Genomic DNA, 115,343 nt, shown 5'->3' with positions numbered 1-115,343 from the left:
TCCTCCATTTCCAGTTGCAACAGCTGCTGTTCCTGCAACAGTTACATTAGAACCTGCATTTGCTACTATTCCTATTGCACTCTTAGTACTGCTTGAAGCTCCAACTGAGATAGTTCCATTTATTGTAGAAGTTGTTCCTGATGTTGCCAATACTCCTACACTTTCATTATTTAAATTAATAGTTCCTGCATTTATATTTGATGTTACTCCTTCAAGAACTACCCCTGTATTTCTTGAACCTGTTGAATTTATATTATTTGATACAAGTCCATTTGTTGCTCCTTTAATATATACTCCTATTCCATCTGTTCCTGTCATAGTCATATTATTATTTTGTACTGATGTCATAACTCCATTATGGTTAGAGTATATTCCAATTCCTTTGCTTCCCACATTAATATTTCCAGTATTTGCTATATCTGCTACATCTGTGTAAATTCCTATTGATGGTGTATTTGTAGTTGATACTCCAGATGCAGTGATTGTCCCTGTATTAGTTATTGTTACTGGGAATCCAGGATTAGTACTTCCTTTTATTGCTGCAAGGCCTATTCCTCCAGATGCAGCTGTTATTGTTCCACCTGTATTTGATATACTTTGAGGTCCTGTCATTGCTGAATCATATGTTCCAAGCATTCCAGTAGCACCTTCTCCTATGTTTAGGTTTCCAGTAGAATTAAGGCTTCCATTTGAAGTAGCTGCAAGTGATCCTGAACCAGTTACAGTTATGTTGTTTCCAAGATTAAGAGTTCCACCATTGTTGAATACTCCTATTCCTCCACCAGCTAGGAAATTAAATTTAAGATTTCCAGCTGTTCCAAGGTTGGCAGTTCCTCCATCTACATATACTCCAGTTCCACCATTAATATTCATAGTTGATGTACCAGTAGCTAAAGTAGTTCCTGTAGGAACATATATTCCAATTCCATTTTCAGTAGTTACATTTCCATTGTGATTAAGAGTCATTCCAGCTCCACCTAGATATATACCTACTCCATTTTTAGCATTTACACTTACATTATTCATAGTGTATGCACCAGTTATTCCTGCATCAAACAATATTCCTACTGATGTTCCTAAATTATTTGTTCCAGTTGTTATATTAGCACCATTAAATGCAACAGTATCATCAAGAAGGTATACTCCAACTGAATCCTGTCCAGTTGTTATATTTCCAGATATTACAGAGTTAGTTTTAGCTGCAACTCCTACTGCTCCTGTTCCTGTAACATTTACTGCAAAATCTATTTTTGCATTTTCTCCAAATACTCCAACTCCTCCTGAAGCTATATTTAAAGTTCCTGCTGTTATTTTATTAGTATCTGTATTTTTTAGATAGATTCCAACTGCATTTGATGTAATAGTTCCCCCAGTTCCATCAAAGCTGTTTCCTCCACCATCTACATATACTCCTGTTCCTGTTGTAGCAACTATACTTCCTGTATTTTTTCCTGAACTTATTCCAGCACCTGCTACATACATTCCCAGATTATTTCCTACAGTAATTGTATTTGTATTTTCTATAGAAGCTACTTTTCCTGTTTGAGCTTCTGATACCATTCCAACCATTGAACCTGCTGTTCCATTTAATGTTATAGTCCCAGAATTTACTCCTTTTCCTTCTTCTGTATATATTCCTATTCCACCAGCTGTATCATATAATTCGATAGTTCCATTTGAAGTTAATTGTGACCCTCCTCCTACATATGAAGCTATACTGTCACTTTGTCCAGCTGTTGATGTTATATTAGCGCTATTTACAAGTGTTATTCCATCAGCTGCATATATTCCTATACTGTCGCTTCCAACAAGAGAAACAGCAGAATTATTTGTTACAGTTCCAGATGTAGTTCCTTTACTGTAATATACCCCTATATTTTTAACACCTAATGTATTATTTACAGTTATTGTTCCACCAGCAGCAGAAGCTCCATCTGTAAGGTACATTCCTGTTCCTTTTCCAGAGTTTGTATTAAGAGTAAGTCCTCCTGCGCCTATAGTTACAACTCCACCACTGCCATATACTCCTACTGCTCCAACAGTTGGAGATCCTGTAGCAGTTACAGTTCCTGTTATTGTAGAAGCTCCATCTATGAATACTCCTGTAGTTTTTTCTCCAGCAGCAGTAACATTTACATTTAGAGTATTATTACCTTTAGAATAGATACCTACTGCTTCATTTGTGACAGCAAGCTGTCCTGCAGTTCCATTAAATGTACTTGCAGTACCAGCATTTTCAAGATATATTCCAACTGTTTTATTCCCTACTGTTGATGGAGTAGCTACACCATTTACAGTTATTGTTTTACCTGCATCAATTCCTACAGTAGCACCTTTACCATAAACATAGATATTTTTATTTTCATTATTATTAGCAAGAATCAAATTATCTTTGAAGTTTACTTGAGCACCTTCTGCAAAAACTCCTACACTTGATTTTCCAGCAAACACTATACCATTAGTATCAATATCTGTAATAGCCCCTGATTTTACATAAATACCTGTAGAACTGTCTACATTTAAATTTATTGTTCCTTTATTTGTTGCTTTGTTTCCTGTTCCTTCTGCATACATACCTATTTGAGAAGTGTCATTTACATTTATGATTCCACTTGTATTATTAAGGATATTGGCAGTTTTTGTGTACATACCTACTGCACCTGTTTTTCCAGATGTAAGATCAATAGTTCCTGTATTTGTACCTGTTTGAGTTGAATTTCCTTTCACAAAAATACCTACTCCTTCCTTACCTATATTTAAAGTTCCCGAAGAAGTGATATTCATATTTTCAACATATATAGCAGTCCCTTTATCAAAAGCTGAAGCATTTACTGCTACACCTATAGTTTTACTTTCTGTCCCTGAGTCCCCTTTATAGAAGATACCAGTTTTTCCAAGAGTTCCAGTATTATTTGATGTCAGAGTTACAGATGTTGCAGTTATATCAGAAGTCCCATCAGCCATAACCCCTACTCCATCAGCTCCAAGATCCAAAGTACCTAGATCTGTTACTTCAGTTCCATTTTTAGCATATATAGCTACTCCTCCATCCCCAACTGATACTTTTCCAAGGTTAGAAATTGTAGCTTTCTCTCCATAGATACCAATACTATCTGAGTTTCTTACAGTTATCACTCCAGAGGCTGTATTTGTCACAAGTACATCCCCTTTTACTCCTGTTGGTTTATTATTATCTGCATAGATACCTATACTTCCTATTCCATTAAGAGCTATATTTTTATTATTAATAATATTAACTTTACCTTGTCCCAGTGCTGATGGACCAAATTCGTCAATTATTGGCATACTAGAAGAATCTTCTCTATATGCCAGCCCTAGAATTCCTATAGATTGATTTCCACCTACTTCAATCTCTCCAGCATTATCAACTTTACTTCCATTTACTGCGTAAATACCAACTGCTTGAGCATTTGCTGCATTACTTTCTTTTTCAACCTTTATTGAGCTAGTTCCATCTACAGTTACAACTCCATAGTTTATGAAAGCTCCTATTGCACCTGATCCGCTGTCATCTCTATCAGCTATAATAGTTGAGTTAACTAAATTTATTCCTGCTTCTGCATTAGAAGTAGCCAATTTACTTGAGTTCATTTCCAATCCAACTACTTGGTTGTTAAATTTAGAAGCCTGAGTATTATTAAGAACGGCAGAAATAGTACTGTTTGTAGCTGTTGCTACAAGTCTTTGTCCTAAGAATCTGTTATAGTAGAAGTTTCCATCTTCTTGAGCCTGAGTTTCCCCTCCTGCACCTATTCCAGTTTTATCTAAATTTCCAATACTAATTGTTCCACCATCAACTGCAGCTATTTTGTATTTGTCAATACCTCCACCTGCAACTATAAGAGATGAAAGATTTGCTCCTCCAAGAGCTGATCCAAGAGCTGTAGTTATACTAGCTTCTAATCCACTTGTACTTAGTCCTGTTGCATTTTTTAGGTTAAAGACAACAACATCATTTGATTCTACATGAATTCTTGAATTTGCATCTAATGTTACAGGTGGTATTCCTGCCAGCATATCTACATCAAAAGCTGTTGCTTTTCCTTTAAGAATCATTTTAGAATTACTTAAATTTATTTTTCCTACTCCATCTGAATAAACAGCATATCCTGAACCATCAAATTCTACTGTTCCTCCTGATAAATCTATATTAGAGTTTGCCCCTATAGATGCTGCTGCTGTTGATCCATTAACTACCTTTATATAGTTGTTTTTAGCATTAACAACTCCACCATTTGTTGCCATAACTCCAAATCCAACATATCTGTCTGCATCATCTAATTTTGATCCTGTTATAGATATATTAGCACTTCCAGGAGTTGCTGCTCTATCAATTGTAATAACAGTATTAGCTCCTGAAGCAAAAGCAGCTCCTGTATCTTTTCCATTTCCAGTTGTTGGATTTGCCCCTACTTTTGAAACAACATTTAATTCCTTTGCTGTAATCTTTGCTCCACTTTCTCCATAAACAACTACTGAATCTTCTGTATTTGTAGCTGTTACTTTATTTACTGAAACTGTTTCTGCAGGACCAGAAGTCCCTCCTTTAACATAAACAGCCATATTTTTTACTCCACCTGTTACTGAAACATTACCTGTAGAAGTTACACTTCCCTTACCATTAATTAAAATACCAATATTTGTATTTCCACCATTTAAAGAAATTTCTCCTCCTCCAAGATTAAGTGCAACATCAGCATTAGGATATACTCCAACATTATTTTCAGTTTTATCATATATTCTTATCTGGTGGCTTGTAAGCTTCATAGGTGCATTGGCAATTATTCCAAAAGATCCTTCTATATTTTTATTTGTTCCACCACTTGGATTGATATTATAATCTGTTAAGTTTGTTCCATTAGTAGTTCCAGAAGCTGTAGAAGTTGTAAAATTCTGATTTCCTTTGCCAGTTTCTCCAATATCTACTGCAAAATTTCCAATTGTAGAACCATCTGTAGCAGCCCCATATAGACCTATACTTTTATCTCCAAATAACTTCAATGGCTTATAACTTCCAGCAGTTACAGTATTAGTTGAACTATTGAAAGCAAAGTTATCAGTAGTAAAATATAAATCATTATCAGAACCTGTTTTTAGGAAAATTCCAGCTGAATTTTCTCCATACATTTCTAACGTTCCTCTATTTACAATACTCAATGGTCTTCCTGCACCACTAGATCCAGATAGGAAAATAGAAGCTGTTTGAGTATATGTTTTTATGCTTCCTGTTGGTCCATTGTACATTATATGATGTACTCCAGTTCCATCAAGAGACATTACGAATACAGAAGTATATTTTTGAAAATAATTAGTTCCATTAAAATATGGTTGAAAGATTACCTCCCCTGTATTCATAGCTATAGCTTTTCTTCCTGCTGAACTATGGTCATAATGGTTAGTAAGAGAAGTGTTTCCTCCTTCAATAACTATTTTTCCACTATTTATCCATGTATATCTATCTGAAGCTGCTGTTGTATTTTTTGTTGTTCCATAAGTCCAGTTAATATTATTTCCAGCATCATCATAAGCCGCTAAAATGGCAGTTTTATTACTCAATCCATTAGTTCCAGTATCTAATCCTGTTCTTTGACCTGCTGGTGCAGCAGCTCCATGAATATCCATATGTACAAATTCTCCTAGGTTAGAAGTTGCATTTTCCATTCCTCTAGTATAAAGAAATGTTGCATTGCTTAACATTGTTGATTGAGCTCCTGACCCAACCAATTTTTGAAACCCTAGTTGAGATCCACCAGAAGCTGTAGAAGTTCTAGCTAAACCGCTCCATGTCAATCCTGATCCAACGTCTGCATGAAGATCACTTTTAGCATCTCCTATAGCCCAGACATTAGCTCCACTATATCCAGTATATTCATATGTCCATGTATTAGCAGTATTTCTGACTAAATTAAAATTTCCACCTTTAATTGCAACCATTTCTATAACACCATTACTTAAAGTTCTAGTATCAATATGATTAGCTGTTCCATTTCCATTTGAAACAACATTTGAAGCAAACGATGGAATAGTTGGTGGTACAATAACTGGGATACTTGGTGCTGTTGGTGCTGTTACAGTAGTTGGCTCAAATCCTGTTGGTGTTGCTGGTGCTGTAACATTTATATTTTTATCACTTGGTGTTGTTGGTGTTGTTATTGTTGGTGCTGTTACTGTTATTTTATCTACAGCTCCTGGTGTTGTAACTGATACATTTACTCCACTTGGTGCTGTTGGCACTGCAACCACTGGTGCTGTTACTGTTGGCATTGTTGGCATTGTTGGACTTACTGTTCCTGGCAATGCTCCAAGATTTACAGTTGGTGCTGATACACTTACTGATACACTTGGATTAATCATTGGAAGTTCAGGTTCAATTGGTTTTATATTAGCTCCAACTTCAATTGTTTCTCTGAATACTTCATTATCTACAGCTACTCCATTTCCAGACATTATTTTATCTTTTCCAACATTTCCAGTTGCTCTAAACAGACTTCTTCCACTCTTTGTTCCATAATGTTTATTTATTGCGTCTATTGTTTCTTTAAATTCTTTATCTGTTCTGTCTTTCACTTTTCCATTATCTAAATACTGATAAGTAAAAAAGACCTGTGTACTGTTGAATAAAGGTTTTGAATAAAAGTCTCCTTTTCTTACAAGTTCCACAAAATCTGAATTATATTCTTTTATTAATCTTTCATTTTCTGCTATTTTTCTTTTTATTTCTTCTCGTTCTGTTTGTATCCTAGTTAAAAGATCGCTTTTAGTTTCCTGTATTTCCTCTGCTGTTATTCCTGCACCTAAAGATATTCCTCCTGTTATCATGAAGGCTATCAAAAGCGAAAGAGAATAACTGACCTTTCTTTTCAAAAATCTCTTTAAAGATTTTTCAATGTCATTTTTTCTCATAAAATCTTCCCCCTATTTAATTTCCTGCTCTTACTTTCTGTTCCATTCTATCTAATCTACTCAAGTATTCATTAAGCTTCTCATTTTCAAGTAAAAGAAGTTCAATCTCATTATTGTTTGAATTAAACTCATCATATACCTCATCAAATTTCTGGCTCAAAAATACTCTGTTTTCATCAGGTTCCATCCCCAAAACCTCTTCTAGTTTTATAATTTCCTCTTCTTCCATTTTCAGAAAAGCCATTCTTTCCTTACCTATTTCAAAAGCTGCTCCAGCTGCTGCTATTCTGGCTTCAGGATTATTTTCACTTCTAAATACTTTTTCTTCCAGAGATTCATTCATATCTCTTCTGATATCTTCAAGTATTTTTTTCCCTTTTTTTTCTTCAGCTTTTTCTGCTGCTATTCTGGCTTTTTCCTCTTCAGCTTTTGCTTTTTCAGCATCTTCAATAGCTTTTTGTTTTGCCTTTTCCTCTGCCTGTATTTCTCTTCTTATCTGTTCAAGAACTTTTTTCCCCTCTTTTTCACTTACTTCTTGTGAATAAAGTGCAGTTGTTAAACAAGATAGAAAAAGAAATACTGTGAACATTTTTTTCATATCTCTTTCCTCCTTAAGAATAAATTACTTTTTAAGATGTTTTAGTTTTTTAAAAATAAAAGTCTATCCCTCCTTTTTTATAAAATGACAAACAAATATTCTAAAAATATGGTTTTTAGAATTGATTCATTCCAAAAATTGATAATTATTTTTGTTTACATTTTTCTTTAATTAAGTTAATTATAGCATGATATTTTTTTACATACAAATAAAAATATATTATTAATCAATTATTTTTTTAATATTCATATATATTTTAGATTTATAGATATTATTTGTTAAAAATATTTTTATACAAATATGTACTTATTTTTTGAATATATAATAAATAAAAGCGACTAAATTATATTGATTTATAAAAAATAGAGGTATTAGATATCAAATGTAAAAAAATGAAATTATTAAAATATTATAAGTGTTTTAAAAAAGCTATTAAAAAAAGTATTCCAGAATAGAATAAAGAGAGAGTTGAAAAAAATATATAAAGTATAGAATTTTAGACAAAAACAAGATATAAAGGATTAGTAAAATATTGGCTTACATTTAATGAAATTGATAGTGTATTCAGACATCCTTTTACAACATTAGGTACTTATCCACAGCATATAAAAAATGAGTGGGAGAGAAAGAATATTACAGTTCACTTTGAAAAAGAAGATGAGGAAGTCTTAAAGAAATATACTGTTGACTATGTGGCATTTAGTTATTACATGAGTAAAATTTCAAGTATAAATGAAGAGGGAAAAAAAAGAGTAAGTGGAAATATAAGCAGTAGATATTTATAGTAGAAAATGGATTGGGGTATAATGATACTATTGGAGCTGATGGAGCTATTCAAGATGATTATCGTATTCAATATTTTAAAGAACATATTTCAGCTGAATGGTATAAAAAGTAATAGCTACTAAGGGAAATAATCTTTTAGATTAAATAATATTATTTTAGGAAGTCTGATATATTAGACTTCCTTTTTATCATTTTAACTATACAATACATTAAAATTTTCACTCTAGTTTTATTTCAATTTTCTTATTTTTAAATAAAAAAGACAGAGATTTATATTATTATCTCCATCTTATCTCTAAGATTTTAAATACAATATATTTTCTCTGTCTTTTTATTGATTATTTCATTTTTTTAGACATTCTAAATCTTACTGTCTTCTTTGGATAGATTTTCATTAGTTCTCTTGTTACTGGATTTGATATTATTCTTGGTTTTCTTTCCTTTATTTCAAATATTCCTATATTTATAAATATTAATGAACGGCTTTTCTGCAAAGCCTCCTGTACTGTTTCAAGAAATATATCTATTTCTTTTAGTGCCTTTCTTTCTGATATTTCTCCATTACCCATCTCACTGTATACTTTTGCTAATTCTCTTTTATTCATCAGTACCAGCTCCATTTACTATATCCTGTAATCCTGCTCCTGCTTTAAATCTTATCTTTTTCTTAGCTTTTGTATAACCAACTTTATCCATTTTAGGTATCACTATTTTTCTTGACCTTACCTCTTTTTGCTCAAATATTCCCCAATTTTTAAAGGTTATTTTATTCTCTTCATCTAAAGCTTTCTGCAGTACTTTCCAAAATAAGTCTATTTTTTCTTTCACTTCTTTATGATTTTTACTTTTATTTCTCTTTTTATAAAATCTTATAAATTTTCCTTCTGTCATAACTTCCCCCTTGAAATATCATGATTACTTGTTGAGTTAAAAGGCTGGCTATTCATCAGCCAGCCTTTCACTTTATAATCTTTAGAACTTATACCCTAATCCTGCTCCTACTATCCATTCTCCTTTTGTCTTATTCTTTCCTGATTGATTATCTGAATCTCCTTCTACTGCATAAGTTCCTTTTACATCAAATAGTACTCCATTTTCAAGTTCAAGAGCATATTTTGCATTTAATCCTATGTTCTGTTCATTTTTGTGAGCAACCAGTATATCAAAGTCGCTTCCACCTTTAAATCTTCCTGTGATAAACTCCTCATCTGCTCCATCAAGTATTCTTGTGTAGCTTACTCCTGCTGAAAGTGTACTCTTTCCTTTTTCATGAGGTATAACTTTCTTCAAGTCTGCTCCTATTTTAGCTGATGTATAGTCAAATGATTTTGAATCAGTTTCTATTGCTAGAGTTTGATTTCCTTCATCTGCACCATCTTGATCTATGTATGTATATGATAAAGTCCCATATGGTTCTAAGAATAGGTTATCTCCAATATTATATGAATATCTTCCATTCAAATAGATATCATATGTCATATCATTGTAATTATCAGAATATTTTACTGCTGACATTTCTGTATCACTTGCTACTTTGTTTACTGCCAGTCTGTCTGCATCATAATCTCCATATTGGAATCCTGCTCCTGCTGTTACTTTTAGATTTCCTACATATTTCTTTGCATAAGCTCCCAGATACAGCGTGCTTCCATCAACTTTAGACCCATTAGACAAGTCAGATTTAAGTTTATTCCCTCCTATCACTACTCCAGAAGTAAGTGTATCAGATACTCCATATTCTCCTAACATATATGCTCCTGTAATTTTTGTATCTGCATCCATATCAGAACTTCCTATGTCATAAGTATAGTAACCTTTTCCATAGTAAGTATCTTTAGTTCCTCCATCTACATGAGTAAGTCCTCCATGTATCATCCATTTATTTGTTTCTGGTTTGAAAATATTTTCTGTTACTATATCTCTGAACATTCCTACAGATTTTCTTGAAAGTTCACTAGAATATGAGTAAGGATTTCCTGCATAAATATCATTTAAATATCCTAAGAATGTTGATAATTTTTCATCATCATCTACATTGAAATTTCCTAATTCATCTACTGAAAGAATACTATGATATACTTCATTCAATTTTTTATAACTTATATCTGTAGGAAGATCAACTTTAGATGTAATTATCACTTCATTATTGCTTCCTTCTACTCTTTTTACTGAATGGAGTAATGATGTAGTCCCAAAAGTTACATCTTCTTTTTGAAATAATCCTTCATAATCTGTAACTAAGCTGCTACCTAATTGAGTCCCCCCAAAACTTATTATACTGCTATTCCCTGCTCCATTTAGTGCCAGCAGCAGTTTTCCTCCTTTTGAAGATATAGTTCCATCATTTCCATACAATGCATGACCTACAATCTTACCTGCATCTCCTGAATCCCCTAACTTACTTGTATCTATTCTTAAAGTAAGTATTCCTCCTGCTCCTATTGCTATATTTTCTGCATCTGTTACTGTTAAATCTCCCACACTTCCATCATCTTTAACAGTTTTTTCAAATAGAGTTACATTTGTATTTATATTCATCTTTTCAAATCCTGATATGTTATGATGAATATTTATTCCACCATTAGCTGCATCTCTTGCTGCTGGTGAATTAAAACTAAGAGTGTCACTTCCCATTTCTCCATCAAGAGTTCCATTAATAATACTTCCTGCTTCTACTGTAAGGGTATCATTATCAGCTCCCATAGCTATATTTCCATTAATTATTGTCCCTTTAGTAAGAGTAAAAGTATCATATCCTGCTTTCATATCTATATTTCCATTTATTATAGTATTTTGAGTTCCTTCTCCTCCACCTACATACTCAACTTCTCCTGATTGAAGTATCAAGGTATCTCCATTGTCGCTTCCTGATACTGTTATATTATTTGTTTCATCTGTCCCGCCATTTACTGTTGTTCCTGATAATGTAAGCTGACCATTTGCTCCTTCAAAAGCAACTGCTGTTCCATAAGCATTTATTATTGAACCTTTTACCTCTCTGTCTGTTCCAATAACTTTTAATGTCTTATCTTTTCCATTTAGTATAGTGTTATCAAATTCAGTAGGATTAGATAAAAATACAAAACTATCTGTTGATGTTCCTGAACCTGATCCTCCTCCTTGGATATTAGCATTTTTTATTGTCATATTTCTTTTTATTGGGTCTCCATTTTCATCATAACCTACAATTATTTCTGTTGGTAAATCCATTAGACTAGCATAATCAGAACCATTACTTACTATTCCACTAGCTTCGTCAATCTCTAGTCCATAATATTTTTCACTTGATATTGTCCCACTATTAGTTACAACGGAACTTCCTTTTGTTGCTAATATTCCATAGTTATTAAAATTAGTTATTATTCCAACAGTATCATTCTGTACAGCATTAGTTTTTCCATAAATAACTCCTGTATTTGTTATTGCATCTATTGTTACATTAGGAGCATTATAAATTCCAATACCTTTAGATAATGCAGATGTTCCTATTATTAAACCACTATTTGCTATGCTTTCTATACTTCCCATTACACTACTATTAATTCCATAACCATTTCCACCATTTCCTGTAGCTGTTCCTGTTATTAAGCCATTATTTACTAGGCTTCCTATGGTACCTCCTGAATTATAAATTCCTATCCCATGCATCATATCTCCTGTACCACTTCCTGTTATTGAACTGTTGTTTATTAGACTTTCTATAGTACCAGCATTATAAATTCCATGCCCATGTCCCATATTTCCTATAACTGCTCCATTATTTACTAGGCTTCCTATGTTACTTTTTGAGGCACTATGAATTCCCCTACCATACCCTTCTCCTGTTCCTGCTATTGAACCGTTATTTACTAGGCTTTCTATACTTCCTGCATTATTATAAATTCCATAACCAGTTCCATCACTTCCTGCTGTTCCTGCTACTGAACCATTATTTATAAGTTTAAATGCTCCTAAATCTCCTTCTAATTTTAATCCATATCCAATTTGGATAAAACTTGACACATCATTATCTGTTCCTGATAATGTTATATTATTTACATAAGTTTTAGTATCTGCATTCCAAATATTTTCATCAGTATATGGATTATCTTCATTCCAACTCTCTCCACTTCCAGTGGAATTTCCATCTATACTAAATTTTATTCCCTCATCATTTTTTATCCATAAATATTCATCTGCTCCTATTGCTACAGTACATGAAAGTAAAAATCCTACTACTGCTCCTATTGTTATATTTCTTCCTCTTTTTTTGTTCCCACTTTTTACAGCCTTCATAATTTTTTCTATCATCTTTTCCCTCCATAAAATTTAATTCAATTCTAAAGTAAAAACTCATTATAATATTCTTAAATTGGTATAAAAAAATCCTAATTCTCTTCAATAAATGTTCGCATTTATACATAAACAAGCACTGATGAGTATTTTTCAATTTTAAAGAATATTATTTGCAGATTAACTATTGACTTTTAATCAAATTTAGAGTATTATCTATCATAGATGTTAAGTATCCAAAATATGGTTTAAAGGTTTTTTAGAAACAAGTAAGTAGTTAGTGTTCTCTTTTATGTATAAAAGAGAACTTTTTTTATTTCTTTTTCTTCTGCTGAAATCTCAAGATTTTCCACTTCAAAGGAGCTTTTTATATTTTTTCTTTTAGAAGCTATCTGAAAAAATTCTTTGTAACATAAAAAAATACAGAGATTTTACTCTCTGCATTTTATTTTTTCTTTCAGCTTCTATTCTTTTTTACCAGCTGTTCCTCTATCCTTTGTTTTAGTCCCCAGCCATTTGCAGATATTGTGAAGCTCTCAAAATTATTCCATCAAAAAAATCAAGCTCCTTGTATAAATTAAAATTTTATTTCCAATTCTTCTATTGAGAACTTCTCCCCCTTCCACTTTGTCATAAATAGTATTTTTATGTCTTTTAAAATACTTGGCTGCATCCTCTATTGTTGCCCATTCTCCAAGTTGTTCCACCATTTTCTCCACCAGCAGTTTATCAAAATTTGAAAGACTTCCTAATTTTTGACACATATAATCTTCTCTAGTCATTTTCACTTCTCCTTTTTTGTTTTTCTTTTGTATACTCTCTTCCCATTTTTCCTCTTAAATTTTTTAAGATATAAATTCTGCAAATCTCTTCTGCATCATTCCTCTAGATACTTTCTCATCTTATTTTGCTCCATTGAGCAAGTCTTTTATAAAGTCCCCTGTAGTATTCTCATATGCTGGTCTTTCAAACTCTTTCTTGTTCTCATAGGTATTCTTTGCTCTATTTGCTTTACCTTTAAAATTTCCATTTTCAAATTCTTCTTCCTGTTTCTTATCATGAACTTTTTTATCTTCCCCTGTGTGTGTATTATTTATATCTTCTATTCTTTTATTATCTTCTAAATAAAGACTATCTTCTGATGGCTCTAAAAATTCGGGAACGGTTTTATCAGTAATGGTATTCTCGTCACTGATTTTTTGTTCATTGGTAAATTTTTCCATTTCTTCTATATTTTCAGGAGTGAATATTAATCTTTTCCCTTTAAATTTCCCCTTGTTTCTCTCTTCCACAAGCTGTATCACTTTTAGGTTTTCAAATATTTTTAATCCTTTGGGGATCCAATCCTTGCTTAAACTGCTGTATTTAATTATTGTTTGAGTGTAGTATTTGATATCTTTCCCATTAAAATCACTGTAGATTTCTGTAAGAGTTAAATACAAATTTCTAAGTTTGTCATGTTCCTTTCCCTCATACTGACACCTTAGCAACCGCAGTATTTTTTTCTCCTGCCAGCAGAATGGCTGGTTCTTTGTGCTTCTTTTGTTATCCATCTTTCACTCCTTCAAGTTTATATTAATATCTACTAATTTTTTTATAACTAATACTTTTTTTATAATCTTTTTTTAATTTTTTTAAACTTTTTGCAAATGTTACGATTCATATATTAGCATAACATTCTATTCTTGTATATAGCAGAATCAAGTCTTGAAATAAAGAACAGAATAAAATATATTATAATTATTTATGATATCTCTCTTAATCAATTTTATCTTATTGATATTTTTTAAAGCATTTTTTTAATGATTTTTTTATTTTTCTATTTTAAAAAATTCATTATTTTTGTCACAACTCCTAAAAAAAGTCTGAAGCCTATTTTAATATTAAAACTATCTTTTTATGAAAAATTATCTACCAAAACAAAAAATCACCCACAAGGTGAATTTCCCTCATGGGTGACGATTTTTTTATTAAAATATTTTTTTATTTAATTTTTATAATTTCAACTAAATTTTTTATTATGCATTTACTTCAGCAATTTTTTCCTTTTTTAAACTTTTAAAAAATGCTAAAGTACATACTGCTGACAATACTAATCCACAAATCAATCCAATCATTTCTATAGTTGCTACTGGTGTTCCTTGGAAGAATCTTACAAATCCTTCTGGAGCTATAACTATATAGTCAGTAACAACTACAGTCATAAACATCGCTGGAATAAGAGCTATATAATAATTTTTTCCATGATTATTTAAATATTTAGCTGCTGCCCAAAGTGCTATTGTAGCAAGTGTTTGGTTAGACCAGCTGAAGTATCTCCATAAGATATTAAAATCTATAAAACATAGTGCAATACCAACTATAAATAAAGGAATAGCAACCATAAATCTATTCGCAATTGGACCTTGTTTATATCCAATTGCATCTGCTATTGTAAGTCTTGCACTTCTAAATGCTGTATCTCCTGATGTTATTGGACATGCAACAACTCCCAATAGAGCCAATGCTCCTCCAACTCTTCCTAATACTGTATTTGAAATTCTATTTACTACAACTGCTGCTCCACCATGTCCTAATGCTTCTCCAAGTCCTGGAGTTCCACCAAAGAAACTCATTGCTGCTGCTGCCCATACTAAAGCTACAACACCTTCTGAAATCATTGCACCATAGAATACTTTTCTTCCTTCTGATTCATTTTCAAGACATCTAGCCATCATAGGAGATTGAGTAGCATGGAATCCACTGATTGCTCCACAAGCTATTGTTATGAATAAATAAGGGAAAATTGATTGTTTTGCTGGATGGAAATTATGAAGAGAAATTTCTGGGATATGATATCCTTGAACTACTATTCCAATTCCAATTCCTACTGCCATTACTAATAATGCTATACCAAATATTGGATAAATTCTTCCTATTATTTTATCTATTGGCAATACAGTTGCTGCTAGATAGTATATTATTATAATACCAATAAGTACCATTTTATCAATTCCTGTAAGATCATTTAAGATAGCTGCTGGACTTGTTATAAATACAACTCCAACAAGTACTAGAAGAATAATTGAGAAAACTACCATAAGTTTTCTTGCTCCGCTACCAAGATTTTCTCCAACTAATTCTGCAACACTCGCTCCATCTTTTCTTAGAGACATCATCCCAATTAAGAAGTCATGTACAGCCCCTGCAAATATACATCCAAAAACGATCCATAAAAATGCTGCTGGTCCCCACATTGCTCCTGCTACAGCCCCAAATATAGGTCCTGTTCCAGCTATATTTAGAAACTGAATAAGAAACGCTTTCTTCCATCCCATTTCTACATAGTCCACACCATCACTTAATCTTTTTGCTGGCGTTCCTCTATTTGGCTCAATACCAAATATACCTTCAACTATTTTTCCATAAACTAAATATCCTACTATTAGAGCTATTATTGAAATAATAAAACTAAACATAAATCTGCCTCCCATTTTTATATTTTATACATGATACAAACATTATTCTATCATAGATAATACACTAAAAGCTTTTAAAAAGAATGGATTGTTCTTTAAAAGGCTAAAATCAATACTTAAAATGCAAAAATAAATGCTTTAATATTACTTTTTATATTCTATTCTTTGTGGTATAATTTTTATGTCTGTTAGGGAGGAGGATAAAATTGTTAAAATTAACCAGCCACTTATTAAATAATTTAGGGTATATTATTGCAATAGCTTTCTTTTTTACAAAATTTAAAAGTGCCAAGAATATATTCACAAGAAAAAAATACAGCCAAAAAGATATTCTTCTTCTTTCAATGTTCTTTTCAGGACTTGCTATAATTGGTACATACACAGGAGTAGATTATCGAGGTGCAATAGTAAATGTCAGAAATATTGGTGTAGTTGTTGGAGGTATTCTTGCTGGTCCTGAAGTAGGTATCATGGTTGGTCTTATTGCTGGTATTCACAGATTATTTGTAGATGCAAGCTCTATAACTACAATTCCATGTGCTATTGCTACAATGTCAGGTGGTTTCATCACTTCTCAACTTTACAAAAAAACTAATGAAAAAAACTGTTATCTTTATGGCTTTCTTGGTGGATTTATAGTAGAAAATCTCAGTATGATATTAATACTTGTACTTGGTTCAGATTTTGAACTGGCAAAAGATATAGTTTCTAAAATATATTTTCCAATGATACTTGCCAATGCTGTTGGAGTATCAATTGTAATTCTTATTATTCAGGACATAATTTCTGAAAAAGAAATTATAGCTGGTAAACAAGCAAAATTAGCTCTTGAAATAGCTAATAAAACTCTTCCTTATTTTAGAAAAGGGGAGTCGATGAATGAAATATGTAAAATAATTTTAAATTCTTTAGAGGCTAAAGCAGTTGTAATAACTAATGATAAATATATTATTGCCAGCTATGCTGAATCTGATGAATTTAAAATAGATCATACAGATATAAGAAGCGAAGCTACAAAGCTGGTATTAAAAACTGGAAAAGTTCTTGTTCTGGGAGAAGAAAATGGAATAAAAGATTTTCATTGTATTTCAGGAAAAATAAAATCTTGTATAATCTCTCCTCTTTTTCAAGGAGAAAAAATAGTATCTGGAACTCTTAAAATATATTTTGATAAAGCTGAAAATATCACTGCTAGGAATCAATATCTGGCTGAAGGACTTTCTCTGCTCATTTCTACACAGTTAGAAATCAGTACTGTTGAAAATTTTAAAGCTATGGCAAGAGATGCTGAACTGAAAGCTTTACAGACACAGATCAATCCACATTTTTTATTTAATGCACTTCATGCTACTGCTTTCTTTGTAAGAATGGATCCTGCAAAAGCAAAAGAGGTAATAATTGATTTGTCAACATATCTCCGTTATAATTTAGAAAATGCTTCAAAAGTGGTATCCCTTGATATGGAACTTACTCAAGTAAAAGCTTATGTTAATATAGAAAAAGCCCGTTTTGGAGAAAAAATTTCAGTAGAATATAATATAGAAGAAGGACTAGAAAACATAAAAATACCTAGCCTTACTATACAACCTCTTGTTGAAAACAGTATAAAACATGGTCTGTTAAAACAAAGAGAGGGAGGGCATGTATATATCACAGCAAAGAAAAAAGATAAAGGATGTATTGTCACTATTGAAGATGATGGTATTGGTATAGACCCTAAAATGATAGAAGAATTAGATGAAAGAATGGAAAAAAGTATTGGACTTAAAAATGTTCATAACAGAATTAAATTAATGTATGGAAAAGGATTAGTTATCGAGTGTCTGAAAAAAGGAACAAAAACATCCTTTTATATAGAATAGGAGGTAGTGATGCTAAAATGTATAATTGTAGAAGATGAATTTCCAGCTAGAGAAGAATTAAAATTTTTTATAGAAAAACATGAAGAAATAGAACTTGAAAAAGAATTTGACAGTCCTTTAGACGCTCTTAAATATCTTCAGGATAATAAAATTGATATAATTTTTCTAGATATAAATATGCCTGAATTAGATGGAATGAGTCTTGGAAAAATTCTTTCTAAACTTAATGAAAATTTAAAAATAGTATTTATTACAGCCTATAAAGAATATGCTGCAGAAGCATTTGAAATCAAAGCTTTTGATTATCTTTTAAAACCTTATTCAGAAAAGAGAATAAATGAGGTTTTAGAGAATCTTACCAAGGAAAGAAAGTCAGAGCACATAAAAGATATCAGTAAAATCAATAAAGTTACTGTTACATCTGGAGATAAAATGTATGTTATTTCCATTAATAATATTTACTATATTGAAGCTGGAGAAAAAGAAAGTATGGTTTATACTAAAGATAATTCATATTCTTCAAAAATAAAAATATCTAAATGGGAAGAAATGCTCCCTAAAAATAAATTCTATAGAACACATAGATCATACATGGTTAACCTTGATAAAATAACAGAGGTTGAACCTTGGTTTAATGGCACTTATGTATTAAAAATACAAGACTTAAAATTTAAAATACCTGTGAGCAGAAATAATATAAAAGAGTTTAAAGAAATATTGGTTATAAAATAAAGTTCTATAGAAATAGCAATACAAAAGAGGAGGATGAATCAACATCCTCCTTTTTATTATTTTTCTTTTTTTGAATTATCCCCAGTTATTGAGAGTTCTGGCATATTTATAGATTTTGCTATATCATTTGCCATCTTAAAAGCTGGAATAGCTCTTGTTATATCTGTTACTATTCCCGCTATTTGATTCCCAGCTCCATTACCTCCATCTGATATCCCTGTTCCTCCATCACCAGATATAATATTTAAGCTGTTGATATCTATATTTGCAACTGCATCTGCCTGAGCTTTAGCTAATTGAGGCAGTATCTCAATAAGTTTAAGTCCCATAATTCCTGATTGTCCATATACTTCTAAAAGTTTTTTCTCTGCTTCAGCTTTTTTCTCAATAGGTAATGCAACTTTGATTGCATCTGCTTCTGCCAAAGCTTTTAATTTATCTGCTTCTGCTCTTGCCTCTATTAATATTGCATCTGCCTTTATTTTAGCTATTTCTAATTGATTATCTGCTTCAAGTTTTTTAAGTTTAAGTTCTGTAATTTTTTCTATCTCAAGTTTTTCATTATATACTTTTGTTTCTACTATCTCTTTTGCTCTCTGAGTTTCCAGTGCAACTTCTGCCTGTTTCTTAACAGTCTCCTTAGACTTATCTGCTATCTCTTGCTTTAAACTTTCTTCTTGAAGTTTAATTTCTTTTTCTTTGTCCAGCTCTTTTAAATTAATAGATTTTTCAGTTTCTATTCTATAAAGATTTTGAGCTTTTTGAGATTCAGATTCCATTCTCTTTTCCTCAGCCATTTTATTCTGAGTAGCATTTGTTTGAATTAGTTCAGCTTTGATTGTTTCCTCTGTTATTACTGCTCTAGTTTTTGATACCTGTATCTGTCTTATTTTATCCTGTTCAGTAACAGCTATATCTCTTTGAGCATTGGCTTCTGCTACTCCTACATCAGATTTTCTCTGTTGTTCTGCCACAGCTATCTGTGCATCTGAAGTTGCAAGAGCTGATGCTTTTTTACCAAGCATTTCTGTAATTCCATCCATATCTTTTATCATCTTGATATTATAGTTAATTAAATCAAGTCCTAGTTTACTAAGTTCTTTTTCTGCATTTTCACTAACTTTTGTCATTAATAGAACTCTATCTTGTAATAAATCCTCAAATTCCATTTCTGATATGATAGTTCTTGTCTGACCTGTAAGTATTTCCTTAGCTAGTGTACATATTTCATTATCATTAAAACTTAGCAATCTGTGCGAAGCTATAACTCTTTCTTCTGGTGAACTAGATATAGCAAAAGTAGCATCTGCTTCCACTACTACTCTGATTTTATCATTAGATACTACATTTGAATCCTCCCTCAAATCTATATCTATATTCATAGGTTTCAAATTAAGCTTTTTACATCCTTGAACTATTGGCAGTATAAAAGTACCATTGGATGTTATTATCTTATTTCCACCAAGACCATACTTTACAAGAATAACATCATTGGGACATTTTCTATATATAAGAACTGCTCCCCCTATCAATATAATTCCTAAAAAAACAACTAAAGAAACTCCTAGACCTAAAAACATAATTTCCTCCCCATAGTTTATATTTCCATATTTTATTCAATCAAAAAATAAAATATATTCCTATTTTAATATACACTATTTATTTATTAAAGTCTATATTTTATATATTTTTAATATTTATATATAAAAATTTATATTTTAACATCTAAAAAATACTTTAAAATCTAATTTAAAAGATAATAAACAAAAATATAATTATAGATTATTTTATTCTTCACTATTCAGACACAAAAAAATCAAAATTTAAAATAATATTTTAAATATTTAATCAATATTTTATTTTATTTTTTTTTATCTAAATATTATATTTTTTAAAATTTATTAAATATTTATCTATGCCTTAATTTTATATTTTAATAAAAATTATTTCATCATACAAAATTATTTTGAAATAACTAAAAAAATAGTTGATATTTTTTATTTTATAGTGTATAATAATATTATAATCAATGGCATACAAAAATAATTTTACTACGATTATTTAGAGGAAGTATTTATACTTCCTCTTTTTATATTAAAAACTTAAAAATATAATTTCTAAACATATTAAAACTGGTAAATCTAAATAAAATTTTTGCATAAAAAAACACCCTCCATCTTAGTTATCTAAAATTTTAGGTGCAATATATTTTCTATTCTTTTTTATTATTATTCTTTTTTTTCTTCCTGTTTAACCATACGAGATTTCAAATCCTTCACTACTTTAAATGCTATTACAGTTCCTAATATAAAAGTGCATACATCAGCAAAAGGCTGACATAGTTGTAACCCTCTTATTCCTCCAACTCTTGGGAATATGAATAATACTGGAATAAGGAATATTCCTTGCCTTCCCATTGCTACAAGAGTTGCCATGAATCCATATCCAATAGATTGAGTTAGCATATTTGCCATTATTATGCATGCCTGTATTGGAAGAGTCATACATTGAAATCTCAACGCAAGAGCACCTATCTCTATAACTTCAAGATCTGTTTTTCTAAACAGAGCTAGAATATTTGGAGCAAATATAAAACACACAGTTCCTAGAACAGTTAAAAGAATCACTGCAACTTTTAAACAAAAATGATAAGCTTCCAATACTCTGTCATATCTTTTTGCTCCATAATTAAATCCACATACTGGTTGAAATCCTTGTCCAAATCCTATCAAGCTTGAATTAATAAACATCATTATCCTTGATACTATTGACATAGCTGCGATAGCTGCATCTCCAAAAGGGGAAGCACATACATTTAATGCAACAGCTGCCATACTTGCAAGTCCCTGCCTTGAAAGAGTTGGAAATCCTGCACGAAATATCTCTTTATACATAGTGAGTCTAAATTTAAAGCTACTTAATTTTATAGTTACATGTTCTTTGTTTTTATTACACATATACATCAATATTGAAAAACTTATAAATTGGCTTATTATGGTAGCCAAAGCAGCTCCAGATATTCCTAAATTCAATTCAAATATGAATATTGGATCAAGGACCATATTAAGTATTCCTCCAGTTCCTATTCCAATCATTGAATAAAAAGCATTTCCTTGAGAACGTATTATATTATTCAGCACAAAAGAACAGCACATATAAGGTGTAGCTATAAGAATATATTTAGCATAATCTTTTGCATAAGGAGCAATTGTTTCTGTAGCTCCGAGCATTCTTACAAATTTATCCAGAAATAATAATCCTAGAATAGCTAAAAAAGCCCCTAAGATTAGAGCTGTAAAAAAAGCTGTAGCTGCTGCTTCATGAGCTCCCTCTCTATCCTGCCTTCCCAAGCTTCTCGATATATAATTTCCGCTTCCCATTCCCAAAGTAAATCCAATAGCCTGTATCATTGCCATTACAGAAAAATTTATTCCTACAGCAGCTGAAGCTGAAGTTCCTATTTGACTTACAAAAAATGTATCTGCCATATTATAAATAGAAGTTACTAACATACTTATTATAGTAGGTATAGCCAGTCTTGGTATTAATTTTGATATTTTTGTTTCCGTCATCTTTATAAACAAATCATTTTGTGCCATATTCTCCCCCAATACTCCAAAATTTTGTTTTTATAATTTTATTACTATTCATATACATATAGTTTAATATATATTTTGACTTCTGTATTCCATTAAAACTGTATTCTGCCAAATATCATTTTTATCCTTTGCTATCTTTTCTCTATAACCTACTTCACGGAATCCACATTTTTTATGGAGTTTTAAGCTTGCTTTATTTGCTTGAAATATTGAAGATTGCAAAGTCCAGATTCCATTTTTTTCTGCTTCATCTTTTATCTTATTTAAAAGAAATTCACCAAGTTTTTTTCCTTGATGAGCTTTATCAATATATATACTTACTTCAGTTACTCCACAATAGTCTATTCTGCTGGATGTGGGACTGAGCGCTGCCCAACCTACTACACTGCCGCTATTATGACATAATATAAATCTGCATGCTTTCAAATGTGAACTTTCCCATGATTTCTTATCAGGTAAATCTTTTCTGAATGTAGATATTCCTGATTCTATTCCCTGTTTATATATTTTCAGTACATCTTCCCAATCTTTATCTTCCATTTCTCTGATAAAATATTCCATATAATCCCCCTTTGATCTTTATAATAGAATTTTATCATATAAAAACAAAAATTTCTAAACTATTATATCTCCAACTGTCATATTCAAATATTTTATTAAATCTTTTGGTGATATTATAATCTGAATTCCTCTCATTCCACCACTTACAAATATTGTATCCTTTGTTGCAGCTGACTGATGTATAAATGCTTTATGTTTTTTCTTTATCCCAACAGGTGAACATCCCCCTCTAATGTATCCAGTCATATTAAAAAGTTCTTTCATTTCTAACATTTCTACTTTTTTATCTCCAGATAGTTTTGCTAATTTTTTTAAATCAATATTATCACTTCCAGGAATACAGGCTACCAGCATTTCTCTTTTTTCATTTAAAAGTATTAAAGTCTTAAATATCTTTGTTATATCCTGCCCTGTTTTTATTGATACAGATATTGCACTTAGATCATTCTCATCTACTTCATATTCTACATATTCATATTTTATTTTATTTTTATCCAGTTCTCTCATTGCATTAGTTTTCTTCATAATGACCTCCAGAAAAAATTTTCCAAAAAATAAAAAAATGGCGCTTCCTAATGGACTTGAACCATTGACACTGCGGTTAACAGCCGCATGCTCTACCGACTGAGCTAAGGAAGCACTCATTTGAGCTTGGCAAGTTCCTATCCTCCCGGGAGGCTTCCCTCCAAGTACTTTCAGCGTTTACGGGCTTAACTTCTGGGTTCGGAATGGGACCAGGTGTACCCCCGCAGCTATTCTTACCAAGCTGTGTCTTTATTTTTTCTAATAGACACTTGAAACTATATAGTAGCATACGCTTTCGCGCTTTCAATCTTTAGGTTAAAACTTTGACTTATTAGTATTGGTCAGCTAAAAGCCTCGCAGCTCTTACACCCCCAACCTATCAACCTTCTAGTCTCGAAGGAGTCTTAAAGAATACTTATCTTGAAGCTGGTTTCCCGCTTAGATGCTTTCAGCGGTTATCCGTTCCAAACGTGACTACCCAGCTGTGCCACTGGCGTGACAACTGGTACATCAGAGGTTTGTCCATCCCGGTCCTCTCGTACTAAGGACAGATCTTCTCAATATTCTAACGCCTACAGTGGATAGGGACCGAACTGTCTCACGACGTTCTGAACCCAGCTCACGTACCGCTTTAATGGGCGAACAGCCCAACCCTTGGGACCTTCTCCAGCCCCAGGATGCGATGAGCCGACATCGAGGTGCCAAACTTTGCCGTCGATATGGACTCTCGGGCAAAATCAGCCTGTTATCCCCAGGGTAGCTTTTATCCGTTGAGCGACGACCCTTCCATTCGGAATCGCCGGATCACTATGTCCTGCTTTCGCACCTGCTCGACCCGTCAGTCTCGCAGTTAAGCTCTCTTATGCCATTGCACTCTGCGGTTGATTTCCATCCAACCTGAGAGAACCTTTGAACGCCTCCGTTACTCTTTCGGAGGCGACCGCCCCAGTCAAACTGCCCACCTAGCACTGTTTCCGTGGCTGCAAACCACAGATTAGAATTTCGACATTGAATGGTTGGTATTCCACCGACAACTCCAATACAGCTAGCGCCATATCTTCATAGTTTCCCAACTATCCTATACATGCAATGCCAAAACCCAATACCAAGCTACAGTAAAGCTCCATGGGGTCTTTCCGTCCTACTGTAGGTAACCGGTATCTTCACCGGTAGTACAATTTCACCAGGCCTCCCGTCAAGACAGCGCTCAAATCATTACACCATTCGTGCAGGTCGGAACTTACCCGACAAGGAATTTCGCTACCTTAGGACCGTTATAGTTACGGCCGCCGTTCACCGGGGCTTCAATTCGGAGCTCTCACTCCTCCTCTTAACCTTCCGGCACTGGGCAGGTGTCAGCCCATATACATCGCCTTACAGCTTAGCATAGACCTGTGTTTTTGTTAAACAGTTGCTTGAGCCTCTTCACTGCGACCCCCAAATGCTTCATAATGCGTAATTACTAACATCCAGGGGCACCCCTTCTCCCAAAGTTACGGGGCAATTTTGCAGAGTTCCTTAACGAGAGTTAGCCTGTCCGCCTTAGATTTCTCATCCTGACCACCTGTGTCGGTTTCGGGTACGGGCAGTTATACCTTAACGTTAGAAGCTTTTCTCGGCAGCGTGGGATTTGTGCATTCATCTTACGACTATATATCACACCTCAAGTCTAATCTAGCGGATTTTCCTACTAGACCACTCTACATGCTTTTACGGGAACTTCCGTTCTCCCGCGCACATACCCTTCTGCGTCCCTCCATCACAAAATATAACTGGCACAGAAATATTAATCTGTTTTCCATTCGCCTACGCATTTTAGCCTCGGCTTAGGTCCCGGCTTACTCAGGGAAGACAAGCTTTACCCTGAAAACCTTGGTCTTCCGGCGAGGGGGATTCTCGCCCCCTTTCTCGCTACTTATTCCTGCATTCTCACTTCTGATACCTCCAGAGTTGCTTACGCTTCTCCTTCAACGGCCTACAGAACGCTCTCCTACCAATTGCTTGCGCAATTCCACAGCTTCGGTTTATAACTTAGCCCCGTTACATTGTCGGCGCAGAGACTCTCGACCAGTGAGCTATTACGCACTCTTTAAAGGTATGGCTGCTTCTAAGCCAACCTCCTGGTTGTTTGTGAATCTCCACCTCCTTTCCCACTTAGTTATAATTAGGGACCTTAGCTGGTGGTCTGGGTTGTTTCCCTTTTGACAATGGAAGTTAATTCCCATAGTCTCACTCCTGAGCTTTGAATTATGGTATTCGGAGTTTGATTGAATTCAGTAAGCAATATGCCCCCTAGTTCATTCAGTGCTCTACCCCCATAATTAAACACTCAAGGCTGCACCTAAATGCATTTCGGAGAGAACGAGCTATCTCCTAGTTCGATTGGCTTTTCACCCCTAAACCTACCTCATCTCCCAACTTTTCAACGGCGGTGAGTTCGGGCCTCCACTGTGTCTTACCACAGCTTCACCCTGGACAGGCTTAGATCACCAGGTTTCGCGTCTACGCCCAGCGACTATGTCGCCCTATTCAGACTCGGTTTCCCTTCGGCTCCGTTATACTTAACCTCGCCACTGAACGTAACTCGCAGGATCATTCTCCAAAAGGCACGCCATCACTCCGAAGAGCTCTGACCGCTTGTAAGCACACAGTTTCAGGTTCTATTTCACTCCCCTCCCGGGGTTCTTTTCACCTTTCCCTCACGGTACTATACGCTATCGGTTAGTAAGAGTATTTAGCCTTACGAGATATGGTCCTCGCAGATTCACACAGAATTCCTCGTGTTCCATGTTACTTGGGAGAGAACATACATTCTAATGAGTTTACCTGTACAGGATTATCACCTTCTACGATCTAGCTTTCCAACTAGTTCCAGTTCGGTCATTAGATATGTTGAATATCTTACAGTTCTTCAAACGTTCTTCCCACAACCCCATATAAGCAACGGCTGTATCCTTGACACTTATATGGTTTAGGCTCATCCCCGTTCGCTCGCCGCTACTTGGGGAATCGTTTTTACTTTCTTTTCCTCGAGTTACTTAGATGTTTCAGTTCACTCGGTACCCTCTTTCGTGCTAAGACTCCATCTTAGCAGATTGCTCCATTCGGAAATCTTGGGGTTGGCGCTCGTTTGCAGCTAACCCAAGCTTATCGCAGCTTACCACGTCCTTCATCGGCTCTTACTACCTAGGCATTCCCTGTGTGCCCTTAATTATTTTAACCTATTTTGTTTTTGTTTAATTTGATTGACAGCTAACTCTGTTTATATAAACAAGAGTTAAAATTGTATTTTATCTACTATATAGTTTCCAATGTCCATAAAAAAATCGAAAAAAAATTTGGTGGAGATAAGCGGGATCGAACCGCTGACCTACGCAGTGCAAGTGCGTCGCTCTCCCAACTGAGCTATATCCCCATACCATATGGTGCGTTTGAGTGGACTCGAACCACCGACCTCACGCTTATCAGGCGTGTGCTCTAACCAGCTGAGCTACAAACGCATTCATAAAGATACTGTTCTATTTTTAGATGATAACTGCCGTTATCACAAGAACACCATCAATAGAATAGAGAAAGAGAAATGATCTCCTTAGAAAGGAGGTGATCCATCCGCACGTTCCCGTACGGATACCTTGTTACGACTTCACCCCAATCGCTAATCACACCCTCGGAACATCCCTCCTTACGGTTAGGCCTGTTACTTCAGGTGCAACCAACTCTCGTGGTGTGACGGGCGGTGTGTACAAGACCCGAGAACGTATTCACCGCAACATAGCTGATTTGCGATTACTAGCGATTCCAACTTCATGTACTCGAGTTGCAGAGTACAATCCGAACTAAGAATAGTTTTATGAGATTAGCTTACCCTCGCAGGTTTGCAGCTCTCTGTACTACCCATTGTAGCACGTGTGTAGCCCAGCGTATAAGGGGCATGATGACTTGACGTCATCCCCACCTTCCTCCTGCTCATCGCAGGCAGTCTCGCATGAGTCCCCAACTTAATGATGGTAACATACGAAAGGGGTTGCGCTCGTTGCGGGACTTAACCCAACATCTCACGACACGAGCTGACGACAGCCATGCACCACCTGTCACCAAGTTCCTCCGAAGAGGCACGAAAACATCTCTGTTAACTTCTTGGGATGTCAAACGCTGGTAAGGTTCCTCGCGTTGCGTCGAATTAAACCACATGCTCCACCGCTTGTGCGGGTCCCCGTCAATTCCTTTGAGTTTCATACTTGCGTACGTACTCCCCAGGCGGATTACTTATCGCGTTAGCTTGGGCGCTGAGGTTCGACCCCCAACACCTAGTAATCATCGTTTACGGCGTGGACTACCAGGGTATCTAATCCTGTTTGCTACCCACGCTTTCGCGCTTTAGCGTCAGTATCTGTCCAGTAGGCTGGCTTCCCCATCGGCATTCCTACAAATATCTACGAATTTCACCTCTACACTTGTAGTTCCGCCTACCTCTCCAGTACTCTAGTTTAGCAGTTTCCAACGCAATACGGGGTTGAGCCCCGCATTTTCACATCAGACTTACTAAGCCGCCTAGACGCGCTTTACGCCCAATAAATCCGGATAACGCTTGCGACATACGTATTACCGCGGCTGCTGGCACGTATTTAGCCGTCGCTTCTTCTGTTGGTACCGTCACTGACTTCTTCCCAACTGAAAGCACTTTACATTCCGAAAAACTTCTTCGTGCACACAGAATTGCTGGATCAGACTTTTGGTCCATTGTCCAATATTCCCCACTGCTGCCTCCCGTAGGAGTAAGGGCCGTGTCTCAGTCCCCTTGTGGCCGTTCACCCTCTCAGGCCGGCTACCCATCATCGTCTTGGTGAGCCGTTACCTCACCAACTAACTAATGGGACGCAAAGCTCTCTCACAGCGCATATAGCTTTCATAACCAGATCATGCGACCCAATCATAATATCCGGTATTAGCATTCGTTTCCAAATGTTGTCCCAGTCTGTAAGGCAAGTTCTTTACGCGTTACTCACCCGTCCGCCACCTTCACCCGAAGGATCAAGTAGACTTGCATGTGTTAAGCATTCTGTCAGCGTTCATCCTGAGCCAGGATCAAACTCTTCGTTCAATCTATTTACTCAGTTTTTTTAACTGATTGTTTACACCTATTTATTGTTTGTTGATTTTTTCTTCTCTCTCTATTCTGTTGTTAATGTCCTTTTTTATTGCTTTTTGCTTCCCGCTTTCCTGCGGTACATTGATTATAATATCATAGTTTTTAGGTTTCGTCAATATTTTTTTTACTTTTTTTCAAAAAAAATTATTTATTTATTAAAGTCTTTAATTTATCTTTTATATTACTAGCTTTTCTTAAATTTTAACATCAAATCTTTTCCCCAAGGTTTCTTTATATTTTTAAAATATATTTTTTAAAGATATACTTAATTTCACTTCTTCTTTTGTCACAAGATTTCCAGATTCAACAATGTTACCATCTACTACAACTTTATATTCTCCTAAAACCTTTCCTGCTTCTACTGGAGCAATTGCTCCTTTATTTCTCTTTATAGATATTTTTATATCACTGTCTTTATTTAAAATATCTGTAAAGTTTTTATCAGGATATAAATCAGCATATTCCTTTTCTCCACTAAATACAGGTACTTTAGCTATAGAAATGTTTTCATCAGTAAGTTTTCTGAACTGATAATGCTCATAAAATTCTTCCATTTGATTTAAAACACTCTCATCCCTCTTTTTATAAGTAGCCCCTCCCACAACAACTGTAAATATTTGCATACCTTCCTTATCACTTAATACAGAAATATTATATCCTACTTTAGAATGATGTCCTGTTTTTATTCCATATATCCCTTCTTCACCTAATAAAAGATTTCTATTTTTTATTTTCAGCTTCCCATCATGTATAGTAGTTTCTTTTATAGAAGCTATTTCCATATATTTACTATATTTAGCAGCTTCAAGAGATAATTTATATATTCCTCTTGTTGTTCCAGCATCCATTCCTTTTTTAGTCATATCACTTGGAAGACCTGCTGGTGTATAAAACTCCAGTTCCTTCTCTAATCCTAAGTCTGTTGATTTTTTATTCATCATTTTTACAAATTTATCTACATCCCCTTTTCCTATATATTCAGCTATTGCATAGGCTGCATTATTAGCTGAGTATATAGCCGTTGCTTTAATTAAATCTTCAAGTGTGAAAACATCTCCTTCTTTCATAGGGATTCTGCTCCCTCCGATTTGAGCTGATTTCTTACTGATTTTAATTTTATCTTTCATTCTTATGCTGCCTTTTTCCAGGTGGTCAAAAGTTACCATTAAAGTCATCATTTTTGTAAGAGAAGCCAAAGGGTATTTTTCATCTATGTTTTCTGAATAATATATTTTTCCTTTTTCATCTCCTAAAAGTATTGCTTTATATGAAGGTTTTTCCTCTTTCACTGTAACTTCATTTTCTGCTTCTTTAGCAAAAACTGTAGAACTAGCAAGTATAATAGTTAATAACAATACATTTATAATTTTCTTCATTACGCATCTCCTGTTGTATAAAAATAAGCTTCTGTAAAATTATATCACAAATTTACAGAAGCTTATATTAAAAATTAATTTTTCAATGAGCTATTTTTATTTTTCTTCTTTTTTATCTTTTTTAGAAAGGTAATCTTCAATAGCTAATTTAATAGCTTCCTCTGCAAGTACAGAACAATGCATTTTCACTGGTGGAAGTCCACCTAATGCCTCTACTACTTTTTTATTTGTAAGAGCTAAAGCTTCATCAACAGTTTTTCCCATAATAAGTTCTGTAGATACTGAAGAGCTAGCTATTGCTGAAGCACACCCAAAAGTTCTAAACTTAACATCAGTTATTATATTGTCTTCTACTTTAATAAATATTTCCATTATATCCCCACATGAAGGATTTCCTACTTTTCCATATCCAGATGGATTCTCTATAACTCCAACATTATGCGGATTCATAAAATGTTCCATTACTTTTTCTGTATATTGCATTTTCATACTCCTTATTTACATTATTTATTTTTAAATTCATTCCAAAGAGGAGAGATCGCTCTTAATTTTTCGATCACTTCTACCAGAACATCCAATGTATAATCTATTTCTTCCTTTGTATTATATTTTCCTAAACCAAATCTAATAGTCCCATGTGCAAACTCAGGTTCAATTCCCATTGCCAACAATACATGAGAAGCCTGTAAATCATCTGATGAACAAGCTGATCCTGAACTTACTGCTATCCCTTTATAACTTAAACTAAGAAGAATTGATTCTCCTTCAAGATATTTAAATGTTATACTTGAAGTTCCTGGAAGTCTTTTTGCTTCTTTAGCATTTATTACAACCTCAGGTATTCTCTTCAATACTTCACTTTCAAAATAATCTCTTAATTCTTCTTCTTTTTTGAATTCTTCTGCCATATCTCTGTAAGCTATTTCTAGTGCCTTAGCCATTCCAACCATTCCTGGAACATTTGAAGTTCCTGGTCTTCTTTTTCCTTCTTGACCTCCACCTGTAAGAACTTTACCAAATCTTACTCCATTTCTCCAATAAAGAGCTGCTACTCCTTTAGGTCCATAGAATTTATGTGCAGAAAAAGAAAGAAGATCTATTCCCATTTCTTTTGGTTTTATATCTACTTTTCCCATTGTCTGAACTGCATCCACATGGAATATAATTTTATTTTCTTTTGCTATTTTACCTATTTCTTCTATTGGTTGGAAAGTTCCAACTTCATTATTAGCATGCATTACAGTTATTAAGATAGTTTCATCTTTTATTGCATTTTTAAGTTCCTCTACATCCAACATTCCATTTTTATCAACATGAAGAATTGTTACTTCATACCCTTCATCTTCAAGATCTTTTAATGTATTTTTAATTGCTGGGTGCTCTATTGGACTTGCTATTATATGTTTTCCTCTATTTTTATATGCTCTGGCTATTCCTCTAATTGCAAGGTTGTCAGATTCACTTCCTGATGCTGTGAATATAATTTCACTAGGTTCTGCACCAAGATATTTTGCGATAGTTTCTCTTGATTCATTCATAGCTTTATTTGTTTCCTTACCAAAAAGATGCAAGCTTGAAGCGTTTCCATAGTACTCTGTTAAATAAGGTACCATTGCTTCAAATACTTCATTATCCATCTTTGTTGTTGCATTATTGTCTAGATAAACTCTCATATTTATCGTCTCCTTGAATTACATTTCTATTACTACTATGTTATACCATTCCTTATTTATTTTGTCAAGAATTAAAATGATTATTTATCTATATTTTTTCCATAATTACAAAACTCTTTTATTTCACATTCACTGCATTTTGGTCTTCTAGCTATACATTTATCTCTTCCTTGTAATATAAGGTAGTGTGAAAAATCAATCCAATCTTTTTTAGGAACTATTTTCATAAGCTCCTGCTCTATTTTTACAGGATCATCATTTTTTACCAATCCAATAAGATTTGTCAATCTTTTTACATGAGTATCTACAGTTATTCCATCTGCAAGTCCCCATACTTCACCTCTTACTACATTGGCTGTTTTTCTTCCTACTCCTGCCAGTCCTATTAATTCATCCATATCTTTTGGTATCTCTCCATTATATTTTGAAAGAAGCTGCTGGCTGCATAATTTTATATTTTTTGCTTTATTTCTAAAAAATCCTGTACTTTTTATCATCTCTTCTATTTTTTCTACTGGAAGAGCTGCAAAACCTTCAGGAGTATTAACTTTTTTATACATCTCTTTTGTAACAATATTTACTCTTACATCTGTACATTGAGCTGAAAGAATAACAGCTACAAGAAGTTCAAAAGGTGTCTTAAAGTCCAAGGCACATTTAGGATCCCCAAATTTTTCATGAAGTTTTTCAAGTATTTTTTTTACTTTTTCTTTCTTAGTCATAGTTTTTTCCTCTGAAGTTTTCACTTTCTTCTCAAATAAAATATGTTCAGTCCCATTATATTCTTCTATTTTTTTTCGTTTAAAACCAATCTTACTAAATACTTTTTGTGATATCTCATTTTCTTCTAATATATATGCTGATATTTTTTTTATATTGGGCTTTTCAAAGCAGAGTTCATTGATACTATTGAGAATAACAGTTTCTGAATACCCTTTTCCTCTTATATCTTCTATAAGATATACACTTATAGCAGCTTCTTCTTCATCTAATTCAAATTTTACAGTTCCTAAAAACTCCCTGCTCAAACTTTCTACAGTATAGAAAAGATATGATGGTGAATTTATAACAAAACTGTACCATCTTCTATGAGCCTCCCACTGCTCTTTTTCATTATCAGGATAGTATTTTTTTACATAATTCAGATGGATATACCTATAAATGTCAGGTATATCCTTATCCATAATTTTTCTCAATATTATCTCAATCAATAAACTCACCTTTGACTATTTTAAAACTACTTTATGATATTTTTTCTTTCCTATTTTAACAAGGAATTCACCATCTGTGAAAAGTTCTTTTGTTATAGGCATAGCAAAATCTGTAACTTTGCTGTCTCCTATATTTATACCATTCTGCTGAACTAGTCTTCTTCCTTCACTTTTAGTTTTTAATATTCCTTTTTCTACTAAGAAATCTACAAATCCAGTTCCTAAAGCTGCTTCCTCTATTTCTACTGAAGGAACATTACTCATATCCTGCCCTCCACCAAATAGAGCTTCTGCTGCTGTTTTAGCTTTAAGAGCTTCCTCTTCTCCATGGATCATTTTTGTAACTTCAAAAGCAAGTATCTTTTTAGCTTCATTTATTTCTGCACCTTCTAATGCACTTAATCTTTTTACTTCATCCATAGGAATGAATGTTAATAATGAAAGACATTTTTCAACATCTGCATCATCAACATTTCTCCAATATTGATAAAATTCATATGGAGATGTTTTTTCAGGATCTAGCCATAAAGCTCCTTTAGCTGTTTTTCCCATTTTCTTTCCTTCACTGTTAGTAAGAAGAGTACAAGTCATAGCAAAAGCTTGTTTTTGTTCTTTTTTTCTGATAAGTTCTACTCCTGCTATCATATTAGACCATTGGTCATCTCCACCTAACTGCATAGTACATCCATGTTTTTGATTCAACACAAGAAAATCATATCCCTGCATAAGCATATAGTTAAATTCAAGGAAAGAAAGTCCTACTTCCATTCTTGATTTGAAACATTCTGCTGCAAGCATTCTATTTACAGAAAAATGTGCTCCTATATCTCTTATAAAATCTACATAGTTAAGTTTTAATAACCAGTCTGCATTGTTTTCAAGTATCGCTTTTCCATCAGAAAAATCTATGAATTTTTCCATTTGTTTTTTTATAGAGGCTGCATTATGAGCAATAATTTCTTTTGTCATCATTGTTCTCATGTCAGTTCTTCCACTTGGATCTCCTATCATGGCAGTTCCTGCACCAAGAAGAGCTATTGGTCTGTGTCCATGTTTTTGCATATGAGACATAAACATCATAGCAATAAAATGTCCCACATGTAAGCTGTCTGCTGTTGGGTCAAACCCTATATAAAAAGTAACTTTCTCTTTCCCTAATATTTCTCTCATTTCTTCTTCATGAGTGAATTGTTTTAAGTATCCACGTCCTACTAACACATCAAATACGTTTTCCATCTCGTCCTCCCTTATTTTTTCTATATTATTTTAACACAAAGCCCTTTATTTTTAAAGAAAAATAAAAGCCTATTGATTGTATCAATAGGCTTTTCTATCTATTAATACATCTCCCTTTACTATTCAAACTGCATGACAAAAGGGATTTAGTTTCCTAAATCCTAGTAGCAGTAATAGTATGAAGATGTTATAAATACATTATTTTTACTAAACATTTTAGACCTCTGTGTATTTTTATTTCTTTAAATTCTACCATGTTTTTCTTAATTTTTCAATTCTTAATTCTTAAGACATATTTTAAAAAGAGCTTTCAAGTTATTCCTGAAAGCTCTATGTTTTATTTTTATCTTTGAATTCCTGGATAAGCCCACATTCCTGCCGCTCTCATCATATCTCTATAAATAACTAATTTTTCATTATTAGATACTTTTTGTGCTTCTTCTAAAGTTGGATAATCCAAATATACTAAATTATCCATAACTGAAAGATTTAACCCCTCACTTATAGCCATTTCTTTAAAAACAGCCAGTCCTCTTCTCATATGGCTTGCACTGCTTATTAAAGTCATGTTTTCTATTCCTAATTTTTTCATAATCTCTACTGAATAAAGTGCATTTCCTACTGTATCTTTTGCCTGATCTTCAATATGAACTTTATCTGGATTTACCCCTTTTTCCACCAACCATTTTTTCATAAGATACGCTTCTGTTACTCCACCTTTTGGAACTCCCCCAGTTACTATTATTTCAGCATCAGGATTTTTTTTAGACATAGCAAGCCCTTGTTCCAGTCTTCCTATTAATGGCTCTTTCATTACTCCATTTTCTCCTAAAGCATATCCTAAAATAACGATAGCATGATTTTTTAAATTTAAAGATTCTGGTTTTACTTTCAGAACAGTATTCATATAATTATCTGTTCTGTCAAATCTTTCTACAAATTTCCTAGTCATTTCTGGATAAATTTTTTCCATAGCTGCTATTGTATTAGTGTAAGTATTATTATCTCCTAAAGCTCTGCTATACCCAGCTAACAAAATATTTGCATCAAAACTTTCAGGATATATTTTTATTATATCTTTATATGTAGCTAAAGCTTCTTGTACTTTACTTTGAAGTACTTGAGTTGTTGCTATTCCAAATCTCAAGTCTAATCTATCAGGGTCAAGTATACTTGCTTCTCTGAAAGAATTTTCAACAACATCATATTTTCCTTTTAATGTTATTCCTTTAAAAAATTCTTTTTCTACTTTTTGTAAATCTCCCCCATTCCAATAGTAGTATATTCCAGTTTGAGTATATTCATTTATTTTCTTCTGATCTTCAAAAGTTTTTGTTGAAGTACATCCTACTAAGGATAATACAGTTAAAATTCCTGCTACTAATTTCAATTTATTCATGTATAATACCCCCTAATATAGTATTGGTTAATAGTTTAATTTTAGCACAGTTCTTTAACTCTTTCAATCAAAATATGAATTTTTATTTCATATCTTTTAAAAAAAATGCTATAAAATTTCAAAAAAAGGAGCAGAAATTTCTTCTTGCTCCTTAGTTATTTATTATACTTATTTTACTTTTTCCAATGCTTTATCTAAATCAGCTATTATATCCTCTATATTTTCCAATCCTACTGACAACCTTACTAATCCTTCAGGGATTCCAGCTTCTTTTAACTCTTCACTTGTATAAGCTGAGTGTGTCATTGATGCTGGATGCTGTATCAATGTTTCTGTATCTCCCAAACTTACTGCAAGAGCACACATTTCCACATTATTTAATAATGTTTTTCCTGCTTCAAATCCACCTTTAAGTTCAAATGACATTATTCCCCCAAACCCTGTCATTTGTTTTTTAGCTATCTTATATCCTTCATGATCTTCCAGTCCTGGATAATATACTTTTGATACTTTAGGATGTGCATTTAAATATTCAGCAACTTTCATTGCATTTTCACAATGTCTTTGCATTCTTATTTCAAAAGTTTTTAATCCTCTTATTATAAGATGTGCTTCTGTTGGTCCTAATACTGATCCTGTCATATCTTTTATTCCAAATAATTTTACTTCTGTTATAAGCTCTTTGTTTCCAACTACAAATCCTGCTATTACATCTCCATGTCCATTCAGATATTTAGTTGCTGAATGAACTACCAAATCTGCTCCTAATTCCAAAGGTCTTTGTAAATATGGAGAAGCAAATGTATTATCCACTACTACCTTTGTATATTCATTTGTATGAGCTATTTTTGCTATTTCTTCTATATCTGATATTTTTAAATTTGGATTTGCTGGTGTTTCAAGATATACTACTCTCGTATTTTTCTTCATAGCTTTTTTTACTGCTTCTAAGTCAGATGTATCTAAAAATTCAACCTCAACTCCATATCTAGTCATTCCATGGCTCAATAATGCGAAGGTGCATCCATACAGTATTTTATCAGCTATTACATGATCCCCTGCTCTCAGCAGTGTCCAAAGTGCAGATGATATAGCTCCCATTCCTGAAGATGTTGCTGCTGCTGCCTCTCCACACTCTAATGCAGCTATTTTTTCTTCTGCTACTGTTGTTGTAGGGTTTCCAAGTCTTGAATAGATATACCCTTCCTCTTTTCCTGCAAATCTTGCTCCTCCTTGCTCTGTAGAATCAAATACAAATGTTGATGTTTGATATATTGGAGTTGATAAAGCTCCAAATGGATTTTTTCCTTGTCCTGCATGAATAGCTATTGTTCCTATTCCTTTATTTTTTAAGTCTTTCATTGCTCCCCCTCCATAAAATTTAAAATAATCTTATATTAATTTTTATTCTCTTATTCCATTAGGATTTTTTTCAATAAATTCTTTTTCTTCTTTTGTACGCAGTAGCCCAAATTGAATAGTAATACAAGTTGTAATTATTAGGGCAAACATATAGAACATGTATTTCAATACTGCCATAGGTGATACATCTGAAAGCCCTGTAACTATCAACATACCTCCATCATAAGGTGTCAATGCAATAAATGCACAGGCAAATATATCTATAAGGCTGGCAAGACGTTTTGGAGCAATTCCATAATTTTTACCTATTTCCTTAGCTATAGGAGCTGATATAATTATAGCAATTGTATTATTTACCAAAGCTGCTGATAAAAGTCCTGAAAGAAGTCCAATTCCATATTCTGCACCTTTACGTTCCTTAATTCTAGATACAATACTATTTACAAGCCAATCTACTCCACCATAATATTTAATTAATCCTATAAGTCCAGAAATCAATATAGCTACAATAGTAATACTGAACATGTCTTCCATTCCACCACCAATTGCACCTACCCAATCTAGGAAACTTATACTTCCTTCTCCAAGCCCTATAACTCCTGTCATTGCTATCCCTATAAATAAAACTCCTGCTACATTAAATCCCATTAAAGCTGCTATCAATACTACTATATATGGAATTACACGTAGAAGATAAAATGGATGTGCTCCTGTTATTACTCCTGCTCCTCCAAATGCCCAATATCCAATTACTGCAATTATTGCTGCTGGCAGTGCGATAAAAAAGTTCATCTTAAATTTATCTTTCATTTCTGATCCTACACCTTTTGCTGCTGAAATAGTAGTATCTGAAATCATTGAAAGATTATCTCCAAAATATGCTCCTCCTATAACTGCTGCACATGTCAGAGGCAGATTTAGTCCTGCTGCCTGAGCTACACCTATTGCTATTGGAGCCATAGCTGCAACTGTTCCCATAGATGTCCCTATTGCAGTTGAAATAAAACATGATATAAGAAATACTCCTGGAACAAGAGCCGCTCCTGGAATAAATGTAAGTCCAAGGTTAACTACTGATTCAACCCCACCCATAGATTTTGCTGCTCCTTGGAATCCTCCTGCCAATAGGTAAATCAACCCTATAAGTATAACTCCTGCATTTCCTGCATTTTCAGAGAATATATCTATCTTTTTTTCAAGCTTCATTGATTTATTCATAATAAGGGCTACTGCTATCCCTATAAGAAGAGCAACGTGTCTAGGGAATTTTTTAAATGCTCCATCTACTCCCATAAATGTAAATATAAGTCCACTTCCTATGTACAACACTAAAAATACTAATAATGGTAAAAATGCTATTGCACCATATTTTTTTTCTCCACTTTTTTCACTCATTTTAAATCCTCCCTAAGTTCTTATTTTTCTTCTCTCCATTTTTTTATACCTTTTTCTATTCTATTCATTCCTTCTTCTACCATATATCTTGGACAAGCTATATTCATTCTTTCAAACCCTATTCCATTTTCTCCAAACCAGAATCCATCATCTAATGCTATTTTACATTTTTCCTGCATAAACTTTGACAACTCTTCTTTAGATAGTCCTAATTTTGAGAAATCAAACCACATAAGATAAGTTCCTTCTGGTTTTCTAACTTTCACTTCTGGAAGTTTTTCTTTTACAAATTCTATTACATAATCCATATTTCCATTTAAATGCTGAATTAATTGATCCACCCATTCATCACATTTTGTATATCCAGTTTCAAAAGCTACCAGACTGAATGGACTGTTTCTTTTTACATCTAATATTCCAAGTTCATTATCAAATTTTTCCCACTCTTCTCTTCTTGGGAATGTTACAAATGAAGCTTGAAGCCCTGCTATATTAAATGTTTTAGTTGGTGAAAAACAAGTAATAGTATTATCTTCTATTTCTTTTCCTAGAGAAGCTGCTGGTATATGTTTGTATCCTGGCATTATTATATCTCTCCAAATTTCATCAGCTATTACTCTTACTTTATATTTCAAACAAAGCTCAGACATTTTTTGAAGTTCTTCTCTTTTCCATACTCTTCCCACAGGATTATGTGGACTGCATAAAATAAATAAATTAACATTTTCATCTGAAAGTTTTTTCTCAAAATCTTCAAAATCTATTGTATAATATCCTTCAGTATCTTTCACAAGTTCATTTTCTACTACTTCTCTTCCATTATCTCTTATTGTAGCTGCAAAAGGATAATATACTGGACTTTGGATAAGTATTTTTTCCCCTGGTTTAGTCATACTTCTTACTAATAAAGAAAGTGTAGGAACAACTCCTGGGCTATTTATAAGAGTAGTTGGATCAATCTTGTATCCAAATCTTCTTTCTAACCAATCTGCTGCTGCTTGATAATATGAATCTGGTCTATATACATAACCAAATATTCCCTGTTCCACTTTTTCTTTCATAGCCTCTATTATTTCAGGAGCTGTTTTCAAGTCCATATCTGCTATCCACATTGGCCACAAATCATTTGATATAAATTTTTTCCCCATTTCTTCCCATTTAGCTGCATGATTTCCTGTTCTGTCAATTTTTTCATCAAAAGAATATTTCATTTTTTCCTCCTTACAGAAACAACACTCATATTTTTTTTAAATACATAGCAATTTTTTGATTCATATATTATAATACAACTATAAACCGTTATACTCTTTTAGTCAAGATATATAACTGTTGAAAGTGATATATAACAGTTTATTGTTTTAATACAAATGTCTATTTTACGTATTTTAAGATCTATTTTTAAAAGATAAAACCTGTTTCAATATCTGTTGTATAACACTTTTTTGTTTTAATTATATCAAACTTTTTTTAATATTATAAAACAGTTTATTATAGAAAGGAGAAAATTTTTATGAAACTTAATTTTTTAATCTACAAAGATTCACCTCATAAAATTTACTTGCAGTTGTATGACTCTATAAAAAATATGATAGAAACTGGTGAAGCTCTTCCTAATGAAAAGCTCCCTTCTATCAGGCAGATAGCTATTAAATTTGATATAAATACACTTACTGTATTGAAAGCTTATGACCTTTTAGAGAAGAATAACTATATCTTTAAGCTTTCTGGAAAAGGATGTTTTGTCAAAGAAAAAAATAAACTTATCTCAAATACTCAAAAACCTGTCATAAATAATTTTGCAATAATAAATAAAGATATAAATTTTGCAAGCGCTACTCCTGCTGCTGATCTTTATCCTGTTTCTATTTTTCAGGAACTCATAAATGATATATTTAATAATTATGGAGAAAAAGCTTTCAATTATTTTAATACACAGGGACTTTTAGAATTAAGAGAAACAATAGCTGAAAAACTTAAAAACAGTAATATTTATACATCTCCAAATAATATTCAAATAGTTTCAGGTTCCCAACAAGCATTGGATCTTATAAAAAAAATCATTCTAAAAAGAAAAACTACTACAATGGTAGCTGCAACTCCCACATATTATGGGGCTATAAACACTTTTTCTGAAATAGCTAAAATGATAAGTGTTCCTTTAGAAGAAGATGGGATAAATATTGAAGAGTTAGAAAAAATTCTACAAAAAAATAAAGTAGATTTTATTTATACTATGATAAATTTTGAAAGTCCAACTGGAATTTCATGGTCAACAGAAAAGAAGAAAAAAATACTAGAACTTTCAGAAAAATATAATTTCACTATTATAGAAGATGACTGTCATTCTCATCTCTATTATTACAACAATATTACTACTCCTTTAAAAACTATGGACAGAAAAAATAAAGTTATATATATAAATTCTTTTTCAAAGCTCATAATGCCTGGATTAAGACTTGGATATATGATTGTTCCTACTAACTTAATTTCTGATATTATTGCTGCAAAATTTTCTGCTGATATATCTTCTGCAGGTCTTCTGCAGCTGGCTCTTCATCTTTTTATCAAAAGAGGATATTTAGAACCTCACATAGAAAAGTTAAGAGAAGTATTTAAAGAAAAATATGAACTCACTTTATCTCTTTTGAAAGAAATAAAAGAAATAGAACTTCCATATATTCCCAATGGGGGATTCTATATATGGATAAAACTGCCAAAAGGGCTTAATTCTAATGTATTCTATAATGTGTTAAAAGAAAGACATGTTTCTATTCTTCCTGACTCTGTATTTTATATAAATGATGAACAGGAAAATGACCATATTCGTTTAAGTTTTGCTGCTGTAACAAAAGAAGAAATAATAAGAGGTATTGAAATAATCAAAAAGTCTTTAGAAGAATTTTCACAGAAAAAAGATTTTTTATTCAAAGAAGATTTTATTTCTCTTCTCTTAAGATAGAAATTTATAATAATTATTATAAATACTATAAATTTTATTTTTAAAAAAGTATCGTATTATTATGGTACTTTTTTTATTTTTTAGCACAATACATAAAATTATTTTAAACATCATAAATTTTTTTTATATTTTTTTCTTTAATAATATTACTGTTAAATACTTCTAAATTTTAAATTTATATTTTTTCAGCATCATATTACTTAAAAAAAAGTATTGCGTAAAAAATAATCTTATGCTAAAATTTTGAAATAAAATTTTTGAAAAAAAGAGCACGTGTTTCTTTATAATAAAAATATTTTTTTATTTATAAGGAGGAGAAAAATGAAAAGTATGCTAGAAACCTTTGGGATTAACTATTTTTCTGAACTAGACTTGAAAAGTAGGGTGCCTGAAACAATATTCAAAAAATTTAAATCTGCTCAACTTGGTGAGGGTGAACTGCCTTCAGAAGTCGCAGATATAATTGCATCTACTGTAAAAAACTGGGCCATTGAAAATGGTGCCACTCACTTTACCCACTGGTTCCAACCTCTCACTGACCTCACTGCTGAAAAACATGAATCCTTTATCTCTGTTTCTTCTGATGGAACTATTCTGTCTCAATTTTCTGGAAAATCTCTTATTAAAGGTGAAGCTGACACTTCTTCTTTCCCAAATGGCGGACTGCGTTCAACTTTTGAAGCTCGTGGTTATACTGCATGGGATACAACTTCTCCAATGTTCCTAAAAGGCGATGGTCTCTCTAAAACTCTTTATATCCCTACAGCCTTTGTTGGATACAATGGAGAAGCTCTTGACAAAAAAGTCCCTCTTCTCAAATCTATTAAAGCTATTGAAAATCAATCTCTAAGAATTCAAAAATTATTAGGTGACACTGAAACTAAACATATTAATGTTACTTTGGGAGTAGAACAAGAGTATTTTTTAGTTGATAAAAAATTCTGGGATAGACGCCTTGATCTATCTTTAGCCGGAAGAACACTTTTTGGTAATCTTCCTCCAAAAGGTCAAGAAATGAATGATCATTACTATGGAACTATAAAGGAGAGAGTAGAAGTTTTTATGGCTGAACTTGACAGTGAGCTTTGGAAAATTGGAGTGATAGCTAAAACAAAACACAATGAAGTTGCTCCTAATCAGTTTGAACTTGCTCTCATGTTTGCATCAGCAAATGTAGCTGTAGATCAAAACCATCTTACTATGGATACCATAAAGAAAGTAGCCAACAGACATCAACTGGCAGCCTTACTTCATGAAAAACCATTCCAAGGCATCAATGGCTCAGGTAAACACTGCAACTGGTCTCTTTCAACTGATACTGGAGTAAATATTTTTGATCCAGATACTTTAACACAAGATAACCTTCAGTTTCTTCTTTATACAATGGCAGTAGTTGAAGGAATTGACAAACATGCTGATATACTGAGAGCATCTACTGCTACTCCAGGAAATGACCATAGATTAGGCGGACATGAAGCTCCTCCAGCTGTCATTTCTATATTTCTAGGAGATCAATTGCAACAATTATTAGAAAATATAGAAGATATTGATATTTCTTCTACTGAAGAAGGAGTAATTGATATAGATATACATATTCCTAAAATAGCAAAAGATTTTTCAGATAGAAACAGAACTTCTCCTTTTGCATTTACAGGAAATAAATTTGAATTCAGAATGCCTGGTTCAAGTGCTTCTCCTTCAACTCCAGTATTTGTTTTAAATACTATTGTTGCAAATGTCTTGAAAGAGTATGCTGATTTATTATCAGAGGATACTTCATCAAAAAATATCAATACCTCTATTATTAAATTGATAAAAGAAAGATATAAAAAGCATAAAAGAATAATCTTCAATGGAAATGGTTATGAAGGTTCTTGGATAGAAACTGCTGAAGAACTTGGTCTTTCTAACTTGAAAAATACTATTGAAGGACTTCCAGTATATATCAAAGAAGATACTATGGCTTTATTTGAAAGAAATGGCATTCTTACTAGAGAAGAACTTTATTCAAGATTTAAAATCTACTGTGATAGATATAACAATCAATCAAACATTGAAATATCAACTGCTGTGAGAATGGCAAGAAATGAAATATATCCTTGTGTAACTAAATATATTAATAATATTTCTCAAATGATTAATAATGTAAGAACAGCACTTGGAGAAGAAAAATTTATTCAATATGACAAAGAACATCTTGTGAAAGTAATTGGTTATAAGAATAGTCTGAAAGATACTATTACTAAATTAAATGAAGGAACTAAAACAGCATTTTCTATTTCAGACTGCTATAAAAAAGCTGTCTACTATGATACTGAATTAATTCCAGTACTTAATGAAATGAGAACTATCGTAGATGAACTTGAATTACTTATAGAGAAATCTGTATGGCCTATTCCTACATATTTCGATCTATTATTTAATCTTTAATAATTTTTAATTTTGTTATCAACACACTTCAATATAATATAATGAAAAGAAGCTGGCTTATTTATAAGTCAGCTTCTTTGATTTTACCTATATCCCTTTATATTTTCCATTTAAATAATCGTATGCTATTTTAGCAAATGCTGCTGCTCCAATTTTTATTACTTCTTCATCTACATTAAATTTAGGATTATGAAGAGGGTACTGTGTTTCTTTATCCTCATTTGCACTTCCTACTATAATATATGTAGCTGGAGTATTTTCACTAAAGAAACAAAAATCATCTCCTCCTATTTTAAAACTTTGATTTACAACAAACCCTTTGTTAAAAACGTCCTTTACACTTTCTCTCACTGCTTCTATTATCTCTGGTGTATTATATACAGGGAATGTCTTTCCTCTATAAGAAAATTTATATTCCACTCCATATATTTCGCTTATATTTTTTATTATCTTGTCCATTTGTTCTTTTACAAATTCACGATTATGTCTATGTAAAGTTCTTACTGTTCCTGCAATTACTGCTTCATTTGGAATAATAGCATCATATGTTCCAGCATTAAATCTACATATCTGTACCACACATGGCTCTAGTGGTGACACTTTTTTAGATATGAGATTTAAGAGATTATATGTCTCTACTGCTGGAAGTATAGGGTCTATGCTTTTAGAAGGAAATGAACCATGTCCTCCTCTTCCAATAAACTTTACCTCAAAGAAGTCAGGATATGAACTTACTGGTCCAGGCTCTATGGAAGCAGTCCCTATTTTTTCATTAGGTTCTACATGCATTCCAATTACATAGTCCACTTTTGGATTTTCCAATATTCCATCCTCTACCATTAAATCTGCTCCACCTATTGTTTCTTCTGCTGGCTGGAAGCATAATTTAACATTTCCATCAAGTTCATTTTTTAATTGAGATAATATCTTTGCTGCTCCTAATAAAGCAGCTGTATGTACATCATGTCCACAGGCATGCATTTTTCCTTCTACCTGTGATTTATATTCAAGATCATTTTCTTCGCTCATAGGAAGGGCATCTATATCCGCTCTTATCATTATTGTCCTTCCAGCAGGATTTTTACCATATATCATTCCCTGTATTCCAGTTTTGGCAAATCCTCTTTTTACTTCTATCCCTAATTTTTCCAACTCATCAACTATAAAGTTTGAAGTATTTACTTCCTGTCCTCCTAGTTCTGGATTTTTGTGTATTTTTCTACGATTTGCAATCATTTCATTAGAATATTTTTCTGCTAATTCTATTATCCTGTCCATTTTTCCTCCTGTCTCACTTTTCTCAGCTAAACACTTTGTTTTTCCAGTAAGTCTGCTTCTTTTTCCTCTTTAGTTTTCATAAGTCCAAATTGGATAGTTATTATAGTACAAATTCCTAAAAATACCTGATAGAAAGAAAAACTTATTATTTCTATTGGTGAAACTGATGCCATAGATGTTATAAGAAGCATTCCTCCAGCATGTGGAGCTAAGCACAAAATTACACAACTGAATATATCCAATAAACTTGCTGTTCTTTTTGGAGCTATTTTAAATTTCTCTCCTACCTGCTTGGCTATTGGAGAAGCTATTATAATAGCAATAGTATTATTTACAAGACAGAAAACCAGTACAGATACTAGAACTGCTATACTATATTCAGCCCCCTTACGAGTTTTAATATTTCCAGTAAGTTTTTGTACAAGCCATTCTATTCCACCATATTCTTTTATCAGTCCAATAAGCCCTCTAATAAGAATAGCCATAATAGTAACGTTCATCATTCCATCCATACCCTTTGCTACTGATTGGAAAAATGTTACAAATGTCATACTTCCAGTTACAAATCCTACTAAACCTGCAAACAGAATTCCTCCTATAAGAACTGTAAATACATTTACTCCTACAACTGCTGCTATAAGTACTGCTAAATATGGAACTACTTTTATTAAATTATAGCTTAATTCTCCTTCAATCTGTCCAGCTCCTCCTACTATAGTAAAAGCTATGATTGTTGCAATTGCTGCTGGTATAGCAATCAAAAAGTTCATTCTGAATTTATCTTTCATTTCACAGCCTACTCCCCTAGTAGCTGCAATTGTAGTATCTGATATAACTGACAGATTATCTCCAAACATAGCTCCTCCCAAAACTGCTGCCAATGTTATGGCTGGATTTAATCCTACTTTTTCAGATATTCCCAATGCAATTGGAGCAACTGCAACAAGTGTTCCTGTTGAAGTTCCCATTGCTGTAGATATAAATGCTGATATCACAAATAATCCTGGAACTAAAAACTGTTTTGGAACAAATGTAAGTCCAAGATTTACAACAGAGTCTACTCCTCCCATTCCTTTTGCTACCCCTGCAAAAGCTCCTGCCAAAAGAAAGATAAGAGCCATCATCATTACTCCGCTCTCTCCTGAAGTGGTTGTAAATATATTGATTTTATCATCCAATTTCATTTTTCTGTTCATAGCAAAAGCTATGATAACTCCTATAAGCAGTGCTGCATGTCTTGGAAGCTGATTAAATGGACTTGCTACTCCCCTAGCTGAGAAAAACATTCCTCCTCCTAAGTATATTATTAAAAATACAACTAGTGGAATAAATGCCCAACCTCCATAATTCTTTTTTTCTCCCTCTGTTTTAATATTCATAATTATACCCCCCTTATTATAAAAAAATAATTTCTTCTGCCCCCTTTAAATATATTTTAAATAAATATATATTTATTTTTTCATCACTTATTATAATATAAATATAATCTTTCATTCCCTATTCGTCAAGAGATATAACTATTTAAACTGATATACAACAGTTTAATTTTTATAATTTTTATCTTTTTATCGTACTTTAAGATTGCTTTTAAAATAAACAGTATAAAAAACAACTGTTATACAACACTTTCTTTTTCCCTATATAAGTCAAATAACTACAATTTTAAAAAAGAAAAAAGAGAACCATTTATGATTCTCTTCTTCGTCTTATTTTAAGATATTTTCTATTTTTACAATCTCATCTTCTGAAAATTCTAAATTCTGAATAGTTTTTACATTATCTTCTATTTGATCTGGTCTGCTTGCTCCTATCAGTACACTTGTTACTTCTTTTCTTCTCAACACCCATGCAAGAGCCATTTGTGCCATACTCTGATTTCTTTCTTCTGCTATTTTATTCAGTCCTCTTATCTTTGACAGCTTTTTTTCATCAAGATAACGTTCTGCTATGGTAGTTCCTGTTCTTGCTGCTCTTGAATCAGAAGGCACATCATTGTTGATATATCTGTTAGTTAAAGCTCCCTGTGCTAAAGGGCTGTAACACATACAGCCAGTTCCCGAATTCTCCAATATTTCAAAAAGTTTTTCTTCAGCCCATCTCTCAAACATATTATATCTAATTTGATTTATAAGGCATGGAACTTTTAATTCATTAAGTATTTTTATAGCTTTCTCTGCTTCTTCAGCTTTATAATTAGATATTCCTACATACAAAGCTTTTCCTTGTTTTACTATATCAGCAAGAGCTGTCATAGATTCTTCTAAAGGAGTATCTAGATCGGGTCTATGGTGGTAAAATATATCAACATATTCTAATCCCATTCTTTTCAAACTTTGATTTAAGCTTGCCATAATATATTTTCTTGAACCTCCATTTCCATAAGGTCCTTCCCACATATCATATCCAGCTTTTGTAGATATTATCATCTCATCTCTATAGGAATTCAAATCAGATTTCAATATTCTTCCAAAATTTTCTTCAGCAGAACCATCTGCTGGTCTTCCATAATTATTAGCCAAATCAAAATGAGTTATTCCAAGATCAAAAGCTTTAAATAATTTTTTCTTTTGAATATCTAAAGGTGTTTCTTCTCCAAAATTCTGCCATAACCCTAAAGATATTACTGGAAGGTAAAGTCCACTATTTCCACATTTTCTATATCTCATATCATTATATCTTTTTTCATCAGCTATATATCTCATATATTTCTCCTTATAATCCCTCTTCCATAGCTACTTGAGGTACTACTTCTATTTCAAGTTCTGCAAGACTTGCTCTCACCAAAATAACTTTATACTTGTCTCCAATACTGTATACTTTTCCACCATCTTTATCTTTCATTACATAATCTCTGTCATCAAATTCATAATAGTGTTTAGCTGCTACTACATCCCAGAAACATTCTACATGTTCCTCAGTTTCAAAGAATACTCTTTTATTACTGAATCCTACAATAGTAGCATCATACTCTTCTCCAACTTTATCTATCATATATTCTACAAGTTTAATTTTTATACTTTCATCTTCTATCTTCATAGCTGATCTCTCAGTTTTAGATATATGAGTACATATTTGTGGAAGTTCTTCAGCATTTCTAGCTATTACTTTCTTACTTGGATATCCATGAAGTACAGAATTAAGTATTCTATGAACAGTCAAATCTGCATATCTTCTGATTGGTGAAGTAAAATGTGTGTAATACCCAGAAGCCAATCCAAAATGTCCTAAATTATCCACTGTATATCTTGCCTGTTTCAATGCCATAAGGATAAGCTTATGTACAAGAAGATTTATCCCTCTTTCTTTTGAACCTTCTATTATTTTCTGGAATTTTTTAGGATGTATATCATCTAATGAATGTATTCTGTATTTAAATTTACTCAATGTTTCATTCAGATTTTTTATTCTTTCAGGATCTGGTTTTTCGTGTGTTCTATATACTGATGGAATCTCCATCCAGAAAAGTTTTTCAGCTACAGTTTCATTTGCAGCTATCATGAAATCTTCTATTATTCTTTCAGATTCTCCTCTTTCTCTGTTTTTAATATATTTTACTTTTCCCTCTTCATCAAGTACCAGTTTTATCTCTGGAAGATCAAAGTCTATACTTCCCCTATTATATTTTACCTGTCTTATTATTTTAGAAAGTTCAAGCATTTCCATTACCATATCTTTGATATCAGAATATTCCTTTAAAGCTTCCTCTTCTCCAGCTATCATTCTGTTAACATTTGTATATGTCATTCTTCTTACACTTTTTATTACAGATTTATATATATCAGAGTCTACTACCTTACCGTTCTGATCTATCTCCATCTCACATGTAAATGTAAGTTTATCCTCATTAGGATTCAGCGAACATATTCCATTAGATATCTCTTTAGGAAACATAGGAAGCACTCTGTCTACTAAATAAACTGAGTTTCCTCTTTTAAAAGCTTCCTGATCAAGCATAGATCCTTCTGGTATATAGTGAGAAACATCTGCTATACTTACTATCAATTTGTAGTTTCCATTTGGAAGTTTTTTTACATATACAGCATCATCTAAATCTTTTGCGTCATCTCCATCTATCGTTATTATAGAAAGGTCTCTCAAATCCTTTCTCTTTACAATTTCCTCTTTAGATACAGTCACTGGTATATTTCTTGCTTCTATCAATACAGGTTTAGAAAAAGTTTCTGACATTCCCTCTCTTACAATAAGAGCCTCAATCATATTATTAGTATTGTATGGATCTCCAATTACTTCTATTATTTCTCCTTCAGGCTTCTTTTCATTAGTTCCCCATGAAGTTATTTTTACTACAACAAGCTGTTGATTTTTTGCATCTTTCATCATCCTATATGGAATATATATATCCTTTCCAAATGAATGTGTAGGTGTTACAAAACCAAAATTTTCATTTCTTTGAAGTATTCCAACTATCGTATCTCTTTCTCTGCTTATTACTTTTACTACTTCTCCCTCTTTTTTCTTATCTCCATTTAGACCTGCTGTTATTTTTACCAATACAGTATCCCCATCTAATGCAGAGTTGAAATGTGGTTTAGGAATAAATATTCCTTCATCTGCAGTATCCACAAAAGCAAATCTATCTTTTATTATACTGAAAGTTCCTTTTATAAATCCAAGATTTTCTGGAATATTATACTTACCTCTGTTATTTTTCATGAGGTCTCCATCTTCTATCCATTTATCCAATATCTCTCTATTTTCTTTTTTATTTTTAAGAGACCATCCTAAAAGCTTTGTTATTTCATCCAGTTTTAAACCTTTTCCTTTATCCATCAGTTGTTTAAGTTTTTCTAATTCTTTATCTAAATTCATTTTTTCCTCCTTAGGCTGTTTCTTCATTCAGCCATGCTCTCATATCTGCTGTATTTCTATGTATTTTTCCTTTTTTCCCCATCAGATATTCTATTTTTTTATCAATTTCCAATATTATTCCTTTGTCCAAGTCTTTTTCAACTTCTTTTCTTATCTCTTCTACAGCAGGATAATTTCTGTTTTTTTCAATACCATCTGCGATATATATTATTCTGCCTAAAAGACTGAGCCCTCTTTTTCCAACAGTATGATACTTTATCCCATTTAAAATATCCTCATCTGTTATCCCAAATTCATCTCTTGCTATTATACACCCTGCAAATCCATGAAGTATCTCATTTATATCCATATCTTCTTTTGAAAGTTCATCAGAAAAATTTTTTTGACATATATCTCTCATCTTATCTATTGACATTTCTTTAGCCACATCATGTAGTATTGCCGCTATTCTACATTTTTTTTCATCAGCTATATATTTTTTTGCCAATTCAGCCGCTTTTTCCTCCACACCTAAGGTATGTATATATCTTTTTTCTCCCATTTTTTTTCTGACCTTTTCTCTTAATTCTTCCAGCATAATATTGCCTCCGCCAAATTAAATATATTCCACAAATTTCTATATTTTTATTTCCCGTCAATTTAAGTGTATCATTTTATTCTCTCTTTTCAAAATTTTTTTAAAAAATCAGTATTTTTTCTGCATTCAAAGAAAACTTTGGTTGTTTTTCATGCAGATATATAGTAAAATTATATTGGGTAAGTGAAAGCATGACTCAAATCAAAGTAGGGGGAATTATGTACATTGATAAATATGAGGAAATTAAAGATTTTTTTATACAATTTAATACTGCTTATTTTAAAGAAAGAAATATTCAAAAAACTTTATCTTTTTTAGATGATGATATTTTTGCTTTTGGAGTAAGCGAAACAGATATAGTTTTTAATTTTGAAGAAATGAAAACCATGATTACTAAAGAAATTAAAACTAATCCTTCTCCTTATGAAGTAAATTTTGAATATTTAGAAATTTTTAATATTGCTGAAAATCTTTTTTTACTTATCTGTATAAGTGAGCTGAAAAAAGAAAACTCTAATACTGTTCTTGCAAATTTGAGAGTCAGTATAATTATAAGAAAAACTGAGCAAGGATATAAATTTAATAAAATACATATATCTATCCCTATACATGCTTCAAATAATTTTCTTAATTTTAGAAAAAAAATAGGAAATATTCATCTTAATGCTCAATATACTGCCTTTGATCTCCTAAATTCCTCTATCCCTGGTGGAATGATAGGAGGTTATTACAAAGAAAATTTCCCCCTATATTTTATAAATGATCAGCTTTTAAAAAAATTAGAATATGAATCTCAAGAAGAATTTATAAAAGATATAGATGGACTTGTTATAAATGGTATTCATCCTGATGACAGAAAACATGTTTGTGAAGTTGTTGCTTCTTCATTTGAAAGCAAAGATGAATATGAAGTTAAATATCGTATGAAAAAAAGTGATGGTTCATATATATGGGTATTAGATAGAGGACGACTTGTAGAAACAGAAAATGGTCTTGTAATAGTAAGTATCTGCTTTAATATTACTGATAAGATACAACTTGAAGAAAATATAAAAACTATTACTAATAATATTCCAGGAGGAGTCTATAAATTAAAATTTGATGAAGACCTTACTATTATTTATGGTAATGATGGATTTTATAAAATTCATGGATATACAGCTGAAGAAATGAAAGTTATCCTTGGAAACAAGCTCATTGCTGTTACTTTCCCTGAAGATATTTCTAAAGTACATGCTATCTTAAAAAATGCTCTGGAAAATAATCTTGAAAGTTTTGAATATGAAAAAAGAGTAACAAGAAAAAATGGTGAAATCAGGTATCTTCTGACAAAGGGAGTTTTTGTCAAAGAGGGAGATGAACGTATTATCAATTCTATTGTCATTGACATTACTGATCGGAAGGAAATGGAAAATGAGCTTAAGTTCAATCAAGAAAAACTTAAACTTGCTCTAGATTCTTCTAAAAACATCATATTTGAATATGATTTAGATTCTAAGACTCTCACTCATTTAAAACTCCCTGATGGAAATGAAAGTCCTAGAATTATATACAATGTTCCTGAAAGCAGAATAGAAAATAAGGAAATCCATCCAGATCATATAGAAAGATATCGTGAACTGTATAATGCAGTAATAAATGGAAAAAATAAAAATAGCTGTACAATAAAAACAAGATTGAGAGCTACTAAATATAAATGGACTAAAATAACTCTTAATAATATTATCATTAACAATAACCCAACTAGAAAAGTAATTGGAATTGTAGAAGATATAACTGAACATCAGGAATTTCAATTTCTAAAACTTTTCCAAACAACTTTAAAAAAGGCTCTTATAGAAGATTCTATGGGATATGCACATATTAATCTTTCACAAAATAAAGTAAGCGATATATTTGGTATTTGGCAAGAATATTTTGATAATGACTTAGAATACACATATACATATTTTCTTAAAAAATTAATTACTTTTGTTCATCCAGAAGATAAAGAAAGAGTAAAATATATTTTTTCTAAAGAAAATATATTAGAAAATATTAAAAAAGGTAAAATTGAAGATTCATTGGAATTACGTGTTATAAAAGCTGATAATAAAGTAATTTCAATTCTTCTCAATATAAAAATTTTCAATAACCCTGTAACTGATCATAAAGAAGCTATTATTTACAGTAAAGATATAGATATTTATAAAACTTTAAAATGTTCTTATATCCCTGCTTCTAAAGCAAATAATAAAGATGCTGAAAACATGGAAATAAAATCTTTAAAAAAAGACCCTGAAATAAATAATCTAGAAAATATTTTAATTGATTTTAAAAGAACAGCTGAAAACTCTGCTGTAACCAATACATTATTCCAATATGTAACTGATATCCTTGGAAAATATTATGAAGCTGACCATGTTTCCATCATAAAGTATGATGAAGCTCTCCATCAATATGTATGCACTTTTGAATATTGTCATCCTGGAAAATTATCTAACAAAAAACATTGGAATGATTTAAAAATAAAAAAAGGATCTGATTGGGAAAGTTTCCATAAAAATAAAAAAATATTAAAAATAAATGATATTGAATCATTGAAAAATAGCGATATAGTCAATTATTTAAATTTCAGCAGACTTAATATTCAGTCATATTTTTCAATAACTATTGAAGCTTTTCATCAAGATTCATTCTATTTAATATTGGATAATATAAATAATTCATTTGCAAATATTGGTTTCTTTGAGTTAGTAAGTTATGTCATTGAAAATAAAATAAAAGATGAGATACTAAAAAATAAATTTTCTTTTTTAGATTATCATGATATGCTTACAGGATTATCTAATCATAAAAGCTTTGTAGAATATAAATGGAACAGAAACTTCCATGACTATGTTTCACTTGGCTTAATAACTTCTGATATAAATGGTTTAAAACAACTCAATGAAAAATATGGACCTCATTTCGGAGATGAGATGATTGTAAAAACTGCTAATATATTCAAAAAATATTTTGCAGAAGAAAAACTATTCAGACTTAGTGGAGATGAATTCCTTATTGTATGTGAAAATATTGATGAGGAAGTTTTTAAAAGAAATATAGAAAATATAAAACTTGAATTTTCATCTTTTGAAAATGGAGGATTATCAATAGGATATTCGTGGACTGACCATGAGATAGATTTTGATGTTCTTCATAAAAATGCTGAGGAGCTTATGTATATTGATAAACAAAAATATTACCAAAATACAAATTTCACAAGCAAACATTATCGTCCTATACTTCTTCAAAAACTATTGACTGAAATTAAAAATAATGAGTATCACATATTCTTACAGCCAAAAATAGATCTTAAAACAAAAGAGCTGTCTGGTATGGAAGCACTTATCAGACATATAGATGCTGAGGGAAATATAACTCCACCAATTAAGTTTATTCCATTACTTGAGAGAGAACGTCTTATTCGTTATATAGACTTTTTCGTATTTGAAGGAGTCTGCAAACTCCTTGACAGATGGAAGAAAGAAGGAAAAAAATTAGTTCCTATATCTCTAAATTTTTCAAGAAATACACTTCTTGAATCAGAATTTGTAAAAACACTAAAAATAATAATGTCTAAATATGATGTTACAAGTAATTTAATAGAAATAGAAATAACTGAAACTATTGGAGAAATAGATACTAAAATAATTTCAAGTATAAGTAAAGATATAAAGAATGCTGGTTTTTCTATTGCTCTTGATGATTTTGGAAGTAAATACAGTAATATCAGTCTGTTCACAACATTAGAATTTGATACTTTGAAGCTGGATAAAAGCCTTGTTGATAAACTGCAGTTGAGTCAAGAAAAACAAATAATTGTAAAAAGTGTTATCAACATGTGTAAAGAAATGAATGTAAAAACTGTAGGAGAAGGAATAGAAACTGAAGAACTCAATTCTCTTTTGGCAAATTTAAAATGTAATTATGCTCAAGGATATTTATATAGCAGACCTATTTCCATAAGTGAATTTGAAATAAAATACTTTGAATAATAATCTTATTTTTTAAAAACATCTGAATTACAATTTAAAGAGATTGTGTAATTCAGATGTTTTTATAATTTTTTTACTTAATTATTTAATACTTTCTCTATTTTTATACTTTTTAATACAGTATCCAGAATTTCTAAATCAATACTCCCTGTTGTATCAAGCATTGCATTTGTAGTTCCACAGGCTACTCCCAGTTTAAAACTTTCTTCTAAACTTTTTCCTTCAGCAATTCCATAGGCAAATCCTCCAATTGTCGAATCTCCTGATCCTACAGTATTTTTTATTTGCACTTTTAGAAAAGTTGCTCTGTATACTTCATTCTTAGTTACCAAAACAGCTCCATCTCCTCCAAGAGTTACCATTACATTTTCTACTCCTTTTTTTATAATCTCCCTTGATCCTTCAATTATTTCTTCTAAAGTAGCAAATTTTTTCTTAAACATATCTTCCAACTCATCTTGATTAGGTTTTATAAGAAAAGGAGCAGCTTTAATCCCTTCAGCAAGAGTTTCTCCACTTGTATCCAGAATAAATTTTATCCCTCTTTTAGAAGCTTCATTTATAAGAATATTGTAGGAGTCTTTTTTTATTCCTTTTAGAAGACTTCCTGAACCACATACTAACTTTACTCCATTTTCTAAAATAGAGATATATTTTTCTAAAAATTTCTCAAAATCTTTTTCCTTTCCCTCAGCTGATTCAAGAAATTCAGTTATTTTTCCTGTGCTCTTATCAATTGCAGCTATACATGTTCTTGTTTCAAAATCAGTTTCTAAAAAACTATTCTCTATACTGTCTTTATTCAATTTTGATAAAAATAGTTTCCCTGTATATCCTCCTACAATTCCTGTAGAAAGAATATCTCCTCCCAGTTGCTTTATTACTCGGCTTACATTTATTCCCTTTCCTCCAGCATTTTTTTCAATAGTTGAAGTTCTATTTACATTTCCCAGCACAATTTTTTCAATATTGTATCTTACATCTATTGCTGGATTAAGTGTAACTGTTAAAATTTTATTCATAACTACGCCTTTCCATTACTTCCACACATTAATATTTTTTCAATGGCCACTTTTTTCATTGATTCTTTAGCAGGTCCAAAATACTTTCTTGGATCACTTTCATTAGGATTATTTATTAATACTTCTCTTAAAGTATCAGCAAAAGGCATTTTTAATTCTGTTGCAATATTTACTTTTGTTATCCCTAAATCTATTGCTCTTTTTACTTGATCTGCTGGAACTCCTGAAGCTCCATGTAAAACTAAGGGAATATCTACTACTGCCCTTATTTCTGCAAGTCTTTCAAAATCCAGTTTTGGTTCTTCTTTATATACTCCATGAGCTGTTCCAATTGCTACTGCAAGAGAATCTATTCCCGTTCTTTCTACATATTCTTTTGCCTGAGCAGGATTTGTATATTTGCTGTCTTTATCATCTCTTACTAGATCATCTTCCTGCCCTCCAAGTATTCCTAATTCTCCTTCAACTGTAACATCAAATTTATGGGCATATTCCACTACCATTTGTACTTTTTTTATGTTTTCTTCAAAATCTAAATGAGAAGCATCAATCATTACTGACTTTGTTCCTATATCAATAGCATTTACTATTTCATTATAATCTTCATGATGATCTAAGTGCATTGCTATGGGAATATCATATTTTTCTGAACATATTTCCACTAATTTTATAAAAAATTCTGCTCCTGCATATTTCATTGTTCCTGGTGTTGCAGCTACAATGATTGGTGATTTTAATTCAGAAGCTGCTTCTATTACAGTTTGAATTGTTTCCATATTGTGAACATTAAAAGCTGGAACAGCATATTTTCTCTTTTGAGCATCTAACAATAATTGTCTTGTTGAAACTAACATTTTACATTCCTCCTAGAATTTTATTTCTCATAGTTATGAATAATTACACCTTTAACCACTCTATTTACTTCCCCTGTAGGACAAGGATTATCTGGATTTATTCCAAGTTTTGATGATTTTAAAAGAGAAATCAATTGTCCATATACAAGATATCCAAGTCCTGCAACTACCTCTTCCATCTCTCCCATTTTTTCATCTCCAAAAGAAAAATAGAAATCAGAGTTTTCTTTTACCTCTTTATCAAAAATAGTATCCAATACCACTATTTTCTTTTCTCCATTTTCACTTTTAAATTCTTTTAGCAAGTCAAGTTCATAAACTCTTGTATGCTTATTATTTGACATCATACATACAATAGTTGTCTTATCATTTACTATTGATTTAGGTCCATGTCTAAATCCTAAAAAAGTATTATAGAAAGAAGCTATTTTCCCACCAGTAAGTTCTAAAACCTTTAAGGATACTTCCTCTGCCAGTCCTTTTAAAGCCCCATCTCCTAAATATACTATTCTTTCTATATCCAAGTCTGAAATAATTTCTACATCTGCTAAAATATTTTTTAAATTTTTCTCTATAATTTTTGATATATAAACTACTTTTTCTGCATAATGTTCAAATTTTTCTCTCAATAGAATAAGTACTCCAGCAACTACCATAGATGAAAAACTTCCTGTCATGGCAAATCCTTTATCATTTGTTTTCTCAGGCATTAACAGTAAAAATTTGTTGTCTTGATTTTCTGATATTTTTGCCAGCTTTCCTTCTGGATTGCAAGTTACAAATATGTGGTATATATTCTTTACTAATTTATCTGCTAACTCCACTGTTGCTACACTCTCAGGAGAATTTCCTGATCTTGCACAAGATATCAGTATTGTTGCTGTATCTCTGTCTAAATATTGTTCTGGCATAGATACTATATCTGTAGTAGGAATAGAAACTACTTCTATATCCAATCTACTGTTTATATATGAACTTATTGTATTTCCTACAAATTCTGATGACCCTGCCCCTGTAAATATTACTTTGATTTTATTTTCTTTTAATCCATCTAAAAATCTGCTTATTTCTGGAAGTCTTTCCTTTATTATTTCCACTTCTTCTCTCCAAATACATGGCTGTTGAATTATTTCTTTCCATGTCACACAATTTTTAAATTCCATTTTTCTCTCCTTTATATAATTTATTTTTTCATTACTAGTGCTGCTGCCCCTTTTATTCCAGCTTCTTCATTTAATTCCCCAAAAGAAATTTTAAGATTTTCCATAGTCATTCCAAGAGCATATTTTGACAAATATTTCTTTATTCCATCTAATAAAACATCTCCTGCTCTTGCAACTCCCCCAGTGAAAATAATTATTTCAGGGTTTACTATATTCAAAAGTATCCCAAGACCTTCCGCCATATACTCACAAAAAAAATCTACTATCCCTATTGAAAACTTATCTCCAGATCTAGCCAAGTCAAATATGTCCTTTGCTTCTAATCTGCTCAAATCTCCATTTATTTTTTTATACAGTTCATTATTTTTATCTTTCTCTAATCTTTTTATTCCTTCTCTTACAATTCCAGTGGCAGAGCAATATGTTTCAAGGCATCCTGTAAGACCGCACCCACATTTATATCCATTTTTATTTACCACTATATGTCCCAGTTCTCCAGCTGCTCCTCCAGAACCCTCTACTATCTGTCCATTTATTATTATTCCTGCTGCAATCCCAGTTCCAATAGGAATCGTTATACTATTTTTATATTCTTTTGCTGCTCCAAAAAGTGCTTCCCCTAAAGCAATAACCTTTACATCATTTCCTACTTTCACAGATTTTCCTGAAATCTTTTCCATAAGTTCCTTTGCAGGAAAATCATTTCCCCAAGAAAAATTCGCTGCTATTTTTACAACTGAATTATTTACTACTGGTCCAGGAATTCCCATCCCAACAGCTTCAATTTCAGCCTGTGAAATCTTCAATTCTTCTGCTAATTGCTTCACTGTGTTCCATATTCTTGTAAAGGTTTCTTCACTACCATTTTGAGAATTTGTCTTTATACTTGTCTTCTTTAATATTTCAGCTTTTTCATCTAAAATTCCAATTTCAACGTTTGTCCCACCTATATCTATTCCAACAAAATAAGCCATTTTATCCCCTTTCTTTCATTCTATCTCTCTGAAATATTTATTTATTATTTGTTATGTTGTCCGTACCAATTTTTAGCTTTTAAAAATCAGACTCATATGAGCCTGATTTTTAGTTATCTTCTAAATCTACTTCAAATTCAAATTTATCTCCACGAAGAAAACTTACTGTATATTCTATTTTTTCTATTCCAGTATATGTCCATCTCTGAAGTTTTATAATAGGACTCTTTTCATCTATTTCCAAAGCTTCAGAAATTTTCTTATCTGCACTGAGAACTGAAAACCTTTCAGTTGCTTTGCTGAAAATTATATTGTATTTCTTCTGTAAAACATCATACAAAGGTATATTTAAAATATCCTTTTTAGAAAAATTTAAAAATTTTTTAACTGGAAGGTAAGTTTTTTCATACATATATATATCTTCATCAGCCAGTCTTAATCTTACAAGCTCAAATATCTTTTCCTCTTTATCCAGGTTTAATTCCTGAGCTATTTTTTCTCCAGCTATTTTTTCTTTAAATGAAAGTATTTTTGATTCTGGAGTTTTTCCCTGCTTTTTCATTTCCTCTGTAAAGCTATAGAATTTCAAAAGTTTCTGTTTTAGTACTCTTGATGAAACAAAAGTTCCACACCCTTGAATTTTATATAGATATCCTTTTTTTTCTAAATAGGCTATTCCCTGTCTCACTGTGGCTCTGCTTAAATTATATTTTTCACAATATTCTCTTTCAGTAAGAATTTTATCATCTTCTTTTAAATTTTTAGTTTTTATTTCTTCTATGATAATCTCTGCTAATTGGTAGTAAAGTGGACTTTTAGATTTATTTAACAGCATCCTGTCCTCCATAAATATTTTATTATTAATTAAATAATATCATCTGTCCAATTATTTTACAAGAGATTTACTATTTTTAACTTTACAATCATTCTTTAGATTTCGTATATTATTCTGTAAAGCCATCCTGTCAATGGATCTTTTAACTTTACCATTTCACTGTAAAGCTCTTCTAACATCTCTTTTTTTACATTTTTATATTTTTCATCATAGAATAGATTATTCATTTCCTCTTTATCATTTTTCATATCATAAAGCTCTCCAACATCTGAAGCATTAAAAATTATCTTATAGTCTTCTCTTCTCCACATTCTCTGTTCAAAATACACAAAGTGTCCAGCCAGCTGTCCAAGAACTCCTTTTCTTCCATTACTTTTTCCCTCTCTTAAAATAGGAAGAAGAGATTCTCCATCAAAGAAACCAGAAATATTTTTTCCTGCAACATCATTACAAGTAGGTGTTAAATCATGAAGATATACAAAATTATTGTCTTCTTCATTTTTCCTATTTGAACAAGGATCTTTGATTATCATAGGAATTCTATATGTTGTATCAAACATAAATTCCCCTTTTTCTATAATTCTGTGAGCTCCCATTGCATCTCCATGATCAGCTGTTATTGCCATAAATAAACTTTCATAAAGACCTTCTTCTTTTAAGAATTTCACAAACTCTCCTATTGCATCATCTATTAAAGTTATATATCCCCAGAATTTAGCAATAACTTCTTTCCATCTCTCTTCAGAAGCATCCCATACTCCCCACATTTTAGCTATATCTCTATAGTGATTTGGTTTTCCTACCATGGGATTATAGAAGCTTTTATCTAAAACTACCTCTTCAGATTTATACATTGAATAATAAGGCTCTGGAATCACGCAAGGAGTATGAGGTCCCCAAAAATTCATCCATATAAAGAATGGTTTATTTTCTTTTTTAGCTTCAAGTACAGCTTTTTTTGCTTCATCTACTACAAAGAAAGGAAGAGTAGCTTCTCTTGTCCCACTTAAAAGTCCACAAAGCTCTTGAACTCTAAGATGATCATTTTCTCCAAAGTAGCTTTTAGAAACTTCTGGTATTTCAAAACCTTTTTCCTCTAGCCAGTCTTTATACCTTGTTTCCTGCTCTGGTCCTTGTGCAAATACAAGATTTTTATATACTCCGCTTCCTGGATATCCATATCCATCAAAGTTATGGCCTTTAAATCCAAAATCTCTAGGAAGAACTGTTTTCCCAACATGCCATTTCCCAATTAAATAATTCATATGATCCTGCATCTCTGTTATTATATTAGGGTTTGATAGTGAAGGATCTCCCAAGCCACCCTTTTCACTATTTCTCATAAGCCCATGATTGCTTGGCATCTGTCCTGTAAATAGTGAAGTTCTTGCTGGACTGCATACAGAAGCTGGAGTAAATGCATTATTAAATTTGACTCCATCTGCTGCTATTGCATCCATATTTGGTGTTTTTACTATTTTATGCCCATATGTTCCTAACATATCAACTCTTACTTGATCTAATAATATAAAAGCTATATTATTATTCATTTATTTTTCCTCCTTAAATTTCCAGCTGCCTTGTTTCCGATTTTCTTTAATACTCTTCACTTACTACTCTAGTTACTTTTTTCTTTTTTATATTTAAAGCTCCCATTAATACCAGAGCAATTACTGCAAATACCATTGTTATCTTTGTCAGACTATTTCCTCCTGCCAGCCCTATTGGAGAAAGAACACAATATAGATAACACAGCCCCAATACAAGCAGAGTTGATGCTTCCTTTGCATATTTCCAATTTGTTAAATCTACATCTGATTTGTTTTTAACTGATGGAACATATGGTTTTTCTCTTTTGAAAACACTTCCTAGAATAAACATTGCTATTATGTCAAATACAAATAGCCCTCCCATTACATGAACAAAGTTTAGTTTTACTTTAAATATCCATACTAATGAAAAATATAATATTACATGAAGGAGTACTGTTATTCTTGCTGCTTTTCCAGATACTGTCTTATTCAAGAATCCTACCGCTACAAGAGCAACTATAGGTATGTTGAAGAATCCTGCAAATCTTTTTAGAAGCAGGAATAATCCTCCTGTTCCATACTGAAGTAATGGTGCTATTATCATAGATACTATTGCTATTATAGTTCCAGCTATCTTAGCTACTTTTATTAAATCTTCATCTGATATATTTTTATTAAATATTGGTTTGTAAATATCATAGCAGAATAATGTTGCAGCACTATTTATAAATGAATTAAATGTACTCAATATTGCTCCAAACAAACATGCTGTGAAAAATCCCAGCAAAGGTTTTGGTAAAACTTTTGATACAAGTGTTGGATAGGCTAAATCTATATTTCCCAGTGAATCTCCAAAAATATGGAAAGAAATAAGTCCAGGAACATTTAATAATACAGGAAGGAATAATAGAAATATTCCTGCATATAAGATTCCTTTTTGTCCTTCTGCCAAACTTTTAGCTGCAAGAGATCTTTGGATTATTGCCTGATTTGTTGTCCAGTAAAAAAAGTTTACTATTAATATTCCAGTAAATATTGTTGTCCAAGGTACTGGATCTCCTGCTGCTCCCCAAGCTGTCAATTTTTCCATATGTGATGATGTAACTATATCTACTCCCTTTGATAAACTTCCATCTCCTAAAAATTTTAGAGCAAAGAAAGGTATCATTGTTCCCCCTATTATCAAAGCAAATCCATTTAGTGTATCTGATACTGCAACTGCTTTCAGTCCACCAAATATTGCATAGATTCCTCCAATAATTCCAATCAGCCATACCACTCCCCAAAGAGCTGTATTAAAACTTACTCCAAACATTCCTGTTACATCAAATATTTGTGTAAAAGCAATAGCCCCTGAATAAAGTGCCCCTGGTATCATTACAAAAGTATATGCAACTAGGAAAAGTAGTGACATTATCTGTCTTGTTTGTTTATCATATCTTTCCTCAAAAAATTCAGGTATAGTTGTAAATCCACCCTTTAAGTATCTTGGTAAAAGAAATAATGCAAGTACGCATAAAGGAACTACAGATTGTACAGTCCATGCTATTATTGAAAAATTACTTATATATGAAGAAGCATTTACTCCTACTAATTGTTCTGTTGAAAGACTTGTCAACACCATTGAAAATCCGATAACAGTGGCACTTAAACCTCTCCCTGCTAAAAAATATCCCTGTGCACTGTTGTCTTCACCTTTAGTTTTTAACCATGAAACAAAAGCAATTAATGCTGTTATTAAAACAAATGTAAAAAAAGTCATTTTTCCCTCCTAATTTATTTCAATGGAGATTTTTAAAAATTCGTTGTATAAACAAACCTATCTCCTCTCACTGTAGATTTTGTGTATTCTAAAACCTTACTTCCTTGGAAAACTGTTCTTTCTACTTTCATTCCTAAATCTCCTTCATTTAATCCCAGAAATTTAGCCTCAGAAGTATCCAATTTACATGGATAAAACAACTCTTTTCCATGAGTTATCTTTATTCCAAATTCATTTGTTAAAACATCATATAATTTTTTTGATTTGAGATCAATATTTTCAATTCCTTCTACTAAAGAGTAGTTCAGATAAATAGTTTCATAGATTAAAGCTTCATCATTCCCATATCTTATCCATACAAGCTTACATATAAGTCCATCATCAGAAAGGTTCATTCTCTCTTTAACAAGAGTATTTGGCTTTTTAATTTTCAGTGATAATATTTTAGAAACAGGAATTTTTCCTAGGCTCGTCATATCATCATAAAATTTACTGAAACCTGAACGATTTTGATAAATTTTAGGAGATGATACATAACTTCCCTTTCCTTGAAGTTTATAAATATATCCTTCTTTTTCCAAAGCTCTTAAAGCCTGTCTTACAGTTGTCCTGCTAAGATCATATACAGTACAGAATTCTGATTCAGCAGGAATTTTATCATTTTCTTTTAATGTACCTTCTTCAATATGTTTTTTTATACTATGTACTAATTGCTGGTATAAAGGAACCTCACTTTTCTTATTAATCTCAAACATAATTTTCTCCCATGGGTTTTTAATAATATTATCTTTTCTATTACGATAAGTATAATTCAACCTTTAACTGTTGTCAATACTGATTTTTACTAGGTTTTAACTTGTATCATACACCTAAACTACTATATTAATCACTTCATATCAACTTGTATCTAAAAAAAAAATAAAAAAAAATTTTACTCACTATTAAAACATTATGTATTTTATTTTTTCAAATAAGTCTTTTTTAATCTTATTTTCATTAGATATTTTTTGTTTTTTTATTTAAGCCCTTATTTCAATATTTTTCTAAATGTTTTAAATAAAAAACTAAAAGAGAGATTTTTTTATAAAATAAAAATCAATTTTAAAAAATAAATTTGAATAATTTTAAAATTGATGTTATCTTTATATCAGTATAAAAATTTAATTTTTAAAAAATTTTATCAGAAGGGATGTTTTTAAATGACAAATAAATACAATCATAATAAAGAAGATATGATACTTAGAGATTTTCTTGCAACTGACAGAACAATTCTAGCAAATGAAAGAACTCTTCTGGCATATCTAAGAACTTTTATCAGTTTTTTTGCTGCAGGTATTGGTTTTATAAAATTTGTAGATAATACTTTAGTTGTTTTTTTAGGATATGTTCTCGTAATTTTCAGTATTATCGTTTTAATTTTTGGTTTTAAAAGATATATAAAGACTAAGAGAAGATATGAACATATCAAATTTTAAATTTTTTCAAAAAAATAAAAAAGAGAGGATCTTGTTTTTTCAAGATACTCTCTAATTTTCTATTTGATTATATATTTATATTTCTATTATAAAATTTACCTAAGTTTTTACTTCCATCTTTTCCATTTATCAATATTTTTACTCTGCTGATATTTTCAAGCTCTGTAAGACTATTTACTATTGAATAAATATTTAATAAATTTTTACGACTATTATCATCCATCTCTTTTGATGATGAGCTTAAATCTATATACACTGTATCTCCACTAAAATATAAATTTAAAACAGTAATATCTTTACTCTCAAGAAAACCTTCATTTTGAAGTATTTCTAAAGTTTTAGCAATTATCTTAACAGCTTTATCTCTTCTGCTCTGACTTTCTTCTATATTTTCATCTCTTTTTACAAGTGATTTCTCATCTGATGCAGGAACATATATTACTGCCTTTTCCTTAGGCTTCTCTTCTGTATTAAATTCATTATTTGTGATAGTCTTTATCCCTTTATCATTTACAATATTAGAATATGCAGTTCCACATATTGCAGCAACTATCCATATTCCTATTAATACTCCTATCCATTTTTTTTTCACTGCTTCACCTCACACTGATCAATAAAAATATCCTCTTACCATCTCAGCTATCTCTTTTGCCATCTTCTTCTGATATACTGGATTTGTTATTTTCTGAAGATCACTTTTGTTACTTATAAATCCTACTTCCACCAAAACACTTGGTCCATTAAATCCTCTCAGTACAGCAAAGTTAGCTCCATGTATTCCTCTATTATTTAATCCTATTGCATCAGCTAAAGCATTATTTGTCTTTCTTGCAAAACCAATAGAACTTTCCTGATTTTTCTTATATGCAAGCTCACCCATTATTTGAGCTATATCACTGCTGTTTTCACCATATTTGTCTCCAAAACTGTTTTCAAATGAGGCTATTCTTTCAGCATATGGTGAAGATTTTTTAGAGAAGTAGAAAACTTCTACTCCATTCATTTTACTTGATACAGCTGCATTGGCATGTATACTGATAAACATATTCGCTTTTGCTTTATTCGCTATTTTAGGACGTTGTGATAAAGTCACAAAGACATCTGTATCTCTTGTCATGACAACATTAAAATCTTTTTTCAATTCATCTCTCAAATATTTGCTCACTGCTAGAGTTACTGTTTTTTCATAATATTTTTTAAATCCAATTGCTCCTGGGTCTTTTCCACCATGTCCAGCATCTATAGCTATTGTAAATTGTTTTTTTTGAGATTTGTCATTGAATGTAAGAATAAAATCGTTTCCTTTTGAAGCTATCCTTCCTGTATAAGTGATATTTTTTCTCAGTTTAATAAAAAAACCAACTGATCCACTGTAATCTACAACTTCAAGGCTTTCTATATATTTTCCTGTGAAGCTTTTACTATCTATTTTTTTAGTGAGAGTACTCCCTGGAAATTCTAAAAAAATCAATTTGTTGTACTCGTCATAATTCATTGTATACTTTGGTTTTTCTGATCCTGCAAAATCCATAGTAAGAACAGCTCCATTCAGTTTTACTGATCTAATATTTCCAGCAAATGAAAGCACTGTCAAAAACAAAAATAAAAAAATTGTAAGTATCCTCTTCATCTTATGTCCCCGCTTTATTAAAGAAAAAACGACAATGTTCATTGTCGTTTTATTTCAATTACTATAATACTCTAGAAATAGCTCCTTTAGTGAAAGTTATTTTCACACCTTTATCAACTCTTACTTCTACATAATCGTCGCTTACAGAAACTATAGTACCTTTTATTCCACCAACAGTAACTACTTCTGATCCTTCTTTTAGTGAATCCATCATTTCTTTTTGTTTCTTCTGTTTTTTCTTGTTTGGCAATATTAATAAGAAGTAGAATACAGCTATCCATACTACAAAAGTTAGTCCCATTCCACCATATTTACCTAATAATTGTTCCATTGTTAATCCCCCTCATCAGAAAAGCTTTGTTACAAGTATACCATATCATAAGCTTTTTTTCAATTTTTTCTAAGATTTATCTAGCTTTTTTTGAGCATTTTATTTAAAAAAAGCTTTTATTTTATCTTTTAAACTTTTATGTTTTTTATAGTTTTTATCTTTTAAACTGTCATCAAAAGATTTTAGTAGTTCTTTTTGTTTATCATTAAGATCAGTAGGAGTTTCCACTACTACTTGTACTAGTTGATCTCCAACCATAGAGCTTCTCAAAGATTTGATACCTTCTCCTCTCAATTTGAAAAATTTTCCAGTTTGTGTTCCAGCTGGTATTTTTATATTCTTTTTACCATTCAGAGTAGGGATCTCCACTTCTCCTCCAAGAGCAGCAGTTGTGAATGTAATAGGCACTTCACAAAGTATATCATCTCCTCTTCTTTGGAACAATTCATGTTCTTTGACTCTTATTATTACATAAAGATCTCCATTAGGTCCACCATTTTCACTGGCTTCTCCCATTCCATCAAGTCTTAATTTTTGACCATCATCTATTCCTGCTGGTATTTTTATTTTCTTTTCTACTGTTTCTTTTACAATACCTGTTCCATGACAAGTTTTACATTTTTTCTCAGGAATTTCTCCCTTTCCATGACACTCATCACATTCAACAAAGCTTTCAAAATTTCCAAGTATAGTTCTTTGAACTGTTTTAACTCTTCCAGAACCTCCACACTTAGTACATTTTTTCATCGCACTTCCTGGTTCAGCTCCATTTCCATTACAAGTACTGCATTTTCCATTTCTCTTATATTTTATTGTTTTTTCTACACCTTTTGCAGCTTCTTCAAGGGTAATTTCCACTTGATATCTCAAGTCAGCTCCTGGTTCTACATAGTTTCTTCTAGAGCTTCCCCCTCCAAAACCACTGAATCCTCCGAATCCACCAGATCCTCCACCAAAGAATGAACTGAATATATCTTCAAATCCTTCGCTGCTGAATCCTCCTCCGAATCCACCTGCTCCTGGTCCGCCTTGTTCAAAGGCTGCATGACCAAATCTATCATACTGAGCTCTTTTTTCCTTGTCCGATATCACCTGATATGCTTCATTTATCTCTTTGAATTTTTCTTCAGCATCTTTTTTCTCTTTTTCGCTGGCGTTACTGAATTTATCAGGATGATATTTCATGGCAGCTTTTCTGTATGCTTTCTTAATATCAGCTTCAGAAGCATCTTTTGCTACTCCTAACACTTCATAATAATCTCTTTTTGCCATTTAATATTTTCCTCCATTTCTAATATCTAAAGTATTATATCACAAATTTCATTATAACATGATACTATTTTTATATAAACTATAAAATAGTTATGTCTAATGCTTTTTGGTATATTTCATCTTTTTCTATTTTTTCTATTCCTGCTTTTTCTTTAAGGTTTCCTGAAGCATTATCAAAGTCTGATATTCCATTCCAAGGCTCCAGACACACATATTCTGCTCCTGGTTTATTCCAGAAAGCTATATATTTAAAACCTTCATATACAAACTTTATTCCTCTACTGTTCTTATTGTTTTTTAAATAAACAACTTTAGAATTTGGATTTTCAATAATGAGAGCATCATTTTTAAAAGTATCTATTTCTAAATTGATTCTCTTTCCCTCAAAAGCTTTTATTTTCTTTTGAGAAGATATCAAAGTTCCATTAAAAGTTTTTACCTCTCCTGTTTCTGTTTTTTCAAATTCCAGATAATAATCTGAAAATCCCATTCCATTTCCTACTGGTATATTAAATGCTGGATGTGCTCCCAATGAAAAATACATTTCTCTTTTTCCTGTATTTTCTATTTTATATTCAATTCTTAACTTTTTATCTTTTATAATATATTTTACATAAAGTTTAAAATCAAAAGGATATACTCTTCTTGTTTCATCATTTGAAGCAAAAAGAAATTCCAGATAGTCATCTCCCTGATCACTCATCTGAAATTCATAATCTCTTGCAAATCCATGTTTTAAATTAAGATTATATTCTTTTCCTTCATAAAAATATCTGTCATCCTTTAAAGCTCCAACAAAAGGAAATAGTATAGGAGAACTCTTTGCCCAAAATTGAGGATCTTTCTGCCATATATGTTCTATCCCTGCTTCTAAATCTTTCATTCCTGTAAGTTCAGCACCTAAACTCTCTACTCTTATTTCCATCAAACTATTTTTTAAACTATATTCCATTTTTATCTCCTATATTCAGCTTTTTCCAGGTCCAGCAGATATTCTTTTCTGAAAAGACCTCCTCCATATCCTGTTAATTTTCCATTCTTACCTATTACTCTGTGACAAGGGATTATGATTGAAATAGGATTTCTGTGATTAGCTCCGCCAACAGCTCTCACAGCCTTAGGATTTTTCATAGCTATTGCCTGACCTTGATATGATCTTGTTTCTCCATATGGTATTGCTAACAGAGCTTTCCAAGCTTCCTGCTGAAATTCTGTTCCCTGACTTATATCAAGTTTTATATCAAAAGTTTTTCTTTTTCCAGCAAAATATTCTTTAAGCTGTTCTATACATTTCTCTACTTCTTCTGAATATATTTCTTCCAGTTTAACTTCTCTAAAGTTGACACTGCTGATACCATCTATTTCCTCACATACCTCAAGCATTCCTAAATCTTTTATCTCTAGGTATCCTCTTCCTTTCATTTCCCCTCCTTTATTCTGTCAAAGATAGTCAAATCTAATTACCAGAAAGGGAATAGAGTAAAGTACCCTATTCCCTCTATTGGTTTTCCTTTTCAGGAATTATTCAATTAATTATTAGTCAACAACTTCAGCATCTGCTACATCATCATCAGCTTTTTTCTCTCCACCTTGAGCTCCTGCAGCGCCTTGTTCAGCTTGTGCCTTAGCTTGAGCTTCTTTGTAGATTTCTTCAGCAAACTTGTGAGCTACTTGTGATAAATTTTCCATAGCTTTTTCTATAGCGTCTTTATCTTCTCCATCTTTTACTTTTTTAAGTTCTTCAATAGCTGCTTCAATATCTTTTTTCTCTTGTTCAGTAGCTTTATCTCCATATTCTTTTAGAGACTTTTCAGTAGAAGCAATAAGCATATCTGCTTTATTTCTAGTTTCTACTAATTCTTTAAATTTTTTATCTTCAGCTTCATTAGCTTCAGCTTCTTTAGTCATTCTATCAATATCTTCTTTAGATAAGTTAGTTGATCCAGAAATAGTTACTGTATTTTCTTTTCCAGTTCCTAAATCTTTAGCTGATACATGAACAATTCCATTAGCATCTATATCAAATGTTACTTCGATTTGAGGCACCCCTCTTGGAGCTGCTGGAATTCCTTCAAGATTGAATTCTCCTAATTTATGGTTATCAGAAGCTTTTGCTCTTTCACCTTGTAATACATTGATTGTTACTGCTGGCTGATTATCCACAGCTGTTGAGTAAACTTGTGATTTTTTAACTGGGATAGTAGTATTTTTCTCAATCATTTTAGTAAATACTCCACCTAGAGTTTCAATTCCTAATGATAATGGAGTTACATCAAGTAATAAAACGTCTTTAACATCTCCCATTAGTACTCCACCTTGGATAGCTGCTCCTGCTGCAACAACTTCATCAGGGTTGATCCCTTTGTTAGGTTTTTTACCAAAGAATGATTCTACCCATTCTTGAACTGCTGGTATTCTTGTAGATCCTCCTACTAGTAATACTTCATTAATTTCTGATGGATTTAACCCAGCATCTTTTAAAGCAGTTTTTGTAGGTCCTTGAGTTGCTTCTACTAAATGTTTAGTCAAATCATTAAATTTAGCTCTTGTTAATTTCATTTCTAAGTGTTTAGGTCCTGTAGCATCCATAGTAATAAATGGTAAAGATATAGAAGTTTCCATCATTGTAGAAAGTTCTTTTTTAGCTTTTTCAGCTGCATCTTTAAGTCTTTGATATGCCATTTTATCATTTGAAAGATCAATTCCAGTTTCTTTTTTGAATTCAGCTGTTAACCATTTGATAACTTCAGCATCAAAGTCGTCTCCTCCTAGGTGGTTGTTCCCTGCTGTAGATATAACTTCAATAACTCCATCAGCTATTTCCAATACAGATACGTCAAATGTTCCTCCTCCTAAGTCGAATACTAGAACTTTTTCTTCTTTTTTCTTTTCAAGTCCATAAGCAAGTGCTGCTGCTGTTGGTTCGTTGATTATTCTTTTTACATCTAATCCTGCAATAACTCCAGCATCCTTTGTTGCTTGTCTTTGTGAGTCTGTAAAATAAGCTGGCACAGTAATAACTGCTTCAGTTACAGGTTCTCCCAAATAAGCTTCAGCATCTTTTTTCAATTTTTTAAGTGTCATCGCTGAAATTTCTTGTGGAGTATATTTTTTCCCAAAAATTTCTACTTTGTAGTCAGAACCCATGTGAGTTTTGATTGAACTTACAGTTGACATTGGGTTAGTTATTGCTTGTCTTTTTGCAATTTCTCCTACTATAATTTCTCCATTTTCTTTAATGTTTACAACTGATGGAGTTGTTCTTGCTCCTTCAGAGTTAGGGATTATTGTAACACTTCCTCCCTCCATTATTGCTACGCAAGAGTTTGTTGTTCCTAAGTCAATTCCAATTATTTTACTCATTATTAATTACCTCCTAAAATGTCGTCTATATTTAAATTTTATTTTTAACTTTTTTATATTAAGGTTTTTTATTAACCTCTTTTACATACTTTAACCATTGCTGGTCTTATTACTTTACCTTTCATTGTATAACCTTTTTGAAGTTCAAGAATAATAGTATCATCTTCAAATTCTGGATTATCTTCTACCATTACAGCATGATGATACATTGGATCATATTTTCCTTCAGCTTTTATTGATTCTACACCTTCAGTTTCCATGATACCTTTCAGTTGACCTAATATCATATCCACACCTTTTACAAGACCATCAAAATCTTTTGTTGCTTCTGAGGCTGATATAGCTCTTTCTAAGTTATCAACTCCATCTAATAATTTTGTAACTATTTTTTCAGAAGCGAATTTTCTTAATTCTTCAACTTCTTTTTCTTTTCTTTTTGTAAAGTTTTGAAAATCAGCTTGTTTTCTAAGGTAAGATTGTTTCCAATCTTCTACTTCAGCTTTTAACTTTCCAATTTCTTCATCTGTGTCCTTTTCTTCTTTATCGCAGCAGCAAGATCCTTTTTCTTCTCCATGACCTTTACATCCGCATCCACATTCTTCTTTTGCTTCTTCCTCTTTTATTATATCTTCTTCGAAAGTTTCAACTTCCTTTTTCATTTCTTTATCTAATTCCTTTTCTAATTCTTTTTCTTTATCATTTATCATTTGTTTCGTCCTTTCTCTCTATTTTGTTTAACATTTTATTTACTTCTTGAGTTACATATTTTATCAGTCCCATTGTTTTTGAATATGCCATTCTTTTGGGACCTATTACTCCAAGTATTCCTTGAGATGCTCCTGCCTTATATAATGAATATACGAAGCTATAGTCTTCTAATCCTTTTATTCCTAATTCTTCTCCAAATACTACATTCACTTTTCCATAGGAGCTGTCCCTGTTTTTCACAAGCTGCTCAAATAAAAGTTTTATATCTTTTCTATGGTGGAAAAGTTCTAAGACTTCTGAAACCTCATTAACATTCTTATCTTTAAAGATACTCGGAACATTATTTATAAACAGTTTACTGTCATCTTCATATTGTTCTATATCAACTGTTAATAATTTTTTTCCTAAAATAAATTTTTCTATATTTCCTGAATTTATTTCATGATTTGCTACTTTTATATTTAACTCTCTTGAGATTCCCTCAAGTTCCTCTTTTGAAATAGACTGATCCAGCATTATCTTTTTAGTCTTTACAGCCCTGTTCTCCATAACTATAACAGCCAGAATCATAAACTCGTCTATATGTACTAGTTCTATTCTTTTTATTCTTTCTACTATAGTGCTTGGCTCTATTGCTATCCCTGCATAAGTTGTCATCTTAGAAAGAAGAGAAGAAGTTTTTTGCAGAAGCTGATCAAGTTCATTGATTCTATGCTCATACTCAAGTTCTATATTATTCTTTTCCTCTTTTGTAAGTTTTTCAACTTTCAGCAGTTCATCAAGATAATATTTATATCCTTTGTCTGTAGGGATTCTCCCAGAAGATGTATGAGTTTTTGATATATATCCCATATCTTCCAAGTCAGCCATTACATTTCTAATAGTTGCTGATGAAAGATCAATCCCATATTTTTTTACCAAAGTTCTTGAACCGATAGTATCTCCAAAAGTTAAATAATAATTTACTATTGCGTTTAATACTAGCTTTTCTCTTTCTGAAATAGACATCTTTCATCACCTTTTTGTTAGCACTCATGTGAGAAGAGTGCTAATTCTCTATTAAGAAGATACATCAATTTTATATATTTGTCAATACTTTTTTGAATTTTTTTTAATAATTTATTTTATTACTTTTTCAATTTTTTCTTTATTTCTATCTTTAAAAGTTATTCTGATTTTTTAAAAATTAGCCATATATATATTTAAAACAATTTTAATATTTGAAAAATATAAAATTAAATAGTATAATTTCTATCACAAATCTTACATCTTATGGAGAATATTCCAGGTATATCTATTTTCAAAAGGTACTGTTGAAAGTATTTTTGTTGCTACTATTTGTTTATTTATTGGAATAATATAGTATCAGAAAGCAGTAAAAGCTAATGGAGATGTATTGAATGGAATTGTATTGCTGGTATTAGAAGAATTAATAATTATTGGAATCCTTATTTCATTTTATAGAAAAACTGATATTATATTTAGAACACTGGCAGCTGTAATTCATATTTTTCTTCCTAGCTTAATGACATATTTAGAAATTTCTTTATTTATTATCTATATTATAGAAAGTCTGATACTTATATTTAGTTCAAAACTAGTTTATGTAGTTAATAGATAATTAATTTAGATATCTGAAAATAAAGTGAGGGATCTAGGAGCAGAAATTTAATCCAGCTTTTGATCCCTCATACTTTTCTTTCTATATTATAAGAAAAATTCTGCTATCATACATCTTACTGAACCCCCACCATATCTTTCGATTGTAGGAATATCTGAATATACTATCTTTGCTGATTTTTCTATTATTTTTCTCTGATCATCTCTTAATATATCATTGGCTGACTTAGACATTACTAATACTTTGCTTCCATCTTTTTTTCTAAGTTCCAGAGCATTTCCTAAAAAATGATTTGTCTGCTCTTCTGTTATTTCTATAAGCTCTTTTCCAGAATTCAATATAGATTTTCTTACTATTTCTTTTTCCTTTTCATCTACTATTGAATCTAAAAATATAAGAACATATTCTTCCCCAATAGCCATCAAAACATTTGTATGATATATTGGAGATTGTTTCCCATCTATAGTCTGTTTTCCAGAGAAACTTACAGGCTTATAATTCATCATCTTACAAAACTCTTCAAAAAGTTCTTTGTTTGTTCTCTTTGATAAACTTGCATATGCTATCTTATTTTTTCTATCTAGGCACATACTTCCAGTTCCTTCCAGTACTTTACCTTCTTTTTCGTTTTCAGTAAGATCTATTATTTTCAGAGCTTCCTTGTCTTTTACAAAATCTAAAATTTTAGGAGTTCTCTCCAATCTTCTATTTTCTGCATACATAGGATATAAAACTAATGTTTCATCTTTATGTGTACTGAACCAATTATTTGGAAAAATGCTATCAGGAGTATGAGGTTCCTTAGTATCTTGTACAATTAATACTTCTATAGTTGCCTCTCTCAATTTTTCTACTAAAGTATCAAATTCTACTACTGCCTTATCTTGTAATTCTTTTCCATCTTTGTGATCATTTTTTTGATAAAGATTATCTTTAGCTGTTTCTGCATTATAAGTAAATGCTATTGGTCTTACCATTAAAACTTTATTAGTTAAAAAATCCTTCAATTTTCTGCCTCCCTGTAAAATTTTTATAGCCATATGAATACATTCTAACATTGTTTACATAATTATTTCCACTTTATTATTTCAATTAAAAAAGAAAGATGTTTATAGACTAAAATAAAGTTCTAAAATTTTTAACATTTTAAAATTTTATTAACTTTTCACATCTTTCTTTTAATTTTTATACTATTTTATTTGCTTTTTAAGAACTTCTGATACAGCAGAATCAAATTCACTCTTACCTGCTGTTCCTTTTTTCTCCTGTTCTATTATATACTGTTCTCTCTCTTTTGAAACTTTTATTATTTCTTCTCTTATCTCTTTACGAGTATCTATAATACTTTGAATATATCCTTCTCTAGCTTTTAAAGACATTCTCTGCATATTTTCAGGAAGTTCATTATCCTTAACATCTTTTAAAGAAACTTCCTTGTTTTCTACTGCCTGTACTAAGTCTTCCTTAGAGTAACTATATTTGTTTATTGCTTTATTTATTGCTCTTGAAGCTTTTGCTTCTACTGGAGCAACATCTACTGAATGTTTTTCTGAATCAAATTTTTTCACTGCTTCAGTTCTTACTTCAGAACTTCCATATGTTATATATGTTTTATCTATTCTTTTATTTAACTCATAAAGTTTATCATCATAAGGAGTTGTTACAACTTTTACTCCTCCATCTCCAGAAATATGAAAATATTCTCCACCACCAAATTGTGCTATTGCTTTCCAGTAACGATCTGTATCTGGCATATTTCCACATTGAATAGTATTTATAATAATTCCTTTACTTTTAGCTTTTTTTGCAGTAACACCAGTATCAGGAGAATCATTATAATCATCATGAGGAGGTGCATCTCCTACTAGGAATATTATCTGTGATAAATTTTCTCTAGGTGCTGACCATTGAATTACTTCTAAACTTTCATGAAGAGCTTTTCTTACATCTTCAGGGTCATCTCCCCCACCTTGAGCTTTGTATTCCATTAATACACTGTATATTTCATCAAGATTTTCATTAAGCTGTGTAACTTTAGTCACATAAACATCCCCACGATCTCTATAAGCTACTAATCCAATTTTCACTTTTGAATCTTTATGATTCTGCATTACCTCATTTACTATACTCCATATCTTAGTTTTAGCTCCCTGAATAAGCCCTCCCATTGACCCAGTAGTATCCAGTACAAAAACAATTTCCACATCTTTCTCCAAGGCTTTTGTCTGTTCAACTGCTGTATTTTCTGGTTTTTGCCCTGTTGCAAATACTGTTAAAGCAGAAAAAACAAAAACTGTTGCTATCAATAAAATTTTCTTCATAAACTCCTCCTCAGTAATATATTTTAGTATACAAAGTTTAATAATAATATCCATAAAGCATATAATAGAAAAATGTATCAACTACATAAACTGAGAAGAGTACATATCCTGCAAGCATTACTAAAGACAGTACTACACCTACTCCGCCATCTATACATTTTTCTTTTCCAGCAAGTATATCCTTTTTAACCTGTAAAAAATACCAGTAACTTCCATATATTCCTAGAATTACTCCTCCAACTATTCCAGATATTCTTGATAAATCTATTCTCAAAAATATCATAAGAATATCTGTAAGAACAAAAGCTACAAGAAGATACATTATAATTTTATACATTCCTCTATATCCCAGCCATGCTACTCCTAAAAAAAGAGCTGCTGGATTAATTTTTTTTCCTTCTCTCCAGATATTTATATATTGTTCTCCTTTTTTTCCTACATATTCCTTTATTTGTTCCTCGTTTTCCTCTATGAATTGAAGGTCTTCTTCTTTTAATTTCCACGACATAGATCTCACCCCATCTTTTTTAATTAAATTGTAACATAGACAGAAAAATATCTCTACATATTAATAGTTGCTTTTTTGTTAAAAACTGCTATTTTTAGTTGCTTTCAGATTCTTTTTTCTTCATCAAAGCAGACTTTTAAAGTGTATTTTTTTAATAAAAAAGCAGACCATAAAAGATCTGCTTTTTAATAAATATTTTATTTATGTTATTTCAATATTGCTCTTGCTACTTCTGCATCTATTTCATCAGGTGTTACAGTAGGAGAAAATCTTCCTATTATTTCTCCATCTTTTCCTATTAGGAATTTAGTAAAGTTCCATTTTATCTCTTTTCCTAATAATGTCTGTCCTAATTTTTCAAGTTTATCTTTAAAAGAATCTGTTTCTCTATTTTTTATCTCTTCATTTGCTCTGTCTTTCAAATATATATAGAGAGGATCTGCATTTTTTCCATTTACATCTATTTTAGCAAAAGTTTTAAATTTAGTTCCATATCTTAATTGACAGAATTCAGCTATTTCTTTGCTGCTTTCTGGTGCTTGTTTCAAGAATTGATTGCTTGGAAAATCTAATATTTCAAATCCTTTGTCACAATATTTTTCATAAAGTTTTTCAAGCCCTTCATATTGAGATGTAAGTCCACATCTTGTAGCTGTATTTACTATAAGCAATACTTTTCCTTTATATTTCTCCAATGTTTCTTCTGTTCCATCTACATTTTTAACTTTAAAATCATAAATAGTCATTCAGTACCACCCCTTTGAATTTTTTATGTTCTATGTATATTATTCGGGCTGTCTGCAAAATTCTTTTTTTCTTTATAATTTTTATTCTTCATCATTTCCCTGCACTAGCTTATTTACAATTTTTCCACCTTTATAATGTTCATATATAAACTTATCATTAACAGCATTCCAAGTGACTTTCAGTTCTAAATTTCTGTTGATATCATAATTATATTCCTCACCATATTTAGAATCACCATCTTTAAATGTTATTCTATTTATAACCCTTCCATCTGAATAGTACATTTCCCAGATACCTTCCTTTTTTCCATGAATATATCTTCCTTTTTCCCGTATCTGACCATTGGAATGAAAACTTATGCTATCTCCATGTTCAACTCCATCTGTATAGTTGATTTCTTTAGCTGTTTTTCCATTTGAATAATATTCTGCAGAATATCCTTCAGCCTTTCCATTGAGATACATTGTTTCTCCCATGAGACTTCCATCTTCATAATATTCACTTCCCATTCCTTCAGCTTTTCCATCTTTAAAAGTACCCTTTATCTTCAGCTGTCCATTCATATAGTATTGTTCAAATATTCCTGAAAGTTTATCATCTTTCCATTCTGTTATTTCCAAAAGGCTGCCATTTGGATAATATGTAGTTCTTTTCCCTGTAAGTTTTCCCTCATCATACATAGAATCCTGATGAAGCTTTCCATCTTCTCCACAGTAACATCTTACTATTCCATGCTTTTTTCCGTTTTTAAACTCTATCTCTCTCTGAAGTTTTCCATTCTCATAAAAGTCTACATATTTTCCATGAAGACTTCCATTCTTGTAGGAATACTCTGTCGATAAACTCCCATCTTCATAATATTTTTTTACTTTTCCATTATTTTTTCCATTCTTAAATTTTTCTATTACTGCTAGTTTTCCATTTGAATGAAAACTTTTCATTGTTCCTGTAAAAGGTTTATTTTCTCCTACTCTATAGACTATTCCATCTCTTTTTTCCAATTGTACATTTTCTGCTGTATTTAGAAAACATCCTGTGAATAGCAGAAGTATTAATAAGCTACATGAAATCAACATTTTTTTCATTATCTTTCCCCTTTATATAAGTATCACTTAGTTGTAAAGTTTTAAAAATTATTTCTCTATTGATTTCAAAGCTGCACTCTTTGCATGTATTTCTGCTGTATCAAATAAAGAAATATCTGTATCTTTTTGCTGTACTAAAAGACCAATCTCTGTACATCCAAGTATAACTCCCTGAGCCCCTTTTTCTAATAATTTGTCCATTATTTCAAGAAATTTCTTTTTAGATAATGGCAGTATCTTCCCAAGACATAATTCTTCATAAATTACTCTGTTTACCTCTGCCCTGTCCTCATCATCAGGAATTACAACTTCAATTCCTCTATCTATTAGTTTATTCTTATAAAAGTCCTGCTCCATAGTATATTTTGTTCCTAACAGAGCAACTTTTTTTATATCTTTTTTATCTAGTTCATCAGCTGTCGCCTCTGCTATATGAAATATAGGAATATTAATATTTCTTTGAATGTCTGGAGCTATTTTATGCATTGTATTTGTACAGATAACTATAAAATCTGCTCCTGCTTTTTCCAGACTTTGTGCTGCTTCTGTCAAAATTTTTGCACTTTTATCCCATTCACCTTTTGCTTGGCACTCTTCTATCTCCTGAAAATCTACACTGAAAAGAACCAATTTCCCTGAATGAAGTCCTCCAAGTTTTTCTTTTATTGTTCTATTGATTATTTCATAATAAGTTACTGTACTTTCCCAGCTCATCCCACCAATCAAACCTATTGTTTTCATTTCATTCCTCCCTGTTTTTTCAATAACTTCCACATTTACTATTTTACACTAATTTTTTCTAATTCTTTATAAAAATTTTTTCCTTTTTCTGTTATAAATATTCCTTTTCTTCCTTTATTAGTAAAAATATACCCTTTTTTATTAAAGTACAAAATAATTTCCCTTAACTTATATTCTGAAATATTTATATCAAAAAATTGCAACCTTTCTTTTAATCTTCTTCTTCCTATATTTTGTTTTTGTAAAAGTTCAAAAATTTTTAATAATATTTTTTTATCAAAATCTTGATTCTCTATCCTCTCTCTGTTAATTTCTTCTGATTTCACTTTTTCTTTATTTTCATTCAAGTATTTTTTATATATATAAATTGGAAGATCCTTCATTTTTATTCTATCTTCGTATACATTTGCCATATATTCAATACAATTTCTTAACTCTCTCACATTTCCTTTCCATTCATATTTTATTAAAAAATTTAAAACATCTTCTTCAATTTTTAATTCGCTTTTGCTTTCTTTCTCAAAAAAATATTTTATAAATTGTGGAATATCTTCCTTTCTTTCACGAAGAGCTGGAATTTCAATTATTAAAGTATTTAGTCTGTAGTATAAATCTAATCTAAATTTGCCTTTTTCTATTAATTCCTCCAAATTTCTATTGGTAGCTGCAATTATTCTTACATCACAACTTATTATATCACTGCTTCCTATCCTTCTTATTTCTTTGTCTTCTACTACTCTTAAAAGTTTCGCTTGTGTTTCCAATGATAACTCTCCTATTTCATCCAAAAATAATGTTCCTTTATGAGCCATTTCAAATATACCTATTTTCCCACCTTTTTTAGCTCCAGTAAATGCTCCTTCTTCATAGCCAAATAATTCACTTTCAAGAAGATTAGCTGGTATTGCTGCACAATTTGCAGCTATAAAAGGAAATTTTTTTCTGACAGAAATATTATGGATAGAATGTGCAAAAAGTTCTTTTCCTGTCCCTGATTCTCCCAAGATTAATGTTGGTTTATCTATTTTTCCTATTTTTTCAGCTCTTTCTAAACAATCTTTTATCTCTAAACTATTTCCTTTAATATCATCAAAAGTATATTTTGCAACATGTCCCTTTTTTGCTATCTGCTTTCTTAAATAATTTTCTAGATTTATAATATCTGTTATATCTTTTATTAAAACAATAAAAATATTATAATTCAAATCTTTTTTATTTATTTTTTCTTTGGATAATAAAATTCTTTTTTGAAATTCTTTTATTTCAAATAGCTGGTCTTTTATACTAAAATTCTCTAAGATTATTTTTTTTATTTCATTACTTATTTCTAATTCATTTAGATTAAAATTAGTTATATCTCCTCTTAAATTAAAAAGTTCAATAAATTTTTTATTAAAATTAACAATATTATACTCATTATCTAAAATCATTATTCCGTAATCTATACAATTTATAATAGTGTTTAACTGCATCTTTACAACTGAAGATCCATCATAAAAATAGCTTAAATAACCATTAGGAATAGCTGTATCTTTGAAATAATTATATATTCTTTCTTCTATTACCTCATCTAAAATATTTGATTTTATAACTATATCAAGAATTGTAGCAAAAGATATCTTCCTTCTTCCTAAATCTATAATATATTTTATTTTAGATGGAATTTCAGTTGCATATTCACTTATTATTGCTGTTTCTATCTCTTTATTTTCTAAATTTGGATTTCCTGGATAATAAGGAAATATATTTAAATTATCTACTCCAGCTTCCTGAAGAGTAAAAGCAGCTTGGTGGGATGAAGATGAAAAATCAAAGCAAGCTATGGCATCAGTGTTCACTGGCAATTTTTTTAGTTCTTCGATTTTTTCTTTTTTAAAAGTAAAATTCAAATTTATTACTTTAGAAGTAGCCTTCATTCTGTTTCTTCCCAGAAAAAAAGTATAAGGACTTGTAACTAAAACTATGTCTGCCTCCTCCAATATAATCTCTTCTGGATTTTTTTCTTGTAAACAACATGAAAAAATTTCAAGATACCCTTCAAATATTTTTATTAATTCTTCTAAATATAATACCATCATATCTTTTCTTGTAGTTATAAGAAGTAATTTTTTCTTCATTTCTCTCACTCCATTTTCATCCTTTTTTTACTTTATCATCCCATTATTATTTCTTAAGTCAATCATACCATATTTATAAAAGAAAAGCCTTTTTTATTCTCAACACTTTTTATCCCATTTAATTTTAATAATTTAAAGTTATACTTATTTTAATTAGATACACAATAAAATTATTAACATTGTACTTTATTTTTAAGACTTTTTTATCTTTTTTATGGCATACTTTTTGCTTATTTAATATAACATCATTATACACAAGGGGAGGTTTCATTCTATGAATAAAGAAAAAATATCAAAATTCAAAATACCTCATGTATACGCTATTCTTATTGGGGTAATTATTATCACTGGTATTATGACTTATATTGTTCCAGCTGGAACATATGAGCGAATAAAAGTTGATGGAGTAACCAAGATAGATCCAAATAGTTTTCAGTATATTAGACAAGTTCCTGTTTCTATTTTTAATTGGTTTAAAGCTATTCCAGAAGGTTTTGCTTCCACAGCTTCCATTATTGCAACAATGTTAGTAGGATCAGCTTGTCTTGGAGTTTACACAGAGAGTGGAGTTTTTCAAAATTTTATAAGTAATCTTTTAAAAAAAGATGGAAATAATAAAACTAAAACTCTTATTTTAATTTTTATGACATTCTTTGCTATAAGATCTGGTTTTACTGGAATTTTAGATGGAAATTTAGTATTTACTCCTCTCATGATTGGATTTGCTCTTGCAGCAGGTTATGATACTTTAACTGGAGTTGCTATTGTTATGGTTCCTACATTTGTATCATTTTCTCTTGCTCCTGTTAATCCATATACCATTTTGATAGCACATGAAATTGTTGGTCTTCCTATCTATTCTGGATTTGAATTCAGATTGATAATATGGATAATTGGCTTTTTAATATCTGCTCATCATATATTAAAATATGCTGATGCTGTAAAAAAAGATAAAAGTAAAAGTCTAGTAGCTGATATTGATGTCTCTGATTTAGAAACAAATTCTGATAACTTCAATGAAAATTTAACTTTAAGACAAAAAGCTTTATTAATTATGCTCTTTGCCACAATAGTTTTCATGGTTATTGGTGCAATTGTATTTAATTTCAAACTTAATGATATGACTGCAATTTTAATAATTTCAGGAATTATTGCTGGAATCATTGCTGGATATGACAGTAATGAAATAGCAACTAAAATAATAAAGACTGGAAAAACCTTCTATATGGGATCTATGTGTGTAGTTCTAGCTAGAGCTGTACAAATCATTCTTACTAAAGGTATGATTGTTGATACAATAGTTCATTCTGTCTCTATTCCTCTTGAAAAAGTTGGAGGATTTATGAGTTCTATCTGCATGTTCTTTGTTCAATTAATACTTAACTTCTTTATAAACTCTGGAAGTGGAAAGGCTGTCGTTACTATGCCAATAATGTCTCCGTTAGCTGATTTAGTAAATGTGACTCAACAAACAGCAGTTCTGGCCTTCCAATTTGGAGATGGTATAACTAATATGATTTATCCAACTTCAGGATTAATATTTGCTTTTATTGCAATGGGAAAAATAAGCTATGAAAAATACGTAAAATATATTTTCCCTCTAGTTTTAAAATTAATAGCTCTTGCTATAGTTTCTCTTATAATTGCTACATTAATAAATTATGGTCCATTCTAGGAGGAAAATTTATGAAAAGTATAGAAAATTTAATCCAAACATATTGGGAAGAAATAATTGAAGCAAGAAAATTTTTACATCAACATCCAGAAGATAGATATGTTGAATTTGAAACTCAAAGATGTATAATTAATTTTTTAGAAAAAAATGGTATAAAATATGAAACTAATATCTATGAAACTGCTATAATAGCCTATATTAATGGAGAGTACTCTGGAAAAACTATAGCTTTTAGAGCTGATATGGATGCTCTACCTCTAAAAGAAGATACAGAGTGTGAATTTAAATCTTTAAATAATGGTTATATGCATGCTTGTGGTCATGATGCTCACATGGCTATTATGTTAGGAACTGCTGTTATTTTAAATAAAATGAAAAACAAAATAAATGGAAATATAAAAATAATATTCCAACCTGCTGAAGAACAAGGAATAGAAGGAGGAGCAAAAGGACTTATAAAGGCTGGAGTTTTAAATAATGTAGACTCTATATTTGCTGCTCATGTATGGCCTGATCTTCCAGTTGGACAAATAGCTATTGGAAATAATGAAATGATGGCAAGCTGTGATTTAATAAAAATCAAAATAAAAGGCAAGAGTGGTCATATCGGACTTCCACATCAATGTATAAATCCAATTTATGTGGCTTCTCAATTTTTAAATACTGTAGCTGGAATAAGGATGCATTACATAGATCCATTTGAAAATCTGGTTTGGAATTTTGGAATATTCAAACCAGATACATTTATGGGAAATGCTATCCCTAGTGAAATATTTTTAAGTGGAAGTGCCAGAACATATAATAACGAGTTAAGAACATACATAAAACAAAAATGTAAAAATATATTGGAAGGTTTCAAACTTATTTATGATATTGATTATGAATATAACTATCATTGGGGATATGCTCCTGTTATTAATGATTATGAAACAAGCATATTCTTTAGAGCTTGTGCTGCTGAAGTTTTAGGGGAAAAAAATGTTATAGTTCCTTCTAAAGCTGTTATGACTTCGGAAGATTTTGGAGAATATTTAAAAGAAATAAAAGGCAGTTTTGCTTGGCTAGGAGCAGGAGAAGATGAAAAAGTTAAATATCCCTTGCATAATTCAAAATTCTTAGTTCCTGAAAAAACAATAGAAAATGGAATAAAAATTTTCACAAATCTTGCTCTAAAATATTTAGGGTAATTAATTAAATTAAACTTCATATAATCCTTTAAGCTTGGTTTTGGATTATATGAAGTTCCCTCCAAAATAAACTTATCAATTTTCAATTTCAGAAAATGCATATCTATCTTTCGTTTTTTCTTTTATTATTTACAAATTTTGAAAATTTTATTTTTTTACTTACATTTAAATATCTATGATATAATATAGATAATATTTAATTATTCTTTATTTTAATACTTTATTTTTTTGCTCAATTAAGGAGATAACATGCACTATGTAAAAGTAAAAGGAATCCTATCAGCTAAAAATGGAATGAACCTCTATCGTGGGTGTTCTCATGGATGTATTTATTGCGATTCAAGAAGCAGCTGCTATAGAATACTACATGACTTTGAAGATATTGAAGTCAAAGAAAATGCTGTTGAACTATTGGAAAAAACTCTTAAACGCAAACGAAAAAAATGTATGGTTAGTACTGGTTCAATGACTGATCCTTATATTCCTCTTGAATTAAAAATCAAAAATGTCAGAAAAACACTAGATTTAATATATAATTATGGTTTTGGTTTTACTCTTATAACAAAGTCAGATATGATATTGAGAGATTTAGATTTATTGAAAAAAATAAATGAAAAGACAAAATGTGTAGTTCAAATCACTTTAACAACCTATGATGAAGATTTATGCAGAAAAATTGAACCTAATGTAAGTACCACAAAAAAACGTTTTGAAGTATTAAAAAAGTTAAGAGATGCAGGCATACCAACAGTAGTATGGCTCTGTCCTATCCTGCCATTTATTAATGATACTGTTGAAAATATTAATGGACTTTTAGATTATTGTATTGAAGCTAAAGTTCATGGAATTATATGTTTTGGAATTGGTATGACACTTCGAGAAGGGAGCAGAGAATATTTTTATCAGCAATTAGACAAATTATTCCCCCATATGAAGAAAAGATATATTCACACTTTTGGAAATAAATATGAAATAGTTAGTCTCAATAATAGAAGATTAATGGAATTATTTCACAGAAAATGTTCACAGCATGGAATTTTACATAATAATAGAGAAATCTTTGAATATCTCAATGCTTTTGATGAAAAAAATTCTACTTCTCAATTAAGTTTATTTTAAAGAAAAAAGATGAGAGGACTTATTGCTAATCACTCTCATCTATATATTTTATAATTTAATCTTCTTCTAACCAGAAATTTACTTCTAAACTTTTATTCCATCAAGAAAATATTTGCCATATTCACTTTTAGGATTTTTAAAGAACTCAACAGTTTCTCTTATCTCTTGGATTTCTCCTTTATACAAAAGAAGAACTCTATGAGAAATATTATATACAACTCCCAAATCATGAGAAATAAAAATAAAAGTGGTATTATACTCCCTATTGAATTTTTTGATAAGATTCAATATCTGATTCTGTATAGAAAGGTCAAGAGATGCCACTGGTTCATCACATACTACAAGTTTTGGCTTCAATATCATAGCAGCTCCAATAACTACCCTCTGTCTCTGCCCTCCACTTAATTCTGATGGATATTTTCTTCCACATGTTTCTTCCAGCCCTATCTCTTTGAGCATAGCCTTTACTCTTTCTTCTCGCTCTTTTTTATCTTTCACTCCATTTACTTTCAATGGTTCTTCCAGTATTTTTCCTATTTTCATAGCAGGATTTAAAGAACTATATGGGTCTTGAAATACCATCTGTACCTCTTTTTTTACCATTTCTTTGAGAGGACGTCCCATAAGCATTATATCTCCACTACTTTCTTTTTCTATTCCCAAAAGTATCTTTCCAATAGTGGATTTTCCTGCTCCTGACTGCCCAATAATTGAGAATATTTCTCCCTCTTTTACATCAAAAGTTACATCCTTCAATATCTGCTTTTTCTCTTTGGAAAAAAGATTTCTTGAATTATAGTATTTATTTAGATTTCTTACCTCTAAAAACATCTTATTCTCCTCTTGTCCACAGAGTTTTTGAAAAACCTATAAGTTTTTTTACATAGGGGTGTTCCTGATGTTCAAATATTCCCTCACAGCTGTTTTCTTCTACAATATTTCCTTTGTACATAACACAGGCTCTGTCTGCAAAGTTTTTTATAGAATCCAGATCATGGGAAATAAAAAGTATAGATATTCCAAGTTCTTTTCTTATATTCTTAAATAGAGTTATTACCTCTCTCTTTGTTCTCATATCTAGTGCTGTAGTTACCTCATCAGCTATCAATACTTCTGGTTTTCCTATCAATGCTCCTGCTATGACTACTCTTTGCCTTTCTCCCCCACTTGTTTCATGAGGATATTTTTTTAAAAATTTATCAGTTTCTTTTATTCCAACTTTTTCTAACAAAGCTGTTACTTCCTCTTTCCAGTTTCCATTATTTCCATAATGTGATTCATAAAGCCTTCTTAATTGACTTCCTATCTTTATCGTTGGATTTAATGATATAAAAGCATTTTGGAAAACTGCTCCTATTTTACAGTTCTTTTCAAATTTTTCATAATGTATTATACTTCTCTCTGGAAGTATTCCAAGTATAAATTTAGTAGTCAGGGTCTTTCCACTTCCAGACTCCCCTACAAGAGCAACTATTTCACCCTTTTCCATATGAAAACTCATATCTTTTAAAAGTACCTGTCCATCAATTTCCAGATTTAATTTCTCTATATTTATTATCATTAGAATCTTTTTCCTCTCTTTTCAAGTTTATTCATCTGATAAACTGTGAATATTATGGCAAGCCCTGGAGCTATAGTAAACCATGGAGCTGATAAAAAATATGACTGTGATTGATTCAGAATATTTCCCCATGTAGGATATGGAGGCTGTATTCCCAATCCAAGATATCCTAGCCCTGCTTCTGTCAATATCGCTCCTGCAAATCCAGTTGTAAAACTAATAAGTACAGGTTTCATTATATTTGGTAGTATATGATAGAAAATTATTCTTAAATCTGATACTCCATATGTTTTAGCTGCTACTACATATTCCATATTTCTCTCTTTTTTAACAAGGCCTCTTACCATATTTACACATCTTGGAAGGTAAATAATAAAGATTGCTACTATCATAGATATAAACCCTGTCTTTAGTATTATTATTACTCCAAGAGCGATCAGTATAGATGGAATAGCTATTATTACCTCTATAAAAGATGTAATTACAGAATCTAACGCTTTTCCATAATAACCTGCTATACTTCCTATCATTGTTCCTGCAATTACAGAAAGTGCCACAGAAACAAAGGCTATAAGCAGAGTATAGAAAGAACCCAATACAAGTCTGCTGAAAATATCCCTTCCTAAATTATCACATCCCAGTAGATTTTTTAAACTTGGACCTGCAAGTATCATATTATTATTCATTGCATATGGATTCTGATAGAAACACACTATTATTACTAAAAGGAGTATAAGTACAATATATCTTTTTTTCATTCTATTCCCCTTTCCTTATTCTAGGATCAATGACTGAATAGAGAATATCTATAATAAAATTAATAAGAACAAGGACTACAGATGTATAAAAAATTAATCCCTGTATTAAAGGTATATCCCTTGTCACTACAGAAGTTATAAGAAGTCTTCCTATTCCTGGAATAGAAAATATCTGCTCTATTATTACTATTCCAGTAATAAGATCTATTATCATAATTCCTATCAAAGGAACAACTGGGAGAATAGAGTTTTTCAAAATATATAGATTCAGCCATTTCATTTTAAGTCCATTTACATAGAGATATTTTATATATTCCTCTCTCATCTCATATTCCAGATTACTTCTGATATAGCTTGTAATTATTCCTATATTTGGAATAGCTATAACTACACATGGGAGAAGAAGAGAAGCAAAAGTATTATTATATCCCACAGAGAACCATCTTAATATTACACCAAAAATAAACATAAAAATTATTCCCAGCCAGAATGATGGAACTGAGATAAAAAGACCTATCATAAAATCCCCAAATTTTTTCACATGTTTATTTTTTATTTTATATAGCAAAAAAGATAGGGGTACAGACACTAAAAAGACTATCCCTATCGAAATCAAAGCTATTTCTAATGTAAGAGGAAGTCTTTTAAGAATAAGATCAACAACAGGTTCAGAGTACTTAAAGGAATTTCCAAAATCCCCTGCAAGTACTCCTTTCCCCCAAGTAAGATATCTTACTATCAAACTCTTATTCAATCCAAGTGCTTCTCTCAATAATTCAATGTCTTCTGGACTGCTCTCAACACCAAGTATTGCTGATGCTGGATCTCCTGGAATCATCTCTAAGAGCAAAAATGAAAGTGTTCCTATAAGAAATATAGAAAAAATCATTTTCACCAGTTTTTTTATATAGTACATCTTAATCTCCAATACTAATTTTTGCGAAGTTCGTAAATGAGAGTGGATAGAACACATATCCATTTATATTTTTATTTACAGCTGTTATAAGTTCTGGGTCCATTATGAAAACTGCTACATTTTCATCTCTCAATATTCTTTGAGCTTCTTTATAATATTCAATCCTTTTATTCTCATCAGATGTTATTTTTGCATCTGCAATAAGTTTATCATATTTTGGATTTTCATAGTTGAAGAAATTTCTAGGATAACTTGAAACATATCTCTTTAAAATTGAATCTGGATCAAGTTTCCCTGTAAGTCCTACTATAGTTGCTTCATATTTTCTTCCACTGTAAACATCTGACAGCCAAGTTGCCCATTCTACAGTTTCTATATCCATTGTAATTCCTGCTTCTTTAAGCTGTTCAGCTATTACTTGAGCAGTTGATACATGCATAGCATAGTTGCTTGGAACTTTTACTGTAAATTTAAGATTTTCATATCCAGCATTTTTTAAAAGTTCTTTTGCTTTTTCAACATCTCTTTTTTCACCAATATTTTCTATGCTATATTTTTTCATCACTGGACTCATATTTGTTTCAAGTTTTATTCCATATCCACCCATTACATTTTTGATTATTCCATCTTTATCCACTGCCAAATTAATAGCTTCTCTCACTTCTTTATGGCTGAAGGGTTCAAATTTATTATTAAGGGCAAATAATTGAACTGTATTTTGAGCTCCTGATATTGTTTTAAAATTTTTAAGTTCATTTAATCTCTTTGAATCTACACGAGGTAGAATATCTATCTCTCCAGATAAAAGTTTAAGAAAAGCCGTTTCAGCATTTGGAGTTACAAAGATTTCAACTTCATCTATTTTAGCTTTTTCTCCCCAGTAATCATCATTCTTTGTCAGAGTTATTTTTTGTTCTCTATCATACCCAGATACTTTAAAAGGTCCTGTTCCTATTGCTTCTTTATCCAAAGAAGCTCCATTTTCATCTGGAACTATCCCCTCTGTCATATAATAGATAAAAGCTGAATCTGGAACTTTGAGAGTTATTGTTACTTTATTTTCTCCAGTTATTTTTATATCATCTATATTTGAGAACATAGCTTGAGCAGGAGTATCTCCCTCTCTTCCTGACATTTTTCTCAAAGAAAATTCTACATCTTTTACATCCAGAGGATTTCCATTGTGAAATTTGATTCCCTCTCTTATTTCAAAAGTATATGTCAGTCCATCTTCTGATATCTTATATTCCTTTGCTACTGCTGGGTAAAGTCCTCCATCAATAGTTGGCATTACAAGTCCTTCAAAAACATTCATCATTATCTCTTCTGAACCACTTGATACAAGTTTATAAGGGTTTAGACTATCTATATCCATACTAGTTATAGTTCTCACCACTTTTTTTTCAGGAGCTTTTTCCTCTTTTCCACATCCTAAAAGAGTTAGTCCCAATAGTGCTGCTACTATCAGTTTTTTATTTCTACCTTTCAAATGCATTTTTCCTCCCTAATCCATTAAAAAATGTGTTTCATAATACATCATTAATAATATTAAAGCTGATTTATCGTATCACATTTTCTTATTTATTTCAATGAATATATTAATTTTAAGTTTCTCTCTATCTTATATTTGTTCGATATAACTATACTACGTGATTTTTCATTTTTTTACAAGAACTTTATCTCTTCTCCTGAATTTAAGATTAAAAATAATATACAATTAGACATTTAAAGCCCATATGAATCCTCACTCTTTCTGCAAAACTTTTTTCTCTATTTATTTTTTTATGAAAAATATTTTTTAAAAAATATATTGACAATATCCTTTTCAAGTTATATAATCACTTCAATAAATAAAATTATCAAAAGGAGAAAAAAATGTTATTTAAGAATCTAAGGAGTATGCCACAATTAAATATTTTCAACATATTCCTATATAAAAGGATTCTTTAATATGGCATTATTCATAATATAAATATATTTTTCAAAGATGGGAAAAGTTTTCCCTGAGTATATTTTATGGGTTCGTTTATTAAAGTACTGATTCTTTTTAGGGATCAGTACTTTTTTTAATTTTAAATCTTAATAAGACATGGAGGGAAAATTTATGAAAAAACTTTTTAAATTATTTATGTTATCTGTATTATTGGTACTGGCTGCTGCTTGTGGAACTTCTAAGGGTGGACAAGCCAAAACTGACAAAGTCTATGTAATAGGAACTAATGCTGAATATCCACCTTTTGAATATCTGGAAGATGGTAAAGTATGTGGACTTGATGCTGATATTATAGCTGCTATAGCTCAAAAATTAGATATTCAGTATAAATGGTCTAATACAAACTTTGATGGACTTATTCCTGCACTTCAAACAAAGAAAATGGATGCTGTAATAGCTGGAATGAGCATCACTCCTGAAAGAGCAAAAGCTGTTAATTTCTCAATTCCTTATCTTTCTTCTAATGTAGCTTTTATAGCTAACAAAAGCAAACCTATCAACGGGCTAGAGGATTTGGAAAATAAAAACTATGGTGCTGAACTTGGGACTACAAAAGAAGCTGCTGCAAGAAAAATAAAAGGTGCCACTGTAACTCCTTTCTCATCTAATACTGGTGCTCTTGTTGCTTTAAAAAGTGGTAAGATAGATGGTATTGTACTTGATGAAAGTGTTGCTGTAAAATTTGTAGAAAACAATCCTGAGCTTATGTTTGTAGGAGCTCTTGAAGGAGAACCTAAAGCTATTGCTTTTAATAAAGATGACACAGAACTTATGGAAAAATTCAATAAAGCTCTTCAAGAACTTATTGATGATGGCACTATTCAAAAATTAAGAGAAAAATATGGTGTGTAATGGAGGCATAACTATGTTTGAAAATTTTTCATTCACTTCTTACTTTATAGACAAAAACATATGGGAACATCTGAAAAAAGAGATTGCTCCATACAACAATATACTTATCATTGGAGGAGAAAAATCTTTTGACAGTATAAAAGATAAGCTTCTTTCTATGCTTTCAGGTAAAGAGTATTCTATTGAAATGTACCATGGAGAATGCTCATATGAAAATGTTGAAAAAATATTAAACAATACATTGAATAAAAAATTTGATATTCTCCTTGGAATTGGAGGAGGAAAAGCCATAGATACAGCTAAGATAGCGGCATTTAAATTGGGGATAGAAATATTTTCTATCCCTACTATTGCTTCTACCTGTTCAGCTGCATCTGCTTTATCAGTTGTATATAATAATGATGGAAGCTTTAAGGAATTCTTTAATTTCCCTGCTCCACCCAAAAAAACTTTTATAGATTTAGAAACTATTAAATCCGCTCCTGATAAATATATATGGGCAGGTATGGGAGATACTCTTGCTAAATTTTATGAAGTGAGAATGAAACATGAATATGTTTCTAAAAAAAATAATGGAAATATAAGTTATCCAAATTCTCTGGGAAAAGAGATAAGTCATCTCTGCAGTTCTGTAATACTTAAAAATGGAATTTCTGCTTACTTTGCTGAGAATATCAATGATGAATTCAAGAAAGTGGTTCTCTCCATTATAGTAAATACTGGAATGGTTTCCAATCTAGTTGATGAATTTCTCAATGGAGCTATTGCTCATTCTGTTTTTTATGGTCTTACTTTGCTTCCTTCACTGGAAAAAGAACATCTTCATGGAGAAGTGGTGGCATTTGGCATACTTGTACAACTCCTTCTTGAAGGAAAAAAAGAGGAATATAAAGAGCTTCTTCCATTTTATAAAAAAATGGTTTTTCCAACAAAATTATCAGAAGTAGTAAAAAAAGAGGAGTTTGAAGAGATGGAAGATAAAATCCTTTGGGCTATTCTTGCAGGTCCTGATATAATAGATATGGAATTTAATATAAATAAAGAAAATTTAAAAGAAACACTTTTTGCATTATAGGGGGAAATACAAATGAAAAGCTTTATTGCAGATAAGTTTAAAGAAAGAAATTACTCTATGGGAAATAAAAAGGGATCAGAAACTTGTTCTCTTCCTCTTATTAATCTAGGGATAGGAGATTTGGATATTGACACTGATGAATATCTGATTGAAATGGCTATGGCTGATGCTAAAAATGGGCATACTCACTATACTGACTCATATGGTTATCTTGAACTAAGAGAAGAAATATGTAAATATCATAAAGAAAATTTTAAAAACTATAACTTCAATCCTAAAGATGTCATGATAACTACTGGAGCTTGCCATGCTCTTTATCTTATATTTAAAAGTATTCTCAACAAAGGAGAAGAGGCAATACTTCTTGCACCTTTTTTTCCAGTATATGCAGACCAGATAAAATTATCTGATGGAGTTCCTGTAATTGTAGAAACAAAACTTGAAAATAATTTTCAGATAATAAAAGAGGACTTAGAAAAAGCTGTAACATCAAAAACAAAATGTATAGTGATAAATTCACCTTCTAATCCTACTGGAGTATGCTATACTCTGGAAAGTATGAATATTATCAAAGAGATTGCTGAAAAATATGATCTTTTAGTTGTAGCAGATGATGTCTATGATTTCTATTCATATGAGGAAACTTTTACTCCTATTATTACTTTGGATGGAATGAAAGAAAGAACTATATCTGTATGCAGTTTTTCTAAAAATTTTGCTATGACTGGATGGAGAATTGGATATGTTATATCTCAGGTTCCTGAACTTATAAACTGTATCAACTATATAAATGAATCTATCATTTACAGTGCACCTGCTGTATCTCAAAGATGTGCCCTTCATGCCCTTAAAGATTTTGATAAGCAAAAAAAGAAACTTGTCCCTATATTTAAGGAAAGAGTTGATTACTGCTATGACAGAGTTAAGAAAATACCTTTCCTTGACTGTTTCAAAGCACAGGGAGGGATATATTTATTTCTAAATATTGAAAAAACTGGAATGACTTCTGAAGAATTTACAGATTTTCTTTTAGAAAAATGCAATATAATAGTTGTAAATGGTACTCCTTTTGGAGTAAAGGGATTTGTAAGAATAGCCTGCACTCTTGAAATATCAAAACTAGAAGAAGCTTTTGACAGAATGGAAAATATGATATCTCTATAAAATTAATAAGAGGAAGACCTTTAAGTTGAAATATAGTTCAACTTTCAGGCTTCCTCTTTATTCATTAACGTCATTCCCTTTTCAAACTTCAATGCCAAAACATCTGGATCACTAGTTAAGTCAGATAATTCAACTATTCCTCTTTGAGTAATGTGATCAAATATGAGTTCATATCCTCTTTCCTCTGCCAGCTGTCTTATAAATTCTCTTTGAGTTCTTCCATTTCCATCTCTGAAAGGGTGAAGAGCATTTATATCCAGCATTGTTTCAGCAAGTTTTAAAGCAAGTTCCGACTTATCAGTTATATTTTTAAAATAATCAGCATCCTTTATTTTTTTAAAGACTGTTTCTCCATAAGCTTCTATATGTTCCACAAGGCAGAATAAGGACTTCCCTTTAGCAATATTTACATCTCTTACAGTTCCAGCCCATGAGTATACATCCTGAAAAATATGTTTATGGAGCTTTTTCAAGTAATTGAAATCAAAGGTTTTCTTAATATCATTTCTAAGTCTGAGCTCAAGGAGTCTGGCTCCAGACAAATTCTTCTCCTTTTTCTCAAGGAGTTTCCTGTCTACTATTCCCAGCTTATTTACTAAAATCTTTGTTCCTGGATAAACATATTTATCACCCATAGAAATACCTCTTTAGTCATTTATAATTTTTTCTATAAGTTCCTCCACTGAAATTCTTCCTTCTGCTGCTGCCATAAAATCAGCTTTCTCTTCCTCTGTATAAACTGCTCCTTCAAGCTCATTTGTTTTTACTATATAATCAACAGCTTTTACAGCTTCATCTCTAGTCATGGATCCTCCTGAATATAATTTATCTGATAATATATTATACCATATTTTTCTGTTCATTGCCATTAAAAAGAACTCTCTTTATCCCTTATAAATAAAGGTTTTACAAAGATTTCCTCCTAAAAAAAAGATCTTATGAGAAACCATATTACTGGAACAAGAAGTGAAGGAAGCATATTCATAGTTTTACAATCTTTTATTCCCAATATAGATATTCCTGAACTTGCTATAAGTATTCCTCCAATAATAGATATCTCTGTAAGAAGATCTGGTGATAAAAATGCTGAAAGAAATCCAGCAAATAAGTATATAGAACCCTGCCAGCAAAAAAGAACTGCTGCTGCAATAGCTATTCCTACTCCATAAGTAGAAGCAAGCACCATCGAAGTTACAAAATCAAGAGTAGCATTTGTAAAAAGATAAGTATAATTTTTATTCAAAGCTGCTTCTATTGGTCCTAATATAGAAAGAGTTCCTATACAGAAAAAAAGTATAGCTGTAGAAAGTCCTTGCCCTAACCCTGATTTTGAATATTTTCCCATTAAACTTTGAAATCTTTTATCTATATTTATAACTGTTCCTGTAAGACTTCCAATAGCTAAACTGATAATAAAAAGAACTGGAAAAGTGCTTTTAGGCATATTACTTACTACTGCATTAGCTCCAAGTGCTGTTGCTGCAAGCCCCATAGCTGTAAGCATAGCTCCTTGATACTCCTGTTTTATTCCCTTTTTAAATAAACTCCCTAGCAAACTTCCTAGTATAATTGTAATTGTATTGACAATTGTTCCTATCATGTTAATTTCCCCCCTGTTTCTTTTATATAAAAAAGAATAGACCCTACAGTAACTGTAGAGTCAAGATTTTTTAACTGGTATTTGAAGTTCTGTGACAAATTTTGAAATATCATTTGTTATTCCTAAATCTATAAGAGTTATCTCTATTGAATCTCCATTTAGGCTATATCCCCTTTTTTCCATATATTTCAAAAGTTTTGTATAATACCTGTCTGATTCAGTATGGGTTCCTGAAAATCTTATAGTAAGATAGTCGCTCTCTTTCAGACTTATATTTTCTCCACTTATATTATCTCCTTCTTCTATAAAGACAAAAATACTGGAAAAATTTTTAAAACTTCTATGCTTTAAATCATATTCTGATACTGATACTCCTACTTTTCCTAAAAACATAGCAGGTTCCAGATTGTTAAATCTTTCCAGTTCTCTGATGGAATATTCAAGGTCATCCCCAATAGGGATTTCTTTTCTCAGAAGTATTATTTTTCTTTCAAGTATATGTTTTTCCTCTATCTTATCATATACTGTATTCAATGAATCTGAAAGCTGTTTTAATCTGTTTTCTATTTTTTTATCTATATATTGAAGTTCTCTTATTTTTTCTCTTGTATTTTTTTGCTGTTTTTCAAGAATATTTTTAAGATTTTCAACATCCTTGCTTTCAAAAAAAGATTCTATTTTCTCAAGAGGCATTCCTAAAGCTCTAAGATATTTTATTGTATTTAATCTTTCAAACTGCTTAGTGGAATAGTATCTATATCCTGTTTCTTCATCTTTTTTTTCAGGTTTAAGAATATCTATTTCATCATAATATCTCAATGTTCCAACTCTCATATTAAAAAGTTTTGCCATCTCTCCAATAGAAAAAAGCTCCTTCATTTTTATTTCTCCTCATTCAAATATTTTATCCTATTATACAGCAGGAGGAAAAAAATAGAAAGTTAAAATAGAAGCATTGCAAGAAGTGTTATTCCTGTACTTCCTATCAAAACTACATAATCCCATTTTGTAACCTTTAATTTTATATATTCTGTTCTCTTGCTTTTTGCATTAAATCCTTTTGATTCCATAGCCATTGCAATGCTCTCAGAAGAACGTACAGCTGTCACAAGCATTGGAAGCATAAATATATTTCTTTTCACTCCTCTGGCTCTGTAGGCATACCTCATATTCTCATATTCCTGTTTTATCACTGGAATGAAACCATATGCTGCAAGTATTCCATAGGCAAAATTTCCTGGAAGATGAAATTGCTGCATAAGGCTGATTATAAAAAGCCTTGGGTCAGTTGTAAATACAAAAAGAAGTCCCAGCCCAGCATAAGCCAGTATTCTTATTGAAAGCTGCAATCCATTTTCTATATTTCCTATAATCACAACTGTCTTAGTAAGGTTGGTTATATCCTCAGCAGTTCCTGAATTGCTGTAGAGCATTCCTGTAAAAAATACTCCCCCTGCCAGAAGAAGTACTGGGAGAAATGCAAATAGAATTTTTTTCAATGAAATTTTATTAATGATCATAAGCATAACACATATACAGAATACTGAAAAATTTAAATAGTAATTATATTCAAAAGAAAGGAGCAGAGAAACTAGAAATATCGTGAGTCCTTTATATCCTGGATTGAGTTTTATCATACTTCCACTCTCCTTATCTTTTTATCAGATGTAGTTTCATAGATAAAATCTGAATACCTGAATACAAGATTTCTGTCATGAGATACCATTACCACAGTGATTCCATCTTCATCAGCTTTTCTTTTAAGAAATTCCATTATTTCAATACTTGTTTTATTATCCTGCCCATAAGTAGGCTCATCACAAAGGATTATTTTCTGTCCAGCTCCCAACATAGATAAAACAGCAAGTTTTCTCTGCTGACCCTGGCTAAGTGAAAAAGGAGAAAAATTTCTATATTTGTAAAGTTCAAATTCTTTCAATAAATTTTCTGCTTTCTCTAAAAGAATTTTTTCATTCTCTTTAGGATATCTTTTTTTCAGAGTAAACATTATCTCTTCTATCACTTTATATGTAATAAATTGATTTTGGGGATTTTGAAAAACTATTCCTATGGTGTTTATAAATATCTTCTCTCTGATTTTTTTGATATCTGTTCCAAGTATTTTTATATTTCCAGATGATATTTTAGATATTCCTGCTATTGCTTTAAGAAGAGAAGTTTTTCCAGCTCCACTTTTTCCAATTATCGAAGTAATGCTTCCCTCTTTTATCTTAATATTAATATCTTCCAGAAGAGAGTTCTTTTCATATACTATTTTTAATTCTTCTATCTCTATAGAATCTACTCTATCTTTAAATTTCTCATATTTTTCCAGATAATTTTTTTTATATTCCTCTTCATCTATTATATCAACAAGATATTTATCAATATTTTTATCAACAAAACTACACCCTTTTCCTAAATGGAGAAGAGTGTAATCTATATCTTTCCAAAGAGATATTCTGTGATCTACAGCTATTATAGTCACTTCTTTCTCTCTATTTATATTTTTCAATATATTTACAATTTCCTGACTGCTTTCATAATCCACATTGGCAAAAGGTTCATCCAGCACTATAATTTGGGGCTCTACTGCCAGTACACACGCCAGTGAAAGTTTTTGTTTTTCTCCACCTGAAAGTGAAGATATTTTCCTATACTTTAGATGCTCTATCCCAATCTTTTTTAGTACTGCTTCTATAATTTCATCCATTTTTTCTACAGGAAAAGCAATATTTTCCAGACAGAATATGATTTCATCTCTCACTATATCCATACAAAACTGAGTATCAGCATTTTGAAACATCATCATAATATATTCTGCTCTTTTTTCAGGAGGATATTCAGATATTTCTTTTTCAAAAAGCTTTACTTCTCCTTTGGAAAGTATTCCTTTACTATCTGGATAAAGTCCTGTAATAACATTAGCTAGAGTACTTTTTCCACATCCAGAAAACCCTGTTATTAGATATACTTTCCCTTTATTAAAAGAGTATGTAAATCCATCCATTATATTTTCTTTTGATGTTTCTCTATATTTAAAAACAATATCCTGACATCTTAAAACTTCTTCCATAGATTAATCTTCCATTTCAGGGTCATTCTGCTGCCCAAGAGTATATCCACTCAATGCTCCTGTTTCTGCTAGTTTATCAGCAGCTATTTTACAGATTACACCTGAAAACACAACTGAACTGATAAGTCTTACTATAAACATACATACTAACATCATTGGAGAATATTTTACAAATCCTCCTCTTATAAATCCCCATATAAAACTTGCTACACAAGCTGCTCCTGCTGCAAGGCACATATTCATCATAGTAAAGTTTCTATATTTATTCTTAGCAAATACAAGCTCTGGCCCCATTCCTTGAATTATTCCAGAAAGAATAACTATTGGTCCAAACATATTTCCCATGATAACTTCTATCAGAGCAGAAAGAACTTCTGATACAACTGCTACTCCTGATCTCTGTACAATATATGGCACAAAAGTAGAAGCCATAAACCATACACCAAAAAGTATCTCATAGGCAAAAGGAGCTAATCCAAAAGGGGCAAGTATTGTTGCAAGAAAATTGGCAAAATATACAGCTCCTAAATATATAAATGAAAATATTACAGAAAAAATTGATACCATTATTACATCTTTTAGTTTCCAGTTAAACATTTTCCCTCCTGATATTCTAGTCTTTTGTTGGACTATTTACTGAAATAGTAACCTGTAAAATATAGTGTGAAAGATTTGCCTCTCCATACTGGAATATCTCTTCCAGTACACCAAACACATCATGAACATCTCCCTCTAAGATAGACACATAGTGAGAACTTTTAGCAAAAACTCCCTTGTCTTTTGCTGTCATTACTGCTTTGGCTATATGCTCCATATAATCTTCTTCCCCCATAGGGTAGAAAGATATTTTGCTTACAACATTAAATTTTTTATCTTTGATATTTTTTTCATTTACTTTTTCATCATCTGCTTCCATAAATGAATCTGCATCAGTATCCCCTGGGCATCCTTTAGAAAAAGTAGCTTCAAGAGCCATATGTACATTTTCTTTATAGGCATTTACAAAAAGACCTTTAACTACATCAAATACATGAGTGCTTTTCCCTCTAACACATGTGCTTAATTTATCAGTTTGCTTCCATACTTTTGAGGTATCTGTCTTTTCAAGTCCTTCAAGAATAATATCTACAAAATTATCAGCCATTGGATAAAGAGAAAATCTACCTCCAGCTACTCCTTTACTTGCTCCACCTATACACCATAAACAATCTTTCAATCCCATTAAAAAAACCTCCTTTTATATCTGCAAAAGGAGGTTTGGTTATTTAATAAAAAATATACACATTACTCCTTTCGCCGGTATTATCCGAATCAAGTTATATGGGTTCAGGAATTTCCTATCTCAGCTTTTTAAGCACCCCAGTAATTCAACTAAATTATAATATCACTATTCCTTATGAATGTCTAGCATTTCTTAAAAAAATCTGGATTTTAAAATATGAATTTTATTTATATAAATCATATCTTCAATCTTTGTTTTATGTTATTATATTTTTATACAGGGAACATAGGAGGGAAAAATGGAAAATATAAGACTTATCATCACTATTCAATGTGAAATTGCCAAAAGAAGATGCAGTGGTTTTCATTGTATGAATTCATTTTTTACTAGAACAGGAGTGTTTAAAGATTACCCTAAAAGTGAAGAACTTAGATTTCTTACTTTTCAATGTGGAGGATGTCATGGAAAAGGTATCAACAGTCTTTTAGGAAATGTCAACAAACTAATTGCTAAAGAAAACCTTATCACTAAAGATGAAGTTGCTATACATTTTGCTTCATGTGTAGCCTTTGATAATCATCATTCTGACAGATGTCCATTTATCAATGCTATGAAGAAAATAATAAACAAGATGGGGTATGAAAATATTGTTGAAGGAAGCTATCTTTCTAAAACTGCTACAAGAAGAAGAGAAGAGGGAGTATACAAAGATTACACTGCTCTAAACAAATAAAATAAAGTCCCAGTAGTTAGACAGTTTCATCTGTTTTAATTACTGGGATTTTATAGTTATATTTCATTATTAAAACACTAAAAACAGTTCAAAAATTTGTTTGAATTTAATGACAAAACCAAAGTTGTCAGCCCTGTATTTATAGAATTATTATAATATTCTATCGTAATGCAAAATGAGGACTTTCAAAAATTGGCTTCATCTGACATAAGCAATAACTCTCCAACTATCAGAGAACTGCTCAGGTGCAATTGTTGCTCCACACTGAACTGCATAGTGAACTGCTTCCTCTAAATTATTAACAGCAAAGTCTAAATGTGCCATTTGCTGCTGAGCCTCAGGTTTTTCTGGCCACACAGGAGGTACATATTCAGGATTACGCTGAAATGTTATCCCAGGATATGCCCCTTGAGATATTTTTGGAGGACATATACAGGCATAATCTTCATCATAAAAGGGTATTTCCCATTTGAGTAAATCAGCATAAAATTTTGCTAATTTGTAAGGATCTATACAGTCCACTGTAAATGAGTACATCTTGATTTTCAATTCATCATTCATAGCATTAAAACCTCCTAAAATATTTTTCATATATTTTTGATTTTATTTATTAAGTAAATTTTTTCTTACTATTTTTTATTCTTTATATTTACAAGATAACTTTTTATATTATCGTTTTATCTTATAACAATTTTATTTTAAGGAAGTTTGTACCCATATTTTTCAAGTACTGGAAGAGGAAATTCAACTCTCATTGTAAGAAGAGGATCCACTACTTGACATACTGCCATATCAGAAAGTAATGACATTAGCATTCCTGTTTTCAAATCACTCTGCCCAGAAGCATCTTTTACAAATTCAAACATCTCTTTTGCTGCCATATCTCCAGCTTTATCTAAAGTTTCAGCAGATTGTATAGTCATAACCTTTTCTCCAGAATATAAAAATGGTACTGGAAGTTTTGTATTTTTTAATACACTTACCTTAACAGTTATCTCTCCAGCTGTTTCCAGTCCACAAATAAAAACCTCTCCATCTCCCATAAGAGCATGAATATCCCCCATAGATAAAAGTCCTCCATCTACATTTACAGGAAGATAAATTATAGAACCTGCTGTTATCTTCTTACAGTCCATGTTTCCACCATGTTTTCCTGGTGTAATTGTAGGAATCCCCTCTTCTCCTTCAGGAGCTGTTCCAATAACTCCTATCATAGAATCTACATCTAATTCTAAAACATCATCAAACAATATTTTATTATCTCTGATAGAATATATTACAGCTTCTCTTTTATCATATTTCTCATAAAAAACTCCTCCAACATTTGAAGAACGCATTACTCCCCAAGGACGAAGCTTTATATCTCTTATCTCAACTTTTAATATATCTCCTTTTTCAGCTCCATCTACATACAATGCCCCTGTTACTGGATTAGAAAGTCCATCTTTTCTATCACCCATCGGTCTTTCTGAGCTTGTTATACAATTATCATAACAATCTCTTGTTTCAAATACTACTATCTCTCCATCTTTACAATGAGCTGCTGCTTTATTATCCCATTTAAGTATGTCTGTTACATAATCTTTACTTATACATATCATTATCTTCCCCCTTTATTCTTTTTCTTTATTCTAACATTTCATTGAAAAAATAACTATATATTAAAATTTTAAATCTATCCCTCTGGTATAAAGATAAAATATAGGATATAATATAAAAAATGAAATAAAAAATATACAACAAGATGAAAATACAAATTAAAAATTTATAGAATAAGGAGAATTTTATGATAAAAGAAGTATGTGTAGAATCATTTTCAGAAGCTCTTGCAGCTGAAAAAAGAGGAGCTGACAGAATAGAATTATGTGATAATCTTTACCTTGGTGGAACTACTCCATCTTATGGTACTATTAAAATGGCTGCTACAAAACTTACTATTCCTGCTTTCCCTATAATCAGACCAAGAGGAGGGGATTTCTGTTATTCAAGAGAAGAAATAGAAATAATGAAAGAGGATATAAAAATATGTAAATCATTAGGGATAAAAGGAGTTGTTCTTGGAGTTCTTACTGCTGATAACAAAGTTGATTTTGAAACTTTAAAAGAACTTGTTGATCTTGCTTCTCCTATGGAAGTTACATTTCATAAGGCTGTAGATGAGTTGGAAAACCCTGTTGAAGTTATAGACAGATTTGTTGAAATTGGAGTAAAAAGAATCCTTTCTTCTGGAACTAAAGAAACTGCACTTGAAGGAAAAGATATTCTTAATGCCATGATAAAAAAGGCTGATAACAGAATTATCATACTGATAGCAGGAAAAGTTACAAGTGATAATTTTGAAGAAGTTGCTGCTGCTATACCAGCTTCTGAATATCATGGTAAAAAAATAATGTAATTTAAAATATGGGTGACTTTTAAGTGTAAATATAATTTTACAGTTTTCTGTCTACCCATATTTTTTAATCTATTTATTTATAATCTTAATTCCATTTTCAAGATACTTTTTTAAAATATTTTCATCCAGCTTTGAATCTGTTATTATCAAATCTAAATTTTCTATACCACATATTTTTATGAGTGAGTTATTTTCTATCTTTGTTGAATCTGCCAAAATAAATACTTCTTCAGCTATTTCTGCCATCTTTCTTTCTACAAGTACCTCTTCAATAAGAAAATCTGTTACCCCTCTTTTTAGAGATATTCCTCCTACACATATGAAAGATTTATCAACAGAAAAGTTATGAAGAAATTGTTCTGTTATCTCTCCTAAAAATGCAAACTCAGTTTTATTATATATTCCAGCTGCCAAAATAAGATTTATTCCCTTTGTGTCTGCTAGTTCATTTGCTATGAGGAGAGAATTGGTAACAACTGTCAAAGAAGAATATTTATCCTTTATCAGTCTTGCTATTTCTATATTTGTTGTACTTCCATTGAGAGCTATTGTATCTCCTTCATTTATATACTTTAAGGCTAAAACAGCAACTTCTCTTTTTTCTTCTGTATTTTTTGATTCTCTTAAAGAATAAGTAAGATTTTTTCCCTCTTTATTTTTAAGAATAGCCCCTCCATATACTTTTTGAAGATATCCCTGTTTTTCTAAAAAATCCAAATCTCTACGAATTGTTTCAAGAGAAACATCCATAATATTAACAAGATTAGAAGTTTTTACACTTCCATCTCGCTCTAACAATTCTAATATTCTATCCTGTCTATCACTTGCCAACATATTTTTTTATCTCCCCTCTATTTATCATACTCATAAAATCTTCAGTTGCATCTTTAACTTTTTTATTTAAAAGAACAAGTCCTATAAGATTTGGGATTATCATCAACCCCAGAACTATATCTTGTATAAGCCACACTATTTTTAAACTGCTCAGAGAACCTATTACTGCAAGACATACAAATACATATTTAAAATATGATGCTACTTTGGAATTAAAAATATAAGTCAATGTCACATTTCCAAAATACCATTGAGATAATATAGTAGAAAATGCAAACAATACCATACTTGCCCCTATAAGATATCTAAACATATAATGTATAGTTCCAAAAGCTGTAATGACATAAACTGCTGGTGATATTTCCATTTCTACTACTCCTGAAGTTAAAACAATAAAGGCTGTCAGTGAACAGATGACAACAGTATCAATAAAGACCTCAAGTATCCCATAAAGTCCCTGTCTTGCTGGATGATCTGTAATAGCAGCAGAGTGAAGCACTGGTGCACTTCCTTCTCCAGCTTCATTGGAATACAATCCTCTTGCTACTCCAAACCTCATTGCTTCTTTTATTGTATAGCCTAAAACTCCTCCCCCTACTGCTTGTGTATTAAAGGCAGAAGTTATTATACTTATTATAGCATAACTTATATGATTAAAGTTAGAAATTATTATTACTAATCCCCCTACAAAATACATAATAGTCATAACAGGAATTATTCTTTCTGCTACTTTTCCAAGTCTTCTTACACCACCAATAACAACTATTGTAATTATTCCTGCCATCATAAGTCCAGAAAATACAGGTTTTATTCCAAACATATCTTTTATTACTATTGCTACTGCATTAGATTGTATAAGTGCTCCTCCACTTATTTGAAGAAACATAAATATAGAAAAAAGAACAGCTATTTTTTTCCATCCCAATCCTTTTGACAAATAATACATGGGCCCTCCCACATAAGTTCCATCATCAGATTTTTCTCTATAGATTATACCTAATACTATCTCAGCATACTTTGTTGCCATTCCAACTATTCCAGCTGCCCACATCCAGAATACTGCTCCTGGCCCTCCACTGGCTATGGCAGTAGCCACCCCAACTATATTTCCATTTCCAACACAGCTGCTCAATGCTGTACACAGAGCCTGAACTGCTGATAATGTTCCCTCTCCCTTTATTTCATTCTTTCCTTTTAAAGACTTTATGAGTTCTTTCATAGCCAATGGAAATCCTTTTATCTGTATCCCTTTTGTTATAATAGTAAAAAAGATTCCCACTCCTATAAGAGTGACTATAAGATAGTTTCCCCATATAATTTCTGATATCCTTTCCAGCATTATTTCAATTCCATTCATATTATAATCCCTCCTAGTCAAAACCCCTAGTTACTTAATTAAATATTACCACATTTTTGTGATTTTATAAAACTTTTTATGTTTTTTGTTGTTTTTTGTTGTTTTTAAACTTTATTAAAATAAAACCCATAAAACTAAAGGTTCCGCCTAGAATTTTATGGGTATATATTTACTTTCTTAACTTTCCTTAAGACTTTGCAGTCCATCTTCTTTTCCCCATGCTGATATTGTTGGAACAATATTTATAAAAGCATTTTCATCTATCTTTGTTATAAAATCTTTTATAAGCATAGCCTCTCTCAATGAACATACAGATATTATTTTTTCTCTTTTAACATGATTATATCCTCCATAGACATAACCTATACTATATCCTCTATTTATTGTATTCTTCATAAAATCAGATATTTTTTCCAGCTGGTCGCTTATTACGACTACTTTTACCAATGAAGAACCGAATCCAAATAGTACTACACTTATGGTTTTACTGTATATCATTTGCATAATAATCGCATAGAGGACAGCTTTTTTTCCAAAAACAAATCCTGATATTATAAGAATAGTTATATCTATACAGAGTAGGACCTGACTGATTCCCATAAAGGAAAGCAGTTTTTTGTGGAGGATTTTTGCTACAGTATCAGAACTTCCTTGAGAAAATCCTTTTTTCAGAACCAGTCCTGTTCCTATTCCCATAAATATACCATAATAGATACATATCAATATCTTGTCAGAGGTATCCTGTAAAAAATTAAATTTTATATTATTCACCAATATAAGTATCAATGGATATGTTGTAGATAATAATATTATTTTTTTTACTTCTTTGATCCCTAATATTATTTTTGCACCTATTAATATTAAAATACAAATTCCATAATAAATATATGTATAATTCATATTTATTACTTTTCCAATAGTAAGAGATAACCCTGTTATTCCTCCAGTGACTAGATTATTAGGTTTTAAAATACAAACAATTGAAAATGCTTGAATTATGCAACCTATATATACAATGATATAATCTGTTATTTTTTTATTCATTGAATACATCACATCTCCTACATTTATTCTTATTACTTCGAATAATTATCTCTTAATTTTTTTAAATAATCTACAGTTTCAATCAATCCATTTAATTGATCTTCTATCAGTTTTTCCAGCATTTCCTCAGATACTTCATGTGGATAATAATATTGAGCTGGCTTTATAATATTATAGTCATAAGGATGTTTTTCAACTTTAAAAGTTCCTTCTCCTACTTTTTCTACTCCCCCAGTTCCTGGTGTTCTTTTAAACTGAGCACAATATGGATGACAGCTTTCTACATTTATTCTAGTAAGAGATGATTTTTCCATCAAAATATTAAAACATTTTTCTAAATCAATATTTCCTCTTCCAGCTGGAACTCCACAAACTACATATCCATATTTATCTTCTGGTTCTTCTATTATTATATGATCTTTAAAATGAGTAGTATAAGTATATGGTGCCATATTTTCTGCAGCTTTTACTGGTTCTTCCCAAGCCATCATAGAGTTTCCAAAGTCAAATAAAAATCCTACCCATTTAGAATCTATCTTTTTTATTACATTTACTAGTTCTTCTGACGTTTCATATTCGTGATTTTCCAATGCAAGCTTTATTCTATATTTTTCTAATAATGGAATAATTCTTTTTACTTTCTCTATTCCTTCATCATATGACTTCATATCAAAATCATAACGTACTTTAGCAAAATCATAAGCTCCCTCTGCTCCAGAAGTATTTTCTTTCCTTTCAAGAGGTTTGATTGGTATATATGATCTGATTACATCTGCACCTAATTTATTTGCAACTTCCAACACCTCTACCAAACGTTCATAGTCAAGATTTCTCATATCCAGCTCTACATACATTCCATATTTATTCAATAACTCTTTTATTTTTCTCAAATGTTCATCTGAGTTGCTTTCTAAAGCCCCCCAATTTTCATCAAGATTATAATCTTTTATAACATTTATCTGAACTCCATCCAATCCAAGTTCATGAGCTTTCTCTATAAATCCAAATATATCCATTCTCTTATGCTGCAGCCATAAATGAAGACTTTCTGTTTCCAATCCCAATTTCAACATTTTTTCCTCCTGAGTATATTTTTATTAATCTGCTATTTCTTGATTCTTTTTCTTCTTTATCATTCCTAATAAGATTGTTGTAATAACTACTCCCACTATTGCAAATCCTATCATTGTCATAAATACCATTCTATATCCTGCCATTCCTGGATGTCTGTCAAGCATATTTCCATAAAGTGCAAAGGCAAACATTTGTGGAGAATATCCAAAAATACAAGCTATTGACATTGCTGCTCCACTTATATGTCTAGGAACTTTTATCTCATCAATCGGAGCAAAGAATACTGCTCTCATAGAGAAAATAATAGCACCAAACCCTAAAGTACAAGCCATACCAACATATACATTCATAGTTTCATGAGGCAGAAGTGTAAATCCAAACATTGCTATTGCTGCTGCTATCAAAGCTACTCTTAAGAATTTAGTTGCTGATTTAAACTTCTTATCAACAAGCATTCCTCCAACAGGGCCACCAACCATTTTCAAACCATATTGATTTACTATTCCATAGGCACCAATCAATGTCACTGGCATTCCATAAATATCTTTCAAGAATGGAATAAAGTATGTCAAACCACAGTAAACTGAGTATATAGATGCTATTGTCAATGATACTACCCATATTTCAGGAGTTTTTACTGCTTGAATTACTCCCTGCCATGCCAGTTTATTCTTATTTATCTTTTCTCCATCAGCTACAACTATTTTATCATCTTCAACAAGGATATATGATATTATTCCTGTTAATATAACTGCTCCTGAATAAAAAAGTATTGATCCTCTTAAAGCTACTGACCCTTTTCCTAATAGTGCAAATATTCCTAATGCTGAAAATGCAACTATTGTATCTACAACTCCTCTTCCAGCTTCTAAAAATCCAAATAATCTTCCCTGTTCTGTTTCATCTCCAAGCAGTCTTATTGCTTTTAAAAGAACTGGCCAGTATACCACTTCCCCAAAGAAAGAAAGTAATCCCCATGCTAGTAAGATTCCTCCATACCCCGGAAATGTTGATATATATATTCCAATCAGCCCAATACATACAAGAGAAAAAGATATCATTATTCTCTTTGAAAATCTGTCTGATATATATATAGAAGCAAAGTTACCTATTGTCTGTACTAGTCCATATACAGAAAGAGCTGCTCCTATTTGTGTATGTGTTAATCCCATAAATTCCTGCATAGGTACATAAAAAGCATCTTTTAATGAAGAAAGTTTAAATATTGTTCCTCCCCCAATTACCAAGACTACAAATGTAAACCATTTTTTAAAATTTGCACTTTTTGTCATTTTTCATCTCTCTCCTTAATATTTTTTATTTTCTCTTATATTTGTAAATATATCACATCAAAAATGTTTTTTCAAGTTATTTTTTGTATTTTTGTTGTTTTTTGTTGTTTTTTGATATTATTTAAAAACATATAATATGAAAATAACTCATTTAAAGAAAAAAAGAGAAACTTAAAAGCAATAAAAAAACTGCCTGATTTTACTCAGACAGCTTTCATTGTTCAGTTGATTAAATTTTTATTTTATATACAGCTTTTTTTATTTTTTTCTTTTCTCCAACTTTTAAACATGGCATATGAGGTTCCAGTGGAAGAAAAAGAATAAATCTATCTTTTGACATTTTACACATCACTTCTATTTCTCCATCTAAATGATCATAGTCTTTTTCTGAATCATAGTTATTTCTCTCTTTCAGCACTTCTCTTGCTGAATATCCAAAATTTTCTTCTCCATCAACTATTAATTGAATATCTATATATTTTTGATGGCTTTCAAAACAAGTTTCAGATACTTCTCTTGTTAATAAGTTTTCCTGTACATTAAAATATATGTTATCTCCATCTACATCATGCCTTCCTTCAGAAGCATTCAAATAATCTCCAGCCATTATACTTTCAACAGCTCTATCAAAATTAGCAGATATTCCCTTATAATTTTTTAAATTTTCTAAAGTATCAAATATCATTTTACATCTCCCTTAAATACTTTACTATTTCTTTTTGGTTTCTTGTATTTTTCAGCAACTTTATTAAATATATATGAAAATATGATTATTGTTATAACTCCAACAGCTGTTCCGTATACTCTGTTAGTATAATAAAGCATAGGTGTCAATCCAGGCTTTTTCATGTTAACCATTATAAACATAAAAACTATTCCCCCTAAAGAAGCAGGAACTTTTACAAATATTTCTGTTATTATTATTACAAGTATTATTCCAACCGAACACCAAAAAGTACCTGTAAAGCCTGAAAAATATAAAGCAAATGCTACAAATCCTCCAAACACTGTGCTGAGAAATCTTTCTTTTGTCCGCAAAAGAAGTTCATCCCATTCGAGTCTAAAAGGTACTACAATAGCAAGAGCACAATAATACAGAGTATAATTTGTTATATACACAGGATCAAAAAAGTGATTGATAAACTTTATTGCTGCCAATCCTAAAATAACAGCCATTCCTGGTTCTAATCCTCTCATTATCTGCTTCTTCAAGTCAGCTTTTGGCGTTGGTGGTACTTTATTTTTCATTTCTTCTTTATCAAAAAATGCGTTATACAGCGTAATTACAAGAGATATTGCAGCAACTCCAGCAAAAGTCCCTATTACTCTTTCCATAAGATAGGCAACTGGAGTTCTTTCAGGATCAACATTCAGCATAATATAAGTAAAAGCTATACATCCTACAGAAGATGGAATTCTCATTACAATTTCATTGAAGCAGCATACAACACACAGTCCTAATATATACATAACAAGATTTTCCTGAAATCCCATATAGCATATAATAACTGCTATTACTCCTCCAAATATAGTTGTCATGACTCTTTCATAGGCTTGTTTTCTTGTTTTTGAATCATTTAAATCTGATACATTCAAAGCTCCTATCCCTGCATAAAAATGAGAAAGGTTAAAATAATTACACACCCATATGGATATGGCAACTGCTATAGATACTAAAAATGCTCTCTTTAGTATTTTGACATTTTTTTCTACCATAGTTCTCCTTAGATTACTCAGCCAAAATCATGTCATCTCTCCCCAAGACATGAATCTGTTCAGCCTTTTTTATATAATAAGTATATTTTAAATATATTCAAAACTATTTTATCTTTTTTATAGCATTTTTACAATACTTTTATGCATATAAGTCAAATTTATTTTACTTTTCTTTCAAGCCATGTTATTTCTGCATCTATATCTTTAGAACTATTTTTTCCATTGTATTCTTTAGCTTTTCTATAGCAATCTAAAGCTTCTGCATATTTTCCTATCTTTTTAAAAACTGCTCCTGCTTTTTTATATATCCATGTATCTCTTCTATTTTCTTCTGTAATTACCTTATAATAATACTTTGCTGCATTTTCATAGTCGCCTATCTTCTCATAATTAGCAGCTATACTATAATTTTCTACTTTACCATTTTTTTTTTCACTTTTCTTATAATATTCCGCTGCTTCTTCTCTTCTATCAAGTTTTGTAAGAACATCAGCTATGTTTGAAAAATTATTTGAATCTTCTGGATCTGCTTCTTCAAGTCTTTTGTAGTATTCTAAAGCTGATTCATATTTTCCAAGCACTTTATATACATCTCCAAGTTGTCCTAAAAGCCAGTTAGATGGTTCTTTTTCTGCTTCTGCCTTCTTAAAATAATCTAAAGCTTCTTCATGTTTCTCCATCTTAGTTAAAAGCCATCCATATTCTCCATTTATCCAAGAGTCATCTCTTCCCTGCTTCATGGCTCTTTCTATGTACACCATAGCTTCTACATACTTATCCTGCTCTCCAAGATTCCAACCTATTTGTGAATTTAACCAATCATCTGCTTCTTCCATTTCTTCAGCTTTTCTTAAATATCCTAAAGCTTCTTCAAATTCATCAAGCATACCTAGATTCCAGCCTATTTCTCTGTACAGCCATGCATCTGGATCCTCTTCCATTTTTTCCGCCTTTCTCAGACATTCTAAAGCTTCCTTGTATTTATCCATTTTTCCTAAATTCCATCCAAGTTCTCTATTTACCCAAGCATCATCTCTTCCTAATTCTTTAGCTTTTCTCAAATAGAATATAGCCTCTTCTACTTCTCCTAACTTCCCTAAATTCCATGCAAATTCTGTACAAATCCAAGGAGTTAAATTATCTTTGTCTTCAGCTTTCTTTAAGTATTCTAAAGCTTCTTTTGGATTTTTAACTCTTCCAAGGTTCCATGCAATCTCGCGGTATAACCATCTACTGCTGTCTCCCTGTTCCTCTGCTTTTTTTAATTTCTCAAGAGCTTCTTCATATTTTCCTAATTTTCCTAGATTCCAGCCTATTTCAGTATTCAGCCATGAGTCAGCTCCCTCAATCTCTTCAGCTTTTCTTAAATATTTCAGAGCTTCCTCTTCTCTATCCCCTTCTAATCTCCCTATACACCATCCATATTCTCTGAAAAACCATGCATCATCTCTTCCCATATCTTCAACTTTTTTCAAATATTCATAGGCCTTCTCATATTGATCTAATCTATCATAATTCCACCCTATCTCACTATTAATCCACTCATCATCTCTTCCTAGTTCACTTGCTTTTAAAAGATATTTTAAAGCTTCCTCGCTTCTATCTAATTTTCCTAAATTCCATGCAAGAGTAGAAAAAACCCATGTGTCATCTCTTCCCTGTTCTACAGCTTTTTTCAGATAAGCCACTGCTTCCTCATCTCTACCCATTTTTCCAAGATTCCAACCTATCTGTGAATTTGTCCATGCATCTGGTTCTTTCATTTTCTCTGATATTATTAGATTTTCAAGAGCTTCTTCATATTTTTTTAATATACCTAAATTCCAGCCTAGCTCCTCAAATATCCATGTATCATCTCTTCCCAATTCTTTAGCTCTATTCAGATAGTATACTGCTTCTTCATTTCTATCTAATCTTCCCATATTCCAACCTAATTCACTATTAATCCATACATCATCTCTTCCTAGTTCCTTAGCTCTATTCAAATAATATACTGCTTCTTTACTCTTTCCTAGAGCTCCAAGATTCCAACCTATTTCACAGCATAACCATGTATTTTCTTCCTCTTCTCCCTCTACTTTTCTTAAATATTCTAAAGCTTCCTCTTTTCTCCCTAATTTTCCAAGTATCCATCCTGTTGTTGAATTAGTCCATGTATCTGCTTTCCCATTTATTTCATTCTCAGTAAGGAGCTCTAGAGCTTTGTCGTATTCCTGATTTTCTAAAAGTTCATCTACCCTGTTTTTTAAATCTTCCATTTTTCCTCCTTATTCTATGTTTAAAAACATTGTCCTGTTAAGTGTTTCAAATCCCTTTGCTTCATAAAAAGATAGAGCTTCAAAATTCTGTTCATAAACTTTTAATTCTATTCTGTTTATATTCCAATCTCTCGCCCAATCTATAACACAATCTACAAGCATACTTCCTATTCCATGTCCTTTAAATTTTTCACTTACTACAAGATTATCTAATGCTACCCATTTCATATCTATTTTTACTGGAAAAGGCTGATTTTTAGTAACCATCACTTCTGCTATTCCTACTATCTCTCCCCCACGTTCAGCTACAAATATCTCTCTATATGGGGTTGCTATAATGCTTTTTATGTACTCTAGAGATCTTCCTTCCTCTTCTGGCTTCTTAAAAAGCTCTGGATATTTTTCCAAATGAAGTTCATCAACTTCTCTATACAAAGTATTAATACTCTCTATATCATCTAATTTTACTGTTCTTATTATTATATCCATTTCTCCCCCTTACATTAAGTATTCCTCTTCTAAAAATAAAAAGAGGTCGGCCTTTGAACCTTCCTCTTTATTTTATCATTATAATAGATTTTCTGCTAGACTGATTATTTTATTCTGTATATGAAGCTGTAAATCTTATCACAGTACCTTTTAAATTTTTTATCTTACTCTCTGAAGTATCCCATATGTAATTATACTTATATACTGCTCCATTACTTTGTATTGTTTTGCTTGCCTCTCTTATTTCAAGTCCAGCATCTTCCTGAGAAACATTTAAACTGTATTCTACATTCATATTTCCTGTTCCAGTCAGTGTCAAAGTATGTCCTGATACTCTTCCTACCTGCCCATCCAAAAGAATTCCAAAATCAATCTCATTTCTGTCAGAAGTTATTGTAATAGGGTCTTTTACTTCATATACTGCTGTTGGTCTAAAATATGCCCTTTCACTTGAATACACTATTATTGATAAAAATATATTCAATATAAAAATTATTTTTTTCATTTTTCTCCTACCTATATATAGCTGTTAATTTTATTACTTTCATTTTTTCTTTTTCTGGAGTATCTAATTCAATAAACTGCTTAGTTTTTAAAACTTCTATTAAATCTTGATTTAAAATGCTGCTTTTTACTTTTATATTAAATCCAGTTTGAGATTTTTCTGCACTGATTTTTGAAATGTCTATATCTACTAAATCATTTTTATCACTAAATAATTCCATATTTTCATGGTTAAAGACAAGAGTTATATTTCCATCAGCAGCAAGATTTATTATTTCAATTTTTAGAGGTGCTTTTTCTTCTAAACCCTTTATATCTATTATTTTTCCTTTCATTGACATTTCAGATTTTGCTACCATTTTACTAAAATTAGTATTTTGATAAATACTATAGGAATATTCAAAGAAAAAAATAAACAATAAAGGAAAGGTGATTGCTTTCATTTTAAATCTCCTCTGTAAAAATTAATTTTCCCATTTCAAAAATACCATTTTCTATTTCATCTGGCTTTATAGTAATTTCAATTTTATTTTTCATAGGTTTATACAGTTCATCTCTTGAAGACAATTCAACAGTATAATTTCCTTCTATTAAACCATCTACTATAAAATAACCATCAAATTCAGGTTTTAAACTTTTTACTTCTTTATCTCCATTCTTTATAACTATTTTAATTTTATTAAATATATATGGAAGACTTTCCACATCAATATTTTCTCCATGTACAATTACATTCCCACTTAGAGAGATAGTATTTTGAAATGGTATATCTATTTTCATTCCAGTAGATGGCATCAATTTATAATATTTTTCTTCATCATAATACAGCAGTGGATCAATGTATGTTCTATCAACTCTCACATTAAATTCAGCATTAGATGATATATCTTCTATCAGATAATTTCCATCAGCATCTGTTTCTATACTTTTTCCTAAGATACTTACCTTTATATCTGGTAATACTTCATCTTCTACATCAAACCTAGAATTTGCATTGTTATCTATATATACTTTTCCACTTACCCATGAGTTAGATTTATTTTTTAATCTACTGTTTCTCTCTATATCTTCCAAAATGAGAATTTTTCTAAACTTAGTTCCCACTTTTTTAGTACTTCCCTTTTCATCACTTGCATCAAAAGAAATTTCAGTATCTACAAATGGCACTCCAAAATCTTCCAAATAAACAGTTCCATTCATTTCCATTTTTAAACGGTCATCATCTTTAGTAGAATAAGTAACTCCTAGTGACAAATCAAAATATTTTTTGCTGTAGTATCCATTATTTCTTCTTATAAACTTCACTGAATACTTATCTTCAAGCACTTCCCAATTATTATCATATTTTAGTTCTACTTCAGTTACTATATTAATATTATCAAAATATGATATTCCTGTTTGAAATCTTGTAATATGCCTATTTCTTTTAACATCATCTGAATATTCCTGAAATCTATATTCTAAAGTATTGCTCAAATATCTCTGATTATATCCTACACTTCCTATATAATCTGTATAATGATTCCCCTGATATGTTTCAACCTCATATCCAGTTCCAATATTCAGTCTTCCAAAACTTTTTCTGATATTAGCTCTATATTTTTCATCTTTCTTTTCTTCTTCACTTATTCTTCTGCTATATTTTTCTCCAATACCTTCAATTATAAAATCATAAAAATTCTGTCTATATTCCCAAGTAAGAGTTCCATCTCCTTCTTCTCTATCTTGATACCATATGATATTCGCCCAGAAAGGAAATTTAACAGGAGGAGAATTTATGTACATTCCATAGGACATTTCATCATATTTTTTTCTTTCTTCTGACTTTCCAGCCAGATTATAATATCCTACTTCTGCAGTCATAAAATTATTAAGTCCATATTTTAAAGTTCCAATAAAATCATTATCCCCTTTTCTATCAACTTTTCCACTCTGTATACTGTAATTCCATGTATTTTTGCTTAAATTCTTATTGTTTAACCATAGAGAAAGATCTTTTTGAATATATGTTCCATCTGTTTTATATATTCTTATATAATACTTATCTGTTAATGACTGTGTATTTATATTTTCAAATCTGTATCTTTGGTTTTCCGCATTTTGATAATCTATTAATATTCCATTTCTGTATAATTCAACTACTGACCCTGTTGGTGCGTAACCTTCAAAAATATTTCCATCTTTTTCTGTTACATCAAATCTTTCTGATGAATCTAAAATACTTATTCCATTTATATTATTATCTACATCATAAAAAGATGGTGTCCGCATATAAAAACTTCCTAAAACAACATCTTTTTTATCCATTACATTTTCGTATGTTAATGAAATTGAATCTATCTCAGGTTTACTTTTATTTTTTTGGCTGTCATCATAAATGCTGAATTCACTATCAAGTTCTCCATACATTAACTGTGTTGAGTAATTGATATCTAAAGACTTTCCTTTTCCTTCATTTAAATTAGTTTTTTCATACTCTATTTCAACTACTCCAGGAGAAAACATCTTCTTATTTCCTATAACATCATGAGCATCTTTTTCTCTTTCACTTCCCATACCTCTTCTTTTCTGCTCCTGTTCATATCTCATATCAGAGGGCAGTTTAAAAGGAAGCTTTATATTTATATTCAGCATTGGCAAATCAAATACTAATTTTTCTACTGGCATAACAGCACTTAATTTGCTTACATCAATATATAATTCTTGAGCTTTTACAAAAGAAATATCTGGATCAAATTCCCATTTTATCCTTTGTCCATTTGGAATAACTCCATTTACCTGTTTTTTTTCAAAATTTATCTCAATATCATTAAGTTCTGCAACATATAAAAATTCATTTAAAGGTATATACCCTATTTCCTTTACTTCATCAATATATAAAGGAAAAAATTCTTCTTTTACTCTGTTTATTTGAATATCCATATTTCCATCTACAATATTTTCCATATCAACAGAATAGGTAAAACTGCTGAAAAATATCAATATGCATATCAAAATTATTTTTTTCACTTTTTATACTCCACATAGACAGGATTTCCAACTTTTTCTCTAGCTGTCTTTGCTTTTACTTTTGAATTAACATATAAATTACCTTTTATTTCTAAATCAATTTCCCCATTTTTGTCTAAAATTAAAGCCTCATTATTCAATAAAATTATATCTGTAATATATATATTG

At 31.1% G+C, this 115,343-nt stretch carries 95 protein-coding genes, 3 tRNA genes, 3 rRNA genes, 1 pseudogene and 1 riboswitch (2 of these 103 only partly in view); of the genes and pseudogenes, 17 read left to right on the top strand and 85 right to left on the bottom strand.

Features of this window, described 5'->3' with window-relative positions:
* Together E0E45_RS16195 and E0E45_RS16190 are read right to left on the bottom strand one after the other, a co-directional pair.
* Nucleotides 1-6,924: the 5' portion of an autotransporter-associated N-terminal domain-containing protein gene (locus tag E0E45_RS16195; protein ID WP_130892089.1), read on the bottom strand. It extends 3,216 nt beyond the left edge of the window; the window shows 6,924 of its 10,140 coding nt (coding positions 1-6,924); it begins with the start codon at nucleotides 6,922-6,924; its stop codon lies beyond the left edge, outside the window.
* Nucleotides 6,925-6,940: 16 nt separating this feature from the next.
* The gene (locus tag E0E45_RS16190) at nucleotides 6,941-7,522 is read right to left on the bottom strand and encodes a hypothetical protein (RefSeq protein WP_130892088.1); all 582 of its coding nucleotides are present in this window, start codon (nucleotides 7,520-7,522) and stop codon (nucleotides 6,941-6,943) included.
* A gap of 551 nt (nucleotides 7,523-8,073) precedes the next feature.
* Between E0E45_RS16190 and E0E45_RS18065 the strand changes: the two genes are divergently transcribed.
* Nucleotides 8,074-8,307, top strand: coding sequence for a family 1 glycosylhydrolase (locus tag E0E45_RS18065; protein ID WP_331865018.1), 234 nt, complete (start codon nucleotides 8,074-8,076; stop codon nucleotides 8,305-8,307).
* Nucleotides 8,308-8,318: 11 nt separating this feature from the next.
* The gene (locus E0E45_RS18060) at nucleotides 8,319-8,420 is read left to right on the top strand and encodes a hypothetical protein (RefSeq protein ID WP_269472042.1); all 102 of its coding nucleotides are present in this window, start codon (nucleotides 8,319-8,321) and stop codon (nucleotides 8,418-8,420) included.
* A 226-nt stretch (nucleotides 8,421-8,646) separates the two neighbouring features.
* On the opposite strand, the gene E0E45_RS16180 is transcribed toward E0E45_RS18060, so the two are convergent.
* The 6 genes from E0E45_RS16180 to E0E45_RS16155 all read right to left on the bottom strand — a co-directional run bounded on the left by E0E45_RS16180 (nucleotide 8,647) and on the right by E0E45_RS16155 (nucleotide 16,038).
* Entirely contained in the window at nucleotides 8,647-8,913 is a 267-nt protein-coding gene (locus tag E0E45_RS16180) for an HU family DNA-binding protein (protein WP_130892087.1), read from the bottom strand.
* Nucleotides 8,906-9,199: an HU family DNA-binding protein gene (locus tag E0E45_RS16175; RefSeq protein ID WP_130892086.1), complete on the bottom strand. Its 294-nt coding sequence runs from the start codon at nucleotides 9,197-9,199 to the stop codon at nucleotides 8,906-8,908. Before E0E45_RS16175 ends, E0E45_RS16180 begins: the two co-directional genes overlap by 8 nt.
* 81 nt (nucleotides 9,200-9,280) lie before the next feature.
* Entirely contained in the window at nucleotides 9,281-12,598 is a 3,318-nt protein-coding gene (locus tag E0E45_RS16170) for an autotransporter outer membrane beta-barrel domain-containing protein (RefSeq protein WP_130892085.1), read from the bottom strand.
* 524 nt (nucleotides 12,599-13,122) lie between these two features.
* A complete protein-coding gene (locus tag E0E45_RS16165; RefSeq protein ID WP_130892084.1) occupies nucleotides 13,123-13,362 on the bottom strand; it encodes a helix-turn-helix domain-containing protein in 240 nt (79 codons plus the stop codon).
* 120 nt (nucleotides 13,363-13,482) lie between these two features.
* Nucleotides 13,483-14,133: a hypothetical protein gene (locus E0E45_RS16160; protein WP_130892083.1), complete on the bottom strand. Its 651-nt coding sequence runs from the start codon at nucleotides 14,131-14,133 to the stop codon at nucleotides 13,483-13,485.
* Between the two features lie 465 nt (nucleotides 14,134-14,598).
* On the bottom strand, nucleotides 14,599-16,038 hold the full coding sequence (locus E0E45_RS16155) for a carbon starvation protein A (protein WP_130892082.1): 1,440 nt from the start codon (nucleotides 16,036-16,038) through the stop codon (nucleotides 14,599-14,601).
* A gap of 206 nt (nucleotides 16,039-16,244) precedes the next feature.
* Here E0E45_RS16155 and E0E45_RS16150 point away from each other — a divergent pair, with 206 nt between their 5' ends.
* On the top strand, nucleotides 16,245-17,900 hold the full coding sequence (locus tag E0E45_RS16150; RefSeq protein ID WP_130892081.1) for a sensor histidine kinase: 1,656 nt from the start codon (nucleotides 16,245-16,247) through the stop codon (nucleotides 17,898-17,900).
* Between the two features lie 9 nt (nucleotides 17,901-17,909).
* Entirely contained in the window at nucleotides 17,910-18,632 is a 723-nt protein-coding gene (locus E0E45_RS16145; RefSeq protein WP_130892080.1) for a LytR/AlgR family response regulator transcription factor, read from the top strand.
* 56 nt (nucleotides 18,633-18,688) lie between these two features.
* Here the strand turns inward: E0E45_RS16145 and E0E45_RS16140 are convergent, their stop codons facing one another.
* From E0E45_RS16140 to E0E45_RS16050, 20 genes and pseudogenes are all read right to left on the bottom strand, one after another.
* The gene (locus tag E0E45_RS16140; RefSeq protein WP_130892079.1) at nucleotides 18,689-20,212 is read right to left on the bottom strand and encodes a flotillin family protein; all 1,524 of its coding nucleotides are present in this window, start codon (nucleotides 20,210-20,212) and stop codon (nucleotides 18,689-18,691) included.
* A gap of 648 nt (nucleotides 20,213-20,860) precedes the next feature.
* The gene (locus tag E0E45_RS16135) at nucleotides 20,861-22,231 is read right to left on the bottom strand and encodes an MATE family efflux transporter (protein WP_130892078.1); all 1,371 of its coding nucleotides are present in this window, start codon (nucleotides 22,229-22,231) and stop codon (nucleotides 20,861-20,863) included.
* 63 nt (nucleotides 22,232-22,294) lie between these two features.
* The gene (locus tag E0E45_RS16130) at nucleotides 22,295-22,792 is read right to left on the bottom strand and encodes a GNAT family N-acetyltransferase (protein ID WP_130892077.1); all 498 of its coding nucleotides are present in this window, start codon (nucleotides 22,790-22,792) and stop codon (nucleotides 22,295-22,297) included.
* 54 nt (nucleotides 22,793-22,846) lie between these two features.
* A complete protein-coding gene (gene ybaK / locus E0E45_RS16125; protein WP_130892076.1) occupies nucleotides 22,847-23,317 on the bottom strand; it encodes a Cys-tRNA(Pro) deacylase in 471 nt (156 codons plus the stop codon).
* Nucleotides 23,318-23,355: 38 nt separating this feature from the next.
* Nucleotides 23,356-23,431 (bottom strand) — tRNA-Asn (locus E0E45_RS16120).
* A 10-nt stretch (nucleotides 23,432-23,441) separates the two neighbouring features.
* A 5S ribosomal RNA gene (rrf, locus tag E0E45_RS16115) occupies nucleotides 23,442-23,558 on the bottom strand.
* A 70-nt stretch (nucleotides 23,559-23,628) separates the two neighbouring features.
* Nucleotides 23,629-26,539: ribosomal RNA gene (locus tag E0E45_RS16110) — 23S ribosomal RNA — on the bottom strand.
* A 117-nt stretch (nucleotides 26,540-26,656) separates the two neighbouring features.
* A tRNA-Ala gene (locus E0E45_RS16105) sits at nucleotides 26,657-26,732 on the bottom strand.
* Between the two features lie 8 nt (nucleotides 26,733-26,740).
* Nucleotides 26,741-26,817: transfer RNA gene (locus tag E0E45_RS16100), tRNA-Ile, on the bottom strand.
* 93 nt (nucleotides 26,818-26,910) lie between these two features.
* Nucleotides 26,911-28,418: ribosomal RNA gene (locus E0E45_RS16095) — 16S ribosomal RNA — on the bottom strand.
* The 16S, 23S and 5S rRNA genes sit together here with 3 tRNA genes alongside, the layout of an rRNA operon.
* A 287-nt stretch (nucleotides 28,419-28,705) precedes the next feature.
* The gene (locus E0E45_RS16090; protein WP_130892075.1) at nucleotides 28,706-29,842 is read right to left on the bottom strand and encodes a D-alanyl-D-alanine carboxypeptidase family protein; all 1,137 of its coding nucleotides are present in this window, start codon (nucleotides 29,840-29,842) and stop codon (nucleotides 28,706-28,708) included.
* A gap of 96 nt (nucleotides 29,843-29,938) precedes the next feature.
* The gene (gene nifU / locus E0E45_RS16085; protein WP_005982674.1) at nucleotides 29,939-30,325 is read right to left on the bottom strand and encodes a Fe-S cluster assembly scaffold protein NifU; all 387 of its coding nucleotides are present in this window, start codon (nucleotides 30,323-30,325) and stop codon (nucleotides 29,939-29,941) included.
* A 20-nt stretch (nucleotides 30,326-30,345) separates the two neighbouring features.
* A complete protein-coding gene (gene nifS, locus E0E45_RS16080; RefSeq protein WP_130892073.1) occupies nucleotides 30,346-31,515 on the bottom strand; it encodes a cysteine desulfurase NifS in 1,170 nt (389 codons plus the stop codon).
* A gap of 80 nt (nucleotides 31,516-31,595) precedes the next feature.
* On the bottom strand, nucleotides 31,596-32,237 hold the full coding sequence (nth, locus tag E0E45_RS17975; protein ID WP_232044169.1) for an endonuclease III: 642 nt from the start codon (nucleotides 32,235-32,237) through the stop codon (nucleotides 31,596-31,598).
* A gap of 72 nt (nucleotides 32,238-32,309) precedes the next feature.
* Nucleotides 32,310-32,735, bottom strand: a pseudogene (locus tag E0E45_RS17970) (GNAT family N-acetyltransferase); the annotation flags it as partial.
* Between the two features lie 6 nt (nucleotides 32,736-32,741).
* On the bottom strand, nucleotides 32,742-33,962 hold the full coding sequence (gene tyrS, locus E0E45_RS16070) for a tyrosine--tRNA ligase (protein WP_130892071.1): 1,221 nt from the start codon (nucleotides 33,960-33,962) through the stop codon (nucleotides 32,742-32,744).
* Nucleotides 33,963-34,305: 343 nt separating this feature from the next.
* Nucleotides 34,306-35,361, bottom strand: coding sequence for a YdcF family protein (locus E0E45_RS16065; protein ID WP_130892070.1), 1,056 nt, complete (start codon nucleotides 35,359-35,361; stop codon nucleotides 34,306-34,308).
* 168 nt (nucleotides 35,362-35,529) lie between these two features.
* On the bottom strand, nucleotides 35,530-36,723 hold the full coding sequence (megL, locus tag E0E45_RS16060; protein WP_130892069.1) for a methionine gamma-lyase: 1,194 nt from the start codon (nucleotides 36,721-36,723) through the stop codon (nucleotides 35,530-35,532).
* A 42-nt stretch (nucleotides 36,724-36,765) separates the two neighbouring features.
* Nucleotides 36,766-38,118 (bottom strand): Na+/H+ antiporter NhaC family protein, encoded by a 1,353-nt coding sequence (locus tag E0E45_RS16055; protein WP_130892068.1) that lies wholly within the window; start codon nucleotides 38,116-38,118, stop codon nucleotides 36,766-36,768.
* Between the two features lie 20 nt (nucleotides 38,119-38,138).
* Nucleotides 38,139-39,329 (bottom strand): MalY/PatB family protein, encoded by a 1,191-nt coding sequence (locus tag E0E45_RS16050; RefSeq protein ID WP_130892067.1) that lies wholly within the window; start codon nucleotides 39,327-39,329, stop codon nucleotides 38,139-38,141.
* 299 nt (nucleotides 39,330-39,628) lie between these two features.
* On the opposite strand from E0E45_RS16050, the gene E0E45_RS16045 reads away from it, so the two are divergent.
* Together E0E45_RS16045 and E0E45_RS16040 are read left to right on the top strand one after the other, a co-directional pair.
* On the top strand, nucleotides 39,629-41,077 hold the full coding sequence (locus tag E0E45_RS16045) for a PLP-dependent aminotransferase family protein (protein WP_130892066.1): 1,449 nt from the start codon (nucleotides 39,629-39,631) through the stop codon (nucleotides 41,075-41,077).
* A 321-nt stretch (nucleotides 41,078-41,398) separates the two neighbouring features.
* Entirely contained in the window at nucleotides 41,399-43,507 is a 2,109-nt protein-coding gene (locus tag E0E45_RS16040; RefSeq protein ID WP_130892065.1) for a glutamine synthetase III, read from the top strand.
* A gap of 87 nt (nucleotides 43,508-43,594) precedes the next feature.
* Here E0E45_RS16040 and E0E45_RS16035 read toward each other — a convergent pair whose 3' ends face one another.
* The 5 genes from E0E45_RS16035 to yqeK all read right to left on the bottom strand — a co-directional run bounded on the left by E0E45_RS16035 (nucleotide 43,595) and on the right by yqeK (nucleotide 50,192).
* Nucleotides 43,595-44,785 (bottom strand): M20 metallopeptidase family protein, encoded by a 1,191-nt coding sequence (locus E0E45_RS16035; protein ID WP_130892064.1) that lies wholly within the window; start codon nucleotides 44,783-44,785, stop codon nucleotides 43,595-43,597.
* 26 nt (nucleotides 44,786-44,811) lie between these two features.
* Nucleotides 44,812-46,164, bottom strand: a complete 1,353-nt coding sequence (locus E0E45_RS16030; RefSeq protein WP_130892063.1) for a Na+/H+ antiporter NhaC family protein — start codon at nucleotides 46,162-46,164, stop codon at nucleotides 44,812-44,814.
* Nucleotides 46,165-46,491: 327 nt separating this feature from the next.
* On the bottom strand, nucleotides 46,492-47,487 hold the full coding sequence (gene mgrA / locus E0E45_RS16025) for an L-glyceraldehyde 3-phosphate reductase (protein ID WP_130892062.1): 996 nt from the start codon (nucleotides 47,485-47,487) through the stop codon (nucleotides 46,492-46,494).
* Nucleotides 47,488-47,497: 10 nt separating this feature from the next.
* On the bottom strand, nucleotides 47,498-49,615 hold the full coding sequence (gene rnr / locus E0E45_RS16020; RefSeq protein ID WP_130892061.1) for a ribonuclease R: 2,118 nt from the start codon (nucleotides 49,613-49,615) through the stop codon (nucleotides 47,498-47,500).
* Nucleotides 49,616-49,625: 10 nt separating this feature from the next.
* A complete protein-coding gene (gene yqeK / locus E0E45_RS16015; RefSeq protein WP_130892060.1) occupies nucleotides 49,626-50,192 on the bottom strand; it encodes a bis(5'-nucleosyl)-tetraphosphatase (symmetrical) YqeK in 567 nt (188 codons plus the stop codon).
* Nucleotides 50,193-50,410: 218 nt separating this feature from the next.
* Here yqeK and E0E45_RS16010 point away from each other — a divergent pair, with 218 nt between their 5' ends.
* Nucleotides 50,411-54,211: an EAL domain-containing protein gene (locus tag E0E45_RS16010; RefSeq protein WP_130892059.1), complete on the top strand. Its 3,801-nt coding sequence runs from the start codon at nucleotides 50,411-50,413 to the stop codon at nucleotides 54,209-54,211.
* 77 nt (nucleotides 54,212-54,288) lie between these two features.
* Here the strand turns inward: E0E45_RS16010 and pfkB are convergent, their stop codons facing one another.
* The 8 genes from pfkB to E0E45_RS15970 all read right to left on the bottom strand — a co-directional run bounded on the left by pfkB (nucleotide 54,289) and on the right by E0E45_RS15970 (nucleotide 63,108).
* Complete coding sequence (pfkB, locus tag E0E45_RS16005; RefSeq protein ID WP_130892058.1) at nucleotides 54,289-55,233, bottom strand: 1-phosphofructokinase; 945 nt, start codon at nucleotides 55,231-55,233, stop codon at nucleotides 54,289-54,291.
* Nucleotides 55,234-55,235: 2 nt separating this feature from the next.
* A complete protein-coding gene (gene fba, locus E0E45_RS16000) occupies nucleotides 55,236-56,087 on the bottom strand; it encodes a class II fructose-1,6-bisphosphate aldolase (RefSeq protein ID WP_130892057.1) in 852 nt (283 codons plus the stop codon).
* 20 nt (nucleotides 56,088-56,107) lie between these two features.
* Nucleotides 56,108-57,250 carry an SIS domain-containing protein gene (locus E0E45_RS15995; RefSeq protein WP_130892056.1) on the bottom strand — a complete coding sequence of 381 codons (1,143 nt, stop codon included), beginning with the start codon at nucleotides 57,248-57,250 and terminating at the stop codon, nucleotides 56,108-56,110.
* Nucleotides 57,251-57,270: 20 nt separating this feature from the next.
* A complete protein-coding gene (locus tag E0E45_RS15990; RefSeq protein ID WP_130892055.1) occupies nucleotides 57,271-58,224 on the bottom strand; it encodes an ROK family protein in 954 nt (317 codons plus the stop codon).
* A gap of 109 nt (nucleotides 58,225-58,333) precedes the next feature.
* Nucleotides 58,334-59,059: a GntR family transcriptional regulator gene (locus E0E45_RS15985; protein WP_130892054.1), complete on the bottom strand. Its 726-nt coding sequence runs from the start codon at nucleotides 59,057-59,059 to the stop codon at nucleotides 58,334-58,336.
* 95 nt (nucleotides 59,060-59,154) lie between these two features.
* Entirely contained in the window at nucleotides 59,155-60,609 is a 1,455-nt protein-coding gene (locus E0E45_RS15980; RefSeq protein ID WP_130892053.1) for a sulfatase-like hydrolase/transferase, read from the bottom strand.
* A gap of 46 nt (nucleotides 60,610-60,655) precedes the next feature.
* The gene (locus E0E45_RS15975) at nucleotides 60,656-62,353 is read right to left on the bottom strand and encodes a solute:sodium symporter family transporter (RefSeq protein WP_130892052.1); all 1,698 of its coding nucleotides are present in this window, start codon (nucleotides 62,351-62,353) and stop codon (nucleotides 60,656-60,658) included.
* Nucleotides 62,354-62,385: 32 nt separating this feature from the next.
* Nucleotides 62,386-63,108 carry a GntR family transcriptional regulator gene (locus tag E0E45_RS15970; RefSeq protein ID WP_130892051.1) on the bottom strand — a complete coding sequence of 241 codons (723 nt, stop codon included), beginning with the start codon at nucleotides 63,106-63,108 and terminating at the stop codon, nucleotides 62,386-62,388.
* Nucleotides 63,109-63,552: 444 nt separating this feature from the next.
* Between E0E45_RS15970 and E0E45_RS15965 the strand changes: the two genes are divergently transcribed.
* Entirely contained in the window at nucleotides 63,553-63,828 is a 276-nt protein-coding gene (locus tag E0E45_RS15965) for a DUF202 domain-containing protein (RefSeq protein ID WP_130892050.1), read from the top strand.
* 67 nt (nucleotides 63,829-63,895) lie between these two features.
* Here E0E45_RS15965 and E0E45_RS15960 read toward each other — a convergent pair whose 3' ends face one another.
* From E0E45_RS15960 to hrcA, 9 genes are all read right to left on the bottom strand, one after another.
* Nucleotides 63,896-64,420, bottom strand: a complete 525-nt coding sequence (locus E0E45_RS15960) for a GerMN domain-containing protein (RefSeq protein WP_130892049.1) — start codon at nucleotides 64,418-64,420, stop codon at nucleotides 63,896-63,898.
* A gap of 18 nt (nucleotides 64,421-64,438) precedes the next feature.
* Nucleotides 64,439-65,458 carry an N-acetylmuramoyl-L-alanine amidase family protein gene (locus E0E45_RS15955; protein ID WP_130892048.1) on the bottom strand — a complete coding sequence of 340 codons (1,020 nt, stop codon included), beginning with the start codon at nucleotides 65,456-65,458 and terminating at the stop codon, nucleotides 64,439-64,441.
* A gap of 61 nt (nucleotides 65,459-65,519) precedes the next feature.
* Complete coding sequence (yajC, locus tag E0E45_RS15950; RefSeq protein ID WP_130892047.1) at nucleotides 65,520-65,789, bottom strand: preprotein translocase subunit YajC; 270 nt, start codon at nucleotides 65,787-65,789, stop codon at nucleotides 65,520-65,522.
* 99 nt (nucleotides 65,790-65,888) lie between these two features.
* Complete coding sequence (dnaJ, locus tag E0E45_RS15945; RefSeq protein WP_130892046.1) at nucleotides 65,889-67,061, bottom strand: molecular chaperone DnaJ; 1,173 nt, start codon at nucleotides 67,059-67,061, stop codon at nucleotides 65,889-65,891.
* A gap of 79 nt (nucleotides 67,062-67,140) precedes the next feature.
* The gene (locus E0E45_RS15940; protein ID WP_130892045.1) at nucleotides 67,141-68,013 is read right to left on the bottom strand and encodes an aldose 1-epimerase family protein; all 873 of its coding nucleotides are present in this window, start codon (nucleotides 68,011-68,013) and stop codon (nucleotides 67,141-67,143) included.
* Between the two features lie 2 nt (nucleotides 68,014-68,015).
* A complete protein-coding gene (locus tag E0E45_RS15935) occupies nucleotides 68,016-68,483 on the bottom strand; it encodes a methylated-DNA--[protein]-cysteine S-methyltransferase (RefSeq protein WP_130892044.1) in 468 nt (155 codons plus the stop codon).
* Between the two features lie 114 nt (nucleotides 68,484-68,597).
* Entirely contained in the window at nucleotides 68,598-70,424 is a 1,827-nt protein-coding gene (gene dnaK / locus E0E45_RS15930; RefSeq protein WP_130892043.1) for a molecular chaperone DnaK, read from the bottom strand.
* A gap of 71 nt (nucleotides 70,425-70,495) precedes the next feature.
* Complete coding sequence (grpE, locus tag E0E45_RS15925; protein ID WP_130892042.1) at nucleotides 70,496-71,131, bottom strand: nucleotide exchange factor GrpE; 636 nt, start codon at nucleotides 71,129-71,131, stop codon at nucleotides 70,496-70,498.
* Nucleotides 71,121-72,140: a heat-inducible transcriptional repressor HrcA gene (gene hrcA / locus E0E45_RS15920; RefSeq protein WP_130892041.1), complete on the bottom strand. Its 1,020-nt coding sequence runs from the start codon at nucleotides 72,138-72,140 to the stop codon at nucleotides 71,121-71,123. The genes grpE and hrcA overlap by 11 nt, the downstream gene beginning before the upstream one ends.
* 388 nt (nucleotides 72,141-72,528) lie before the next feature.
* On the opposite strand from hrcA, the gene E0E45_RS15915 reads away from it, so the two are divergent.
* The gene (locus E0E45_RS15915; RefSeq protein WP_130892040.1) at nucleotides 72,529-72,753 is read left to right on the top strand and encodes a hypothetical protein; all 225 of its coding nucleotides are present in this window, start codon (nucleotides 72,529-72,531) and stop codon (nucleotides 72,751-72,753) included.
* Between the two features lie 86 nt (nucleotides 72,754-72,839).
* Here E0E45_RS15915 and ctlX read toward each other — a convergent pair whose 3' ends face one another.
* The 7 genes from ctlX to E0E45_RS15880 form a co-directional block, all read right to left on the bottom strand.
* Nucleotides 72,840-73,760 (bottom strand): citrulline utilization hydrolase CtlX, encoded by a 921-nt coding sequence (gene ctlX, locus E0E45_RS15910; protein WP_130892039.1) that lies wholly within the window; start codon nucleotides 73,758-73,760, stop codon nucleotides 72,840-72,842.
* Nucleotides 73,761-73,943: 183 nt separating this feature from the next.
* The gene (locus E0E45_RS15905) at nucleotides 73,944-75,074 is read right to left on the bottom strand and encodes a vWA domain-containing protein (protein ID WP_130892038.1); all 1,131 of its coding nucleotides are present in this window, start codon (nucleotides 75,072-75,074) and stop codon (nucleotides 73,944-73,946) included.
* 37 nt (nucleotides 75,075-75,111) lie between these two features.
* Entirely contained in the window at nucleotides 75,112-75,582 is a 471-nt protein-coding gene (locus E0E45_RS15900) for a DUF2628 domain-containing protein (protein ID WP_130892037.1), read from the bottom strand.
* 206 nt (nucleotides 75,583-75,788) lie between these two features.
* On the bottom strand, nucleotides 75,789-76,328 hold the full coding sequence (locus tag E0E45_RS15895; protein WP_130892036.1) for a glutathione peroxidase: 540 nt from the start codon (nucleotides 76,326-76,328) through the stop codon (nucleotides 75,789-75,791).
* Between the two features lie 81 nt (nucleotides 76,329-76,409).
* Nucleotides 76,410-77,414 carry a toxin-antitoxin system YwqK family antitoxin gene (locus E0E45_RS15890; RefSeq protein ID WP_232044136.1) on the bottom strand — a complete coding sequence of 335 codons (1,005 nt, stop codon included), beginning with the start codon at nucleotides 77,412-77,414 and terminating at the stop codon, nucleotides 76,410-76,412.
* A 48-nt stretch (nucleotides 77,415-77,462) separates the two neighbouring features.
* Nucleotides 77,463-78,155 (bottom strand): aspartate/glutamate racemase family protein, encoded by a 693-nt coding sequence (locus tag E0E45_RS15885; RefSeq protein WP_130892034.1) that lies wholly within the window; start codon nucleotides 78,153-78,155, stop codon nucleotides 77,463-77,465.
* 38 nt (nucleotides 78,156-78,193) lie between these two features.
* The gene (locus E0E45_RS15880) at nucleotides 78,194-80,272 is read right to left on the bottom strand and encodes a sigma-54 interaction domain-containing protein (protein ID WP_130892033.1); all 2,079 of its coding nucleotides are present in this window, start codon (nucleotides 80,270-80,272) and stop codon (nucleotides 78,194-78,196) included.
* A gap of 274 nt (nucleotides 80,273-80,546) precedes the next feature.
* On the opposite strand from E0E45_RS15880, the gene E0E45_RS15875 reads away from it, so the two are divergent.
* The 3 genes from E0E45_RS15875 to E0E45_RS15865 all read left to right on the top strand — a co-directional run bounded on the left by E0E45_RS15875 (nucleotide 80,547) and on the right by E0E45_RS15865 (nucleotide 84,253).
* A complete protein-coding gene (locus tag E0E45_RS15875; RefSeq protein WP_130892032.1) occupies nucleotides 80,547-81,947 on the top strand; it encodes a YfcC family protein in 1,401 nt (466 codons plus the stop codon).
* Nucleotides 81,948-81,958: 11 nt separating this feature from the next.
* Complete coding sequence (locus E0E45_RS15870) at nucleotides 81,959-83,134, top strand: M20 metallopeptidase family protein (RefSeq protein ID WP_130892031.1); 1,176 nt, start codon at nucleotides 81,959-81,961, stop codon at nucleotides 83,132-83,134.
* A 249-nt stretch (nucleotides 83,135-83,383) separates the two neighbouring features.
* Nucleotides 83,384-84,253, top strand: a complete 870-nt coding sequence (locus E0E45_RS15865; protein ID WP_130892030.1) for an SPL family radical SAM protein — start codon at nucleotides 83,384-83,386, stop codon at nucleotides 84,251-84,253.
* 84 nt (nucleotides 84,254-84,337) lie between these two features.
* On the opposite strand, the gene E0E45_RS15860 is transcribed toward E0E45_RS15865, so the two are convergent.
* The 5 genes from E0E45_RS15860 to E0E45_RS15840 are packed head-to-tail and all read right to left on the bottom strand — an operon-like array spanning nucleotide 84,338 to nucleotide 88,983.
* Nucleotides 84,338-85,084 carry an ABC transporter ATP-binding protein gene (locus tag E0E45_RS15860; protein ID WP_130892029.1) on the bottom strand — a complete coding sequence of 249 codons (747 nt, stop codon included), beginning with the start codon at nucleotides 85,082-85,084 and terminating at the stop codon, nucleotides 84,338-84,340.
* Nucleotide 85,085: 1 nt separating this feature from the next.
* Nucleotides 85,086-85,814, bottom strand: coding sequence for an ATP-binding cassette domain-containing protein (locus E0E45_RS15855; protein ID WP_130892028.1), 729 nt, complete (start codon nucleotides 85,812-85,814; stop codon nucleotides 85,086-85,088).
* Nucleotides 85,814-86,572 (bottom strand): ABC transporter permease, encoded by a 759-nt coding sequence (locus tag E0E45_RS15850; protein ID WP_130892027.1) that lies wholly within the window; start codon nucleotides 86,570-86,572, stop codon nucleotides 85,814-85,816. Before E0E45_RS15850 ends, E0E45_RS15855 begins: the two co-directional genes overlap by 1 nt.
* 1 nt (nucleotide 86,573) lies before the next feature.
* Nucleotides 86,574-87,488 carry an ABC transporter permease gene (locus E0E45_RS15845; protein ID WP_130892026.1) on the bottom strand — a complete coding sequence of 305 codons (915 nt, stop codon included), beginning with the start codon at nucleotides 87,486-87,488 and terminating at the stop codon, nucleotides 86,574-86,576.
* Nucleotide 87,489: 1 nt separating this feature from the next.
* Nucleotides 87,490-88,983: an ABC transporter substrate-binding protein gene (locus E0E45_RS15840; protein WP_130892025.1), complete on the bottom strand. Its 1,494-nt coding sequence runs from the start codon at nucleotides 88,981-88,983 to the stop codon at nucleotides 87,490-87,492.
* 609 nt (nucleotides 88,984-89,592) lie between these two features.
* Here E0E45_RS15840 and E0E45_RS15835 point away from each other — a divergent pair.
* Genes E0E45_RS15835 through E0E45_RS15825 form a run of 3 tightly spaced genes read left to right on the top strand, consistent with a single transcriptional unit; the run spans nucleotide 89,593 to nucleotide 92,572 of the window.
* Nucleotides 89,593-90,333, top strand: a complete 741-nt coding sequence (locus tag E0E45_RS15835; RefSeq protein ID WP_130892024.1) for a basic amino acid ABC transporter substrate-binding protein — start codon at nucleotides 89,593-89,595, stop codon at nucleotides 90,331-90,333.
* 13 nt (nucleotides 90,334-90,346) lie between these two features.
* Entirely contained in the window at nucleotides 90,347-91,408 is a 1,062-nt protein-coding gene (locus tag E0E45_RS15830) for an iron-containing alcohol dehydrogenase family protein (protein ID WP_130892023.1), read from the top strand.
* Nucleotides 91,409-91,420: 12 nt separating this feature from the next.
* Nucleotides 91,421-92,572 carry an aminotransferase class I/II-fold pyridoxal phosphate-dependent enzyme gene (locus E0E45_RS15825; protein WP_130892022.1) on the top strand — a complete coding sequence of 384 codons (1,152 nt, stop codon included), beginning with the start codon at nucleotides 91,421-91,423 and terminating at the stop codon, nucleotides 92,570-92,572.
* Nucleotides 92,573-92,616: 44 nt separating this feature from the next.
* On the opposite strand, the gene E0E45_RS15820 is transcribed toward E0E45_RS15825, so the two are convergent.
* The 8 genes from E0E45_RS15820 to E0E45_RS15785 all read right to left on the bottom strand — a co-directional run bounded on the left by E0E45_RS15820 (nucleotide 92,617) and on the right by E0E45_RS15785 (nucleotide 98,470).
* Nucleotides 92,617-93,207, bottom strand: coding sequence for a Fic/DOC family protein (locus E0E45_RS15820; RefSeq protein WP_130892021.1), 591 nt, complete (start codon nucleotides 93,205-93,207; stop codon nucleotides 92,617-92,619).
* A 12-nt stretch (nucleotides 93,208-93,219) separates the two neighbouring features.
* A complete protein-coding gene (locus E0E45_RS15815; RefSeq protein WP_232044135.1) occupies nucleotides 93,220-93,378 on the bottom strand; it encodes a hypothetical protein in 159 nt (52 codons plus the stop codon).
* Nucleotides 93,379-93,494: 116 nt separating this feature from the next.
* On the bottom strand, nucleotides 93,495-94,172 hold the full coding sequence (locus E0E45_RS15810; RefSeq protein ID WP_130892019.1) for a DUF554 domain-containing protein: 678 nt from the start codon (nucleotides 94,170-94,172) through the stop codon (nucleotides 93,495-93,497).
* Between the two features lie 60 nt (nucleotides 94,173-94,232).
* Nucleotides 94,233-95,051 (bottom strand): MerR family transcriptional regulator, encoded by an 819-nt coding sequence (locus tag E0E45_RS15805; RefSeq protein ID WP_130892018.1) that lies wholly within the window; start codon nucleotides 95,049-95,051, stop codon nucleotides 94,233-94,235.
* 62 nt (nucleotides 95,052-95,113) lie between these two features.
* A complete protein-coding gene (locus E0E45_RS15800; RefSeq protein WP_130892017.1) occupies nucleotides 95,114-95,809 on the bottom strand; it encodes an energy-coupling factor transporter transmembrane component T family protein in 696 nt (231 codons plus the stop codon).
* Entirely contained in the window at nucleotides 95,806-97,248 is a 1,443-nt protein-coding gene (locus E0E45_RS15795; protein WP_130892016.1) for an ABC transporter ATP-binding protein, read from the bottom strand. Before E0E45_RS15795 ends, E0E45_RS15800 begins: the two co-directional genes overlap by 4 nt.
* A 3-nt stretch (nucleotides 97,249-97,251) precedes the next feature.
* The gene (locus E0E45_RS15790) at nucleotides 97,252-97,845 is read right to left on the bottom strand and encodes an ECF transporter S component (protein WP_130892015.1); all 594 of its coding nucleotides are present in this window, start codon (nucleotides 97,843-97,845) and stop codon (nucleotides 97,252-97,254) included.
* Nucleotides 97,846-97,861: 16 nt separating this feature from the next.
* A complete protein-coding gene (locus E0E45_RS15785) occupies nucleotides 97,862-98,470 on the bottom strand; it encodes a YkoF family thiamine/hydroxymethylpyrimidine-binding protein (RefSeq protein ID WP_130892014.1) in 609 nt (202 codons plus the stop codon).
* Between the two features lie 49 nt (nucleotides 98,471-98,519).
* Nucleotides 98,520-98,620, bottom strand: a riboswitch (TPP riboswitch).
* Between the two features lie 148 nt (nucleotides 98,621-98,768).
* On the opposite strand from E0E45_RS15785, the gene E0E45_RS15780 reads away from it, so the two are divergent.
* Nucleotides 98,769-99,203, top strand: a complete 435-nt coding sequence (locus E0E45_RS15780; RefSeq protein ID WP_130892013.1) for a CGGC domain-containing protein — start codon at nucleotides 98,769-98,771, stop codon at nucleotides 99,201-99,203.
* A gap of 198 nt (nucleotides 99,204-99,401) precedes the next feature.
* Here E0E45_RS15780 and E0E45_RS15775 read toward each other — a convergent pair whose 3' ends face one another.
* Nucleotides 99,402-99,764, bottom strand: coding sequence for a VOC family protein (locus E0E45_RS15775; protein WP_232044134.1), 363 nt, complete (start codon nucleotides 99,762-99,764; stop codon nucleotides 99,402-99,404).
* A gap of 137 nt (nucleotides 99,765-99,901) precedes the next feature.
* The gene (locus E0E45_RS15770; protein WP_130892012.1) at nucleotides 99,902-100,804 is read right to left on the bottom strand and encodes an acetamidase/formamidase family protein; all 903 of its coding nucleotides are present in this window, start codon (nucleotides 100,802-100,804) and stop codon (nucleotides 99,902-99,904) included.
* Nucleotides 100,805-100,989: 185 nt separating this feature from the next.
* Between E0E45_RS15770 and E0E45_RS15765 the strand changes: the two genes are divergently transcribed.
* Nucleotides 100,990-101,598 carry a copper homeostasis protein CutC gene (locus tag E0E45_RS15765; RefSeq protein WP_130892011.1) on the top strand — a complete coding sequence of 203 codons (609 nt, stop codon included), beginning with the start codon at nucleotides 100,990-100,992 and terminating at the stop codon, nucleotides 101,596-101,598.
* Between the two features lie 69 nt (nucleotides 101,599-101,667).
* Here E0E45_RS15765 and E0E45_RS15760 read toward each other — a convergent pair whose 3' ends face one another.
* From E0E45_RS15760 to E0E45_RS15700, 13 genes are all read right to left on the bottom strand, one after another.
* Nucleotides 101,668-102,432, bottom strand: coding sequence for a DeoR/GlpR family DNA-binding transcription regulator (locus E0E45_RS15760; protein WP_130892010.1), 765 nt, complete (start codon nucleotides 102,430-102,432; stop codon nucleotides 101,668-101,670).
* On the bottom strand, nucleotides 102,419-103,789 hold the full coding sequence (locus E0E45_RS15755) for an alanine/glycine:cation symporter family protein (protein WP_130892009.1): 1,371 nt from the start codon (nucleotides 103,787-103,789) through the stop codon (nucleotides 102,419-102,421). Before E0E45_RS15755 ends, E0E45_RS15760 begins: the two co-directional genes overlap by 14 nt.
* 177 nt (nucleotides 103,790-103,966) lie before the next feature.
* Nucleotides 103,967-104,833 carry a YitT family protein gene (locus E0E45_RS15750; protein WP_130892008.1) on the bottom strand — a complete coding sequence of 289 codons (867 nt, stop codon included), beginning with the start codon at nucleotides 104,831-104,833 and terminating at the stop codon, nucleotides 103,967-103,969.
* A gap of 32 nt (nucleotides 104,834-104,865) precedes the next feature.
* Nucleotides 104,866-105,906, bottom strand: a complete 1,041-nt coding sequence (locus E0E45_RS15745) for a sugar phosphate isomerase/epimerase family protein (RefSeq protein ID WP_130892007.1) — start codon at nucleotides 105,904-105,906, stop codon at nucleotides 104,866-104,868.
* Between the two features lie 24 nt (nucleotides 105,907-105,930).
* A complete protein-coding gene (locus tag E0E45_RS15740; protein WP_130892006.1) occupies nucleotides 105,931-107,199 on the bottom strand; it encodes an MFS transporter in 1,269 nt (422 codons plus the stop codon).
* Nucleotides 107,200-107,428: 229 nt separating this feature from the next.
* The gene (locus E0E45_RS15735; protein ID WP_130892005.1) at nucleotides 107,429-107,884 is read right to left on the bottom strand and encodes a YhcH/YjgK/YiaL family protein; all 456 of its coding nucleotides are present in this window, start codon (nucleotides 107,882-107,884) and stop codon (nucleotides 107,429-107,431) included.
* On the bottom strand, nucleotides 107,881-108,915 hold the full coding sequence (locus tag E0E45_RS15730; protein WP_130892004.1) for an FUSC family protein: 1,035 nt from the start codon (nucleotides 108,913-108,915) through the stop codon (nucleotides 107,881-107,883). The genes E0E45_RS15735 and E0E45_RS15730 overlap by 4 nt, the downstream gene beginning before the upstream one ends.
* Nucleotides 108,916-109,073: 158 nt before the next feature.
* Nucleotides 109,074-111,173: a tetratricopeptide repeat protein gene (locus E0E45_RS15725; protein ID WP_232044133.1), complete on the bottom strand. Its 2,100-nt coding sequence runs from the start codon at nucleotides 111,171-111,173 to the stop codon at nucleotides 109,074-109,076.
* A 9-nt stretch (nucleotides 111,174-111,182) separates the two neighbouring features.
* Nucleotides 111,183-111,662: a GNAT family N-acetyltransferase gene (locus E0E45_RS15720; RefSeq protein ID WP_130892003.1), complete on the bottom strand. Its 480-nt coding sequence runs from the start codon at nucleotides 111,660-111,662 to the stop codon at nucleotides 111,183-111,185.
* A 109-nt stretch (nucleotides 111,663-111,771) separates the two neighbouring features.
* Nucleotides 111,772-112,167 (bottom strand): hypothetical protein, encoded by a 396-nt coding sequence (locus E0E45_RS15715; protein ID WP_130892002.1) that lies wholly within the window; start codon nucleotides 112,165-112,167, stop codon nucleotides 111,772-111,774.
* A 7-nt stretch (nucleotides 112,168-112,174) separates the two neighbouring features.
* On the bottom strand, nucleotides 112,175-112,609 hold the full coding sequence (locus E0E45_RS15710) for a hypothetical protein (protein ID WP_130892001.1): 435 nt from the start codon (nucleotides 112,607-112,609) through the stop codon (nucleotides 112,175-112,177).
* A 1-nt stretch (nucleotide 112,610) separates the two neighbouring features.
* The gene (locus E0E45_RS15705; protein ID WP_130892000.1) at nucleotides 112,611-115,175 is read right to left on the bottom strand and encodes a hypothetical protein; all 2,565 of its coding nucleotides are present in this window, start codon (nucleotides 115,173-115,175) and stop codon (nucleotides 112,611-112,613) included.
* A protein-coding gene (locus E0E45_RS15700) for a hypothetical protein (protein WP_130891999.1) crosses the window boundary here: on the bottom strand, nucleotides 115,172-115,343 show its end. Its footprint extends 227 nt past the window's final position; 172 of the gene's 399 nt are visible here — the last part of the coding sequence; its start codon lies off the right edge, out of view; the stop codon is at nucleotides 115,172-115,174. Before E0E45_RS15700 ends, E0E45_RS15705 begins: the two co-directional genes overlap by 4 nt.

Origin of the sequence: Fusobacterium ulcerans ATCC 49185 (assembly GCF_900683735.1) — a bacterium.
In the GTDB taxonomy this organism is placed as follows: Bacteria; Fusobacteriota; Fusobacteriia; order Fusobacteriales; family Fusobacteriaceae; genus Fusobacterium_A; species Fusobacterium_A ulcerans_A.
Note: the sequence above shows the minus strand (reverse complement) of the source record. Positions and strands in the feature narration are given on the sequence as shown.

Coding starts and splice junctions, on each gene's coding strand:
- E0E45_RS16190 (WP_130892088.1), bottom strand. CDS start 7,522: ATGAAAAAAATGTTCACAGTATTTCTTTTTCTATCTTGTTTAACAACT.
- E0E45_RS16180 (WP_130892087.1), bottom strand. CDS start 8,913: ATGAATAAAAGAGAATTAGCAAAAGTATACAGTGAGATGGGTAATGGA.
- E0E45_RS16175 (WP_130892086.1), bottom strand. CDS start 9,199: ATGACAGAAGGAAAATTTATAAGATTTTATAAAAAGAGAAATAAAAGT.
- E0E45_RS16170 (WP_130892085.1), bottom strand. CDS start 12,598: ATGATAGAAAAAATTATGAAGGCTGTAAAAAGTGGGAACAAAAAAAGA.
- E0E45_RS16165 (WP_130892084.1), bottom strand. CDS start 13,362: ATGACTAGAGAAGATTATATGTGTCAAAAATTAGGAAGTCTTTCAAAT.
- E0E45_RS16160 (WP_130892083.1), bottom strand. CDS start 14,133: ATGGATAACAAAAGAAGCACAAAGAACCAGCCATTCTGCTGGCAGGAG.
- E0E45_RS16155 (WP_130892082.1), bottom strand. CDS start 16,038: ATGTTTAGTTTTATTATTTCAATAATAGCTCTAATAGTAGGATATTTA.
- E0E45_RS16145 (WP_130892080.1), top strand. CDS start 17,910: ATGCTAAAATGTATAATTGTAGAAGATGAATTTCCAGCTAGAGAAGAA.
- E0E45_RS16140 (WP_130892079.1), bottom strand. CDS start 20,212: ATGTTTTTAGGTCTAGGAGTTTCTTTAGTTGTTTTTTTAGGAATTATA.
- E0E45_RS16135 (WP_130892078.1), bottom strand. CDS start 22,231: ATGGCACAAAATGATTTGTTTATAAAGATGACGGAAACAAAAATATCA.
- E0E45_RS16130 (WP_130892077.1), bottom strand. CDS start 22,792: ATGGAATATTTTATCAGAGAAATGGAAGATAAAGATTGGGAAGATGTA.
- ybaK (WP_130892076.1), bottom strand. CDS start 23,317: ATGAAGAAAACTAATGCAATGAGAGAACTGGATAAAAATAAAATAAAA.
- E0E45_RS16090 (WP_130892075.1), bottom strand. CDS start 29,842: ATGAAGAAAATTATAAATGTATTGTTATTAACTATTATACTTGCTAGT.
- nifU (WP_005982674.1), bottom strand. CDS start 30,325: ATGCAATATACAGAAAAAGTAATGGAACATTTTATGAATCCGCATAAT.
- nifS (WP_130892073.1), bottom strand. CDS start 31,515: ATGAGAGTTTATCTAGACAATAATGCAACAACAAAGATGGATAATGAA.
- nth (WP_232044169.1), bottom strand. CDS start 32,237: ATGACTAAGAAAGAAAAAGTAAAAAAAATACTTGAAAAACTTCATGAA.
- tyrS (WP_130892071.1), bottom strand. CDS start 33,962: ATGGAAAACGTATTTGATGTGTTAGTAGGACGTGGATACTTAAAACAA.
- E0E45_RS16065 (WP_130892070.1), bottom strand. CDS start 35,361: ATGAATAAATTGAAATTAGTAGCAGGAATTTTAACTGTATTATCCTTA.
- megL (WP_130892069.1), bottom strand. CDS start 36,723: ATGAAAGACTTAAAAAATAAAGGAATAGGAACAATAGCTATTCATGCA.
- E0E45_RS16055 (WP_130892068.1), bottom strand. CDS start 38,118: ATGAGTGAAAAAAGTGGAGAAAAAAAATATGGTGCAATAGCATTTTTA.
- E0E45_RS16050 (WP_130892067.1), bottom strand. CDS start 39,329: ATGAAATATTCTTTTGATGAAAAAATTGACAGAACAGGAAATCATGCA.
- E0E45_RS16045 (WP_130892066.1), top strand. CDS start 39,629: ATGAAACTTAATTTTTTAATCTACAAAGATTCACCTCATAAAATTTAC.
- E0E45_RS16040 (WP_130892065.1), top strand. CDS start 41,399: ATGAAAAGTATGCTAGAAACCTTTGGGATTAACTATTTTTCTGAACTA.
- E0E45_RS16035 (WP_130892064.1), bottom strand. CDS start 44,785: ATGGACAGGATAATAGAATTAGCAGAAAAATATTCTAATGAAATGATT.
- E0E45_RS16030 (WP_130892063.1), bottom strand. CDS start 46,164: ATGAATATTAAAACAGAGGGAGAAAAAAAGAATTATGGAGGTTGGGCA.
- mgrA (WP_130892062.1), bottom strand. CDS start 47,487: ATGAGATATATAGCTGATGAAAAAAGATATAATGATATGAGATATAGA.
- rnr (WP_130892061.1), bottom strand. CDS start 49,615: ATGAATTTAGATAAAGAATTAGAAAAACTTAAACAACTGATGGATAAA.
- yqeK (WP_130892060.1), bottom strand. CDS start 50,192: ATGCTGGAAGAATTAAGAGAAAAGGTCAGAAAAAAAATGGGAGAAAAA.
- E0E45_RS16010 (WP_130892059.1), top strand. CDS start 50,411: ATGTACATTGATAAATATGAGGAAATTAAAGATTTTTTTATACAATTT.
- pfkB (WP_130892058.1), bottom strand. CDS start 55,233: ATGAATAAAATTTTAACAGTTACACTTAATCCAGCAATAGATGTAAGA.
- fba (WP_130892057.1), bottom strand. CDS start 56,087: ATGTTAGTTTCAACAAGACAATTATTGTTAGATGCTCAAAAGAGAAAA.
- E0E45_RS15995 (WP_130892056.1), bottom strand. CDS start 57,250: ATGGAATTTAAAAATTGTGTGACATGGAAAGAAATAATTCAACAGCCA.
- E0E45_RS15990 (WP_130892055.1), bottom strand. CDS start 58,224: ATGGCTTATTTTGTTGGAATAGATATAGGTGGGACAAACGTTGAAATT.
- E0E45_RS15985 (WP_130892054.1), bottom strand. CDS start 59,059: ATGCTGTTAAATAAATCTAAAAGTCCACTTTACTACCAATTAGCAGAG.
- E0E45_RS15980 (WP_130892053.1), bottom strand. CDS start 60,609: ATGAATAATAATATAGCTTTTATATTATTAGATCAAGTAAGAGTTGAT.
- E0E45_RS15975 (WP_130892052.1), bottom strand. CDS start 62,353: ATGACTTTTTTTACATTTGTTTTAATAACAGCATTAATTGCTTTTGTT.
- E0E45_RS15970 (WP_130892051.1), bottom strand. CDS start 63,108: ATGTTTGAGATTAATAAGAAAAGTGAGGTTCCTTTATACCAGCAATTA.
- E0E45_RS15965 (WP_130892050.1), top strand. CDS start 63,553: ATGACAAATAAATACAATCATAATAAAGAAGATATGATACTTAGAGAT.
- E0E45_RS15955 (WP_130892048.1), bottom strand. CDS start 65,458: ATGAAGAGGATACTTACAATTTTTTTATTTTTGTTTTTGACAGTGCTT.
- yajC (WP_130892047.1), bottom strand. CDS start 65,789: ATGGAACAATTATTAGGTAAATATGGTGGAATGGGACTAACTTTTGTA.
- dnaJ (WP_130892046.1), bottom strand. CDS start 67,061: ATGGCAAAAAGAGATTATTATGAAGTGTTAGGAGTAGCAAAAGATGCT.
- E0E45_RS15940 (WP_130892045.1), bottom strand. CDS start 68,013: ATGGAATATAGTTTAAAAAATAGTTTGATGGAAATAAGAGTAGAGAGT.
- E0E45_RS15935 (WP_130892044.1), bottom strand. CDS start 68,483: ATGAAAGGAAGAGGATACCTAGAGATAAAAGATTTAGGAATGCTTGAG.
- dnaK (WP_130892043.1), bottom strand. CDS start 70,424: ATGAGTAAAATAATTGGAATTGACTTAGGAACAACAAACTCTTGCGTA.
- grpE (WP_130892042.1), bottom strand. CDS start 71,131: ATGATAAATGATAAAGAAAAAGAATTAGAAAAGGAATTAGATAAAGAA.
- hrcA (WP_130892041.1), bottom strand. CDS start 72,140: ATGTCTATTTCAGAAAGAGAAAAGCTAGTATTAAACGCAATAGTAAAT.
- E0E45_RS15905 (WP_130892038.1), bottom strand. CDS start 75,074: ATGAAGAAAATTTTATTGATAGCAACAGTTTTTGTTTTTTCTGCTTTA.
- E0E45_RS15900 (WP_130892037.1), bottom strand. CDS start 75,582: ATGTCGTGGAAATTAAAAGAAGAAGACCTTCAATTCATAGAGGAAAAC.
- E0E45_RS15895 (WP_130892036.1), bottom strand. CDS start 76,328: ATGACTATTTATGATTTTAAAGTTAAAAATGTAGATGGAACAGAAGAA.
- E0E45_RS15890 (WP_232044136.1), bottom strand. CDS start 77,414: ATGAAAAAAATGTTGATTTCATGTAGCTTATTAATACTTCTGCTATTC.
- E0E45_RS15885 (WP_130892034.1), bottom strand. CDS start 78,155: ATGAAAACAATAGGTTTGATTGGTGGGATGAGCTGGGAAAGTACAGTA.
- E0E45_RS15880 (WP_130892033.1), bottom strand. CDS start 80,272: ATGAAGAAAAAATTACTTCTTATAACTACAAGAAAAGATATGATGGTA.
- E0E45_RS15875 (WP_130892032.1), top strand. CDS start 80,547: ATGAATAAAGAAAAAATATCAAAATTCAAAATACCTCATGTATACGCT.
- E0E45_RS15870 (WP_130892031.1), top strand. CDS start 81,959: ATGAAAAGTATAGAAAATTTAATCCAAACATATTGGGAAGAAATAATT.
- E0E45_RS15865 (WP_130892030.1), top strand. CDS start 83,384: ATGCACTATGTAAAAGTAAAAGGAATCCTATCAGCTAAAAATGGAATG.
- E0E45_RS15860 (WP_130892029.1), bottom strand. CDS start 85,084: ATGTTTTTAGAGGTAAGAAATCTAAATAAATACTATAATTCAAGAAAT.
- E0E45_RS15855 (WP_130892028.1), bottom strand. CDS start 85,814: ATGATAATAAATATAGAGAAATTAAATCTGGAAATTGATGGACAGGTA.
- E0E45_RS15850 (WP_130892027.1), bottom strand. CDS start 86,572: ATGAAAAAAAGATATATTGTACTTATACTCCTTTTAGTAATAATAGTG.
- E0E45_RS15845 (WP_130892026.1), bottom strand. CDS start 87,488: ATGTACTATATAAAAAAACTGGTGAAAATGATTTTTTCTATATTTCTT.
- E0E45_RS15840 (WP_130892025.1), bottom strand. CDS start 88,983: ATGCATTTGAAAGGTAGAAATAAAAAACTGATAGTAGCAGCACTATTG.
- E0E45_RS15835 (WP_130892024.1), top strand. CDS start 89,593: ATGAAAAAACTTTTTAAATTATTTATGTTATCTGTATTATTGGTACTG.
- E0E45_RS15830 (WP_130892023.1), top strand. CDS start 90,347: ATGTTTGAAAATTTTTCATTCACTTCTTACTTTATAGACAAAAACATA.
- E0E45_RS15825 (WP_130892022.1), top strand. CDS start 91,421: ATGAAAAGCTTTATTGCAGATAAGTTTAAAGAAAGAAATTACTCTATG.
- E0E45_RS15820 (WP_130892021.1), bottom strand. CDS start 93,207: ATGGGTGATAAATATGTTTATCCAGGAACAAAGATTTTAGTAAATAAG.
- E0E45_RS15815 (WP_232044135.1), bottom strand. CDS start 93,378: ATGACTAGAGATGAAGCTGTAAAAGCTGTTGATTATATAGTAAAAACA.
- E0E45_RS15810 (WP_130892019.1), bottom strand. CDS start 94,172: ATGATAGGAACAATTGTCAATACAATTACAATTATACTAGGAAGTTTG.
- E0E45_RS15805 (WP_130892018.1), bottom strand. CDS start 95,051: ATGAAGGAGCTTTTTTCTATTGGAGAGATGGCAAAACTTTTTAATATG.
- E0E45_RS15800 (WP_130892017.1), bottom strand. CDS start 95,809: ATGATAAAACTCAATCCAGGATATAAAGGACTCACGATATTTCTAGTT.
- E0E45_RS15795 (WP_130892016.1), bottom strand. CDS start 97,248: ATGGAAGAAGTTTTAAGATGTCAGGATATTGTTTTTAAATATAGAGAA.
- E0E45_RS15790 (WP_130892015.1), bottom strand. CDS start 97,845: ATGTTTAACTGGAAACTAAAAGATGTAATAATGGTATCAATTTTTTCT.
- E0E45_RS15785 (WP_130892014.1), bottom strand. CDS start 98,470: ATGGGATTGAAAGATTGTTTATGGTGTATAGGTGGAGCAAGTAAAGGA.
- E0E45_RS15780 (WP_130892013.1), top strand. CDS start 98,769: ATGGAAAATATAAGACTTATCATCACTATTCAATGTGAAATTGCCAAA.
- E0E45_RS15775 (WP_232044134.1), bottom strand. CDS start 99,764: ATGAATGATGAATTGAAAATCAAGATGTACTCATTTACAGTGGACTGT.
- E0E45_RS15770 (WP_130892012.1), bottom strand. CDS start 100,804: ATGATATGTATAAGTAAAGATTATGTAACAGACATACTTAAATGGGAT.
- E0E45_RS15765 (WP_130892011.1), top strand. CDS start 100,990: ATGATAAAAGAAGTATGTGTAGAATCATTTTCAGAAGCTCTTGCAGCT.
- E0E45_RS15760 (WP_130892010.1), bottom strand. CDS start 102,432: ATGTTGGCAAGTGATAGACAGGATAGAATATTAGAATTGTTAGAGCGA.
- E0E45_RS15755 (WP_130892009.1), bottom strand. CDS start 103,789: ATGAATGGAATTGAAATAATGCTGGAAAGGATATCAGAAATTATATGG.
- E0E45_RS15750 (WP_130892008.1), bottom strand. CDS start 104,833: ATGAATAAAAAAATAACAGATTATATCATTGTATATATAGGTTGCATA.
- E0E45_RS15745 (WP_130892007.1), bottom strand. CDS start 105,906: ATGTTGAAATTGGGATTGGAAACAGAAAGTCTTCATTTATGGCTGCAG.
- E0E45_RS15740 (WP_130892006.1), bottom strand. CDS start 107,199: ATGACAAAAAGTGCAAATTTTAAAAAATGGTTTACATTTGTAGTCTTG.
- E0E45_RS15735 (WP_130892005.1), bottom strand. CDS start 107,884: ATGATATTTGATACTTTAGAAAATTTAAAAAATTATAAGGGAATATCT.
- E0E45_RS15730 (WP_130892004.1), bottom strand. CDS start 108,915: ATGGTAGAAAAAAATGTCAAAATACTAAAGAGAGCATTTTTAGTATCT.
- E0E45_RS15725 (WP_232044133.1), bottom strand. CDS start 111,173: ATGGAAGATTTAAAAAACAGGGTAGATGAACTTTTAGAAAATCAGGAA.
- E0E45_RS15720 (WP_130892003.1), bottom strand. CDS start 111,662: ATGGATATAATAATAAGAACAGTAAAATTAGATGATATAGAGAGTATT.
- E0E45_RS15715 (WP_130892002.1), bottom strand. CDS start 112,167: ATGAAAAAAATAATTTTTATATTGAATATATTTTTATCAATAATAGTG.
- E0E45_RS15710 (WP_130892001.1), bottom strand. CDS start 112,609: ATGAAAGCAATCACCTTTCCTTTATTGTTTATTTTTTTCTTTGAATAT.